The sequence below is a fragment of the Rubritalea spongiae genome (genome assembly GCF_042652385.1).
Taxonomy (GTDB): domain Bacteria; phylum Verrucomicrobiota; class Verrucomicrobiia; order Verrucomicrobiales; family Akkermansiaceae; genus Rubritalea; species Rubritalea spongiae.
Genome location: NZ_JBHSJM010000001.1, coordinates 1 through 111512, shown reverse-complemented (window position 1 = coordinate 111512; position 111512 = coordinate 1). Strand labels below are relative to the sequence as shown.

141 protein-coding genes, 3 tRNA genes and 2 pseudogenes (1 of these 146 running past the window's edge) are annotated in these 111512 nt (G+C 44.3%); 121 read left to right on the top strand and 25 right to left on the bottom strand.

The genetic code is table 11. From position 1 onward, the window contains the following. The 52 genes from ACFPK9_RS00730 to ACFPK9_RS00475 form a co-directional block, all read left to right on the top strand. Positions 1-46: the 3' portion of a hypothetical protein gene (locus ACFPK9_RS00730; RefSeq protein WP_377092592.1), read on the top strand. 653 nt of this gene lie to the left of the window's left edge; 46 of the gene's 699 nt are visible here — the last part of the coding sequence; the start codon falls outside the window, past its left edge; its stop codon occupies positions 44-46. A 146-nt stretch (positions 47-192) separates the two neighbouring features. Further along, positions 193-693 (top strand): hypothetical protein, encoded by a 501-nt coding sequence (locus ACFPK9_RS00725; protein ID WP_377092591.1) that lies wholly within the window; start codon positions 193-195, stop codon positions 691-693. Positions 694-1450: 757 nt separating this feature from the next. Continuing rightward, positions 1451-1633, top strand: a complete 183-nt coding sequence (locus tag ACFPK9_RS00720) for a hypothetical protein (protein ID WP_377092555.1) — start codon at positions 1451-1453, stop codon at positions 1631-1633. A 103-nt stretch (positions 1634-1736) separates the two neighbouring features. Further along, the gene (locus tag ACFPK9_RS00715; RefSeq protein ID WP_377092590.1) at positions 1737-1970 is read left to right on the top strand and encodes a hypothetical protein; all 234 of its coding nucleotides are present in this window, start codon (positions 1737-1739) and stop codon (positions 1968-1970) included. Positions 1971-2144: 174 nt separating this feature from the next. Then, positions 2145-2654 carry a hypothetical protein gene (locus tag ACFPK9_RS00710; RefSeq protein WP_377092589.1) on the top strand — a complete coding sequence of 170 codons (510 nt, stop codon included), beginning with the start codon at positions 2145-2147 and terminating at the stop codon, positions 2652-2654. A 332-nt stretch (positions 2655-2986) separates the two neighbouring features. Next, on the top strand, positions 2987-3112 hold the full coding sequence (locus ACFPK9_RS00705) for a hypothetical protein (RefSeq protein ID WP_377092588.1): 126 nt from the start codon (positions 2987-2989) through the stop codon (positions 3110-3112). A gap of 327 nt (positions 3113-3439) precedes the next feature. Beyond that, complete coding sequence (locus ACFPK9_RS00700) at positions 3440-4222, top strand: ATP-binding protein (RefSeq protein WP_377092587.1); 783 nt, start codon at positions 3440-3442, stop codon at positions 4220-4222. Positions 4223-4869: 647 nt separating this feature from the next. After that, a complete protein-coding gene (locus tag ACFPK9_RS00695) occupies positions 4870-5421 on the top strand; it encodes a hypothetical protein (RefSeq protein ID WP_377092586.1) in 552 nt (183 codons plus the stop codon). A gap of 179 nt (positions 5422-5600) precedes the next feature. Further along, positions 5601-5852 carry a ferredoxin gene (locus ACFPK9_RS00690; RefSeq protein WP_377092585.1) on the top strand — a complete coding sequence of 84 codons (252 nt, stop codon included), beginning with the start codon at positions 5601-5603 and terminating at the stop codon, positions 5850-5852. A 217-nt stretch (positions 5853-6069) separates the two neighbouring features. Beyond that, complete coding sequence (locus tag ACFPK9_RS00685; protein WP_377092584.1) at positions 6070-6543, top strand: hypothetical protein; 474 nt, start codon at positions 6070-6072, stop codon at positions 6541-6543. A 136-nt stretch (positions 6544-6679) separates the two neighbouring features. Continuing rightward, positions 6680-7060 (top strand): hypothetical protein, encoded by a 381-nt coding sequence (locus ACFPK9_RS00680; protein WP_377092583.1) that lies wholly within the window; start codon positions 6680-6682, stop codon positions 7058-7060. Between the two features lie 182 nt (positions 7061-7242). Beyond that, entirely contained in the window at positions 7243-7803 is a 561-nt protein-coding gene (locus ACFPK9_RS00675; protein WP_377092582.1) for a hypothetical protein, read from the top strand. A 140-nt stretch (positions 7804-7943) separates the two neighbouring features. Continuing rightward, positions 7944-8519 (top strand): hypothetical protein, encoded by a 576-nt coding sequence (locus tag ACFPK9_RS00670; protein WP_377092581.1) that lies wholly within the window; start codon positions 7944-7946, stop codon positions 8517-8519. 145 nt (positions 8520-8664) lie between these two features. After that, a complete protein-coding gene (locus ACFPK9_RS00665) occupies positions 8665-8886 on the top strand; it encodes an addiction module protein (RefSeq protein ID WP_377092507.1) in 222 nt (73 codons plus the stop codon). After that, positions 8886-9179 carry a type II toxin-antitoxin system RelE/ParE family toxin gene (locus ACFPK9_RS00660; protein ID WP_377092506.1) on the top strand — a complete coding sequence of 98 codons (294 nt, stop codon included), beginning with the start codon at positions 8886-8888 and terminating at the stop codon, positions 9177-9179. Before ACFPK9_RS00665 ends, ACFPK9_RS00660 begins: the two co-directional genes overlap by 1 nt. Before the next feature lie 642 nt (positions 9180-9821). After that, positions 9822-10304 carry a hypothetical protein gene (locus ACFPK9_RS00655; protein ID WP_377092580.1) on the top strand — a complete coding sequence of 161 codons (483 nt, stop codon included), beginning with the start codon at positions 9822-9824 and terminating at the stop codon, positions 10302-10304. Between the two features lie 591 nt (positions 10305-10895). Then, a complete protein-coding gene (locus ACFPK9_RS00650) occupies positions 10896-11282 on the top strand; it encodes a hypothetical protein (RefSeq protein ID WP_377092579.1) in 387 nt (128 codons plus the stop codon). 1253 nt (positions 11283-12535) lie between these two features. Beyond that, complete coding sequence (locus ACFPK9_RS00645; protein WP_377092561.1) at positions 12536-12718, top strand: hypothetical protein; 183 nt, start codon at positions 12536-12538, stop codon at positions 12716-12718. Positions 12719-13008: 290 nt separating this feature from the next. After that, positions 13009-13359: a hypothetical protein gene (locus tag ACFPK9_RS00640; RefSeq protein WP_377092520.1), complete on the top strand. Its 351-nt coding sequence runs from the start codon at positions 13009-13011 to the stop codon at positions 13357-13359. Between the two features lie 177 nt (positions 13360-13536). Next, positions 13537-13737 (top strand): hypothetical protein, encoded by a 201-nt coding sequence (locus ACFPK9_RS00635; protein ID WP_377092578.1) that lies wholly within the window; start codon positions 13537-13539, stop codon positions 13735-13737. Further along, positions 13691-13996: a type II toxin-antitoxin system RelE family toxin gene (locus ACFPK9_RS00630; RefSeq protein ID WP_377092577.1), complete on the top strand. Its 306-nt coding sequence runs from the start codon at positions 13691-13693 to the stop codon at positions 13994-13996. Before ACFPK9_RS00635 ends, ACFPK9_RS00630 begins: the two co-directional genes overlap by 47 nt. A 744-nt stretch (positions 13997-14740) precedes the next feature. Further along, positions 14741-14902 (top strand): hypothetical protein, encoded by a 162-nt coding sequence (locus ACFPK9_RS00625; RefSeq protein ID WP_377092576.1) that lies wholly within the window; start codon positions 14741-14743, stop codon positions 14900-14902. Positions 14903-15076: 174 nt separating this feature from the next. Further along, on the top strand, positions 15077-15514 hold the full coding sequence (locus ACFPK9_RS00620) for a hypothetical protein (protein ID WP_377092575.1): 438 nt from the start codon (positions 15077-15079) through the stop codon (positions 15512-15514). Between the two features lie 1051 nt (positions 15515-16565). Further along, positions 16566-17420, top strand: a complete 855-nt coding sequence (locus ACFPK9_RS00615) for a DUF6414 family protein (protein WP_377092574.1) — start codon at positions 16566-16568, stop codon at positions 17418-17420. A gap of 330 nt (positions 17421-17750) precedes the next feature. Beyond that, positions 17751-17933: a hypothetical protein gene (locus ACFPK9_RS00610; RefSeq protein ID WP_377092555.1), complete on the top strand. Its 183-nt coding sequence runs from the start codon at positions 17751-17753 to the stop codon at positions 17931-17933. A 605-nt stretch (positions 17934-18538) separates the two neighbouring features. Next, positions 18539-18898, top strand: a complete 360-nt coding sequence (locus ACFPK9_RS00605) for a DUF6966 domain-containing protein (protein WP_377092573.1) — start codon at positions 18539-18541, stop codon at positions 18896-18898. Between the two features lie 721 nt (positions 18899-19619). Continuing rightward, positions 19620-20177 (top strand): hypothetical protein, encoded by a 558-nt coding sequence (locus ACFPK9_RS00600; RefSeq protein ID WP_377092572.1) that lies wholly within the window; start codon positions 19620-19622, stop codon positions 20175-20177. A gap of 135 nt (positions 20178-20312) precedes the next feature. After that, complete coding sequence (locus ACFPK9_RS00595; RefSeq protein WP_377092571.1) at positions 20313-20843, top strand: hypothetical protein; 531 nt, start codon at positions 20313-20315, stop codon at positions 20841-20843. Positions 20844-22404: 1561 nt separating this feature from the next. Further along, positions 22405-22872: a hypothetical protein gene (locus ACFPK9_RS00590; protein WP_377092570.1), complete on the top strand. Its 468-nt coding sequence runs from the start codon at positions 22405-22407 to the stop codon at positions 22870-22872. A 147-nt stretch (positions 22873-23019) separates the two neighbouring features. Beyond that, positions 23020-23493: a GNAT family N-acetyltransferase gene (locus ACFPK9_RS00585; RefSeq protein WP_377092569.1), complete on the top strand. Its 474-nt coding sequence runs from the start codon at positions 23020-23022 to the stop codon at positions 23491-23493. Between the two features lie 127 nt (positions 23494-23620). Then, entirely contained in the window at positions 23621-24022 is a 402-nt protein-coding gene (locus tag ACFPK9_RS00580; RefSeq protein ID WP_377092568.1) for a hypothetical protein, read from the top strand. A 153-nt stretch (positions 24023-24175) separates the two neighbouring features. Beyond that, positions 24176-24514 carry an SLBB domain-containing protein gene (locus ACFPK9_RS00575; RefSeq protein WP_377092567.1) on the top strand — a complete coding sequence of 113 codons (339 nt, stop codon included), beginning with the start codon at positions 24176-24178 and terminating at the stop codon, positions 24512-24514. Positions 24515-25126: 612 nt separating this feature from the next. After that, a complete protein-coding gene (locus tag ACFPK9_RS00570) occupies positions 25127-25747 on the top strand; it encodes a hypothetical protein (RefSeq protein WP_377092566.1) in 621 nt (206 codons plus the stop codon). Positions 25748-26454: 707 nt separating this feature from the next. Beyond that, positions 26455-26868, top strand: coding sequence for a hypothetical protein (locus ACFPK9_RS00565; protein ID WP_377092565.1), 414 nt, complete (start codon positions 26455-26457; stop codon positions 26866-26868). A 153-nt stretch (positions 26869-27021) separates the two neighbouring features. Further along, the gene (locus ACFPK9_RS00560) at positions 27022-27483 is read left to right on the top strand and encodes a hypothetical protein (RefSeq protein WP_377092564.1); all 462 of its coding nucleotides are present in this window, start codon (positions 27022-27024) and stop codon (positions 27481-27483) included. Between the two features lie 614 nt (positions 27484-28097). Further along, a complete protein-coding gene (locus ACFPK9_RS00555; protein ID WP_377092563.1) occupies positions 28098-28466 on the top strand; it encodes a hypothetical protein in 369 nt (122 codons plus the stop codon). 141 nt (positions 28467-28607) lie between these two features. After that, positions 28608-29051: a hypothetical protein gene (locus tag ACFPK9_RS00550; RefSeq protein ID WP_377092562.1), complete on the top strand. Its 444-nt coding sequence runs from the start codon at positions 28608-28610 to the stop codon at positions 29049-29051. A gap of 734 nt (positions 29052-29785) precedes the next feature. Next, on the top strand, positions 29786-29968 hold the full coding sequence (locus ACFPK9_RS00545) for a hypothetical protein (RefSeq protein ID WP_377092561.1): 183 nt from the start codon (positions 29786-29788) through the stop codon (positions 29966-29968). Between the two features lie 575 nt (positions 29969-30543). After that, positions 30544-30846, top strand: a complete 303-nt coding sequence (locus ACFPK9_RS00540; RefSeq protein ID WP_377092560.1) for a hypothetical protein — start codon at positions 30544-30546, stop codon at positions 30844-30846. A 694-nt stretch (positions 30847-31540) separates the two neighbouring features. Continuing rightward, positions 31541-32020, top strand: coding sequence for a hypothetical protein (locus ACFPK9_RS00535; RefSeq protein ID WP_377092559.1), 480 nt, complete (start codon positions 31541-31543; stop codon positions 32018-32020). 143 nt (positions 32021-32163) lie between these two features. After that, positions 32164-32781, top strand: coding sequence for a hypothetical protein (locus tag ACFPK9_RS00530; RefSeq protein ID WP_377092558.1), 618 nt, complete (start codon positions 32164-32166; stop codon positions 32779-32781). Between the two features lie 1082 nt (positions 32782-33863). Next, positions 33864-34316, top strand: a complete 453-nt coding sequence (locus tag ACFPK9_RS00525) for a hypothetical protein (RefSeq protein ID WP_377092557.1) — start codon at positions 33864-33866, stop codon at positions 34314-34316. 137 nt (positions 34317-34453) lie between these two features. Beyond that, entirely contained in the window at positions 34454-34891 is a 438-nt protein-coding gene (locus ACFPK9_RS00520) for a hypothetical protein (protein WP_377092556.1), read from the top strand. Positions 34892-35221: 330 nt separating this feature from the next. Further along, positions 35222-35404: a hypothetical protein gene (locus ACFPK9_RS00515; protein ID WP_377092555.1), complete on the top strand. Its 183-nt coding sequence runs from the start codon at positions 35222-35224 to the stop codon at positions 35402-35404. Positions 35405-35685: 281 nt separating this feature from the next. Beyond that, positions 35686-35868 (top strand): hypothetical protein, encoded by a 183-nt coding sequence (locus ACFPK9_RS00510; protein WP_377092554.1) that lies wholly within the window; start codon positions 35686-35688, stop codon positions 35866-35868. Positions 35869-36149: 281 nt separating this feature from the next. Beyond that, the gene (locus ACFPK9_RS00505; protein WP_377092554.1) at positions 36150-36332 is read left to right on the top strand and encodes a hypothetical protein; all 183 of its coding nucleotides are present in this window, start codon (positions 36150-36152) and stop codon (positions 36330-36332) included. A gap of 281 nt (positions 36333-36613) precedes the next feature. Beyond that, entirely contained in the window at positions 36614-36796 is a 183-nt protein-coding gene (locus ACFPK9_RS00500) for a hypothetical protein (protein WP_377092554.1), read from the top strand. Between the two features lie 542 nt (positions 36797-37338). Next, a complete protein-coding gene (locus ACFPK9_RS00495) occupies positions 37339-37878 on the top strand; it encodes a hypothetical protein (RefSeq protein ID WP_377092553.1) in 540 nt (179 codons plus the stop codon). Positions 37879-37968: 90 nt separating this feature from the next. Further along, positions 37969-38127, top strand: a complete 159-nt coding sequence (locus ACFPK9_RS00490) for a hypothetical protein (protein ID WP_377092552.1) — start codon at positions 37969-37971, stop codon at positions 38125-38127. 51 nt (positions 38128-38178) lie between these two features. Then, positions 38179-38445 (top strand): transposase, encoded by a 267-nt coding sequence (locus tag ACFPK9_RS00485; protein WP_377092531.1) that lies wholly within the window; start codon positions 38179-38181, stop codon positions 38443-38445. A 2-nt stretch (positions 38446-38447) separates the two neighbouring features. Then, complete coding sequence (locus ACFPK9_RS00480) at positions 38448-39356, top strand: IS3 family transposase (protein WP_377092530.1); 909 nt, start codon at positions 38448-38450, stop codon at positions 39354-39356. Positions 39357-39514: 158 nt separating this feature from the next. Further along, positions 39515-39859 carry a DUF4410 domain-containing protein gene (locus ACFPK9_RS00475; RefSeq protein WP_377092551.1) on the top strand — a complete coding sequence of 115 codons (345 nt, stop codon included), beginning with the start codon at positions 39515-39517 and terminating at the stop codon, positions 39857-39859. 424 nt (positions 39860-40283) lie between these two features. Here ACFPK9_RS00475 and ACFPK9_RS00470 read toward each other — a convergent pair whose 3' ends face one another. Next, the gene (locus ACFPK9_RS00470; RefSeq protein WP_377092530.1) at positions 40284-41192 is read right to left on the bottom strand and encodes an IS3 family transposase; all 909 of its coding nucleotides are present in this window, start codon (positions 41190-41192) and stop codon (positions 40284-40286) included. A 2-nt stretch (positions 41193-41194) separates the two neighbouring features. Continuing rightward, on the bottom strand, positions 41195-41461 hold the full coding sequence (locus ACFPK9_RS00465; RefSeq protein WP_377092531.1) for a transposase: 267 nt from the start codon (positions 41459-41461) through the stop codon (positions 41195-41197). 566 nt (positions 41462-42027) lie between these two features. On the opposite strand from ACFPK9_RS00465, the gene ACFPK9_RS00460 reads away from it, so the two are divergent. The 37 genes from ACFPK9_RS00460 (at position 42028) to ACFPK9_RS00280 (ending at position 67072) form a co-directional block, all read left to right on the top strand. Then, complete coding sequence (locus ACFPK9_RS00460) at positions 42028-42210, top strand: hypothetical protein (RefSeq protein ID WP_377092510.1); 183 nt, start codon at positions 42028-42030, stop codon at positions 42208-42210. 548 nt (positions 42211-42758) lie between these two features. Continuing rightward, positions 42759-43202 carry a hypothetical protein gene (locus ACFPK9_RS00455; RefSeq protein ID WP_377092550.1) on the top strand — a complete coding sequence of 148 codons (444 nt, stop codon included), beginning with the start codon at positions 42759-42761 and terminating at the stop codon, positions 43200-43202. 143 nt (positions 43203-43345) lie between these two features. Further along, positions 43346-43768 carry a hypothetical protein gene (locus ACFPK9_RS00450; protein WP_377092549.1) on the top strand — a complete coding sequence of 141 codons (423 nt, stop codon included), beginning with the start codon at positions 43346-43348 and terminating at the stop codon, positions 43766-43768. A 325-nt stretch (positions 43769-44093) separates the two neighbouring features. Next, positions 44094-44276: a hypothetical protein gene (locus ACFPK9_RS00445; RefSeq protein WP_377092548.1), complete on the top strand. Its 183-nt coding sequence runs from the start codon at positions 44094-44096 to the stop codon at positions 44274-44276. 215 nt (positions 44277-44491) lie between these two features. Continuing rightward, a complete protein-coding gene (locus ACFPK9_RS00440) occupies positions 44492-44710 on the top strand; it encodes a hypothetical protein (RefSeq protein WP_377092547.1) in 219 nt (72 codons plus the stop codon). A gap of 158 nt (positions 44711-44868) precedes the next feature. Next, positions 44869-45108: a hypothetical protein gene (locus ACFPK9_RS00435; RefSeq protein WP_377092546.1), complete on the top strand. Its 240-nt coding sequence runs from the start codon at positions 44869-44871 to the stop codon at positions 45106-45108. Between the two features lie 1143 nt (positions 45109-46251). Next, positions 46252-46677, top strand: a complete 426-nt coding sequence (locus ACFPK9_RS00430) for a hypothetical protein (RefSeq protein ID WP_377092545.1) — start codon at positions 46252-46254, stop codon at positions 46675-46677. A 381-nt stretch (positions 46678-47058) separates the two neighbouring features. Beyond that, positions 47059-48117 (top strand): IS4 family transposase, encoded by a 1059-nt coding sequence (locus tag ACFPK9_RS00425; RefSeq protein WP_377092544.1) that lies wholly within the window; start codon positions 47059-47061, stop codon positions 48115-48117. 331 nt (positions 48118-48448) lie between these two features. Then, the gene (locus ACFPK9_RS00420) at positions 48449-49171 is read left to right on the top strand and encodes a hypothetical protein (RefSeq protein WP_377092543.1); all 723 of its coding nucleotides are present in this window, start codon (positions 48449-48451) and stop codon (positions 49169-49171) included. Between the two features lie 1008 nt (positions 49172-50179). Continuing rightward, on the top strand, positions 50180-50623 hold the full coding sequence (locus ACFPK9_RS00415) for a GNAT family N-acetyltransferase (RefSeq protein ID WP_377092542.1): 444 nt from the start codon (positions 50180-50182) through the stop codon (positions 50621-50623). Between the two features lie 272 nt (positions 50624-50895). After that, complete coding sequence (locus tag ACFPK9_RS00410; RefSeq protein WP_377092541.1) at positions 50896-51198, top strand: hypothetical protein; 303 nt, start codon at positions 50896-50898, stop codon at positions 51196-51198. Between the two features lie 162 nt (positions 51199-51360). Then, on the top strand, positions 51361-51651 hold the full coding sequence (locus tag ACFPK9_RS00405; RefSeq protein WP_377092540.1) for a hypothetical protein: 291 nt from the start codon (positions 51361-51363) through the stop codon (positions 51649-51651). A 163-nt stretch (positions 51652-51814) separates the two neighbouring features. Further along, on the top strand, positions 51815-52369 hold the full coding sequence (locus ACFPK9_RS00400; RefSeq protein ID WP_377092539.1) for a hypothetical protein: 555 nt from the start codon (positions 51815-51817) through the stop codon (positions 52367-52369). Positions 52370-52512: 143 nt separating this feature from the next. Continuing rightward, entirely contained in the window at positions 52513-52884 is a 372-nt protein-coding gene (locus ACFPK9_RS00395) for a zinc ribbon domain-containing protein (RefSeq protein ID WP_377092538.1), read from the top strand. 177 nt (positions 52885-53061) lie between these two features. Continuing rightward, positions 53062-53262: a hypothetical protein gene (locus tag ACFPK9_RS00390; RefSeq protein ID WP_377092537.1), complete on the top strand. Its 201-nt coding sequence runs from the start codon at positions 53062-53064 to the stop codon at positions 53260-53262. 4 nt (positions 53263-53266) lie between these two features. Beyond that, positions 53267-53521 carry a hypothetical protein gene (locus ACFPK9_RS00385; protein WP_377092536.1) on the top strand — a complete coding sequence of 85 codons (255 nt, stop codon included), beginning with the start codon at positions 53267-53269 and terminating at the stop codon, positions 53519-53521. Positions 53522-53704: 183 nt separating this feature from the next. Further along, positions 53705-53962: a type II toxin-antitoxin system Phd/YefM family antitoxin gene (locus tag ACFPK9_RS00380; RefSeq protein ID WP_377092535.1), complete on the top strand. Its 258-nt coding sequence runs from the start codon at positions 53705-53707 to the stop codon at positions 53960-53962. Further along, positions 53950-54261: a type II toxin-antitoxin system RelE/ParE family toxin gene (locus tag ACFPK9_RS00375; RefSeq protein ID WP_377092534.1), complete on the top strand. Its 312-nt coding sequence runs from the start codon at positions 53950-53952 to the stop codon at positions 54259-54261. The genes ACFPK9_RS00380 and ACFPK9_RS00375 overlap by 13 nt, the downstream gene beginning before the upstream one ends. 245 nt (positions 54262-54506) lie before the next feature. Further along, positions 54507-54728, top strand: coding sequence for a hypothetical protein (locus ACFPK9_RS00370; RefSeq protein WP_377092533.1), 222 nt, complete (start codon positions 54507-54509; stop codon positions 54726-54728). A 154-nt stretch (positions 54729-54882) separates the two neighbouring features. Further along, a complete protein-coding gene (locus ACFPK9_RS00365) occupies positions 54883-55392 on the top strand; it encodes a hypothetical protein (RefSeq protein ID WP_377092532.1) in 510 nt (169 codons plus the stop codon). Positions 55393-55724: 332 nt separating this feature from the next. Next, a complete protein-coding gene (locus tag ACFPK9_RS00360) occupies positions 55725-55991 on the top strand; it encodes a transposase (protein ID WP_377092531.1) in 267 nt (88 codons plus the stop codon). A gap of 2 nt (positions 55992-55993) precedes the next feature. Next, on the top strand, positions 55994-56902 hold the full coding sequence (locus ACFPK9_RS00355; RefSeq protein WP_377092530.1) for an IS3 family transposase: 909 nt from the start codon (positions 55994-55996) through the stop codon (positions 56900-56902). Beyond that, complete coding sequence (locus ACFPK9_RS00350; RefSeq protein ID WP_377096522.1) at positions 56890-57162, top strand: PoNe immunity protein domain-containing protein; 273 nt, start codon at positions 56890-56892, stop codon at positions 57160-57162. The genes ACFPK9_RS00355 and ACFPK9_RS00350 overlap by 13 nt, the downstream gene beginning before the upstream one ends. Before the next feature lie 153 nt (positions 57163-57315). Beyond that, positions 57316-57945 carry an HNH endonuclease gene (locus tag ACFPK9_RS00345; RefSeq protein WP_377092529.1) on the top strand — a complete coding sequence of 210 codons (630 nt, stop codon included), beginning with the start codon at positions 57316-57318 and terminating at the stop codon, positions 57943-57945. Between the two features lie 624 nt (positions 57946-58569). Then, positions 58570-59121, top strand: coding sequence for an SMI1/KNR4 family protein (locus ACFPK9_RS00340; protein ID WP_377092528.1), 552 nt, complete (start codon positions 58570-58572; stop codon positions 59119-59121). Positions 59122-59248: 127 nt separating this feature from the next. Beyond that, entirely contained in the window at positions 59249-59707 is a 459-nt protein-coding gene (locus ACFPK9_RS00335; RefSeq protein ID WP_377092527.1) for a hypothetical protein, read from the top strand. 207 nt (positions 59708-59914) lie between these two features. Continuing rightward, on the top strand, positions 59915-60463 hold the full coding sequence (locus ACFPK9_RS00330; RefSeq protein ID WP_377092526.1) for a C39 family peptidase: 549 nt from the start codon (positions 59915-59917) through the stop codon (positions 60461-60463). Positions 60464-61121: 658 nt separating this feature from the next. After that, positions 61122-61850 carry a hypothetical protein gene (locus ACFPK9_RS00325; protein ID WP_377092525.1) on the top strand — a complete coding sequence of 243 codons (729 nt, stop codon included), beginning with the start codon at positions 61122-61124 and terminating at the stop codon, positions 61848-61850. Between the two features lie 188 nt (positions 61851-62038). Further along, entirely contained in the window at positions 62039-62260 is a 222-nt protein-coding gene (locus ACFPK9_RS00320) for an addiction module protein (protein ID WP_377092507.1), read from the top strand. After that, on the top strand, positions 62260-62553 hold the full coding sequence (locus ACFPK9_RS00315; RefSeq protein WP_377092506.1) for a type II toxin-antitoxin system RelE/ParE family toxin: 294 nt from the start codon (positions 62260-62262) through the stop codon (positions 62551-62553). The genes ACFPK9_RS00320 and ACFPK9_RS00315 overlap by 1 nt, the downstream gene beginning before the upstream one ends. 165 nt (positions 62554-62718) lie before the next feature. Further along, positions 62719-63183, top strand: a complete 465-nt coding sequence (locus tag ACFPK9_RS00310) for a hypothetical protein (protein ID WP_377092524.1) — start codon at positions 62719-62721, stop codon at positions 63181-63183. Positions 63184-63416: 233 nt separating this feature from the next. Further along, positions 63417-64115, top strand: a complete 699-nt coding sequence (locus ACFPK9_RS00305) for an FRG domain-containing protein (protein ID WP_377092523.1) — start codon at positions 63417-63419, stop codon at positions 64113-64115. 143 nt (positions 64116-64258) lie between these two features. After that, a complete protein-coding gene (locus tag ACFPK9_RS00300; RefSeq protein ID WP_377092522.1) occupies positions 64259-64672 on the top strand; it encodes a hypothetical protein in 414 nt (137 codons plus the stop codon). Positions 64673-64805: 133 nt separating this feature from the next. Beyond that, positions 64806-65300, top strand: coding sequence for a hypothetical protein (locus tag ACFPK9_RS00295; protein WP_377092521.1), 495 nt, complete (start codon positions 64806-64808; stop codon positions 65298-65300). A 335-nt stretch (positions 65301-65635) separates the two neighbouring features. Then, complete coding sequence (locus ACFPK9_RS00290) at positions 65636-65986, top strand: hypothetical protein (RefSeq protein ID WP_377092520.1); 351 nt, start codon at positions 65636-65638, stop codon at positions 65984-65986. A 273-nt stretch (positions 65987-66259) separates the two neighbouring features. Further along, entirely contained in the window at positions 66260-66484 is a 225-nt protein-coding gene (locus tag ACFPK9_RS00285) for a hypothetical protein (protein WP_377092519.1), read from the top strand. Between the two features lie 135 nt (positions 66485-66619). Beyond that, entirely contained in the window at positions 66620-67072 is a 453-nt protein-coding gene (locus tag ACFPK9_RS00280; RefSeq protein WP_377092518.1) for a ribonuclease E inhibitor RraB, read from the top strand. Positions 67073-67220: 148 nt separating this feature from the next. On the opposite strand, the pseudogene ACFPK9_RS00275 reads toward ACFPK9_RS00280, so the two are convergent. Beyond that, positions 67221-67901, bottom strand: a pseudogene (locus ACFPK9_RS00275) (IS5 family transposase); the annotation flags it as partial. A 336-nt stretch (positions 67902-68237) separates the two neighbouring features. Here ACFPK9_RS00275 and ACFPK9_RS00270 point away from each other — a divergent pair. The 14 genes and pseudogenes from ACFPK9_RS00270 to ACFPK9_RS00205 form a co-directional block, all read left to right on the top strand. Beyond that, positions 68238-68498 carry a hypothetical protein gene (locus ACFPK9_RS00270; protein ID WP_377092517.1) on the top strand — a complete coding sequence of 87 codons (261 nt, stop codon included), beginning with the start codon at positions 68238-68240 and terminating at the stop codon, positions 68496-68498. Between the two features lie 651 nt (positions 68499-69149). Then, positions 69150-69581 (top strand): SMI1/KNR4 family protein, encoded by a 432-nt coding sequence (locus tag ACFPK9_RS00265; protein WP_377092516.1) that lies wholly within the window; start codon positions 69150-69152, stop codon positions 69579-69581. A 637-nt stretch (positions 69582-70218) separates the two neighbouring features. After that, the gene (locus ACFPK9_RS00260) at positions 70219-70899 is read left to right on the top strand and encodes a DUF2971 domain-containing protein (RefSeq protein WP_377092515.1); all 681 of its coding nucleotides are present in this window, start codon (positions 70219-70221) and stop codon (positions 70897-70899) included. 230 nt (positions 70900-71129) lie between these two features. Continuing rightward, entirely contained in the window at positions 71130-71339 is a 210-nt protein-coding gene (locus ACFPK9_RS00255; protein ID WP_377092514.1) for a hypothetical protein, read from the top strand. A 1009-nt stretch (positions 71340-72348) separates the two neighbouring features. Continuing rightward, the gene (locus ACFPK9_RS00250; protein ID WP_377092513.1) at positions 72349-72759 is read left to right on the top strand and encodes a hypothetical protein; all 411 of its coding nucleotides are present in this window, start codon (positions 72349-72351) and stop codon (positions 72757-72759) included. A 102-nt stretch (positions 72760-72861) separates the two neighbouring features. Continuing rightward, positions 72862-73422, top strand: a complete 561-nt coding sequence (locus ACFPK9_RS00245; RefSeq protein ID WP_377092512.1) for a hypothetical protein — start codon at positions 72862-72864, stop codon at positions 73420-73422. Between the two features lie 143 nt (positions 73423-73565). Then, the gene (locus ACFPK9_RS00240) at positions 73566-74174 is read left to right on the top strand and encodes an FMN-binding negative transcriptional regulator (RefSeq protein ID WP_377092511.1); all 609 of its coding nucleotides are present in this window, start codon (positions 73566-73568) and stop codon (positions 74172-74174) included. A 344-nt stretch (positions 74175-74518) separates the two neighbouring features. Further along, positions 74519-74701, top strand: a complete 183-nt coding sequence (locus tag ACFPK9_RS00235; protein ID WP_377092510.1) for a hypothetical protein — start codon at positions 74519-74521, stop codon at positions 74699-74701. 549 nt (positions 74702-75250) lie between these two features. Next, positions 75251-75454, top strand: a complete 204-nt coding sequence (locus ACFPK9_RS00230) for a hypothetical protein (protein WP_377092509.1) — start codon at positions 75251-75253, stop codon at positions 75452-75454. Between the two features lie 19 nt (positions 75455-75473). Beyond that, on the top strand, positions 75474-75704 hold the full coding sequence (locus ACFPK9_RS00225; RefSeq protein ID WP_377092508.1) for a ribonuclease E inhibitor RraB: 231 nt from the start codon (positions 75474-75476) through the stop codon (positions 75702-75704). A 188-nt stretch (positions 75705-75892) separates the two neighbouring features. Then, the gene (locus tag ACFPK9_RS00220; RefSeq protein WP_377092507.1) at positions 75893-76114 is read left to right on the top strand and encodes an addiction module protein; all 222 of its coding nucleotides are present in this window, start codon (positions 75893-75895) and stop codon (positions 76112-76114) included. Further along, complete coding sequence (locus ACFPK9_RS00215; RefSeq protein WP_377092506.1) at positions 76114-76407, top strand: type II toxin-antitoxin system RelE/ParE family toxin; 294 nt, start codon at positions 76114-76116, stop codon at positions 76405-76407. Before ACFPK9_RS00220 ends, ACFPK9_RS00215 begins: the two co-directional genes overlap by 1 nt. Positions 76408-77037: 630 nt before the next feature. Beyond that, positions 77038-77280 carry a hypothetical protein gene (locus tag ACFPK9_RS00210; protein ID WP_377092505.1) on the top strand — a complete coding sequence of 81 codons (243 nt, stop codon included), beginning with the start codon at positions 77038-77040 and terminating at the stop codon, positions 77278-77280. Positions 77281-77419: 139 nt separating this feature from the next. Further along, positions 77420-78100, top strand: a pseudogene (locus ACFPK9_RS00205) (IS5 family transposase); the annotation flags it as partial. Between the two features lie 535 nt (positions 78101-78635). Here the strand turns inward: ACFPK9_RS00205 and ACFPK9_RS00200 are convergent. From ACFPK9_RS00200 to ACFPK9_RS00180, 5 genes are all read right to left on the bottom strand, one after another. Then, positions 78636-79997, bottom strand: coding sequence for a hypothetical protein (locus ACFPK9_RS00200; protein WP_377092504.1), 1362 nt, complete (start codon positions 79995-79997; stop codon positions 78636-78638). Positions 79998-80236: 239 nt separating this feature from the next. Beyond that, positions 80237-80998 (bottom strand): glycosyltransferase family 2 protein, encoded by a 762-nt coding sequence (locus tag ACFPK9_RS00195; RefSeq protein WP_377092503.1) that lies wholly within the window; start codon positions 80996-80998, stop codon positions 80237-80239. 21 nt (positions 80999-81019) lie between these two features. Further along, a complete protein-coding gene (locus ACFPK9_RS00190) occupies positions 81020-81532 on the bottom strand; it encodes a GtrA family protein (protein ID WP_377092502.1) in 513 nt (170 codons plus the stop codon). 108 nt (positions 81533-81640) lie between these two features. Continuing rightward, entirely contained in the window at positions 81641-81961 is a 321-nt protein-coding gene (locus ACFPK9_RS00185) for a bactofilin family protein (RefSeq protein ID WP_377092501.1), read from the bottom strand. Between the two features lie 80 nt (positions 81962-82041). Further along, positions 82042-82437, bottom strand: a complete 396-nt coding sequence (locus tag ACFPK9_RS00180; protein WP_377092500.1) for a hypothetical protein — start codon at positions 82435-82437, stop codon at positions 82042-82044. 350 nt (positions 82438-82787) lie between these two features. On the opposite strand from ACFPK9_RS00180, the gene ACFPK9_RS00175 reads away from it, so the two are divergent. Further along, positions 82788-83738: a LysM peptidoglycan-binding domain-containing protein gene (locus ACFPK9_RS00175; RefSeq protein ID WP_377092499.1), complete on the top strand. Its 951-nt coding sequence runs from the start codon at positions 82788-82790 to the stop codon at positions 83736-83738. A 136-nt stretch (positions 83739-83874) separates the two neighbouring features. Here ACFPK9_RS00175 and ACFPK9_RS00170 read toward each other — a convergent pair whose 3' ends face one another. The 3 genes from ACFPK9_RS00170 to hrpA are packed head-to-tail and all read right to left on the bottom strand — an operon-like array spanning position 83875 to position 87597. Next, entirely contained in the window at positions 83875-84714 is an 840-nt protein-coding gene (locus ACFPK9_RS00170; protein ID WP_377092498.1) for a DUF3418 domain-containing protein, read from the bottom strand. After that, a complete protein-coding gene (locus tag ACFPK9_RS00165) occupies positions 84711-85220 on the bottom strand; it encodes a DUF3418 domain-containing protein (RefSeq protein ID WP_377092497.1) in 510 nt (169 codons plus the stop codon). The genes ACFPK9_RS00170 and ACFPK9_RS00165 overlap by 4 nt, the downstream gene beginning before the upstream one ends. Next, entirely contained in the window at positions 85156-87597 is a 2442-nt protein-coding gene (gene hrpA / locus ACFPK9_RS00160) for an ATP-dependent RNA helicase HrpA (protein WP_377092496.1), read from the bottom strand. The genes ACFPK9_RS00165 and hrpA overlap by 65 nt, the downstream gene beginning before the upstream one ends. A gap of 72 nt (positions 87598-87669) precedes the next feature. On the opposite strand from hrpA, the gene creB reads away from it, so the two are divergent. The 5 genes from creB (at position 87670) to ACFPK9_RS00135 (ending at position 92355) form a co-directional block, all read left to right on the top strand. Then, positions 87670-88365 carry a two-component system response regulator CreB gene (gene creB / locus ACFPK9_RS00155; protein ID WP_377092495.1) on the top strand — a complete coding sequence of 232 codons (696 nt, stop codon included), beginning with the start codon at positions 87670-87672 and terminating at the stop codon, positions 88363-88365. Next, complete coding sequence (creC, locus tag ACFPK9_RS00150; protein WP_377092494.1) at positions 88355-89812, top strand: two-component system sensor histidine kinase CreC; 1458 nt, start codon at positions 88355-88357, stop codon at positions 89810-89812. The genes creB and creC overlap by 11 nt, the downstream gene beginning before the upstream one ends. Next, positions 89809-90573, top strand: a complete 765-nt coding sequence (modA, locus tag ACFPK9_RS00145; RefSeq protein ID WP_377092493.1) for a molybdate ABC transporter substrate-binding protein — start codon at positions 89809-89811, stop codon at positions 90571-90573. The genes creC and modA overlap by 4 nt, the downstream gene beginning before the upstream one ends. Positions 90574-90723: 150 nt before the next feature. After that, positions 90724-91545, top strand: a complete 822-nt coding sequence (locus ACFPK9_RS00140; RefSeq protein ID WP_377092492.1) for an ABC transporter permease — start codon at positions 90724-90726, stop codon at positions 91543-91545. 180 nt (positions 91546-91725) lie between these two features. Beyond that, on the top strand, positions 91726-92355 hold the full coding sequence (locus ACFPK9_RS00135; RefSeq protein WP_377092491.1) for an ABC transporter ATP-binding protein: 630 nt from the start codon (positions 91726-91728) through the stop codon (positions 92353-92355). Positions 92356-92445: 90 nt separating this feature from the next. Here ACFPK9_RS00135 and ACFPK9_RS00130 read toward each other — a convergent pair whose 3' ends face one another. The 6 genes from ACFPK9_RS00130 to ACFPK9_RS00105 all read right to left on the bottom strand — a co-directional run bounded on the left by ACFPK9_RS00130 (position 92446) and on the right by ACFPK9_RS00105 (position 98215). Then, the gene (locus tag ACFPK9_RS00130; protein ID WP_377092490.1) at positions 92446-93585 is read right to left on the bottom strand and encodes an LOG family protein; all 1140 of its coding nucleotides are present in this window, start codon (positions 93583-93585) and stop codon (positions 92446-92448) included. Positions 93586-93641: 56 nt separating this feature from the next. Continuing rightward, positions 93642-94928 carry an alpha/beta hydrolase family protein gene (locus ACFPK9_RS00125; protein WP_377092489.1) on the bottom strand — a complete coding sequence of 429 codons (1287 nt, stop codon included), beginning with the start codon at positions 94926-94928 and terminating at the stop codon, positions 93642-93644. A 153-nt stretch (positions 94929-95081) separates the two neighbouring features. Beyond that, positions 95082-96434: a sulfite reductase subunit alpha gene (locus ACFPK9_RS00120; RefSeq protein WP_377092488.1), complete on the bottom strand. Its 1353-nt coding sequence runs from the start codon at positions 96432-96434 to the stop codon at positions 95082-95084. Between the two features lie 5 nt (positions 96435-96439). After that, complete coding sequence (locus ACFPK9_RS00115; RefSeq protein ID WP_377092487.1) at positions 96440-96823, bottom strand: flavodoxin domain-containing protein; 384 nt, start codon at positions 96821-96823, stop codon at positions 96440-96442. Between the two features lie 139 nt (positions 96824-96962). Further along, a complete protein-coding gene (locus ACFPK9_RS00110) occupies positions 96963-97757 on the bottom strand; it encodes an SDR family NAD(P)-dependent oxidoreductase (RefSeq protein WP_377092486.1) in 795 nt (264 codons plus the stop codon). Positions 97758-97795: 38 nt separating this feature from the next. Then, a complete protein-coding gene (locus ACFPK9_RS00105) occupies positions 97796-98215 on the bottom strand; it encodes a DUF6941 family protein (RefSeq protein WP_377092485.1) in 420 nt (139 codons plus the stop codon). Positions 98216-98441: 226 nt separating this feature from the next. On the opposite strand from ACFPK9_RS00105, the gene ACFPK9_RS00100 reads away from it, so the two are divergent. Continuing rightward, positions 98442-99050: a PEP-CTERM sorting domain-containing protein gene (locus ACFPK9_RS00100; protein WP_377092484.1), complete on the top strand. Its 609-nt coding sequence runs from the start codon at positions 98442-98444 to the stop codon at positions 99048-99050. Between the two features lie 199 nt (positions 99051-99249). Here the strand turns inward: ACFPK9_RS00100 and ACFPK9_RS00095 are convergent. Both ACFPK9_RS00095 and bioA read right to left on the bottom strand, forming a co-directional pair. Further along, positions 99250-99326, bottom strand: a tRNA-Cys gene (locus ACFPK9_RS00095). A gap of 116 nt (positions 99327-99442) precedes the next feature. Further along, entirely contained in the window at positions 99443-100720 is a 1278-nt protein-coding gene (bioA, locus tag ACFPK9_RS00090) for an adenosylmethionine--8-amino-7-oxononanoate transaminase (protein WP_377092483.1), read from the bottom strand. 114 nt (positions 100721-100834) lie between these two features. Between bioA and ACFPK9_RS00085 the strand changes: the two genes are divergently transcribed. The 10 genes from ACFPK9_RS00085 (at position 100835) to ACFPK9_RS00040 (ending at position 107332) form a co-directional block, all read left to right on the top strand. Beyond that, a complete protein-coding gene (locus tag ACFPK9_RS00085) occupies positions 100835-101821 on the top strand; it encodes an ABC transporter ATP-binding protein (protein WP_377092482.1) in 987 nt (328 codons plus the stop codon). Positions 101822-101833: 12 nt separating this feature from the next. Then, positions 101834-102679 (top strand): hypothetical protein, encoded by an 846-nt coding sequence (locus tag ACFPK9_RS00080; protein WP_377092481.1) that lies wholly within the window; start codon positions 101834-101836, stop codon positions 102677-102679. Further along, a complete protein-coding gene (locus ACFPK9_RS00075) occupies positions 102640-103491 on the top strand; it encodes a hypothetical protein (RefSeq protein WP_377092480.1) in 852 nt (283 codons plus the stop codon). The genes ACFPK9_RS00080 and ACFPK9_RS00075 overlap by 40 nt, the downstream gene beginning before the upstream one ends. 56 nt (positions 103492-103547) lie before the next feature. Next, positions 103548-104339: a biosynthetic peptidoglycan transglycosylase gene (locus ACFPK9_RS00070; protein WP_377092479.1), complete on the top strand. Its 792-nt coding sequence runs from the start codon at positions 103548-103550 to the stop codon at positions 104337-104339. A gap of 43 nt (positions 104340-104382) precedes the next feature. Then, positions 104383-104811: a Fur family transcriptional regulator gene (locus ACFPK9_RS00065; RefSeq protein WP_377092478.1), complete on the top strand. Its 429-nt coding sequence runs from the start codon at positions 104383-104385 to the stop codon at positions 104809-104811. Positions 104812-104833: 22 nt separating this feature from the next. Then, a complete protein-coding gene (locus ACFPK9_RS00060) occupies positions 104834-105271 on the top strand; it encodes a site-specific integrase (protein WP_377092477.1) in 438 nt (145 codons plus the stop codon). After that, the gene (locus tag ACFPK9_RS00055; protein WP_377096520.1) at positions 105166-105732 is read left to right on the top strand and encodes a tyrosine-type recombinase/integrase; all 567 of its coding nucleotides are present in this window, start codon (positions 105166-105168) and stop codon (positions 105730-105732) included. Before ACFPK9_RS00060 ends, ACFPK9_RS00055 begins: the two co-directional genes overlap by 106 nt. 25 nt (positions 105733-105757) lie before the next feature. Further along, a complete protein-coding gene (locus ACFPK9_RS00050) occupies positions 105758-106006 on the top strand; it encodes a hypothetical protein (protein ID WP_377092476.1) in 249 nt (82 codons plus the stop codon). Between the two features lie 97 nt (positions 106007-106103). Further along, positions 106104-106262: a hypothetical protein gene (locus ACFPK9_RS00045; RefSeq protein WP_377092475.1), complete on the top strand. Its 159-nt coding sequence runs from the start codon at positions 106104-106106 to the stop codon at positions 106260-106262. A 47-nt stretch (positions 106263-106309) separates the two neighbouring features. Beyond that, on the top strand, positions 106310-107332 hold the full coding sequence (locus ACFPK9_RS00040) for a class I SAM-dependent methyltransferase (protein ID WP_377092474.1): 1023 nt from the start codon (positions 106310-106312) through the stop codon (positions 107330-107332). A 107-nt stretch (positions 107333-107439) separates the two neighbouring features. On the opposite strand, the gene ACFPK9_RS00035 is transcribed toward ACFPK9_RS00040, so the two are convergent. The 6 genes from ACFPK9_RS00035 to ACFPK9_RS00010 all read right to left on the bottom strand — a co-directional run bounded on the left by ACFPK9_RS00035 (position 107440) and on the right by ACFPK9_RS00010 (position 110639). Then, positions 107440-107513: transfer RNA gene (locus ACFPK9_RS00035), tRNA-Arg, on the bottom strand. A gap of 46 nt (positions 107514-107559) precedes the next feature. Beyond that, positions 107560-107633: transfer RNA gene (locus tag ACFPK9_RS00030), tRNA-Arg, on the bottom strand. Between the two features lie 178 nt (positions 107634-107811). Next, complete coding sequence (locus ACFPK9_RS00025) at positions 107812-108576, bottom strand: AAA domain-containing protein (RefSeq protein WP_377092473.1); 765 nt, start codon at positions 108574-108576, stop codon at positions 107812-107814. After that, entirely contained in the window at positions 108560-109279 is a 720-nt protein-coding gene (locus ACFPK9_RS00020) for a DEAD/DEAH box helicase (RefSeq protein WP_377092472.1), read from the bottom strand. The genes ACFPK9_RS00025 and ACFPK9_RS00020 overlap by 17 nt, the downstream gene beginning before the upstream one ends. 215 nt (positions 109280-109494) lie before the next feature. Further along, positions 109495-110133 (bottom strand): AAA domain-containing protein, encoded by a 639-nt coding sequence (locus tag ACFPK9_RS00015; RefSeq protein ID WP_377092471.1) that lies wholly within the window; start codon positions 110131-110133, stop codon positions 109495-109497. Beyond that, the gene (locus ACFPK9_RS00010) at positions 110112-110639 is read right to left on the bottom strand and encodes a hypothetical protein (RefSeq protein WP_377092470.1); all 528 of its coding nucleotides are present in this window, start codon (positions 110637-110639) and stop codon (positions 110112-110114) included. The genes ACFPK9_RS00015 and ACFPK9_RS00010 overlap by 22 nt, the downstream gene beginning before the upstream one ends. Positions 110640-110800: 161 nt before the next feature. On the opposite strand from ACFPK9_RS00010, the gene ACFPK9_RS00005 reads away from it, so the two are divergent. After that, complete coding sequence (locus ACFPK9_RS00005) at positions 110801-111415, top strand: ATP-binding cassette domain-containing protein (RefSeq protein WP_377092469.1); 615 nt, start codon at positions 110801-110803, stop codon at positions 111413-111415. Positions 111416-111512 lie beyond the last annotated feature (97 nt).

Genomic DNA, 111512 nt, shown 5'->3' with positions numbered 1-111512 from the left:
TTTCATATCATCGGTCTTCCCCAAACATCAATTCACACTCGAATAAATTGCCTCTGTAGAACAAGACGCTGCACCCAACCACTCACCGTGGTTGAGTTCCGCTCTCCTCTCTGATAATTCTCACTTTAAACCCACAGCGCAGTTCCACGGCAAAGTTCGTGGTTGGTGTGCTTTACGTTCGGCTAAATTGACATGCTCAAACTACTCCTAATCTTTTCACTGATTTCTTGCTCTCTCTATGCTCGTCCACAGAGCGGAACAACTACTGGAGAAGCTGTAGCTATCCGAAGTTTAGGCATTAAGCTAGCTCCACCTAAAGGAATGAAGATTATCCTTGCTGGTGAAACTGAAGCTGTGAACTACCATTTCCCATGGTTCCAAGGTGAAAGTGGCATAATCAACATTGCTACGATTCCTAACACTAAAGAAGACGAGGATCTCACTAAGGCATTCACTAATCACAGTTCTCAGATGAAAGGAGCTATAAAGTTCACTGGTTACACTAAAGCTATAGACCTACCATCTGGCATCCCTGCTATTGAGGCGCACTTCCTAGGTAAAGATGAGACTCGAATCAAACGACTCTACTTTAAGAACAGTTCAGGTTCTCCATGCTATATTCACCTGATTCCAACCAAGAGGGATTTGCAGCTCATTACATCTATCACCACTTCCCTATCCCTCATAAACTGACTCTGCCGAACAAGACGCTGCACCCAACCGCTTACCGCGGTTGAGTTCCGCTTCATTTCTGGTAATTCTACCTTCAACCCAAAATCTCACACTGCCCCCCAAAGTTCGCGGTTGGTGTGCTTTACGTTAGGCTAAATTTGACATGATCTCGTACTACATTCTACAACAGCTCCTTTCTGTTAATGAGATGCTTGCATCGACATTATTTTTGATATTTACGATCAGCGTCATGTTCAGAGTTCGATATGAATGTCGGAAGATAGATGAAAGTTTTCTCAGACATTTCCTGCTAATTCTATTCTTCCCATTTTTATTCTCATTATTTTGGTTCATCATTTGGCCTGGCTCACTAAGGCTAAAAATCAAAGGCACATCTATATCTGATACAGATGCTGCTAAAACCTACGACCGATACAAATCACTCAAAAACTGACTTGCCTAACAAGACGCTGCACCCAACCACTCACCGTGGTTGAGTTCCGCGTCTCTCTCTGATAATTCTCACATTAAACCCATAGCGCAGATCCTCGGCAGAGTTCGTGGTTGGTGTGCTTTACGTTCTGCTAAATTTGAGAAGTTTATGATAAATCGCTCATTTTCAGTACATCCAGATAATTCACTACACTTCGGTCAGCTACTTTTCCTTTCTCCAACCATTCATTTCTCGAAGACATTTTCTCTACATTCGCGAATCGCAGACTCACGTTTTCTAAATGCTCAGCTTTCCCTTAGTTCGTCTCAACACCTCGCTTGCTAAATGAGCGATGGTTTTTCAGAATCAGGCTCAGCATGTTGCTTTCTGGGTTCGAACATTCTCGGTTACTCCTCCAGCAAGTTACACGAAACATCACGGCTTTCATTCTTCACTGGTCACTCTATCATATCCGCAGGGATCGACTTGCAGAACAAGACGCTGCACCCAACCACTCACCGCGGTTGAGTTCCGCTCCCCTTTCTGGTAATTCTCACTTTAAACCCACAGCACAGTTTCACGGCAAAGTTCGTGGTTGGTGTGCTTTACGTTAGGCTAAATTAACCCAAACATGAAACAAAACTCAGATCCTCAAAACACCAATCAGGTGAAGACTCTTCATGAACTAAGAATGATCAGGCACATTTTATATGCCATTCTTTGCGCTATAGTTTTCACAATCTCGAATAATTTAGGGCTCGCTCTACTTGGTCTCTATCTTCTTCGGCTTGCTATAAAGAATATTGCCGAAAGCAACAAGCACCTCATCGAGAAGGAAGAGGAAGAAGACCAGTTAGAGACATGATACGGAGTCTAATATTCCAAAATTGACTTGCCTAACAAGACGCTGCACCCAACCGCTTACCGCGGTTGAGTTCCGCTCCATTTCTGGTAATTCTAGCTTCAACCCAAAACCTCACACTGGCCCACAATGGTCGCGGTTGGTGTGCTTTACGTTAGGCTAAAAATACACTACGTAATGAAAATCCCCCTCATCATACTAATATTTAGTCTTCCATGCCCATCATATGGTTCGAAGCAAATTGCTGACCCTTTGAAAATCAACGGAAAAACTATCTACGTTTTAGACTTCAAACTCAACGACGAACTAAAAAGTCAGGTAGACCACTATACACAAGGAGGTGGTTCTACAGCCAACAAGGATGGTTTCTATGCTGAATTCGAGGTTGTAGACAAAAAGCTCTATATAACAAAGCTTGAAGTTCTTGATACGAGAACTCGTGACCTCAAACTCATTTCAATTCCTCTAGGTGAAAAATCTAGGCTTTTTGCTTCATGGTTTTCAGGTGTTTTGAATAGAAGGTACGGGAGAGGACAAAACTTATACATGCCACCACTCGTCGATATTTATACCTTCAAAGATGGCGTTCTTAAATCGGTAACTACTAAACAAATCGGGAAATTTGAATCATCTCCTGTTAGACCACCTATTCCACCACAGCCCCACCCTTCTACCAAACAAAACTGACTTGCCTAACAAGACGCTGCACCCAACCACTCACCGTGGTTGAGTTCCGCTCACCTTTCTGGTAATTCTCACTTTGACCCCATAGCACAGTTCCTCGGCAGAGTTCGTGGTTGGTGTGCTTTACGTTAGGCTAAAACATATGTGCTCATCCAAAGACCAAGTTATAACTGAGTTCGAGCAGTTGGTTGCTAGAATTATAGACTCCGATGATGAAAACAGAAATCTGATCATTTCGCTATTACAGCAGAAGGATTTTCGTAGAGCATTTATAACTTGGGACAAGATCACTAGAGACAGAAAAATCATACTCTCAGATACAGATAAGAAGGTTGATGAAAACTTTTACTGGTCATTTCTCTATTGATTCTACCTGCCTCATTCATGTGCAACACCAGCACGGCTCACTCAAAATCGCCTTGCCTAACAAGACGCTGCACCCAACCACTCACAGTGGTTGAGTTCCGCTCTCTTCTCTGATAATTCTCACTTTAAACCCACAGCACAGTCTTCACGTAGAGTTCGTGGTTGGTGTGCTTTACGTTAGCTTAACTATGACACTCATAACATTTCCCTCACGCTTAAACTTACAAGGAGCCATAGATTTCGGCATTTATTTGTCGGAACTAGAGTCAAACCAATATTATCACTTTGATTTCAAAAATCTGAGATATATTGGCCCTACGGGCTTAGTCTACATATCATCGTGCATTGAAGATTTGTGTGCGAGATGTCCAGATCACGAGCCTTCCGCGGAAAATTTTGCGCATTTAACCTATGCTGCTCATATGGGATTTTTCAAGATCTTCGATCTTGATCACGGTAATGATCCAGGAGCAGCAAATGGAGCTAATCGTTATATCCCTATCACCATTTTAGATGCTAATGCTATTAGGAGAGAGTCCGCACAAACTGGCGACGCTATTGGCCAAATCGTCGAAGAAAAAAGTCAGCAAATCACAGCAGTCCTAACACAAGAAGTTGATGGTGATCTTCACGATACTTTGGCATATGCGATAAGAGAGATTCTGAGGAATGCTGTTGAACACAGTCATTCAGATTGTGTTAGATTTTGCGCTCAGCTCTACCCCAGAATGGATCGTGTTGAAGTTGTCATACTTGATAAAGGTAGAGGCATTCTTCCTTCATTCGCTATGAATCCATTTGTCGACCCCTCCACAGACAGAGAAGCGATCAATATTTCTCTTATGCCGGGTGTCTCAGGCACAGCCTTCAAAGGCAGTAAGATCAATACACGCACAGATGACTGGAAGAACTCTGGATACGGATTGTACATGACTAACAGGATCTGCCGAATGGGGGGAGACTTCTTTATTGGTAGTAATTCAGCAGGTGTTCTCCTAGAAGACGGTAAAAAGATTGATTACAGATTCCACCATCAAGGAACACTGTTGAGGCTCACAATCAAGCCTAGCCGTGTTGCAAACCTCAAATCACGTTTACTTGAGTTTTCTGAACAAGGCAAAGCTTCAGCTACAAGATTAAGAGGTACAGTATTACACCCTTCTACAGCGTCGCACATGTTGACCGTAGATTACCAAGATAGCTAGCCGACCCCATCTAAACTGCCTTAGCTAACAAGACGCTGCACCCAACCACTGACCGTGGTTGAGCGCAGCTCACTTAACTGGTAATTCAATCTCAATCACACAACGCACAACAGTTCTCGGCAAGGTCAGTGGCTGGTGTGCTTTACGTTAGGCTAAATCAAAAGCATGCAGAAGAAATCTCACATCTGGCTAAAAAGCGTTGGCCTATCTTTGACTGTCCCATTAATTACTGGATTGATTTGCTGCTACACAAACCTCTCATCACCTACTCTAACTGATATTTTCTGGATTCTTAGCTGGTGTACATGGCCTCTCTTATTAACACCAATTTTCGCTATAGCTAGCATACGCATAGGACAACACTTCAAGAAAACAGATGACCAAATATTTGGCTGCGTGATCATACTTAACCTCATAAGTATGGTGTTAGTTTACATACTCACGACAGCTATCTTCAGTATATGATTCACTCACCTGCCATCAAAATTCAACTAAACTGCCTCTGCCTAACAAGACGCTGCACCCAACCGCTTACCGCGGTTGAGTTCCGCTCCATTTCTGGTAATTCTATCTTTCATCCAAATTCTCACACTGGCCACCAACGGTCGCGGCTGGTGTGCTTTACGTTCGACTAAAATATACACCTCATGAACCTACCCTCGATAGCCCAAATACAGAGTATAGATAATATTTGTGACAATGACATTTTGCCAACTATAGTTAACACACTAATCGAGTGCTCACCTGGGGAAACATATGATCAACAACTAAAGAATGCTGCCGACTTACATCCATCTGTTCGCACACTTCAATGGTATGTGCTAGATACCTTCATTGGCATGTGGGAAAACGGAGGAATGCAACATGTTTTGCTATGTGAAGATGACGAAGTTGAACACAAGCAATGGGAACTAAAAAAAGTAATCGAATCTTGTAGAATATATGAATGCCATAAGATCGCTGATTTTATTCAACAGCTCCTTCCTAAATCAGAAGAGTGGTCTAGAGCTATAACTCAACTAAACCAAAGAGAAAATAAGGGCGAAGATATTGGGGAGCATCTTTTTGATGAAATCTGGTCACAAGTTGATGTTCTAGATTCCCCCTTCGAAGAGCTTCTAGAGACAGATAATGATATTTATGACGCTATGGCACGAGATGTTCAAAAGCATCCTGAATTATATCTGCCATCTATTTGATAGCTATTGAAACCTCTACCCCCAAAAACTGCCTCTGTCGAACAAGACGCTGCACCCAACCACTCACCGTGGTTGAGTTCCGCTCTCCTCTCTGGTAATTCTCACTTCAAACTCATAGCACAGTATTCACGTAACGTTCGTGGTTGGTGTGCTTTACGTTCTGCTAAATTGACACGTCTATGGAGAAAGCATTCCAGATAGTAAAAAAGAACGTTCTAGGTAGGTACTTTGTGGACGAATCCTGCATCTATTGTGAGCTATGTCTCGAAGCTGCTCCAAAGAACTTTGCTTATGATGAAACTAAAGGCGAAGCTTATGTCTGTTTACAACCAAGTAGTGACACTGAACATCGTCAGATGAAAGCAGCCATTGATGATTGTCCGATCCACTGCATACATGATTCTGTAACTCAACCCGATGATTTCCCATAAACATATCCAGCTTATCTCGATCTGCTCTTTAGCTCATGCCATGGCTCAGATACTTTCGAAGTTCTTCAGCAACAAACTGACTTTGCAGAACAAGACGCTGCACCCAACCGCTCACCGCGGTTGAGTTCCGCTTTCCTCTCTGATAATTCTTACTTTAAACCCATACAAAAGCTTTCTGGTCGAGTTCGCGGCTGGTGTGCTTTACGTTAGCTTAAATATGAAACATTTATACGTGATCCCAGCTTTGCTAATCACTTCAACCTGCTCTGTTTTTTCCGAAGAACAAGCACCGCCCTCAGTTGAAGTCATCGACCACAACTACATAGCAAAAGCTATTTGGAAGAGTATGGAACAATTTTCCTCGATTTGTATCTCTGTAAAAGACTCTGATAGCGCAACTATTGCTGCTGAAAATCTAGAGAAACTCAGTAAAGAGACCAAACTTACAGTCAATAAGTTGAGTCAAATGAAGACTCCATCAAATGAAGATAGAATCAGACTAACAAAAGAGATGAATAAAGATCCACATCCTTTGGACAAGATTTTTTCTGATGAGTTTGATCAACAGAAAGCAAAGCTTGATGATGAAGCAAAAAAGATCCTTGAAGAAGCTATGAACAAGTACATTGCAGAATTTGATGAACTTACACCATTGTTAGAGGCACACATGAATCCGGACGAAACTAACTGAGCTAACAAGACGCTGCACCCAACCGCTCACCGCGGTTGAGTTCCGCTTTCCTTTCTGATAATTCTCACTTCAAACCCATTCATAAGCTTTCTGGTCGAGTTCGCGGCTGGTGTGCTTTACGTTATACTAAATTGAAATGCTTAAGGTACTGCTTACATTTTTTCTAATTACTTTTACGTCTCTACAGGGGGAGGATCTCTGGATTAACGGTCGAATCACACCAGATCAGCCATTCAAAGCTAAGGTTATCGGCATACAGCCTGGTTGGGGTTGGGACACAATCATTCTCCAAGAAATTGATGGTGAAAAACGATACTGCCTAGCTACTTTCGGTAATCCAAATGGCACATACCAAATAATTGCCCCCAATAACTTTAAGAAGGATTCGTATATCGATAAAGGCGCAACATTCCTAGAACCATCAGTAGATGTCTCACGCTTTTCATGGTCCATGAGCATCTGGAAACACGGCAAAATATTCGGTGAAAAAGATACTGCGACCAAGCACTACAAGTAGTCACACCACTCACGCATCTCTTGAAATTGCCTTTGTATAACAAGACGCTGCACCCAACCACTGACCGCGGTTGCGCGCTGCTTTCCTCTCAGATTATTCAAACTTTAAAACCCATAGCACAGATTCACTGGTGGAAGTCAGTGGTTGGTGTGCTTTACGTTCTGCTAAATACAACCATCATCATGAAAAAAAGAATAAACAAACTTCGTTCCCTTTTTGGTAAATCCGAAAACAAAGAAGAAGCACCTCAAGAAACTTCAACACCAAAAGAAATCACGATCACTTTTGATGAAGAACTAAATAACATTTTCCATTCATTCTCTGGACTTTTCATTGGAGCTATTAGTGATGATTCAGACATTGCAGCTCCGACTGTGTTAGATAGACAGAAACTAGACTTCAGTAAAGACAGCCTCCAAGTCGTAGACCAATATCTATTACACGTTTTCTCCAACAGATCTGATTTTGCAGATAAAGAACTAGAAAACACCATATTATGGGGTGGAGCATACACAGGAGAAGTTATTAAGCGGAACACAGATGCAAACTTATTCTGGGAGTCGTACGAATCATACATGGAACGCAATCCTGAATATAAAGAAAAGATCCCTCATACTCTTACCACTAGAACTTTATTATCATCTGATAACGGTACAGCTATGACCATGCCTGTTAATAAGGTTTTGAGGTTTCTATCTGAAGGAGAAGAACATAGTCTTCGATATTACGCAGACAACCTATAAATTGCCTCTGCAGAACAAGACGCTGCACCCAACCACTCACCGCGGTTGAGTTCCGCTCTCCTTTCTGGTAATTCTCACTCTAAACCCATAGCGCAGTTCCTCGGCAGAGTTCGTGGTTGGTGTGCTTTACGTTCGCTTAAATGAAAAACACTAAACCTACATTATTTGATCCACAGAGATCACAAATAGTTAGCTTAGTTCTTCTACTTATTGCTCTTCTTGGTTTTTTAATATCTATATTTTTATCTCCTCCCAGAGAAGCGGACCTAACTAAAACCTCAGGAATCCCTACTAGAATAAAAAGAGTTGATTACAACAGTTCCTACAACACGAATAACCACGGCTTTACCCCGTCACAAGTACCTCGAAAAACACACTTCAATATAGGAGACATTACGCTCTCACTAAATGAAAAGCTCGCTAATTTCCCAGCATTAGACGCCGCTATACGTAAAGGTGAACCTATATCAGTAGGGATTTCTGCTAAGCCGATAGATATTTTCCACCTATTCAGTGGAGAAACACGCCTTTATACACTCGATACAAATGGAAATAAACTTCTCACTTACCAAGACAGTATTGACCTGCTCCTTCCTTCTTGGATCCTAGAGTTCATACTTTTCACAATCTCAGCAGTGGCATTATTATGGCATAGAAATTGTCGTAAAACTAACCTAGCGAACAAGACGCTGCACCCAACCGCTCACCGCGGTTGAGTTTCGCTTTCCTTTCTGATAATTCTCACTTTTAAACCCACACAAAAGCTTTCTGGTCGAGTTCGCGGCTGGTGTGCTTTACGTTCTGCTAAAAAAGCGAAGCTTTCACCTTGCATCATACTCAAGTGAACACTAAGTTGCATACATGGATATAGCTCAAATCGAATCTCAAGCACTGAAGCTATCTGAATCAGATCGCGCAGTTCTCGTTGATCATCTTCAAGCTAGCCTTAGCTCAAAGAAGATTTCTTATCTCGATGAGCATGTTACTGAAGCCAAAGATAGGCTTGCTGCATATAGATCTGGTAAGACGCGCTCATTTGACGGCGCCTCATTTGTAGCTTCACTTCGTAATAGCCTTTCCTAGTGGATAAATACCGCCTGATCGAATCAGCTGCTGTTGAGCTCGCTGAGGCCGTTGCGTTTTATGAAGACTATACTTCACGTCTCGGCACAACATTTCTAGATGAGTTCGATCGAGCTATTGACCTTATACTAGAGATGCCACAAGCCTGGAGTCCTGTTGATTTGGAGATTCGCAGGTTTCTTCTAAGACGCTTCCCCTATTCCATATTTTACAGTGTTGAAGATGATGAGATAGTAATTCTCTCTGTATTTCATCAGCACAGGAAGCCAAGGTCATGGCTCAAAGACTTCTGATTTATCATAGTCTCTCCTTTTAAACTGCCTTTGCAGAACAAGACGCTGCACCCAACCACTCACCGTGGTTGAGTTCCGCTCTCCTCTCTGATAATTCTCACTTTAAACCCTTAGCACAGTTTCTCGGCAAGGTTCGTGGTTGGTGTGCTTTACGTTCTGTTAAATTATGCGCTTCTTTCAGATTCGATCTCCATTCGTATAGCTATTCTGATCGCAGCATAGAAAACACCGCTCGTCGCTCATCTCAATTCTCCGTTGAAGCGTAATCACTTGTGAAGATCTCTTTTGGTCGGCTGCTAAACACGGTTTCTCATTCCCACGGTTTCAGATTTTAAAGCACTTTTTTGATTGTTCCTATTGGTTGAAGTTACCGATTTCAGTTTCGAACATTTCTGCCATTTGGCCTTCGAAATTTACAGATTTCTCGATCATTTCTCGAATTTGCTTTCACGGCATCATTACAATATTCAAAGCTGCAACTTCCCTAAATTGCCTTACAGAACAAGACGCTGCACCCAACCGCTCACCGCGGTTGAGTTCCGCGTCTCTCTCTGGTAATTCTCACTTTAAACCCATAGCGCAGTTTCCTCGTTTAGTTCGCGGTTGGTGTGCTTTACGTTCTGCTAAATTAACACGATCCTAATGAATTTCTTTGCATCCATTTTTGGAAAAAAGCTCAATGAAGTACCTCCAAATAGAGAGACCGAGCATAAGACTGTCCCTCCAACTATATTTCTTACCCAAGAGGAACATTTGAGCCATAAAGCCACAATCACAGCTACGGCGGCAAACTCAATACCAACCCTAAAAAGTCACGGTTATCACATAGGGGAATCTGTTGAACTAGAATACTTTTTTCTAACTAACACAGATTTACAAGCCCATGAATTATCTGAATCTTTGATAGCATTAGACTATGACAGTGAGTTTGGCATACTAGAAGGATCTGACCTCTTTTTAGTTAAAGGCAAGAGTACTCCAATAGAATTATCAGGCCCTAACCTTAGTTCGTGGGTAAGTGAGATGTGTGATTTAGGGTTCAGACATGATTGCAAGTTAGACAGCTTCTCCATCCCAGAAATTGCCTCTGCAGAACAAGACGCTGCACCCAACCACTCACCGTGATTGCGTGCGACTCTCCTCTCTGGTAATTCTCGCTTTAAATCCATAGCGCAGTTTCACGGCAGAGTTCGTGGTTGGTGTGCTTTACGTTAGACTAAATTGCGACGCCCTTTCTGAATTCTAAATTTCTACTTACTCTTTCTTTTTTACGATCGTTTGGCTTTCTCGACTTCCACGCTTTTTGTTTTCGATGATGCTCGTTGCCTCAAGAACTTCGCTCCATAAAATTCGAGATGATTTATTTAGATGTCGAAGTCGTTCGCTCATTTTATGCAGACGCACAAAGGTTACAGAGATTTCTCTACTTCACAGATTTCAGGCTTCGACTGTTGGAGTCTCACACTTTAATTAGCTCTCATGCAGTAACTTGAGCATAGATTCACAGACACTAATTTCGCAGCTTTTCATTCATTCCCCATCACTCAGATCTTACTTAATTGCCTTGTCTAACAAGACGCTGCACCCAACCGCTCACCGCGGTTGAGTTCCGCTTACATTTCTGATAATTCCTACTTTAAACCCACAGCACAGTTTCCACGTAAAGTTCGCGGTTGGTGTGCTTTACGTTAGCCTAAATAAAACCACATTTCACACATGATAGGAGCAGCAATAAGCGGTCTCATTCTATGGGCAATTATCCGCATATTTTTTAAACACGAAGGTGATGATGACATCTACAAGATCCTCTTCATTTGCTTGGGAGCTACGATTCTATCTCTGGTCGCACACTTTCTGATTGGTGATTGGGCTGCTCATATTGACATACCGATCATTATTCTTTGTCTGATCAAGTATTGCAGATTCTCTCTTAAAGCAGCCCTCAAAGTTGTTGGTATCTATCTTCTTCTCGTTGTGGTGATTCCTGTTGCTTACGATGAACTAACATCCGAGCCTTTAGGTGATACGATCGAGATGAGAACACCAGGTGGTCAAACCATCGAACTTAAGCTCAATGAACAATCCGACAGCTCTCAAAACTGACTTGGCTAACAAGACGCTGCACCCAACCACTCACCGTGGTTGAGTTCCGCTCTCCTCTCTGGTAATTCTCACTTCAAACTCATAGCACAGTATTCACGTAACGTTCGTGGTTGGTGTGCTTTACGTTCTGTTAAATTGTGCGCTTCTTGCAGATTCGATCTTCATTCGTAAAGCTATTCTGATCGCAGCATAGGAAACACCGCTCGTCGCTCATCTCTATTCTCCGTTGAAGCGTAATCACTCGTGAAGATCTCTTTTGGTTGGCTGTAAAAACACAGTCTCTAATTCCCCAGATTTTAGATTTCAAAGCACTTCTTTGATTGTTCCTGTTGGTTTAATTTGCCGATTTCAGTTTCGAACATTTCTGTCATTTGGCCTTCGAAATTTACAGAGTTCTCGATCATTTCTCGAATTTGCTTTCACGGCATCATCACAATATTCAAAGCTGCAACTTCCCTAAATTGCCTTACAGAACAAGACGCTGCACCCAACCGCTCACCGCGGTTGAGTTCCGCTAACATTTCTGATAATTCCTACTTTAAACCCACAGCACAGTTTCCTCGATTAGTTCGCGGTTGGTGTGCTTTACGTTCTGTTAAATTGTGCGCTTCTTTCAGATTCGATCTCCATTCGTATAGCTATTCTGATCGCAGCATAGGAAACACCGCTCGTCGCTCATCTCAATTCTCCGTTGAAGCGTAATCACTCGTGAAGATCTCTTTTGGTCGGCTGCTAAACACGGTTTCTCATTCCCACGGTTTCAGATTTTAAAGCACTTTTTTGATTGCTCCAATTGGTTGAAGTTACCGATTTCAGTTTCGAACATTTCTGCCATTTGGCCTTCAAAGATTACAGGTTTCTCGATCATTTCTCGAATTTGCTTTCACGGTATCATCACAATATTCAAAACTGCAACTTCCCTAAATTGCCTTACAGAACAAGACGCTGCACCCAACCGCTCACCGCGGTTGAGTTCCGCGTCTTTCTCTGGTAATTCAAACATTAAACCCATAGCGCAGTTCCTCGGCTAAGTTCGCGGTTGGTGTGCTTTACGTTCTGCTAAATTTGCGCAGTTTATGATAAATCGCTCATTTTCAGTACATCCGATGCCTTTATTACTCTTCGGTTAGATGCCTTCCCTTTCTTCAATCGTTCATTTATCGAGGACATCTTCTCTACATTCGCGAATCGCAGATGAGCGGTTTCTGAATTCTCAGATTTCACTCACTTCGTCTCAGCACGTCGCTTGCTAAATGAGCGCTGGTTTCCCAGAATCAGGCTCAGCCTGTTGCTTTCTGAGTGCGAACATTCTCGGTTACTCCTCCAGCAAGTTGCACGAAACATCACGGCTTTCATTCTTCACTGGTCACTCTATCATTTCCGCAGGGATCGCCTTGCAGAACAAGACGCTGCACCCAACCACTCACCGTGGTTGAGTTCCGCTCTCCTTTCTGATAATTCTCACTTTAAACTCATAGCACAGTTTCACGGCAAAGTTCGTGGTTGGTGTGCTTTACGTTCTCCTAAAATGACGAAACTCCATTTCATGTACAGAGAGTTTAAGGGCATCTCAATGCACCTAGACCAAGCGATCGAGAATGATGACATAAGATTGTTATTCGAGGATTCGTGGTTCTGGCTCCATTACAGGTTCTTCAATTGCCGTGATGCAGTATGCACTGAGAACTCTGCTACACTGAGATCTCATATCTATAATTTAGCATCGATGCTCTACCGGCACTTTAACACCCTTTCTGAAGAAGAACCAGAAGCTCAAGTAGAGCTTACGACTACTATCGAAGAACTTATTGCGATTGCTGAATACTCAGCTGAATTCCCTATATGCCTCTGGATATACGGAGATGCTGAATCGAAAGCGTTTATGAATGAGAAGCTTTCTGAACTACCTCCTATGGAACATATACAGTCGATCATAAATTTACCTCATATTAAGAGACTCGAATCTGAGGCTCTCGGTTATGCCAAAGCCGATGAAAAACTAGCTTTAAAGAGATTCAGAAAAGAGCAAGCTTCTTTCAATAAGCAGCGGAAAAACTCCCAAAGAACGAACTCATAAATTGTCTCTGGAGAACAAGACGCTGCACCCAACCGCTTACCGCAGTTGAGTTCCGCTTCATTTCTGGTAATTTCATCTTTCACCCAAAATCTCACACTGGCCTCCAACGGTCGCGGTTGGTGTGCTTTACGTTCGGCTAAATATTGACGTTCTAGGTAAATATTGTAGCTTTCTGGTATGAGCACAGTTGAAGCTATTGAAGAGGCTGTAGAACAGCTTGGAAAACACGATTTGGCAGCATTCCGTGAGTGGTTTCATACCTTTGAAGCCGCTGAATGGGACGCTCAAATTGAACGTGATCTTAGTAGTGGAAAATTAGATAGTTTAGCCGATGAGGCTATTGCAGAATTCCGTTCAGGAAAAACACGCCAGCTATAGTCTAGTGGATCATTACGCTACTAGTAAGTTCTGGAATGCATACGAAAAGCTTCCAGCTAAGGTTCAAAGTGTAGCCGATGAAAACTTCGAGTTATTGAAGAAAGATCCGTTCCACCCTTCATTGCATTTTAAGAAAGTCGGTCGCTTTTGGTCTGTCCGTGCAGGTATTAAGTATCGAGCACTAGGTGTCAGAGTTGATGGTTCCATGACTTGGTTCTGGATTGGCAGTCATGCAGATTACGACCGGTTAATCTCATAAATTGCCTTTGCCGAACAAGACGCTGCACCCAACCGCTCACCGCGGTTGAGTTCCGCGTCTTTCTCTGGTAATTCCAACTTTAAACCCATAGCGCACAAACCTCGTTCAGTTCGCGGTTGGTGTGCTTTACGTTCTGTTAAATTGTACGCTTCTTTCAGATTCGATCTCCATTCGTAAAGCAATTCTGATCGCAGCATAGGAAACACCACTCGTCGCTCATCTCAATTCTCCGTTGACGCGTAATCACTCGTGAAGATCTCTTTTGGTCGGCTGTGAAAACACAGTGTCTCATTCCCAAAGTTTTAGATTTTAAAGCACTTCTTTGATTGTTCCGGTTGATTGAAGTTACCAATTTCAGTTTCGAACATTTCTGCCATTTGGCCTTCGAAATTTACAGATTTCTCGATCATTTCTCGAATTTGATTTCACAGCATCATCACAACATTCATAGCTGCAACTTCCCTAAATTGCCTTACAGAACAAGACGCTGCACCCAACCGCTCACCGCGGTTGAGTTCCGCGTCTCTCTCTGATAATTCTCACTTTAAACTCACAGCACAGTTATCACGTAAAGTTCGTGGTTGGTGTGCTTTACGTTAGGCTAAATAAAACAGCTCAAATTTTGTAATGTAAGTTTTATCTTTGGGCGATCATTCTTACTTCATGAAGACTCCGCCACCTCTACCTCAGAACATAACTCAACCATCTGCAAAACCTATACAGCGTGCGGTTTTCAAGGAGGCTATGAAAATAAGATTAGGCAACGTCAACTTCGATTATGGTTTGATCGAAAAGTCACATGCAAAAGCTGAAGCTTGGATTAATCAAAATTCTCAGATTGAAATAGTTCAGATTCAAACATTCCACTCAAGCATCCATGGTATTACAGTCGTCTGGTATCGATAACAACAACGGTTTATGACCAAACAGGATTAAGAGATCGACTTGCCTAACAAGACGCTGCACCCAACCGCTCACCGCGGTTGAGTTCCGCTTTCCTCTCTGATAATTCAAACTTTAAACCCACACAAAAGCTTTCTGGTCGAGTTCGCGGCTGGTGTGCTTTACGTTATACTAAATATGAGCGACTTCGTAGATTCACTAGTTCACTTACTTTTGTGGATTACGACGGTTCAGATACTTTTCTTCGCCAGCTACTCCAGAATTGAGCCTATTACTGAAAACGTGGGGCTTATGATGGTGGTTATTCTCAGCGGTGTTTCACAGATTCTTTGGAATGCATTTTTGGCCGTCTCGTATTGGAATGGTGGTGAAAGAATATTTGATTGGAGTATGTCCCCCTGGATTCCTTCTGTTGGTGTATACCTTTCTACTACTTCTCTACTAATTATTGTTGGTTTAGCTATCAGTGTATTTCTCTCTGGATCCAAGTATTCATTACGTCAAAAGATCGTATTCCTTGTTAATTCTGTGGTTGTTACACTGGGTACACTATTTGTTGTTAGTATCCCTATGAGGCTTCAACAGTTCATCAACACGCTTGATCACACTCCATAAACTGCCTTTGTATAACAAGACGCTGCACCCAACCACTCACCGCGGTTGAGTTCCGCTCTCCTCTCCGATAATTCTCACTTTAAACACATAGCGTAGTTCCTCGGCAAAGTTCGTGGTTGGTGTGCTTTACGTTCTACTAAATTTGAGCTGTTTTTGCTAAATCACACACGTTTAGTACATTCAGCCCTTTTATTTCTGATTGTTGCGCGGTCCTTTAGATTTCACTCATTCTCTTGTCCTAAGACATTTTCTCTACATTCGCGAATTGCAGATAAGCGATTTCTGAATGCTCAGCTTTTCCTAAGTTCGTCTCAACACATTGCTAACTAAATGAACGATGATTTTTCAGAATCAGGCTTAACATGTTGCTTTCTGAGGTCGATCGTTTCAGATGAATCCTCCAGCACGATGAAACAGCTTTCCGTAACTCGCAGCACCTCACCACTCACCTTAAAATCGCCTTTGTAGAACAAGACGCTGCACCCAACCGCTCACCGCGGTTGAGTTCCGCTCCATTTCTGATAATTCCATCTTTCACCCAAAATCTCACACTGGCCCACAATAGTCGCGGTTGGTGTGCTTTACGTTCTACTAAATTTGAGCTGTTTTTGCTAAATCACACACGTTCAGTATATTCAGCTCTTTTATTTCTGATTGTTGCGCGGTCCTTTGGATTTCACTCATTCTCTTTTCCTAAGACATTTTCTCTACAGTCGCGAATTGCAGATAAGCGGTTTCTAAATGCTCAGCTTTTCCTAAGTTCGTCTCAACACATTGCTAACTAAATGAGCGATAATTTTTCAGAATCAGGCTCAGCTTGTTGCTTTCTGAGGTCGATCGTTTCAGATGAATCCTCCAGCACGATGAAACAGCTTTCCGTAACTCGCAGCACCTCTCCACTCACTCTAAATTGACTCTGTAGAACAAGACGCTGCACCCAACCACTCACCGTGGTTGAGTTCCGCTCTCCTCTCTGATAATTCTCACTTTAAACCCACAGCGCAGTTCCCACATAAAGTTCGTGGTTGGTGTGCTTTACGTTCTCCTAAAAATGAAACTCATCCACCCTATTTACCTAGACGTTCCGATGATGGTGTCTTTCGCAGCTGCTATTGAAGGTGGTATTGCATTCGATACAGAAGTCACCAAGACAGAAGATGCTAAGAAATCCTCAAAGTCTACCATCAAAGGGACGTTTGGACTCAGCTCATTATTCGAGTCACTATTTGATGCCAGTATCGAAGCCCAAGCTGATTCAAATAAAGAATCCGCATTGAACGAAACACGTAGAGAACAAAGAGCCCACACCGAATCATCAATAGCAATTCTGCTCTATGACGCGTTGACCAGAAACGAGGGCTCACTTGTTAAGCCAACATCAACATCTGATTTAAAGGACATTGAACATGGTTCTCTAGTTGAGCTTTCAGGACAGCTAAGTAAGAACGCCATTGATGCTATGATTGATGCGATTGACGCAATTATAAACATGAGCTCGATGGCTGGTAAGACCAGTCTCAATCAGACCAAGAAGGATGTTGGTGATATACGTAAAGCTTTACATGATGACCGTAGTAGAACCCCATTATCAAACGTGATTCTCAACTGCAGCACACCTGAAGACTTGACGGCTGTAGTCACCCTAAGGAGTGAGAATCTCCGAGATCTTACACTAAGTGAGCTTCACAATAATACAGTCAGAGTTATTGGGAAGATCACTAGATCTATAGATGCTGATCAAACGATGAGCCCTTTTGAGAATTACGGTCTCTCTATGATGGAGCCCTCTAACCTTTCAGAGATATTTCGTGACATAGAACAGTCCAATAACATGAATATGCAGTTTGGTGATGTCGAAGTTCAAGGGCCTGCTATTCAGATACTACCATTAATGGTATTCGTCTAAATTGGCTCTGGAGAACAAGACGCTGCACCCAACCACTCACCGTGGTTGAGTTCCGCTCTCCTCTCTGATAATTCTCACATTAAACCCACAGCGCAGTTTCCACGTAAAGTTCGTGGTTGGTGTGCTTTACGTTCTGCTAAATTTGAGAAGTTTATGATAAATCGCTCATTTTCAGTACATCCAGATAATTCACTACACTTCGGTCAGCTACTTTTCCTTTCTCCAACCATTCATTTCTCGAAGACATTTTCTCTACATTCGCGAATCGCAGACTCACGTTTTCTAAATGCTCAGCTTTCCCTTAGTTCGTCTCAACACCTCGCTTGCTAAATGAGCGATGGTTTTTCAGAATCAGGCTCAGCATGTTGCTTTCTGGGTTCGAACATTCTCGGTTACTCCTCCAGCAAGTTACACGAAACATCACGGCTTTCATTCTTCACTGGTCACTCTATCATATCCGCAGGGATCGACTTGCAGAACAAGACGCTGCACCCAACCACTCACCGCGGTTGAGTTCCGCTCCCCTTTCTGGTAATTCTCACTTTAAACCCACAGCACAGTTTCACGGCAAAGTTCGTGGTTGGTGTGCTTTACGTTCTGCTAAATTTGAGAAGGTTATGATAAATCACTCATTTCCAGTACATCCAGTACTTTTACTACACTTTGTTTAGCCGCCATTCTTTTTAACAACCATTCATCTCTCAAAGACACTTCATATGCATCAACTATTTATCACCACTCTTTTTGCCGCATTTTTCATAGGTGCAATCTTTCACTCTAAGCTTACAAATCTTACATTCTTCAGGTTAGGATTTTTTCTATTTCTCGCTCAACTTCTTATCACTAGCCAATTTGCTAATAAGATTTTCGGAAGCATCGGATTTCTATCACTTATCCAAACAGTTGCTTTAAGCGTTCTTCCAGCTTGCTGTATTTTCCTGCTCATTAGCTCCCTTCTGCCTTCAAAGAACTAAGAAATTGCCTTGCAGAACAAGACGCTGCACCCAACCACTCACCGTGGTTGAGTTCCGCTCCCCTATCTGATAATTCTCACCTTAAACCCACAGCTCAGTTCCCACGTAAAGTTCGTGGTTGGTGTGCTTTACGTTAGCCTAAATATGAGCGTTCCTATAACCCAAGAAATTAGACTCGGTCAGCTTCAGTTACTCATCGAATCCTTATGTGAACTTAATAAGATCCTTGCTCTAGATACTGACTGTCAGTGGACAGCACATTTTCGACGATCTCAACTGGAAGCTGAAAAACTACTATCAGATTTTACTCAGGACCACTTGAACGTACTTTCTACCAGAATTCGTTCCGTATATGGAGGCATGGGCAGTTTCTCTGATTACGTTCCGATTACTAAATCACAAGATGGCGGTTTTATGACCATCGCAGGCATGGAAAACCTAACTCTACATTCAGGACATGTGTATGATCAGGCTCTAGAACTCAAAGTCGTAGGCAGGCGCTAGAAATTGCCTCTGGCTAACAAGACGCTGCACCCAACCGCTCACCGCGGTTGAGTTCCGCTTCATTTCTGGTAATTCTATCTTTCACCCAAAATCTCACACTGGCCCACAACGATCGCGGTTGGTGTGCTTTACGTTAGGCTAAAATGAAGACATCTACAGCTAATGCTATAGTTAAAGGCATCATATGGATTTCATGGTGTTGGACGATACTAATTCAAGCATCCTCGATATTCTTCACATCCACCCCTCAAAGACATGAACATAGATGGTTCGTCAACGAACTCTCATGGTTCACTAGTCTACTAGTAACTCTACTCATTCTATACAGCATACGTTTTCAAGTGATCTGGCGTATGAAACATGCTGTGACACTATTACTAGTCTATTGGTTAGGACTATTTTTCTCTCAGAGTCTACTCCACTCTGGACTTTATAGCTTCGATACAGTGCAACACACATACTCCCTTTCATCCCTAATCTTCACTCTAATTTACTGTCCGTACTGGATTAACACTCCTCAGAAGACTGTCTTATTTAGACCATAACTATCATTCAGTAACTGTCACAGACTCCTCAAAAACTGACTTGCCTAACAAGACGCTGCACCCAACCGCTTACCGCGGTTGAGTTCCGCTCCATTTCTGGTAATTCTATCTTCCACTCAAAATCTCACACTGGCCACCAACGGTCGCGGTTGGTGTGCTTTACGTTAGCTTAAAAAATGAACACCTCCCACGAAAATATATATTACATAGACCCTTGGTTCATCGCACGCGAGTACGAGGCTCGTAAGAATCGTCCTATCCCATCACGAGTCACAAGATCCTCTCAAACCAATGGTGATGCATCAATAGGTTTGGCCAAAGTCTCAGTTGGGAATCAAGAATCTCTAGTATTCGAGCATTCTCCAGAGACCGCATTCTGGGAGATAAGCTCAGAGCTAAACGACATAGAAGATATTCAGATAGACCCTGATGCTGAGCTTCCCTCATTATTTTGGGTTTCAGGCACGTTTTCTCTTACTGGGCGTTCACATAAACATAACAGTAAGCTTACTGATGAGGTTTGGGTATACAGTATAAGCCAGGATGACAAATTTATCAGACTTCTCGCAGAAGATTCATTTTTCCGCTTCAATTTACACAGCCTAACAAAGCATCCACACACTTTGGGAAGTAATTTTAGACCCAAGGTCAGAGCTTTACTTAAGGGGTTTCGTACAGTTGGAGATGATAGGTTTTTATTAGCCACTCCACTCGTCATACTCGAAGAAAACTAGCTTAGCTAACAAGACGCTGCACCCAACCGCTCACCGCGGTTGAGTTTCGCTCCATTTCTGGTAATTCTACCTTTAACCCAAAATCTCGCACTGGCCCACAACGGTCGCGGCTGGTGTGCTTTACGTTCTACTAAAATGAAAACTCGATACAACCTCCTATCAATTTTCGCCATAGTGCTAACAACCTCACTTTCCTACGCTCATCCAGTTGCCGAAGACGATCAAGTCGTTAAACCGACTACGACTACCATGAATATAGATTTCCTAAAATATGGTAGTGTTGTGACTTCTAGATCTATTCAAGATACTAGCTCTGTAATTTGGAGTTACAACATTGATTCTTTTCGTGAGGCCGTTCCTAAGAATGAAACTCTGGAAGCAGCCTTGGAAAGCCTTACAAAGGCACCTGGCCCAAGTATATATATTCTGCTTATAGAGGATGATCTAGCAGAGGGAGTTGAGAAAATCACTCTAGATCGTGGATTGTCACGTATTTACATAGACTTACATCAGGTTTCTGGAGGTTTTCCTAATCTCACTACTGAAGAAGGCATGAAGATGTCTAAGTATAGTATTCTTACAGTGAACCCCACTAAATGGACTAACAAAGAAATTCAAAATGTTTGGGCTAGGCCAGCTCAAAAGACCAAATCATTGACTTTGTAGAACAAGACGCTGCACCCAACCGCTTACCGCGGTTGAGTTCCGCTCCATTCCTGGTAATTCTATCTTTCACCCAAAATCTCACACAGGCCTCCAACGGTCGCGGCTGGTGTGCTTTACGTTCTGTTAAATTGTGCGCTTCTTTCAGATTCAATCTCCATTCGTAAAGCTATTCTGATCGCAGCATAGAAAACACCGCTCGTCGCTCATCTCAATTCTCCGTTGACGCGTAATCACTCGTGAAGATCTCTTTTGGTCGGCTGCTAAACACAGTGTCTCATTCCCACGGTTTCAGATTTTAAAGCACTTTTTTGATTGTTCCGATTGGTTGAAGTTACCGATTTCAGTTTCGAACATTTCTGCCATTTGGCCTTCGCAATTTACAGATTTCTCGATCATTCCTCAAATTTGGTTTCACGACATCATCACAATATTCAAAGCTGCAACTTCCCTAAATTGCCTTACAGAACAAGACGCTGCACCCAACCGCTCACCGCGGTTGAGTTCCGCTTACATTTCTGATAATTTCTACTTTAAACCCACAGCATAGTTTCCTCGATTAGTTCGCGGTTGGTGTGCTTTACGTTCTACTAAATTTGAGCTGTCCTTGCAGAATCACACGCGCTCAGTTCATTCAGCTCATTTATTTCAGATTGTTTCGACATCATTCGTAATTCACTCATTCTCTCTTCCTAAGACATTTTCTCTACATTCGCGAATTGCGGACTCACGTTTTCTGAATGCTCAGATTACCCTAAGTTCGTCTCAGCATATTTCTCACTAAATGAGCCATGGTTTCTCAGAATGATGCTCAGACTGTTGCTTTCTAAATGAACGATGTTTTCTCTGAATCATTCTCGGCATGTTGCTTTCTCAGGCCGATCGTTTCAGGTGTAGCCTCCAGCACGGTGAAGCAGACTTTTCGTAACTCGCAGCACCTCACCACTCACTCTAAAATTGCCTTGGTAGAACAAGACGCTGCACCCAACCGCTCACCGCGGTTGAGTTCCGCGTCTTTCTCTGATAATTCAAACTTTAAAACCCATAGCGCAGTTCCTCGGCTAAGTTCGCGGTTGGTGTGCTTTACGTTCTGTTAAATTGTACGCTTCTTTCAGATTCGATCTTCATTCGTAAAGCAATTCTGATCGCAGCATAGGAAACACCACTCGTCGCTCATCTCAATTCTCCGTTGACGCGTAATCACTCGTGAAGATCTCTTTTGGTCAGCTGTGAAAACACAGTGTCTCATTCCCAAAGTTTTAGATTTTAAAGCACTTCTTTGATTGTTCCGGTTGATTGAAGTTACCAATTTCAGTTTCGAACATTTCTGCCATTTGGCCTTCGAAATTTACAGATTTCTCGATCATTTCTCGAATTTGATTTCACAGCATCATCACAACATTCATAGCTGCAACTTCCCTAAATTGCCTTACAGAACAAGACGCTGCACCCAACCGCTCACCGCGGTTGAGTTCCGCTTTCCTTTCTGATAATTCCTACTTTAAACCCACAGCACAGTTTCCTCGATTAGTTCGCGGTTGGTGTGCTTTACGTTCTACTAAATATGAAGCATCCTGCGATCTCAGCACTTTCCGCAATCACATTAGTTGGCTCACAGTTTTTGCCGACTAATCTAAGCGCTATGGAGGCGTCTGAAGAGACTACTTTATCACGATACTTTACACTAACATTCACTGGATTATCTCAAGATGAAGATGACCCAGAACTAAAAGTGGCACGAACCCAAGAAGCTCTGATATTCAGTCTCATACTTTACTACTATCATGCTGAGAAAAACGCAAAAATCAGCAATCAGTATAGAGATGCCATACGTAAAACTCTGTCTCACTATGGTTTAGATATTGAACAGCTCGCAAAGGTTTTGATTTCGGAAGTGGATGAAGATCAAGCTATCGCCATATCACACCTCAAAGCTCTTGGATTTGATGAGCAGACAGCACAATGTATCGTCAATGACATCCATAAGGATAAACTTACAGATTTCCTTCAATGGTTTCACGCCACTCCATAAATTGCCTCTGTAGAACAAGACGCTGCACCCAACCACTCACCGTGGTTGAGTTCCGCTCTCCTCTCTGATAATTCTCACTTTAAACTCATAGCACAGGTTCACGGCAAAGTTCGTGGTTGGTGTGCTTTACGTTAGACTAAATAACCCATGATTAAACGTGTCTCCAAAGGTGAAAGCCAACTCTATAAAACACTTCGATTGAAAGCTCTAAAAGACTCACCTTCAGCTTTTGGAGCAACTTATGAAGACGCGGTTCTTCGTAGTGATCAAAGTTGGCAGGATCAGAGCGACGCAGCTGCGGAAGGTTCAGACAAAGCCATCTTTCTCATTAACGAACCTAGTATTTCTGGTATGGCTGCCATCTATCGTGAAGAAGAAGGTTCTTCGATTGGTCAGCTTTTTCAGATGTGGGTTTCTCCAGAAGCTCGAGGTTCAAACACAGCTAAAGATATTCTCCAATATGCACTTAGTTGGGCAGAGGAGCACAGATACTCCAAGATCTTAGCGGAAGTCACCAAAGGCAACACTAGGGCTCTTAAGTTCTACAAAAAGTTCGGTTTTGTAGATTCACATCATTCATCGGATTCAGATACTCACGCGCTAGAAATTGCCCTTGTCTAACAAGACGCTGCACCCAACCACTCACCGTGGTTGAGTTCCGCGTCTCTCTCTGGTAATTCTCACTTTAAACCCACAGCACAGTTTCCACGTAAAGTTCGTGGTTGGTGTGCTTTACGTTCTACTAAATATGAAAACTTCACTCAAAGCCCTAACTATTTTAACACTCTCTAGCGCAACACTCTTTGCCACTGAGAAATCAGAAGCTCAAATCTTACATGAGGAGATTACTCGCCATGAAGTAATTTTAGACGCACTCAAGCACAAGTTAAACTCTCTTGAAGGATCAGAGACAGTTGCTCAAAAAGCCGAAATTAAGTTCATAGGGTCTGAGATTAAATATAACTCTAATGAGATTTCATTCGATGACCTTTCGAAGACTCTTCAAACATTAGACAGAGAAACACAAATCATTCTTCGTCCAGCACAAGGCTCTAAGAGTGATGACTTCAAGCCTACTTTAGATTTATGTAAGGAGTTGGGTTTCATCAATCTCAAGCTCGACATCATGAAGAAGAACTGGAGCCGATAAATTGCCTCTGTAGAACAAGACGCTGCACCCAACCGCTTACCGCGGTTGAGTTCCGCTCCATTTCTGGTAATTCTACCTTTAACTCAAAATCTCACACTGGCCTCCAACGGTCGCGGTTGGTGTGCTTTACGTTATACTAAATTTACCCATTCTATGAAAACCCTACTACTAGCTCTATTCGCAGCATCTATCGCATCTTCAGCCATCGCTGAAACTAATGAGAAACCGTCTCCAGTAACTGTCGTTATTGCAGGATCTGTAAACTCACCTGGTATTTATGAGATTCCTTCTTGGTCTACTCTGTTCGAAGCTCTAGCAGCAGCTGGCGGACGTTCATCTATCGCTGTAAAGTACGCTCTAATCGTTAGAGAAGAAGCTGACGGCACAGTCAAAACAATTAAGGTAAGCACCAAAGACATCCACGAAAACCTTAAGAGTCTCCCTCAACTAAAACATAAGGACAGAATCTTTATTCCAGAGTCGAAGATCTAGAAATTGCCTTTGTATAACAAGACGCTGCACCCAACCGCTTACCGCGGTTGAGTTCCGCTCCATTTCTGATGATTCGACCTTTCACTTAAAATCTCACACTGGCCTCCAACGGTCGCGGTTGGTGTGCTTTACGTTCTGTTAAATTGTGCGCTTCTTTCAGATTCGATCTCCATTCGTATAGCTATTCTGAGCACAGCATAGAAAACACCGCTCGTCGCTCATCTCAATTCTTCGTTGAAGCGTAATCACTCGTGAAGATCTCTTTTGATCAGCTGTGAAAACACAGTATCTAACTCCCCAGATTTTAGATTTCAAAGCACTTATTTGATTGTTCCTGTTGGTTGAATTTACCGATTTCAGTTTCGACCATTTCTGCCATTTGGCCTTCGAAATTTACAGATTTCTCGATCATTCCTCAAATTTGGTTCACGGCATCATCACAATATTCAAAGCTGCAACTTCCCTAAATTGCCTTACAGAACAAGACGCTGCACCCAACCACTCACCGTGGTTGAGTTCCGCTCCCCTCTCTGATAATTCTAACTTTCAACACATAGCGCAGTTCCTCGGCAGAGTTCGTGGTTGGTGTGCTTTACGTTCGACTAAATTACCATGCATACCTCATATCAAAGTGTTTTCAAAACTCCTGTCCGTCACCGCATTATTGAGAAACGCACCAAGATTTTAGAAGGATTTGTGCGCAATTTCTCCGCTAAGAAGTTGTTATCTGTAGAGTGTGCACCATTACGAACATCTGACAGAAAGCGCTGCTTTGTTAACGTTGAACGACATATAGAAAAGCATGGAGGATCGATGATATCTGGGTGGATATTTAATGAGTACGAGAACCGTTATATTGAAGGAGAAGCTCATGCCATCTGGATGGACAGATTCCAAAAGAAGAAGTTAGACATTACACCCCACGACCATCAGCCACGGCGTGTACTTTTCTTACCCGATCCTCATGTTGCTAAAAAGAGAGGATACACTCTATCTCCTAAGCATTTGCTTACTGATGACCCATATATCATTGGTATTGTGAAGTTTGAAGCTGAAATAGATCGTATATTTGAAGATCAGTTTGAGAGTTTTGGTAAACCTATGACTATTAATAGAGAACACATTGATCACGCCTTAGAGGTTTCTGGCATACCTGAAGAAGTTGGTCAGCACTTGCTTTCTGTGAGACAGACTGGCGAGATGAATATGTGGGATCACTACGGTAACTCGTAAGTTCATATTCCGAACACTTTTTAACACTATCTACAGCTATTTCGTATTACAGGTCTTCACATTAAACATGACGCTGTCAAACTGTCTCTGTCGAACAAGACGCTGCACCCAACCACTCACCGTGGTTGAGTTCCGCTTACATTTCTGATAATTCTCACTTTAAACCCACAAGCACAGTTTCACGGCAGAGTTCGTGGTTGGTGTGCTTTACGTTGTACCAAATTATTCAGCTTCGAGGACTATTTACCTAACAAGCTATTCTCAGGTGTTTTGTTGGTTAGAATGTCTGGATGAACACTGACTTTTATGCTACCCTCTGAGTTTCTTCATCTGAAGAAGCCGACTTCTTCGAGTGAATACACTCAGAGTGTTAGGACACGCTCCGTGTTCTGCCACACTTTCTAGAACCAGCACCTCTATAATCTAGTCAGTTCGTTCACTGCTCAGCTCTGCTGGTTCTTCTTGTGCGATGCTTACAGGTCATCATCGCGTTAACGCCCATCCTCAGCGTCTTGAAACAAAGGCATTAAACGTTGCTCAAGGCACAGAATACAATACAGCCTAATGATTGGGATAACCTTGTACAACAAGACGCTGCACCCGATGGATGCCCCGTTGACATGCGAGCCTCATTATGCGCTTCTACCTTAAATCTAAACTCAATGCACGCCTTGGGCATCCACGGCTGTGCTTCACGTTATCCTAAAATGAAAACACTAAAATACATCGTACTATTGACCGCATTCTCACTAACACTGAAAGCTGAGGAAGCTGTATCTGACTTACCTGATTTCACCCCCCTTAAAAGTCGAGCTGACTATCTATTAAAAGAGGATGACGGAACAATCTCATACAGAGGTAAATACACTATAGGAGATGGTGGAAAGGTTGTCAGATATGACATCTACAAAGAATCCAATAAGAAATTAGTGCAAACTGATATCCCCGTCTATGATGCCGACGGAAAGAACGTCATGGGTAAAACATATAATGCCGACGGTGAATTAAAAGTGCTGGTGATTATTATGAAGTCGGGAAGGACTGTTTATCTCACCCCAGAAGGAGAACTCTTAACACCAGATGAAGGAGCCAAATTAGTAGACCCGAGACACCGAGATTAACTTGGATAACAAGACGCTGCACCCAACCGCTCACCGCGGTTGAGTTCCGCTTACATTTCTGGTAATTCTCACTTTAAACCCACAGCACAGTTTTCTCGGTTAGTTCGCGGTTGGTGTGCTTTACGTTCTGCTAAATTTAACACCTCAACACTCATGGCTCGTATATCAGAAAAAAACGAACGCTTCAGAACCAAACAAGAAATCTGCAAAGATCTTTCCTATGTAATGCAAGATCCCAATCTTCACATCGGAACTAAATTAGCAGTCATAGACCAGATCTTTTGGGTTTGGTCCGAGTTTAACGGGAAACACAAAGGGTGTAGATTTTGGTCACAAGAAGCTCTTGATTCAGGGCTTGAGAACAAAGGACTCGTTCACGAACATATAGTACCACGAAAAATCGTGCGCGAACGTTTACGTAGTTTAGATGATAAGTCACCTGACAGTATTTATCAGCTCCTTGAACAGTTTTGTATTGGAGTAGTCGTCACGAAAGCTGAAGACTACAAACTCAACAGTCTAGGTCTCAGCTCTAAGATGCCTAGTAATTGGGATGGATCTGATCCTTGGGCTCGACACAAAGCTGCCGGAATCAAAGTCGTCGACACCCACTAAACTGCTTTTGCAGAACAAGACGCTGCACCCAACCGCTCGCCGCGGTTGAGTTCCGCGTCTCTGTCTGGTAATTCTCACTCTAAACCCATAGCACACATTCCTCATTCAGTTCGCGGTTGGTGTGCTTTACGTTCTGTTAAATTGTGCGCTTCTTTCAGATTCGATCTCCATTCGTATAGCCATTCTGATCGCAGCATAGAAAACACCGCTCGTCGCTCATCTCAATTCTCCGTTGAAGCGTAATCACTCGTGAAGATCTCTGTTGGACGGCTGCTAAACACGGTTTCTCATTCCCACGGTTTCAGATTTTAAAGCACTTTTTTGATTGTTCCGATTGATTGAAGTTACCGATTTCAGTTTCGAACATTTCTGCCATTTGGCCTTCGAAATTTACAGATTTCCCGATCATTTCTCGAATTTGCTTTCACGGCATCATCACAATATCCAAAGCTACAACTTCCCTAAATTGCCTTACAGAACAAGACGCTGCACCCAACCACTGACCGCGGTTGCGCGCTGCTTTCCTCTCAGATTATTCAAACTTTAAAACCCATAGCACAGATTCACTGATTGAAGTCAGTGGTTGGTGTGCTTTATGTTAGGCTAAATTACACATGTCTAAATCCCTAAAAGTTTTTCTCTGTATCGCAGCGTTCTCCCTCCTTTTGTTTTGTTGCTACACGTTATACAATTACTCAATTCTTTCATTAAGAGTTAAGTTTGCAGATGATCAGACACTCATTTTTGATGAAGCTGCGAACCAAGCGATGCAGGGTTCTCCACAAGAAGCTATAAAGTGCCTCGAATATGTGATTTCCTATTACCCTTCTGGGAGTAAACAAGAGCTTGGATCATCCCTAGATATTTTAGTGGAGCGAGCTAGAGCCAACACAATTAAGATTATCATCGATCATTTGAGGTCTGAAACTAAGTTAGATCTTGGTAACTCTCCTAAAGCATGGATCGATCATTACACTCGATAAACTGACTTGCCTAACAAGACGCTGCACCCAACCGCTTACCGCGGTTGAGTTCCGCCCCATTTCTGGTAATTCTACCTTTAACTCGAAATCTCACACTGGCCACCAACAGTCGCGGTTGGTGTGCTTTACGTTATCCTAAATATGAACAGAATCCCTCACCCTAGTGATCCGAAGTGGCTCAATGCTGTAAATAATCTCACACCTAGCTCAATCACAGAATTGGTCATTTATTTGCTTAAACTACAACGCAATGCTGCTCTTGATGCGGAAAGGTTTAGCGATGCTTCTATTGAGATCAATTCACACCTTATCGAGAACTACGCATTACTTGATACAGCTCTCGACCTGTTAGGAATTCCATCCGATAACACAGTACAGATGGCAGAAGAACACGGCTATCCCGATGGGTTATGCCATGACAACGTCTACTGTAGAGATTGGACCACAGATCTCTTTCACGCAATGATCATGAAACGAGAAGACTATCAGGGCTTCATCGCAGCAGCAACAAACCCTCAAGAATGGCTCCCGAATGGTTGGTCTTGTGATGACGACATGGAAGAACAAATCTACGGCGAACCCTAAAATCGACTTGGATAACAAGACGCTGCACCCAACCTCGTACCGCGGTTGAGTTCCGCTCTCCTTTCACTACATTCTAACTCTAAACAAAATCAGAAGCTTTCTGGCTGGGTACTCGGCTGGTGTGCTTTACGTTCTACTAAATTGGCTAGTTGCTGACTAAATCAGAAGATTATTGGAAATCAGCAGTTTCTATTCTCGGTCACACATCACACCATCTTCACACAGACGAACTAGAGAAGATCATTTCACTACATTCGCGAATCGCAGATCTCCGGTTTCTGATTTCAGTGCTTTTTCTGAGTTCGTCTCATCATTTTGCTTTTTGGGTTCGAACATTTTCGGTTTCTCCACCAGCACGATGAAACAGCTTTACGTAGGTCGCAGCACCTCACCACTCACTCTAAATTGACTTTGTAGAACAAGACGCTGCACCCAACCGCTCACCGCGGTTGAGTTCCGCTAACATTTCTGATAATTCCTACTTTAAATCCACAGCACAGTTTCCTCGGTTAGTTCGCGGTTGGTGTGCTTTACGTTCTGCTAAATTTGCGCAGTTTATGATAAATCGCTCATTTTCAGTACATCCGATGCCTTTATTACTCTTCGGTTAGATGCCTTCCCTTTCTTCAATCGTTCATTTATCGAGGACATCTTCTCTACATTCGCGAATCGCAGATGAGCGGTTTCTGAATTCTCAGATTTCACTCACTTCGTCTCAGCACGTCGCTTGCTAAATGAGCGCTGGTTTCCCAGAATCAGGCTCAGCCTGTTGCTTTCTGAGTGCGAACATTCTCGGTTACTCCTCCAGCAAGTTGCACGAAACATCACGGCTTTCATTCTTCACTGGTCACTCTATCATTTCCGCAGGGATCGCCTTGCAGAACAAGACGCTGCACCCAACCACTCACCGTGGTTGAGTTCCGCTCTCCTTTCTGATAATTCTCACTTTAAACTCATAGCACAGTTTCACGGCAAAGTTCGTGGTTGGTGTGCTTTACGTTCTGTTAAATTGTACGCTTCTTTCAGATTCGATCTCCATTCGTAAAACTATTCTGATCGCAGCATAGAAAACACCGCTCGTCGCTCATCTCAATTCTCCGTTGATGCGTAATCACTCGTGAAGATCTCTTTTGGTCGACTGCGAAAACACGGTTTCTCATTCCCACAGTTTCAGATTTCAAAGCACTTTTTTGATTGTTCCGGTTGATTGAAGTTACCGATTGCAGTTTCGAACATTTCTGCCATTTGGCCTTCGAAATTTACAGATTGCTCGATCATTTCTCGAATTTGGTTTCACGGCATCATCATAATATTCAAAGCTGCAACTTCCCTAAATTGCCTTACAGAACAAGACGCTGCACCCAACCACTCACCGCGGTTACGTTTTTTCGCCCTTTGCTTTATGTTTGTGCTTCATGCTCATTGCATAGGTTACTGGCTTAGTGAGTGGTTGGTGTGCTTTACGTTAGGCTAAATAGCTCGCGCATTATTCATGAAGAAAGATCGAAATATCAATTTGCTTAAATCTATTGGGAATACGCTGGTAGTCATCGGTGGCAGCTTCGTTGTATTATTGGCGTTCCAGACATCCACTTTCTTTAAGACAACTAGTATACACCTCAAACAAAACCTTCCCCAAGGTGAGCTGATTTCAAGAGAGGTCGCAAACCTTGCTCTTTCTCAATTAGCTGAGCGATTACACGACTACACGCAGCTATACATTTACGCATCTCTCATGATCATTCTTGGCATCATTTTAGTTTCCAAATCAAACACTAGGGATCGGCTGGCCTAACAAGACGCTGCACCCAACCGCTTACCGCGGTTGAGTTCCGCTCCATTTCTGGTAATTCTACCTTCAACCCACAATCTCACACTGGCCTCCAACGGTCGCGGTTGGTGTGCTTTACGTTATGCTAAAAATGAAATGGTTTACGAACATATCTCTGGTTGTCATGGCGTTATTTTTGACCACGTGTAAGCATTCAAGTGATTCCAGAAAGCTAGATATATCCGGAACATTATGGGATTCGGAACCATTCCAAAAACAAGGTATGAATTCAAAACTTATCCTTAAGTTCGACGATAAGGCATGCCATGTATTTCTTGAACACATTGACTTTTCTCAAGCTCATTGGCTCACATCACTGACATACAATATTGAAGGTCAGAATGTAACATTAATCGGTTATAATTCACTGGACATAATAGATCCTTCTCCTGGCACTAAGCCACAAAAAAGCACTTTCAGAACACAACTTTCCTCCGACAATTCTAGATTTACGATACATAATCTTGAAGTCTCCAGAGATCTCACATTCATCAAAAATTGACTTTGCATAACAAGACGCTGCACCCAACCACTCACCGCGGTTGAGTTCCGCTCTCCTCTCTGGTAATTCTCACTTTAAACCCACAGCACAGTTTCACGACAGAGTTCGTGGTTGGTGTGCTTTACGTTCGCTAAAAACCCCAAAAATAAACCCAAAATGAAACTACTAACCACAATTGTATCAACACTAATCCTAATTCTTCCTCTCCAAGCTAAGATGGCTTCTACTGTGGAGATTTCTAATATTCGTAAAATATCCCTAACAGAGAATGAGATCACGATCATTGGAGACGCTCTTTTTACATCCTTTATGGTTACCTCTAAGGAAAAGAAAAACTCTAATAGCACCATCATGGGAAAACCTGCTGCTCAATATACGGCTGATGGTCGATCGGTTAAATTTACGATCACACCGTACTCTTTGAAGCTTTCTGGCAACCTTACCGATGAAGAACAAGCAAACTGGAAAAAAGTGCGAAATGAATACACCAAATTTTGGCAAGAAAGTACTCAATTGGCTAAAGGACTCAAAAAAGGTGATTCAGTAACGATTTCTATACAAGGTGATTCAGTAAACTTCATGCAAGGAAGCTTAACCTCTGTAGAGGGCAGCGGTCATCTTCACCCTACACCATAAATTAACCTAGCGAACAAGACGCTGCACCCAACCGCTCACCGCGGTTGAGTGCAGCTTTCCTTTCTGATAATTCTCACTTTAAACCCATACAAAAGCTTTCTGGTCGAGTTCGCGGCTGGTGTGCTTTACGTTAGTCTAAATACATGTACCTCAGAAAAAACGACGCTAATACGTTACTAGACTCCCTCAAGAATGAGCTACTAGATGAAATCAGAGATGATTCAGAATTCTTACTTTCTCTTTTAGACGAAGATGATTGGTCATTTGTGATAAAGTCACACGCTCTAATCGAGGCTTCCCTCACAGAGCTTCTTGTTAAGCAGTTAGGTGATTCAAGGATTAAGAAAGTAATTGAGCTACTCCCTCTATCTGACAGTCGTGCAGGTAAGATCAAGCTAGCCAGAGATCTAGAGATTCTTGAGGATAAAGAGTATAATTACATAAGGAGGTACTCTGAACTCAGAAACCAACTAGTCCATAAGGTTGAGAACATAAATTTTACATTTGAGTCATACATCTCACAAATGAATAAAGACCAGAGAAAGAGCTGGTACAAACACGTCTGTTATTTTTGTGACTCACAGGAAGATTTTGAATCTTGGCGCAAAGTTGCAGAAGAAAAGCCAACTGTCGCATTGTTTATGGGGTTATTGCAGCTTGTTTCGAAGAACACTATGACTGGACATCAGAAACAAGGATCAAGTAACATTTCAACTCTATCAGATCAAACAATGCGAGAGCTCTTAGGTGAGGTTGATTAAGTGAGCTCATCTCACACGACCCACTTATCATGTAATCATAGGCACCTAGACCGCTTGGACTGGTCTTGACTAACAAGACGCTGCACCCAACCGCTTACCGCGGTTGAGTTCCGCTCCATTTCTGGTAATTCTATCTTTCACTCAAAAATCTCACACTGACCTTCCAACGGTCGCGGTTGGTGTGCTTTACGTTCTACTAAATAGGCTAGTGCATGCTAAATCACTCAGTGTAAGAACTATCAAAGATTTTTCTACAGCTCCCCTATCGCAAATTCTTCCGCTTCAAGATCTCGGTCCAGACTTCTCTAATCACAATCCTCTGCTTTCTAGGAACATGCCTCACATTTGCTTTGCAACCTCAGCTTCAATCCATCTAGATTCATTGAACTAGTATTTTCCTCCTTCTGACTTCTGCTTTCTCAGGCTGACCAAGAACGGCTACGATTCTAACTCCACAACCCATAAACAACCCAAAACCAAATCTGTAGAACAAGACGCTGCACCCAACCACTCACCGTGGTTGAGTTCCGCTCTCTTCTCTGATAATTCTCACTTTAAACCCACAGCACAGTCTTCACGTAGAGTTCGTGGTTGGTGTGCTTTACGTTCTACTAAATTTGAGCTGTTTTTGCTAAATCACACACGTTTAGTACATTCAGCCCTTTTATTTCTGATTGTTGCGCGGTCCTTTAGATTTCACTCATTCTCTTGTCCTAAGACATTTTCTCTACATTCGCGAATTGCAGATAAGCGATTTCTGAATGCTCAGCTTTTCCTAAGTTCGTCTCAACACATTGCTAACTAAATGAACGATGATTTTTCAGAATCAGGCTTAACATGTTGCTTTCTGAGGTCGATCGTTTCAGATGAATCCTCCAGCACGATGAAACAGCTTTCCGTAACTCGCAGCACCTCACCACTCACCTTAAAATCGCCTTTGTAGAACAAGACGCTGCACCCAACCGCTCACCGCGGTTGAGTTCCGCTCCATTTCTGATAATTCCATCTTTCACCCAAAATCTCACACTGGCCCACAATAGTCGCGGTTGGTGTGCTTTACGTTAGCCTAAAAACACAACCATATGAAATACCTAATACCCCTACTTCTTACGATTTCCGCAACTGCTACGGAAATGACAACTCAGGAAGTCACAGCATCAGACGTCGCTGTTATGCTTGAACTAACACCAGACAAGCTAGACATCCGTAAAACACAAATCACACTAAATCACCCACAAGTATGTGAACTAGAAATCACCTCTAGCACAGGTAACAAAAACATTTTAAAGCTTCCTGGAAAGCACTCTAAAGTCACTCTCATCCGCTACACAACTCAGAACAACAAAGAACTAAAACAGTGTGAGCTCAGACTAATCGGCACTGATAGCTCTGCTGTCTCTAGCTATTTTTTCTATGAGCGTAGTAAAGCTCCTTTTACTAGAGAGAAAGTTGTTGATGGAGTTTACACAATTACAGCTGGTGAGTCTGACAAACTTAAGAACATCGAATACGAAGTCCGACTACTCACAAATTGATTTTGGCTAACAAGACGCTGCACCCAACCGCTCACCGCGGTTGAGTTCCGCTAACATTTCTGATAATTCCTACTTTAAACCCACAGCACAGTTTCCTCGGTTAGTTCGCGGTTGGTGTGCTTTACGTTATACTAAATATGAGCGACTTCGTAGATTCACTAGTTCACTTACTTTTGTGGATTACGACGGTTCAGATACTTTTCTTCGCCAGCTACTCCAGAATTGAGCCTATTACTGAAAACGTGGGGCTTATGATGGTGGTTATTCTCAGCGGTGTTTCACAGATTCTTTGGAATGCATTTTTGGCCGTCTCGTATTGGAATGGTGGTGAAAGAATATTTGATTGGAGTATGTCCCCCTGGATTCCTTCTGTTGGTGTATACCTTTCTACTACTTCTCTACTAATTATTGTTGGTTTGGCTATCAGTGTATTTCTCTCTGGATCCAAGTATTCATTACGTCAAAAGATCGTATTCCTTGTTAATTCTGTGGTTGTTACACTGGGTACACTATTTATTGTTAGTATCCCTATGAGGCTTCAACAGTTCATCAACACGCTTGATCACACTCCATAAACTGCCTTTGTATAACAAGACGCTGCACCCAACCACTCACCGTGGTTGAGTTCCGCTCTCCTCTCCGATAATTCTCACTTTAAACACATAGCGTAGTTCCTCGGCAAAGTTCGTGGTTGGTGTGCTTTACGTTCTGCTAAATTTGAGAAGTTTATGATAAATCGCTCATTTTCAGTACATCCAGATAATTCACTACACTTCGGTCAGCTACTTTTCCTTTCTCCAACCATTCATTTCTCGAAGACATTTTCTCTACATTCGCGAATCGCAGACTCACGTTTTCTAAATGCTCAGCTTTCCCTTAGTTCGTCTCAACACCTCGCTTGCTAAATGAGCGATGGTTTTTCAGAATCAGGCTCAGCATGTTGCTTTCTGGGTTCGAACATTCTCGGTTACTCCTCCAGCAAGTTACACGAAACATCACGGCTTTCATTCTTCACTGGTCACTCTATCATATCCGCAGGGATCGACTTGCAGAACAAGACGCTGCACCCAACCACTCACCGCGGTTGAGTTCCGCTCCCCTTTCTGGTAATTCTCACTTTAAACCCACAGCACAGTTTCACGGCAAAGTTCGTGGTTGGTGTGCTTTACGTTCGGCTAAATTTGAGAAGTTTATGATAAATCGCTCATTTTCAGTACATCCAGATAATTCACTACACTTCGGTCAGCTACTTTTCCTTTCTCCAACCATTCATTTCTCGAAGACATTTTCTCTACATTCGCGAATCGCAGACTCACGTTTTCTAAATGCTCAGCTTTCCCTTAGTTCGTCTCAACACCTCGCTTGCTAAATGAGCGATGGTTTTTCAGAATCAGGCTCAGCATGTTGCTTTCTGAGTTCGAACATTCTCGGTTACTCCTCCAGCAAGTTACACGAAACATCACGGCTTTCATTCTTCACTGGTCACTCTATCATATCCGCAGGGATCGACTTGCAGAACAAGACGCTGCACCCAACCACTCACCGCGGTTGAGTTCCGCTCCCCTTTCTGGTAATTCTCACTTTAAACCCACAGCACAGTTTCACGGCAAAGTTCGTGGTTGGTGTGCTTTACGTTCGGCTAAATTTGAGAAGTTTATGATAAATCGCTCATTTTCAGTACATCCAGATAATTCACTACACTTCGGTCAGCTACTTTTCCTTTCTCCAACCATTCATTTCTCGAAGACATTTTCTCTACATTCGCGAATCGCAGACTCACGTTTTCTAAATGCTCAGCTTTCCCTTAGTTCGTCTCAACACCTCGCTTGCTAAATGAGCGATGGTTTTTCAGAATCAGGCTCAGCATGTTGCTTTCTGAGTTCGAACATTCTCGGTTACTCCTCCAGCAAGTTACACGAAACATCACGGCTTTCATTCTTCACTGGTCACTCTATCATATCCGCAGGGATCGACTTGCAGAACAAGACGCTGCACCCAACCACTCACCGCGGTTGAGTTCCGCTCCCCTTTCTGGTAATTCTCACTTTAAACCCACAGCACAGTTTCACGGCAAAGTTCGTGGTTGGTGTGCTTTACGTTCGGCTAAATTTGAGAAGTTTATGATAAATCGCTCATTTTCAGTACATCCAGATAATTCACTACACTTCGGTCAGCTACTTTTCCTTTCTCCAACCATTCATTTCTCGAAGACATTTTCTCTACATTCGCGAATCGCAGACTCACGTTTTCTAAATGCTCAGCTTTCCCTTAGTTCGTCTCAACACCTCGCTTGCTAAATGAGCGATGGTTTTTCAGAATCAGGCTCAGCATGTTGCTTTCTGAGTTCGAACATTCTCGGTTACTCCTCCAGCAAGTTACACGAAACATCACGGCTTTCATTCTTCACTGGTCACTCTATCATATCCGCAGGGATCGACTTGCAGAACAAGACGCTGCACCCAACCACTCACCGCGGTTGAGTTCCGCTCCCCTTTCTGGTAATTCTCACTTTAAACCCACAGCACAGTTTCACGGCAAAGTTCGTGGTTGGTGTGCTTTACGTTCGGCTAAATTAGCCATTTGCCTTCTAAGCCACTAAGCTTCAGAAAATCAACAGTCGTTAATTTCGGCGTCGATCATACATCAGCTTCGAGCTTCCAAACTACTCAGATCATTCTAGTACATTCGCGAATCGCGGTTCTGGATTCGGCGCTTTCAGATAGTTCGTCTCCATCCTTCGCAGATTTCCGTTTTCTAAATTACACGCTTTCTCATAGTTCGTCTCAGTGCTTCGCAGATCAGCGTTATAAGATTACGATGCTTCACATAGTTCGTCTCCAGATGATGAAACTCAAGTCGCAACACCAAACCACGAACTCAGCATTGACCTTGCCGAACAAGACGCTGCACCCAACCACTCACCGCGGTTGAGTTTCGCTCCCCTTTCTGGTAATTCTCACTTTAAACCCACAGCACAGTTTCCACGTAGAGTTCGTGGCTGGTGTGCTTTACGTTCTACTAAATGAAACTACTACAAAACCTTCTTATAGCCTCGGGACTAACAGCCGTAATCACATCTTGCGAGAAGCCTGAATCCCCTACTACAGCACATAACTGCTGTTCAACAGACGAAGCCCAATCTTGCTGCAAGGTTGATGCTAACGATCAATATTACTCTGAGAGCAAATATGGTGATTTTTCTGATAGTGAATACACCGAATGGATGAATTTCCCTGAAATACAGAAGTTCATGGACGATTTCGATCACTCAAAAAACTGGATTTACCGATCAGAAGGTCGCGATTTCAAAGGTTTATCCCAGTACAGGTACGCTATACGAAAAAAGCCAGATGATGTTGCTAGATATTGGGTTCGTAGTGGACGCAACGCTGACGACTTCAAAAGTCTCGGCATTAAATATATCCGTGATGGATTTGAGCTCGTCAGCTTACAGTTATTTAAAGATTCCTCAGGAACCACAAGACATCAATCCGTATGGTTCAAATACAAAATCGATTCTGTAGAACAAGACGCTGCACCCAATCCCCTCACCGTCGAGTAGCGAGCTATATTCAACATTCGAACATCAACCCAAAACTAAAGCACGCTGAGAGTTCGGTGATTGGTGTGCTTTACGTTAGCCTAAAAAGTAATGAGCAAAACATCTCTATGGAGGTTACTAATCCTATTGGCGATACTCTCTGTAGTCATCACTCTAAACATCGTGAAATATAGTTCTACACCAGACACGAAAACAGGCCTTTCGACTACAGGAGGCGATGTCTTTGATGTACTTGGCCTGACCCCGTAGAACTGTGCAGTTCATAAATGTAGATTTGGTGATATAACCAAATCGAAAAACATGAAAAGAAGCCGTTTTAGCGAAGAGCAAAAAGTCAGAATCCTGCAAGAATTGCGAGCTGGTAAGAGTCGTAAAGAAATCTGTGCCGAGCATAATGTGAGTCCTCAAACAATTTCCCTATGGAAGAGTAAATATGGGGATATGGATGTAAACGAGGCTCGAAAGCTTAAAGCCTTAGAAGAGGAAAATGCGCGGATGAAGCGCATCATAGCTGATCAGGCGATGCAGATCGACATACTCAAGGAAGTGAACTCAAAAAAGTGGTAAGTGTGGCAGCCAAGAAGACGGTGGTTCGCACACTAGTAGAGTCTGGGTTTGCGAAAGTAAGTGAAGTGTGTAGAGCGATAGGCTTACAGCGATCTAGCTTTTATTGGGTTAGTCAACGTAGCCCTGAGAGTATAGAGCTTGAGCGAGAGGTTCTGAGGCTCAGCAAGGATAACCCTCGTTATGGCTACAGGCGCATTACCGCTTTGATGCGCCGAGAAGGCCATAAAATCAACTCTAAGCGTGTACAGGCGATACGTCGCCGTCACGGCCTACAAGTACGCAAGAAGCAGCGCAAGAGTAGACGAGTAAATGAAAATGAACCCAAACGACTCCGCGCCAGTGCAAAAAATGAAGTCTGGAGCTGGGACTTTGTTTACGATCAAACAGAGCATGGGTCGAGCTTCCGCATTTTAAGCGTGTTAGATGAATACACTCGTCAATGTCATAGCTTGAATCCTCGTCATAGCTACCGAGCCGAAGACGTAATTGAAGTTCTAGAAGAGCTCATTGTTGAGCATGGGCCTCCTCGGTTCATTCGTAGTGATAATGGTCCAGAGTTTATAGCCTACAAAATTCGAGACTGGCTCAAAGAGCAAGGCATCCAAACACACTACATTACACTAGGTTCACCATGGGAGCAGTGCTACATCGAGAGCTTTCACGACAAGCTACGCGATGAGTTCCTGAATCGTGAAATCTTCTACTCTCTAGCAGAAGCTAAAATTTTGCTAGAAGGATGGCGAAAAGAGTATAACGATGAACGCATCCATAGCTCGTTGGCTTATCTCACACCCAATGAGTTCGCGCGCAGCGTACAGACTCCGTTACGGGCTACGCCCTCCACTCCGTCTGTACGCGAACTAATCCCTAACCTAATAAGAAACAACATCTTCACTGAATCTACAGTTTAGATCTGTCCAAAGCGCGGGGTCAGGCCATCTCAGGCTCCTTAATTAGTTGCGCAGGAACTACTCCTAGTGCCAAGGTTACAGATAAATTAGAACCAGTCCTACTAGTTACAAAAAAAGATACAGTAGATATTAAAATCACAACTGCATCTGACGTTGAATTGCTTAACTATGACAAGAATAGATTTACGGATAAACTTGAACACCAACTCAATAAGCAGAAATCCAAATACCCAACTAATAGAGACCCAAAATCCTTCAAGACAACCGTCCAGATCACTGAGTTCGATAAAGGTAACGCATTCGCTAGATCTATGTTAGCTGGATTAGGTCAAATCAAGATTAAATCAAAAGTAACCCATATGGATAACCTAGGGAACACTGGAGCATTCCTAGTAAATAAAACTTTTGCCTGGGGTGGCATGTATGGAGCGACTGTTAAGGTTGGCGATATTGAAGACAGCCTAATCAAATCAATTACAAACACACTAACTGGGTCCAATTAATCGACTTTGGAGAACAAGACGCTGCACCCAACCGCTCACCGCGGTTGAGTTCCGCTTTCCTTTCTGATAATTCAATCTTTAAACCCATAGCACACATTCCTCGTATAGTTCGCGGTTGGTGTGCTTTACGTTCGCTTAAATATGACAGCTTCTAGAAAAAAGAAGACATTTGTACTTTCAGCCATCCTACTGAGTATCCTGTTATGCCCCACCTTCTTTCTTTGGTTTAAGGCTGAAGATAGCCATCACTTCAATATAAAATACAATCTATGGAAACACGGGTTATCCCACTATGATCCAAATTACGTTGTGTTTTTGAACGTAGATGTCGACCTAAGATCAGACCTCCTTGGTATGACCTTTGACGAAGTTAGCACACTTTTTCCTGATCTAAGACTGGCCTGACCCCGCGCTTTGGACAGATCTAAACTGTAGATTCAGTGAAGATGTTGTTTCTTATTAGGTTAGGGATTAGTTCGCGTACAGACGGAGTGGAGGGCGTAGCCCGTAACGGAGTCTGTACGCTGCGCGCGAACTCATTGGGTGTGAGATAAGCCAACGAGCTATGGATGCGTTCATCGTTATACTCTTTTCGCCATCCTTCTAGCAAAATTTTAGCTTCTGCTAGAGAGTAGAAGATTTCACGATTCAGGAACTCATCGCGTAGCTTGTCGTGAAAGCTCTCGATGTAGCACTGCTCCCATGGTGAACCTAGTGTAATGTAGTGTGTTTGGATGCCTTGCTCTTTGAGCCAGTCTCGAATTTTGTAGGCTATAAACTCTGGACCATTATCACTACGAATGAACCGAGGAGGCCCATGCTCAACAATGAGCTCTTCTAGAACTTCAATTACGTCTTCGGCTCGGTAGCTATGACGAGGATTCAAGCTATGACATTGACGAGTGTATTCATCTAACACGCTTAAAATGCGGAAGCTCGACCCATGCTCTGTTTGATCGTAAACAAAGTCCCAGCTCCAGACTTCATTTTTTGCACTGGCGCGGAGTCGTTTGGGTTCATTTTCATTTACTCGTCTACTCTTGCGCTGCTTCTTGCGTACTTGTAGGCCGTGACGGCGACGTATCGCCTGTACACGCTTAGAGTTGATTTTATGGCCTTCTCGGCGCATCAAAGCGGTAATGCGCCTGTAGCCATAACGAGGGTTATCCTTGCTGAGCCTCAGAACCTCTCGCTCAAGCTCTATACTCTCAGGGCTACGTTGACTAACCCAATAAAAGCTAGATCGCTGTAAGCCTATCGCTCTACACACTTCACTTACTTTCGCAAACCCAGACTCTACTAGTGTGCGAACCACCGTCTTCTTGGCTGCCACACTTACCACTTTTTTGAGTTCACTTCCTTGAGTATGTCGATCTGCATCGCCTGATCAGCTATGATGCGCTTCATCCGCGCATTTTCCTCTTCTAAGGCTTTAAGCTTTCGAGCCTCGTTTACATCCATATCCCCATATTTACTCTTCCATAGGGAAATTGTTTGAGGACTCACATTATGCTCGGCACAGATTTCTTTACGACTCTTACCAGCTCGCAATTCTTGCAGGATTCTGACTTTTTGCTCTTCGCTAAAACGGCTTCTTTTCATGTTTTTCGATTTGGTTATATCACCAAATCTACATTTATGAACTGCACAGTTCTACGGGGTCAGGCCAAGACCTTATGAAGAGTCCAATGATGCTCAGCAAATGTACAGAGACTACTTGAAGTCAGACACCTCAGAACTCTATTGGATAGGAAACTCTAACTGGTATATCCAATTCAAAGATGGTGTAGTCTCTTCCATTGAATTAACTAAAGGCTAATCCATCCTCATCACTCAAAAACTGCCTTAGCGAACAAGACGCTGCACCCAACCACTCACCGTGGTTGAGTTCCGCTTTCCTCTCTGCTAATTCTAACTTTAAACCCACAGCGCAGTTTCCACGTAAAGTTCGTGGTTGGTGTGCTTTACGTTCTGCTAAATTTGCGCAGTTTATGATAAATCGCTCATTTTCAGTACATCCGATGCTTTTATTACTCTTCGGTTAGATGTCTTCTCTTTCTTCGATCATTCATTTCTCGAAGACATCTTCTCTACATTCGCGAATCGCAGACTCACGTTTTCTGAATTCTCAGATTTCACTCACTTCGTCTCAGCACGTCGCTTGCTAAATGAGCGATGGTTTCTCAGAATCAGGCTCAGCCTGTTGCTTTCTGAGTTCGAACATTCTCGGTTACTCCTCCAGCAAGTTACACGAAACATCACGGCTTTCATTCTTCACTGGTCACTCTATCATTTCCGCAGGGATCGCCTTGCAGAACAAGACGCTGCACCCAACCACTCACCGCGGTTGAGTTCCGCTCTCCTTTCTGGTAATTCTTACTTTAAACCCATAGCACAGTTCCTCGGCAAAGTTCGTGGTTGGTGTGCTTTACGTTCTGTTAAATTATGCGCTTCTTTCAGATTCGATCTCCATTCGTATAGCTATTCTGATCGCAGCATAGAAAACACCGCTCGTCGCTCATCTCAATTCTCCGTTGAAGCGTAATCACTTGTGAAGATCTCTTTTGGTCGGCTGCTAAACACGGTTTCTCATTCCCACGGTTTCAGATTTTAAAGCACTTTTTTGATTGTTCCTATTGGTTGAAGTTACCGATTTCAGTTTCGAACATTTCTGCCATTTGGCCTTCGAAATTTACAGATTTCTCGATCATTTCTCGAATTTGCTTTCACGGCATCATTACAATATTCAAAGCTGCAACTTCCCTAAATTGCCTTACAGAACAAGACGCTGCACCCAACCGCTCACCGCGGTTGAGTTCCGCGTCTCTCTCTGGTAATTCTCACTTTAAACCCATAGCGCAGTTTCCTCGTTTAGTTCGCGGTTGGTGTGCTTTACGTTATGCTAAAAAAAACGACACTCCTACTCTGGGCATCATACTCATTTCTTTTTGCTAATGACAAGTCACTTCCTGACTTCTCCAAAGCATTACCCAATGACACCTTTGAAGCTAAATCTGGCGGGAAGATCGTCACTAATTACCACTATCATACAAATAAAACACTGGATAAACTCATTACAGATCTAACAAAGTTTCTTGGTGATGGGTGGCCACTCGAGAACGCAGCTATTGAGCAAGTCGAACAACAGAAGATCATAAATAACAACCCAGACATTAATCATATTATTGCCTTTTCTCATCCAGATCTTCCTGACTTTACCATTGGGGCGACAATCTTCACTAACTCTGACAAAGTAGAACTTCACGGATCAGTACATGAGAGCCTTGTCACGATCGTTGTTGTCGACATGAAAGCTCATGAAAAATCGATGCGCACCGAATAAAACTGCCTTTGCATAACAAGACGCTGCACCCAACCGCTCACCGCGGTTGAGTTCCGCTTTCCTTTCTGATAATTCACACTTTAAACCCACAGCACAGGTTCCTCGGTTAGTTCGCGGTTGGTGTGCTTTACGTTCTGCTAAATATGAAACGTTTCCTCATACTACTATGCATTCTCTCTATCGTAGGGTGTGGTACATGGCTCAAACCCACTTACAAATATGAAGACTTCTCTATCATCAAAGCCTACCAAAAAGACGACACTAATCTCTACATAGAAGTATTCACAGGAGACAGCGCTACATGGCTATCAGATGCCAAAGTTTCAGAAAAAGACGACATCATCGAGATTTGCCTGCACTACACTTTAAGTGAGCCCGATACAAATTTCATAACTAACTCAAATGGTAATTCTGTTGGTCTAATCTACAGCACAAAACATCTATCTAAAAAACAAATACTCTATGTGGATGAAGCGGGTAAACAGGAACTATTTCTTCACAAGTGGAACGAAGATCTAATGAAGCTATACGTAAGCAGTCCCATCAACGATCCGTTAAAAAATTGACTCTGCAGAACAAGACGCTGCACCCAACCACTCACCGCGGTTGAGTTCCGCTCACCTTTCTGATAATTCTCACTTTAAACCCACAGCACAGTTTCCACGTAAAGTTCGTGGTTGGTGTGCTTCACGTTCTGCTAAATTTGCGCAGTTTATGATAAATCGCTCATTTTCAGAACATCCAGAGAATTTACTACACTTCAGTCAGCTACTTTCCCTTTCTCAGATCGTTCAGTTCTCGAAGACATTTTCTCTACATTCGCGAATCGCAGACTCACGTTTTATGAATGCTCAGATTTCACTCACTTCGTCTCAGCACGTCGCTTGCTAAATGAACGATGGTTTCTCAAAATCAGGCTCAGCATGTTGCTTTCTGAGTTCGAACATTCTCGGTTACTCCTCCAGCAGGTTGCACGAAACATCACGACTTTCCTTCTTCACTGGTCACTCTATCATTTCCGCAGGGATCGCCTTGCAGAACAAGACGCTGCACCCAACCGCTCACCGCGGTTGAGTTCCGCTTTCCTTTCTGATAATTCTCACTTTAAACCCATAGCACACATTCCTCGTATAGTTCGCGGTTGGTGTGCTTTACGTTCTCCTAAATGAAACCTGCATTAATTATTCACCTCAAACTAACACATCGAAATGAGTCCCGTTGAAGAGTGGTTTTTTTTACATTATCTAGGTATTGGTCTCCTGATTGCTTCATATCCAATAAGTAAATTTATGCACATACTCTTTCATTGGGCTAGAAGGTTAGGAAAAGTCGAATTTATTGGCACCAGTAAAGCCACTGACATCACTGTCCGCCACTTTGTGTTGGCTACCATTCTCGGTGGGATTACTTGGTTCATTACTGCTGAAGTCGTAAACCACAAAAAAAGAAACGGAGAACACCTAGAAGACTCCAATAGTTCGCCATCTTCGTCTCAAGCAAACTTCTGACTTCTAGCGTAAATAAAATTGCAGAACAAGACGCTGCACCCAACCACTCACCGCGGTTGAGTTCCGCTCTCCTTTCTGGTAATTCTTACTTTAAACCCACAGCACAGTTTCCACGTAAAGTTCGTGGTTGGTGTGCTTTACGTTCTACCAAATTAAAGATGACTATAGACATAAATAACTTACTATCTGGATTCATTGGCGCCGTTATCGCTCTACTTGGCGCTTTTGGAGTTGCGTGGTACCAGCAATACAAGACCGCGAAAGAAAATGAGAAGCAGAGGAAGCACGAGATGAATCTTTTCGCTGCTCAGAAAGCTCACGATAAGGATATGCAACGCCGCGAGAATAATATCCGGAATACTGGAATGGCTTCGCGGCGCGAGGTTGGGGGCGGCTAATAAATAGCAACATCCGAATAAGGATGAATGTAGTGAGGAAACCCACAATAAATGGCTGCCATCTAAACCACTCCATAAAATCACCTTGCAGAACAAGACGCTGCACCCAACCACTCACCGCTGTTACGTTTCCAATTAGTTTCATATAATTTCTTTCTATTTACGCGCACCACACATTCACAGGTTGAGTGAGTGGTTGGTGTGCTTTGCGTTAGGCTAAATATACACGCTCACTCCCACATGAACGACGAATACATACCGCTACTTAAATGGCGAATTCTCATTCTAGAGATATTCTTACTAGTAGCATTATCTTTCTTCTTAGCGTTTATGATGTTCTCCATACTGCCTGTATCCACAGCTCTCATCGTATCCATAATAAACCTCTCATCCTTTTGGTATTTCCGATATTCACTCACAGGCTCTCAACACATCACAAGAGTACTTTCTCTCTGGGTTGGTCTAACTGTAATCTCACTCGTACTTATTTCGACAGTTGGTAGATCTCCATTTAGGTGGCTTCTCGACTGGAACTAGCGCTATGAAATTGACTTGCCTAACAAGACGCTGCACCCAACCGCTTACCGCGGTTGAGTTCCGCTCCATTTTTGATACTTCTATCTTTAACCCAAAATCTCACACTGGCCTCCAACGGTCGCGGTTGGTGTGCTTTACGTTCTGTTAAATTGTGCGCTTCTTTCAGATTCGATCTCCATTCGTATAGCTATTCTGATCGCAGCATAGAAAACACCGCTCATCGCTCATCTCAATTCTCAGTTGAAGCGTAATCACTCGTGAAGATCTCTTTTGGTTGGCTGTGAAAACACAGTGTCTAATTCCCCAGATTTTAGATTTCAAAGCACTTATTTGATTGTTCCTGTTGGTTGAAGTTACCGATTTCAGTTTCGAACATTTCTGCCATTTGGCCTTCGAAGTTTACAGAGTTCTCGATCATTTCTCGAATTTGGTTTCACGACATCATCACAATATTCAAAGCTGCAACTTCCCTAAATTGCCTTACAGAACAAGACGCTGCACCCAACCGCTCACCGCGGTTGAGTTCCGCTTTCCTTTCTGGTAATTCTCACTTTAAACCCACAGCACAGTTTCCTCGTTTAGTTCGCGGTTGGTGTGCTTTACGTTATGCTAAATAAATCAGATCCACCCCGTATCATATTTGGTCAACCTTCACATGGTTGGATGACCATTACTGTGGATGAATTTAGATTCGATGCATCAGATGTTCCTTGTGATTCGCTTTACGGATTATGCAAAGCTCTAAATTCCATACTATCAGGATCTATAGATGCTTCTGTAGACTGGTCTTTAGAGCCTAATTATCTGGTATGGAAATTCACTAATAACACATCAAATTGTACTCTAATTATCACGGATCACAATGACACATTACTAGCTTCATTGGATGCCCCTACAGATAAATTGATTCGGTCAATCATAGAGGCTATCATTACTATCAAACCCTTCTTTGATCTCGATCAAGACCAGATAAATTGGTCATGGGATTATCCTTCTGATGCAATCCTTAACCTAAAAAATCGCCTTGCATAACAAGACGCTGCACCCAACCGCTTACCGCGGTTGAGTTCCGCTCCATTTCTGATAATTCCACCTTTCACCCAAAATCTCACACTGGCCCACAACGGTCGCGGTTGGTGTGCTTTACGTTCTGCTAAAAATTCAGTTTTTAGATCTGATAGACATTATTTCTGATTACGCTGTTTTTTGATTATTCCCCTAAATCCAGAGACATTATCTCAGTTTCTATGCCTGGAACAGAAACATCACTCTTTCTCGCTGACTGCTGTGGATAAGCGTATTGGAGTAGTTATTCATCCTCTTTGGATTATGCTGATTCACACTACACGACAAAAAATCACAACTGCTTGTTAGATAAAACCTTGACTACAAGTGCCATGCCGCAAAATAGGCATGTCTTTACACATTTCTATACTAACAACTCTGAGACAGCAGGTTGGAGGGAATCTTTCACGTCTCAAGTGTCTCGCTGACATTATTTTTGCGATCACAAAGTCTCGATCTGTCAATTTGGTGAAGCTGGCCACGGATAGCCAAATGGAGTGCTCACAAAGTAGTCGTTACCGTCGGTTCCAAAGGTTCTTTGCCACATGGGAACTGCCCATGCTCGCTATCACGCAACTCATTTTGGGAAAAATCCCTAAACCTAAGGATGGCTATATTTTGAGTATTGATCGAACCAATTGGCAGTTCGGTAAAACTCACATCAACATCCTAACTATCGGAGTGATTGTGGGAAAAATAGCTGTTCCTCTCGTTTGGCAAACCTTACCACAGACTTCCAAACGAGGGAACTCCAACACAAAGCTACGCATTGGGCTAATGAGTAAACTTCTCGAAGTTCTGCCTGCCAAGGACATTTACTTCATTGCTATGGATCGCGAATTCCACGGGAAGAGGTGGCTTGCTTGGTTAGACAAGAAGGAAGTTACTTTTGTGTTGCGAATCAAAGCAAATACCATTGTTGGTGATCTACTCGCTATGGAGTGTAAACGCTCGCGGGTAGAACGCCAAAGTATCTGGGGAATGAATCTCTATTTTGGTAAAAAAGAAGTTCGAACACAACGTACCCAAACGCTTTACGTCGTGAGTAACCGTTTCAAAAGTAAGAAAGCTCTGAACGCCTATCAGCGTCGCTGGGGTATTGAAGTACTCTTTGGTCACTTCAAAAAGAAAGGGCTCAACATAGAAGACACTCATCTAAGGGAAGCAAAAAGAGTCGACACACTAGTAGCCGTGGTCACCCTAAGCTTCTTCTTCTGTTTTAGTTGGGGAGTCATTTTGAAGCATAACAAAACCCTGCCTGCTTATATAAAACGCAAGAGTTACTTCAGGGCTGGCCTCGAGCATGTGATTGAAATGCTCAATCACCCCAAACGCTTAGAGCAACTGTGGAATCAGTTTTTAGGATGGATTGATAATGGAGCTTTTCCCAAAAAAATTGTCGTGTAGTGTGATGCTGATTAGTAGGTTCTCGTCATTACTAGCATACATCTCTACTCGGATATTTCTGGTACTTCTAGCATATGGGCATCACAGATTTTTTCTATTTGGCAGACATTCAGAGCTTTCATCCTTCCGCTATTGAAGCACAGGGTTTTGGCACTTTACACTTCACTCACAAACAAGGTTCTCTGGTTTTCACCGTCTGGCAGAACAAGACGCTGCACCCAACCGCTTATCGCGGTTGAGTTCCGCTCCATTTCTGGTAATTCTACCTCTCACTTAAAATCTCACACTGGCCTCCAACGGTCGCGGTTGGTGTGCTTTACGTTCGATTAAAATGATAACGCTTTTAGAAAAAACTCTGCCTCGCGAACAATTTATTGCTCTATGGTCAGATGAAGCTCCGTCATACAAAAAGGCGATCATAAAGATATCAGAATACCTTATCGATCAAGGCATTGAACACGTATCATCATTCGATTTAGAGATAACCCTATTAGAGCCGCCAAGATTCAAAGTTTCAGGGGTAGTAGATACAACTAACCAAACAAAGAAGCTCTCTTTAGAACTAGTTTGGCTTCCTAATCTAGATTGCTACAGAATTGGCTACTCGTTCTTAACCACACCTTCTCCACCAGTATCGCAAAAGACAGTTCAGCAAGTTATAGAGGCACTTGATTCCGCCTCATGTGACGATAAACATTTAACTATCGAAGGTCAGGTGTTCGAAGCTCTTGAAGGCTTTGATGAAGACTCAGAAGGTTCACATCTTATAGTTCCTGCAATTATTAGATTTTTCGAACGCTTCCCAGACCATGAAGACCAGTCTCTCATTCACATTGCATGGGATGCAAAACTAGAATCTGCGGTAATATTAGACTCATTACGAAGATCACCAAATATTTCTATGATCTGTATCGTTGAGGGAATCATCAATACTACTGAAGATGATTCGATTAAAGTATTCTGGACCGAACAGCTACGTACCATTCTCAAAGACTGTAGCGATGAAGATATCATAGAATACGCATCAGACCTCATTGGAGATACCCTAAACTGACCTTATCGAACAAGACGCTGCACCCAACCGCTTACCGCGGTTGAGTTCCGCTCTATTTCTGATAATTCCACCTTTCACCCAAAATCTCACACTGGCCTCCAACAGTCGCGGTTGGTGTGCTTTACGTTCTACTAAATTAGGTCGTTCCTTTGGTAATTGGAATGTTGCTAGATAAATTAATCATCATATCAACAGGCGATTGGACATCAGCTTCGAACTTCCAAACGCCTCAGATAGTTTTTGTACATTCGCGAATCGCAGTACTTCGCTTTCTTAATTAATAGTTCTAGCTGATTTCGTCTCAGTGCTTCGCAGATGACCATATTCAGAATTCAGGGCTTCACCTAGTTCGTCTCCAGATGATGGAATTACTTGACGCAGCACCAAACCAGAACTCCATAAATTGACTCTGTAGAACAAGACGCTGCACCCAACCACTCACCGTGGTTGAGTTCCGCTCTCCTCTCTGATAATTCTCACTTTAAACCCATAGCACAGTTCCTCGGCAGAGTTCGCGGTTGGTGTGCTTTACGTTCTGTTAAATTGTCCGCTTCTTTCAGATTCGATCTCCATTCGTAAAACTATTCTGATCGCAGCATAGAATGCACCGCTCGTCGCTCATCTCAATTCTCCGTTGACGCGTAATCACTCGTGAAGATCTCTTTTAGTTAGCTGCTAAACACGGTTTCTCATTCCCACAATTTCAGATTTTAAAGCACTTTTTTGATTGTTTCGATTGGTTGAAGTTACCGATTTCAGTTTCGAACATTTCTGCCATTTGGCCTTCAAAGATTACAGGTTTCTCGATCATTTCTCGAATTTGCTTTCACGGTATCATCACAATATTCAAAACTGCAACTTCCCTAAATTGCCTTACAGAACAAGACGCTGCACCCAACCGCTTACCGCGGTTGAGTTCCGCTAACATTTCTGATAATTCCTACTTTAAATCCACAGCACAGTTTCCTCGGTTAGTTCGCGGTTGGTGTGCTTTACGTTCTGCTAAATATGAACACCTCCACGAGACCAGCCACGTTATCTGACTTAGATTGGTTAGAGCCATTCTATGAAAACTTGATGCGCCCATATTACGAAGTCTCCATGAAGTGGGATCGCACTGTGTTCAGAAAGCATTTTGATCCTCATGAAGTTGAGATTATCACATTTGAAGATCAGGACATCGGCATGCTCAAAGTCCAGCATCATACAGATCACATTTATCTAGGCGACATTCAGATTTCACAGGAGTTCCAGAATATGGGCATTGGAAGTTCACTAATCGCCAATGTACTTGCGGAAGCTGATGAACAAAGCATTCCTGTTAGACTCAGAGTCCTAAAGTCCAACCCCGCACGAAACCTCTACACAAGAATGGGCTTTATAGAGCTTGAAGATGCTGGTCATGCTACTTTCATGATTAGACATTCCTCAAATCCTATCTCCACCCCATAAAATTGCCTCTGCAGAACAAGACGCTGCACCCAACCGCTTACCGCGGTTGAGTTCCGCTCCATTTCTGGTAATTCTATCTTTAACTCAAAACCTCACACTGGCCTCCAACGGTCGCGGTTGGTGTGCTTTACGTTAGGCTAAATATGAATATCCCACCCATCGTTAAGCCAATGATTAGAATTTTAGTCATTCTACAGCTATTACTCATTAGTTCATGCGAATATGCCACGTTCACATTGTCTAATAAGAACGGTGAGTCCAGCAGTTCAGTGATGGCATCACGAAAGAACGAGCTGTCAGTAACACTTCCCGAAGACCTACAGAATACACCAATTTCTCAGCTGAGCTTTGAGTTACTCCACAAACGTTCTGCTGAAGCAATTAGTGTACTTGATAGCTTTCCGCCCTATCCGACAGTCGACCCAAGCAAGAGCTATAAAAGCGTATTAGTATCGACCAAACCCAAGAACCTCAAATCTACAGATTACACTCTCAACATTTACCTAGATAACAAACTATATGAAACTCACACTCTGGAACTTCGCCGTGAGTTTGTAACCATTCTCGATTACTAAGACACTAAGCCCTAAAACTGACTTGCCTAACAAGACGCTGCACCCAACCACTCACCGTGGTTGAGTTCCGCTCCCCTCTCTGGTAATTCTCACTTTAAACCCACAGCACAGTTCCTCGGCAAAGTTCGTGGTTGGTGTGCTTTACGTTCTACTAAATTAATCATGCCTCTAGACGTATTTCAGAAAATTGAACATGACTTTAAATCCGATGCCCCGACCGTTCATGAACGACTAAAGGAACTCGACGCTCAAACTAAAGGTCTGATTTCTAATCGGTTGCTTAGATCTATAATCTATTTAGCTGATGGCGATTTCAAAAAACTCGAACTCTACATTCAACAAGCTCGTAAAGACTGGAGAGATGTACTTTGGCAAGCGGAGTACGACTCACCCGACAGTCAAAAACAAAGTAGGGATTTCAACAAAACATTCCACGATCTAAACCTACTCTAACATCAATCTAAGCTCCTTAAATCGCCTTGGTAGAACAAGACGCTGCACCCAACCACTCACCGTGGTTGAGTTCCGCTCACCTCTCGGGTAATTCTCACTTTAAACACTCAGCACAGGTTCACGGTAAAGTTCGTGGCTGGTGTGCTTTACGTTCTGCTAAATTATGAAAGCCTTAGAAGAAATACGGTCATTCCTCCATGATCAAACGCTTTTCTCATCAGATAAATACCTACATTCAGATTTTGAAGTCGTCACAGATGCTAGTCTAGCCGAAGAGTTACAGTCATCACAATTAGTGGAATCTCCTTATCAGGTTTATAACGACTTCTTCGAGATGCAGTGTTCCAAACTTTATGTAGAACCATCTGAGGCTGCAGACTACTACATCTATCAACACGCTAGTGAACTCATAGATATCTGGCGTTATATATGGGATTATAGATCTTACGGAGATTTCATTGACCAAATACTTTGGGACTTATCTTCCATTATTAAATCCGAAGCCAAACACGGAGAAGTAACTGGTTTTTGGAAAGATGTTTTAGACATCTACAGAGATGGAGCTATGCCTTGCGGAGTAACTGAATCAGGTTCTCTCTTAATTCATAGTCCTGCAGTATCTGAGATTCAGTTAAGCCCAGTTGGAGAGAAACGCAGAGCATACGATCTAAAGAAGAAAACTAAAAGATTAGAAGAAATCGACCCGTTAATAAATTGACTCTGCAGAACAAGACGCTGCACCCAACCGCTTACCGCGGTTGAGTTCCGCTCCATTACTGGTAGTTCTACCTTATAACCAAAATCTCACACTGGCCTCCAACGGTCGCGGCTGGTGTGCTTTACGTTCTGCTAAATAAAACTATGTACAACATTAAACCAGGTAGAGGCCCGTCAATGGGTGGCGGATTCATGAGTATTTTTGCAGCTATCTTCGGAGTCTTCTGGACAATCGGAGCTACATCAATGGGAGCTCCCAGTATGTTTACAGCTTTCGGGGTAATATTTATAATGGCTGCTATTGGTTCCGCTATTTTTAATTTTTACAACGCTACATCAAAAAATCGGTTTAGCACGTTTGAGGTCACTCGCTCTAATGATGAACCCGATCCATTATCACCCAAAAGAACCAGCTCTGGAGTACCACCTGCTAATAGAACCTCTTTTTGTCCATACTGTGGAACCTCACTGAAAGAAGACTACAAGTTCTGTCCAAAGTGCGGTAAGAACATCTGAATTAGTCTTGCAGAACAAGACGCTGCACCCAACCGCTCACCGCGGTTGAGCTCCGCTAACATTTCTGATAATTCCTACTTTAAACCCACAGTACAGTTTCCTCGGTTAGTTCGCGGTTGGTGTGCTTTACGTTCGGCTAAATATTGACGTTCTAGGTAAATATTGTAGCTTTCTGGTATGAGCACAGTTGAAGCTATTGAAGAGGCTGTAGAACAGCTTGGAAAACACGATTTGGCAGCATTCCGTGAGTGGTTTCATACCTTTGAAGCCGCTGAATGGGACGCTCAAATTGAACGTGATCTTAGTAGTGGAAAATTAGATAGTTTAGCCGATGAGGCTATTGCAGAATTCCGTTCAGGAAAAACACGCAAGCTATAGTCTAGTGGATCATTACGCTACTAGTAAGTTCTGGAATGCATACGAAAAGCTTCCAGCTAAGGTTCAAAGTGTAGCCGATGAAAACTTCGGGTTATTGAAGAAAGATCCATTCCACCCTTCATTGCATTTTAAGAAAGTCGGTCGCTTTTGGTCTGTCCGTGCAGGTATTAAGTATCGAGCACTAGGTGTCAGAGTTGATGGTTCCATGACTTGGTTCTGGATTGGCAGTCATGCAGATTACGACCGGTTAATCTCATAAATTGCCTTTGCCGAACAAGACGCTGCACCCAACCGCTCACCGCGGTTGAGTTCCTCTTTCCTTTCTGGTAATTCTAACTTTAAACCCACAGCACAGTTTCCTCGGTTAGTTCGCGGTTGGTGTGCTTTACGTTCGTCTAAATTACCACTTGCAGAACAAAAAGTGCTACTTTAGTGTCACCACATGAGAGCTGAACTTGTAACCACTTTAAAAAGAAAAGCTACTGACATCATTGCGCAGATATCTGAAGAGCATGAGCCTGTACTCATTACTCAACATGGATTACCTGCCGCATACTTAGTTGATGTAGAGACCTACGAATCTATGGAAGCTAGAATCCACCTTCTTGAAGGTATCGCCAAAGGAGAAAAGGCGATCAAAGATGGTCGAGTCGTTCCACATGATGAAGCGTCAAAAAGAATGTCCAGATGGCTAGATTAGTTTGGGCTGAGCCTGCACTCCAAGATCTAGAGCAAATTGCAGATCACATAGCTCTGGATAATGAACGTGCCGCAAAAGAACTCATTAAACTAGTTTTTGAGAAGGCTAGCTTACTCGAGACCTTTCCTGAGATGTGTCCTGTACCTCACGATTTAAGTGACACTGAATATCGTCACCTTATTGTGAGTCCTTTGCGCATATTTTACAGAGTTGAAAGCGACACTGTTTACATTGTGTACGTTATGAGATTTGAGAAGCTACTACGTCTTGAAGACATCGAAGCTCGTAAACTGACTTGACGAACAAGACGCTGCACCCAACCACTCATCGTGGTTAAGTTCCGCTCCCCTCTCTGGTAATTCTCACTTTAAACCCACAGCACAGTTTCACGGCAGAGTTCGTAGTTGGTGTGCTTTACGTTCTACTAAATTTACACACTTCTATGAACAAACACATACTACTAACAGCAATTCCTGTTGCTCTATTCATGAGCTCATGCTCTTCACAAACTACATCTTCATCTCCCTACAAAACAATCAGTGGCATGAAGATACCTGCTAGCAAACAAGTCAGCTCAGCAGATGCTAAGGCAATTGAAGACATTTTCACGAAGCGCTATTCCAACCTAAAAGTTACATCCATGATGCACATTACGCCGACAACAGTCTCGGTGCATTCTAAAGATGAGCTTATTGCATTTGTTACTCCCGCTCCTACTCTTTTCGAGAAGAAGAATGGCCAGTGGGCAATAGCTCGACCACGCTAAATTGCCTCTGTAGAACAAGACGCTGCACCCAACCGCTCACCGCGGTTGAGTTCCGCGTCTTTCTCTGGTAATTCACACTCTAAACCCATAGCGCAGTTCCTCGGCAATGTTCGCGGTTGGTGTGCTTTACGTTAGGCTAAAAATACACTGCGTAATGAAAATCCCCCTCATCATACTAATATTTAGTCTTCCATGCCCATCATATGGTTCGAAGCAAATTGCTGACCCTTTGAAAATCAACGGAAAAACTATCTACGTTTTAGACTTCAAACTCAACGACGAACTAAAAAGTCAGGTAGACCACTATACACAAGGAGGTGGTTCTACAGCCAACAAGGATGGTTTCTATGCTGAATTCGAGGTTGTAGACAAAAAGCTCTATATAACAAAGCTTGAAGTTCTTGATACGAGAACTCGTGACCTCAAACTCATTTCAATTCCTCTAGGTGAAAAATCTAGGCTTTTTGCTTCATGGTTTTCAGGTGTTTTGAATAGAAGGTACGGGAGAGGACAAAACTTATACATGCCACCACTCGTCGATATTTATACCTTCAAAGATGGCGTTCTTAAATCGGTAACTACTAAACAAGTCGGGAAATTTGAATCATCTCCTGTTAGACCACCTATTCCACCACAGCCTTACCCTTCTACCAAACAAAACTGACTTGCCTAACAAGACGCTGCACCCAACCACTCACCGTGGTTGAGTTCCGCTCACCTTTCTGATAATTCTCACTTTAAACCCACAGCACAGTTCCTCGGCAAAGTTCGTGGTTGGTGTGCTTTACGTTCTCCTAAATGAAACTTCACTTCACACTCACTGATAAAGACTGTCTCAACTTTAGTGAGCGATTTTATCAAAGGTCTCCATCACATCAGAAGATTAAGCGAAGATCACAGCTTGTATTTCCAATCATGATGGTTGGATTTGGCCTGACCCCGTAGAACTGTGCAGTTCATAAATGTAGATTTGGTGATATAACCAAATCGAAAAACATGAAAAGAAGCCGTTTTAGCGAAGAGCAAAAAGTCAGAATCCTGCAAGAATTGCGAGCTGGTAAGAGTCGTAAAGAAATCTGTGCCGAGCATAATGTGAGTCCTCAAACAATTTCCCTATGGAAGAGTAAATATGGGGATATGGATGTAAACGAGGCTCGAAAGCTTAAAGCCTTAGAAGAGGAAAATGCGCGGATGAAGCGCATCATAGCTGATCAGGCGATGCAGATCGACATACTCAAGGAAGTGAACTCAAAAAAGTGGTAAGTGTGGCAGCCAAGAAGACGGTGGTTCGCACACTAGTAGAGTCTGGGTTTGCGAAAGTAAGTGAAGTGTGTAGAGCGATAGGCTTACAGCGATCTAGCTTTTATTGGGTTAGTCAACGTAGCCCTGAGAGTATAGAGCTTGAGCGAGAGGTTCTGAGGCTCAGCAAGGATAACCCTCGTTATGGCTACAGGCGCATTACCGCTTTGATGCGCCGAGAAGGCCATAAAATCAACTCTAAGCGTGTACAGGCGATACGTCGCCGTCACGGCCTACAAGTACGCAAGAAGCAGCGCAAGAGTAGACGAGTAAATGAAAATGAACCCAAACGACTCCGCGCCAGTGCAAAAAATGAAGTCTGGAGCTGGGACTTTGTTTACGATCAAACAGAGCATGGGTCGAGCTTCCGCATTTTAAGCGTGTTAGATGAATACACTCGTCAATGTCATAGCTTGAATCCTCGTCATAGCTACCGAGCCGAAGACGTAATTGAAGTTCTAGAAGAGCTCATTGTTGAGCATGGGCCTCCTCGGTTCATTCGTAGTGATAATGGTCCAGAGTTTATAGCCTACAAAATTCGAGACTGGCTCAAAGAGCAAGGCATCCAAACACACTACATTACACTAGGTTCACCATGGGAGCAGTGCTACATCGAGAGCTTTCACGACAAGCTACGCGATGAGTTCCTGAATCGTGAAATCTTCTACTCTCTAGCAGAAGCTAAAATTTTGCTAGAAGGATGGCGAAAAGAGTATAACGATGAACGCATCCATAGCTCGTTGGCTTATCTCACACCCAATGAGTTCGCGCGCAGCGTACAGACTCCGTTACGGGCTACGCCCTCCACTCCGTCTGTACGCGAACTAATCCCTAACCTAATAAGAAACAACATCTTCACTGAATCTACAGTTTAGATCTGTCCAAAGCGCGGGGTCAGGCCAATACAGAAGAGAAACAAATCCTATCGTATCTGGATCGGTATATTGCTAACTCGAAAGAACATGCATGGTCTTCCTACCCAAAGAGCTGGGATAACGGAAAGTACTTTTATTTCGGCACTTGGGCATTTGAAGCCGCTGCTGTCAGCGCTGTCACTGACATCGACGATACTATCTACCGAGATCATCCATACTACCCAAAAGAGCTAGTAGATAATTACCTGTGCACACCTTAAAAACTGCTCTTGTCGAACAAGACGCTGCACCCAACCGCTCACCGCGGTTGAGTTCCACTAACATTACTGATAATTCCTACTTTAAACCCACAGCGCAGTTTCCTCGGTTAGTTCGCGGCTGGTGTGCTTTACGTTAGACTAAAATAGACAACCATGTCAAAGCACCCCATATTTCGAGACTACTTAGAAAAGCCAATTCCTGAGATATTCAAGGCTGCTGAGCTACTTAGCAAAGCTGTTGATGCACATATTGGCGGAGATCCCCGCACTGCTAATAATCTCCTAAAGTTGGCAGACTACCCTGAAATCTATGACTGGACTGAGAGACTATGGGGGAAAAACAGTTTCCGACGTCATTATGAATTAGATGAACCACTACCAATTATCCCCAAAGAAGAACGACTCAAGCCGAGAATGCCTAGAGCTGCACATAAGCGAGAGATAATTGAACGTGATGGGTATTATTGTCGATTCTGTGGTATTCCAGTGATTCCGAGAGAGGTCTGCAAGTTTCTAGTTGAATTATATCCCGAAGCAATGCGATGGGGACCTGCTAACAAAGATCGTCATACGGCATTACTCGCAATGGATATGGTTTTTGATCACGTTCTTCCACATTCAAGAGGTGGAAGCAGCTATCCAAATAATATGGTTGTCGCCTGTCAGCCATGTAATTGTGGACGAATGGAAAACACTCTTGAGGAGATGGGAATGTCAGACCCGATGACTAGAGAGATGAAAATTGGTTCTTGGGATGGCTTGACAAGATTATTAAAGACTTAACAAAAACTCCTAACGTCACCAATGGTCTAACAAGACGCTGCACCCAACCACTGACCGCGGTTGCGCGCTGCTCTCCTCTCAGATTATTCAAACTTTAAAACCCATAGCACAGATTCACTGGTGGAAGTCAGTGGTTGGTGTGCTTTACGTTCTGTTAAATTGTACGCTTCTTTCAGATTCGATCTCCATTCGTAAAGCTATTCTGATCGCAGCATAGGAAACACCACTCGTTGCTCATCTCTATTCTCCGTTGACGCGTAATCACTCGTGAAGATCTCTTTTGGTCAGCTGTGAAAACACAGTGTCTAATTCCCCAGATTTTAGATTTCAAAGCACTTATTTGATTGTTCCTGTTGGTTAAATTTACCGATTTCAGTTTCGACCATTTCTGCCATTTGGCCTTCGAAATTTACAGAGTTCTCGATCATTTCTCGAATTTGCTTTCACGACATCATCACAATATTCAAAGCTGCAACTTCCCTAAATTGCCTTACAGAACAAGACGCTGCACCCAACCGCTTACCGCGGTTGAGTTCCGCTCCATTTCTGATAATTCTATCTTTAACCCAAAATCTCACACTGGCCCACAACGGTCGCGGTTGGTGTGCTTTACGTTAGTCTAAAATGAACAAGCGCCAGATAAATATAACGGATAAAGACATCAAAAAGGTGATTTCATTTGAAGGATTTACCCCTGAACAATCAAAGGTCGTAGAAGACTTAGAAGAAAATTTATCCATCAAGTTTCCCGATACTCTTAAGCGAATATGGGCGATGGAAGAAGAAGCTTCAATCTTTGTTGAGAATTCATACTCGGGCCCATCTGGTTTTGACTTCTTAGCTCTTAAAGAAGGTCACATAGAATATATCTCTTCAACCATTCTAGAAATCTACGATTTAGCCTTTCGAGATAAAGACCCGAAAGTTATTCCTATTGCTCATGAAGGGAACGGAGACTATCTCGTACTTGATTACAGAGTTCACGAAGATCCAGTCGTCTTAGAATACAATCTTGAAAATGGGTACAAAGACAACCCATACTACTATTTAGCTGTTTCTTTTGATGAGTACATTGACCGAGGACAGAAGCGCAATTCCAAGTATTACAAGAAACTAGATAAGGATTTAGATAAGGACGAGTTACACAAGCATATCGGATTCACTGCTCTTGACTAACAAGACGCTGCACCCAACCGCTCACCGCGATTGAGTTCCGCTTTCCTTTCTGGTAATTCTCACTTTAAACCCATAGCACAGTTTCCACGTAAAGTTCGCGGTTGGTGTGCTTTACGTTAGCTTAAATATGTCAGCCTTTACTCCAGCTCGTTACATTGAAGAAGTAATCCAAGAGATTAAGAACGAATGCAGATGCGCTGTTCCAGGATTCCAGAAAATTATCAGCTTCAACTTTGAAGACTACGGTATTTCCCCAACTCTTTTATGGGACGCTGAGATTTTGATTCAACATGTGATACGTGACGGTGATTTCGTTCCCATGGACGAAGGTATTCAGAGACATGGAGATTCAATACGCCACTTTAAATGTAAATCCTGTGGACGCATTTGTACTGAGACGTACACTGAGTACAGCATCAACATGTATAGATCATTTGTCATATTTGACGAAGACCTCCGTTCATCCAAAATAAACTATGCTCTAGGTTATCGTGGCTTTGAACAAAGCGATTTCGATAAGATCACTGATTTTATTAAGTCGACCGACGATGCAAACTATATCGCGAACCTCACAAAACTGCCTTAGCTAACAAGACGCTGCACCCAACCACTCACCGTGGTTGAGTTCCGCTCACCCTTCTGATAATTCTCACTTTAAACCCACAGCACAGGTTCACGGCAGAGTTCGTGGCTGGTGTGCTTTACGTTAGCCTAAAAAGTAATGAGCAAAACATCTCTATGGAGGTTACTAATCCTATTGGCGATACTCTCTGTAGTCATCACTCTAAACATCGTGAAATATAGTTCTACACCAGACACGAAAACAGGCCTTTCGACTACAGGAGGCGATGTCTTTGATGTACTCATAGAGACTCCCTTATATCGACAACATGATGATTTATGGGCGACAACAAGTCTCGGAGGAACTGATGACACCATCTCCTCGCATGGCTGCACTGTTTGTTCCACAGCTATGTCACTTAGTGCCCACGGCTATAAAATAACACCTTTGGAACTAAATAATGAGCTAATTTCCCATCAAGGCTTCACTGAAAACGCCCTCTTAATATGGAGTGCCATTTCATCAGTAACAGATGGAAAGTTTTCCGTCATAGTAGAAGATAGCCCTTCACATGAAGATATAGATCAGCAGCTAAAGCTAGGTAATCCGGTAATAGCTAAAGTTCTCTACAAGAACGTAATATTTCATTGGGTGCTCATTACCGGCAAAAACTCCGAAGGTTACATCATCCAAGATCCGCTATCTAAAAGAGGTTCGAACATTGATATGAGCGATTATGAGAGTGGCATATTCACCATAAGGTTCCTCAAAGTGAATTAGATCTTTATCCACATACTCATCCTTCACGACCCACCAAAACTGCCCTTGGCTAACAAGACGCTGCACCCAACCGCTCACCGCGGTTGAGTTTCGCTCCATTTCTGGTAATTCCATCATTAATCCAAAATCTCACACTGGCCTCCAACGGTCGCGGTTGGTGTGCTTTACGTTAGGCTAAATAAAAACATGTTCAGATCATCTCGTATAAGTAACGTGCACAAAAGAATCCTCAAAGAGTTTCCTGAGATAGACTCAAACTCCGCTTATTCATTGGCTGAATCCTACATCGACCATTTTCCTAAATTTGATTTACGGGCCACTTTAAAAGTCCTTTTTCAGTGTTTAGCTTTCGGTGCTGTTTACGCTGTCACTCTTTCAATTTTTGAACGAATCAACCCTGAATCAGTTGTCATTAAGAATGTTGTCTTATTCACTCTTTTCGGACTGTTGGCTTTCTGGATGAAGAGAGATGAAACTAAACTAATTCGGAACTTTGTAGAGACTCGCACCTTACAAAACTGACTTGCCTAACAAGACGCTGCACCCAACCGCTTACCGCGGTTGAGTTCCGCTCCATTTCTGGTAATTCTAACATTAACTCAAAATCTCACACTGGCCTCCAACGGTCGCGGCTGGTGTGCTTTACGTTCGCTTAAATATGAAATCAATAACTACCGCATTGGTGACAGCTATCTGTTTGACAGAGATAGTTTCTGCTCAATCAAATCAAATCTATAAAGAACATAAGTCTGAAGACATCATTGCTACAGATTTGAATAAACACCACCCTATGGAACCTAATGGAGTTCTGGTTCCTCTAACGCATTCTTTCAGGGAACAAGCTAAAGTTGATAGATCAGTAGCATTGGATACATATTTTAAGTCACTCATTACACTCATAAACACTGCAGACAAGGTTATCTTACATTCACTAGACTATAAAAATCCCATTGCTCATAACTTCATGGATGTTGTCGAAAAACCGAATGAAGTATTTCTAGATCTTATAGTTAAGGACTTATATCCAATTTCTGATTCTGTTCAGCTTCCGAAGGAACAAAAAAAAGAGTTTCTGAAAGAATTTATAGAACAACTTTCTGAAGAACAAATAGAGAAAAACGCCCAAAGTGACTACATTCCTGTATACGGAATTGAAATAATTAAAGACGAAGAACCCATTTATTATGGAACATTATGTCCCATAAATAAAAACTTCATTATAGTTATACCTGATGACACCTGTCATATTAGCACAAACTCAGGTATGTTAGACTTATTGGCCAACATCTTCCCTATTTCTGATGAAGACCGTAAATTTTTAGAAAGTGACCGTTTTAAAAATGGCAATAATCCATACACCAAAGCATTACATAACCCCAAAAATTAACTCTAGCGAACAAGACGCTGCACCCAACCACTCACCGCGGTTGAGTTCCGCTCTCCTTTCTGGTAATTCTCACTTTCAACCCATAGCACAGTTCCTCGGCAAAGTTCGTGTTTGGTGTGCTTTACGTTCTGCTAAAAAAGCGAAGCTTTCACCTTGCGTCATACTCAAGTGAACACTAAGTTGCATACATGGATATAGCTCAAATCGAATCTCAAGCACTGAAGCTATCTGAATCAGATCGCGCAGTTCTCGTTGATCATCTTCAAGCTAGCCTTAGCTCAAAGAAGATTTCTTATCTCGATGAGCATGTTACTGAAGCCAAAGATAGGCTTGCTGCATATAGATCTGGTAAGACGCGCTCATTTGACGGCGCCTCATTTGTAGCTTCACTTCGTAATAGCCTTTCCTAGTGGATAAATACCGCCTGATCGAATCAGCTGCTGTTGAGCTCGCTGAGGCCGTTGCGTTTTATGAAGACTATACTTCACGTCTCGGCACAACATTTCTAGATGAGTTCGATCGAGCTATTGACCTTATACTAGAGATGCCACAAGCCTGGAGTCCTGTTGATTTGGAGATTCGCAGGTTTCTTCTAAGACGCTTCCCCTATTCCATATTTTACAGTGTTGAAGATGATGAGATAGTAATTCTCTCTGTATTTCATCAGCACAGGAAGCCAAGGTCATGGCTCAAAGACTTCTGATTTATCATAGTCTCTCCTTTTAAACTGCCTTTGCAGAACAAGACGCTGCACCCAACCACTCACCGTGGTTGAGTTCCGCTCTCCTCTCTGATAATTCTCACTTTAAACCCTTAGCACAGTTTCTCGGCAAGGTTCGTGGTTGGTGTGCTTTACGTTCGCTTAAATATGAAAAGTCAATCAACCCCCTTAGACATAATTCACCACTGGTGGTTCACGGTAAATGAACCAGCTAAATCAAACATGGCACTCAACATTATGCTTAAACTTGGACTTCATAATGTATCCATCAGCTCTAATGTTAAACTTCATGAATACCTAACAGAAGATTTACACTACCTAAAACATGTGGGAAGAGCGCTATCAATGAGATCACTCATCGACTATATACTCAGTGAGATGACGTCTGATAAAAAGTGGGAAGAAATTACCAATTTCCATCTCTCCATTGTGGATTCATCTAATTTTGATAAGGATGCCAGAACTGAAATTAACTCCAAAATCCCTGAGATTGAGCCAAACAGAACGGCATGGATTAATGCGGCAAAATCATGGCAGGACATTAGAGGTGAAGAACTTTCAGATCAAAGCATTCTCATTTGGGAAAACACTCAATCTTCGCAATCTTTTTAGCATCCATTTCGCTGTAACCCATTTTCAGAAGACGCGATAAAACTTCTATATACCGAGATACCTTTTTCATATCTCTATCTCGCTCGTCAAAAACGTCTCTAGCGAACAAGACGCTGCACCCAACCACTCACCGTGGTTGAGTTCCGCTCCCCTCTCTGATAATTTTAACTTTAAAACCATAGCACAGTTCCTCGGCAGAGTTCGTGGCTGGTGTGCTTTACGTTATGCTAAAAATGAAACCCGACAAATACATCATAGAAAGTTTAGAGCATTTTCACAAAATTCTAAGATATACACGTCACCATAATGGCATTGGTTATTGGTTTCGCGGACAAGCTAATGAAGAGTGGAAACTTTTACCAAAAGCAGGAAGAACTGATTTCTATCTACCAGAAGATAAAGACCTTGGGCGCTTTAACGCATGGCAAGATGAGGCGTTCCCCTATATATCAATTCAGACTGACAACAAGTGGGAAGCTCTAGCATATGCACAACACCACGGCCTTGCTACAAGACTACTTGATTGGACTGCTAACCCTCTCGTCGCAGCATATTTTGCAGTTTCTGCAGAGCCAGAATCTAATGGAATTATATATTGCTACAGCCCCAAAAAAGTAGTCGATATTGACACAGCTAAACTCAACCAATCAAACCTTCACGGATGTGCACTGATAACAAAGGCTCTAGATGGTCGTATGCTGAATCAGAAAGGACTTTTTACAGTACACTCTCCCCCAAACGAGACTATCGAAGCTCAGATAGACGAGAATATTCCAGATATTAAAAATCTCTGCGAATTACACATTCCAAGCAGTTTAAAGAGTGAGATCAGACTTCAACTATCAGACTACGGCATTACCGAACACTTCATATATCCAGATGTCGAGGGTGTCTCAAGGCATATCAATTATGAGACCTCTGAGATGACCTAAATTGCCTTTGCATAACAAGACGCTGCACCCAACCGCTCACCGCGGTTGAGTTCCACTCCATTTCTGATAATTCTACCTTTCACCCAAAATCTCACACTGGCCTCCAACGGTCGCGGTTGGTGTGCTTTACGTTCTCCTAAATAATGCATAGCGTCTTTCAAGCTGTATACGAAATACTGAAGTCACTCTCTGATCTCACAGGTTTTTCCTACAACGAAATCAACATCATTGCGTATTACATCATCGCACCACTTGTCTACATTTCTCTAATTGATAAGATTTTAGGTAAACACATACTCAAGATCATATTTTTAGTCCTTGTTGGTACATCTCTTGTTTTCATACCCGATTTCAGAGTCTTTTCAGATTGGCTATTCGATCGCTCAGTCGACTTTCTTCTCTGGTTTGAAGTCATTGGATGGAACTACACTGTTTCATCAGTTTTTATTTGCGTCTTGTTTCCTGGCATTCTTCTCATTGCTCTTATGTATTATGCTTTCCCTTCATTTCGTCATTTTCTCAGTAAGGATCTTACTAAGTCACAGAACTCACACTAAATTGACTTTGGAGAACAAGACGCTGCACCCAACCGCTTACCGCGGTTGAGTTCCGCTCCATTTCTGGTAATTCTATCTTTCACCCAAAATCTCACACTGGCCTCCAACGGTCGCGATTGGTGTGCTTTACGTTATGCTAAAAATATTCCTCTCTCTACTACTAACAGTCTCTCTGACACCCAGCCTATTCTCGGGTGTTCCTGCACTCCCTCCGAATTCACAAAATCTCACTGACGCTATTTCAGCTTCCTCTCTCGTACTCGTTGGAAAACCCTCTAAATACTCTGTGAAGTACTTCAACGACGGTAAAGAAATTACAGAAGAAGAGGCTCGGAATCTTTTTCTGCATGCTACAATCAAAGATGGTAAGCCATATCCGAGCATAGTCGCAAAGTTTCATGTATCTTTTTCAAGTAGCCACATTCTGAAAGGCTCCTCCGCCCAGCAACTGATAGAGTTTAACTGGTCTGATCTAGCTGGTTCTATGTGCCCTCATATTCCTAATTCAGCCCATAATACAGAAGGTATTTGGTACATTGGAGAGCATGTCAAAGATGATAATCATGATCATAAGGTCTATTGGTCATCGATTCATACGTTGGACACTATCAAAGCTGCACTAAAATAGCCTCTGCATAACAAGACGCTGCACCCAACCGCTTACCGCGGTTGAGTTCCGCTCCATTTCTGGTAATTCTGTCTTTAACCCAAAATCTCACACTGGCCTACAACGGTCGCGGTTGGTGTGCTTTACGTTCTCCTAAAATGACGAAACTCCATTTCATGTACAGAGAGTTTAAGGGCATCTCAATGCACCTAGACCAAGCGATCGAGAATGATGACATAAGATTGTTATTCGAGGATTCGTGGTTCTGGCTCCATTACAGGTTCTTCAATTGCCGTGATGCAGTATGCACTGAGAACTCTGCTACACTGAGATCTCATATCTATAATTTAGCATCGATGCTCTACCGGCACTTTAACACCCTTTCTGAAGAAGAACCAGAAGCTCAAGTAGAGCTTACGACTACTATCGAAGAACTTATTGCGATTGCTGAATACTCAGCTGAATTCCCTATATGCCTCTGGATATACGGAGATGCTGAATCGAAAGCGTTTATGAATGAGAAGCTTTCTGAACTACCTCCTATGGAACATATACAGTCGATCATAAATTTACCTCATATTAAGAGACTCGAATCTGAGGCTCTCGGTTATGCCAAAGCCGATGAAAAACTAGCTTTAAAGAGATTCAGAAAAGAGCAAGCTTCTTTCAATAAGCAGCGGAAAAACTCCCAAAGAACGAACTCATAAATTGTCTCTGGAGAACAAGACGCTGCACCCAACCGCTTACCGCAGTTGAGTTCCGCTTCATTTCTGGTAATTTCATCTTTCACCCAAAATCTCACACTGGCCTCCAACGGTCGCGGTTGGTGTGCTTTACGTTAGGCTAAATTACACATGTCATACATAATCATAGCTCTATTTTTCGTAGTACTCGCAATTTTTACATTCTCTACAGCTTGGCTCAAAAAGCGATCGCTCAGGATCATTTTCGGTGTGTTAACTTTTGCTTGGGCATGTCTCATGTTTCTTTTGGCAGAATTCGTCACCAAGTTACAATATAACAGCGACTTCGGTGGAGCCACAAAGCAGCTAGTCGACACCTCTGCGGAAGCTCTTCAAGCTGGACGTTACGATGATGTCTCCAGAGAATTCCAAAAGATATCAGAAGAATTAGACGTTTCTTACGAATACAAGGCTAACTATTCAGAACTCGCCGAAGGAGCTGCCGAATCACTCAAAAACTGACTTGCCTAACAAGACGCTGCACCCAACCACTCACCGTGGTTGAGTTCCGCTCTCCTCTCTGATAATTATCATTAAACCCACAGCACAGGTTCACGGCATAGTTCGTGGTTGGTGTGCTTTACGTTAGCCTAAATTATGAAGCGCATAGTAATCCTCAGCTTTTTATCATTACTATCTTGTAAGGAATCCTATACGAATCAATCCAACCAGCAGATGAAGACAGAAGTTCCAGGTAAAGTCATCACACTTGATTCTCTAGAGTCAATGTTCACGAATATCAGCAAGACCTCAAAATGGGATATGGATAACACCATGTTGTGGGGATACTTTTTCACTGACTCTAATCCGGAATCATTCATGAACATCAAGACTGATCTGGAGTCTCAAGGCTATACATTTGTCGATATTTACCAAGCTGATAGAGATAGCGAAGATGAAAACCCTCTCTGGTATCTGCACGTAGAGAAGATTGAAACACACTCTCCATCATCGTTGGATGCGCGTAATGACGAACTCTACAAATTAGCTCACAAGCATAATATTAGCAGCTATGACGGCATGGATGTAGGCCCTACCAAACAAAACTGACTTTGGCTAACAAGACGCTGCACCCAACCGCTCACCGCGGTTGAGTTCCGCTCTCCTCTCTGATAATTCTCACTTTAAACCCACAGCGCAGTTCCACGGCAAAGTTCGTGGTTGGTGTGCTTTACGTTAGGCCGTGTGGACAAATTGACTATCTAATCCAATCCATTATGGATGCAAGACATATGAAGGATACGAAAGTCTCGCTCAATCTATCGTAGCGAGTGCCTATTCTTCTATAGCGCTTAATTCTAGCAAAGTAGTTCTCTACTACATGACGCCTTTTACCGACTTCTTTGATATAAAAAGGCTTCTTCTTTCGATTTTTTCGCCCTGGTATGAGTGCCACGCCTCCGAGCTTTTCAATATGCTCTCTCAAGGCGTCTGAATCGTAACCTTTGTCAGCAAGTACAATACAGTCGGCAAGTTCACCTAATAGCTCTTCAGCTGTTTTTATTTCAGCTTCATTGCCTGGACGAAGGATTAGATCTAGCAAATTTCCATTACTATTTGTCATCGCATGTAGCTTACTGTTTCGACCACCCTTTGTTTTCCCAAAGCATTGATCTTTAGAGGTGTCACATTGATAGCAAGCATCTTGGTGAACTTTAATGTGAGACCCATCAATGATTTTGAATTGATCCTCGTTTTTGAGTTTAGCTGAGGCCTCTAGTAACTCCTTGAAGACTCCTTTTTTAGACCAACGCAGATGAAATCGATAGACACTATTCCACTTTCCGTAGCGCTCAGGAAGCTGATTCCACTGGGCTCCTGTTACCAGTATCCACCAGATTCCGTTCAGAGTTCGGTCAAAATTAGCAGGTTTTCTGCCTTTTCCTGAACTGTTAGATTTTCTCTGCTGAGATTTAAGTTAATTTTTTTAGGTGCTCTTTGAGCACGTCCGGCATCGCTGTCGCAAATTTATTCATTTTCCAGCGGCAGAATGCCGGATTTCATTGATAAATCAACGATTAATCAATTTGTCCACACGGCCTAGACTAAATAACACAGAGTTTGCACTTAGTTCCACTTTCATGAAGATCTCTCTATATATCACCATCACCAGCTTGATCATATTCACTCAAGCTAGCTGCATGTCTTTTATGGCTCCAGAGTTTTACGAAGAAGTGTACAAAGAGACCTTTCCTCCAATCCCAGAACAGTCGAAATGATCACAGTAGAGAAAATCAAGATCTATCAGAGATTCAGGGGGGATATTGACGGTTTTGCCCGCGCAGGAGCTCCTGATCCTATTACTGATGATGATTGGCGCTGGATCGACAATATTCTGAGTAGATTACACATGATTCACAATGTTTCTGTCTCTAAGGATTTTAAAGAATCTACATACATTGAGATTCATAAGACTGTCGATTCAGTGGGATCTGCTGAGTTGCTTAAGTCTATTGCCCAACACCAACTTCTCTAAATTGCCTTTGTCTAACAAGACGCTGCACCCAACCGCTCACCGCGGTTGAGTTCCGCTTTCCTTTCTGGTAATTCTATCTTTCACCCAAAATATCACACTGGCCCACAACGGTCGCGGTTGGTGTGCTTTACGTTCTACTAAATTTGAGCTGTTTTTGCTAAATCACACACGTTTAGTACATTCAGCCCTTTTATTTCTGATTGTTGCGCGGTCCTTTGGATTTCACTCATTCTCTTTTCCTAAGACATTTTCTCTACAGTCGCGAATTGCAGATAAGCGGTTTCTGAATGCTCAGATTTTCCTAAGTTCGTCTCAGCACATTGCTAACTAAATGAGCGATAATTTTTCAGAATCAGGCTTAGCATGTTGCTTTCTGAGGTCGACCGTTTCATGTGAATCCTCCAGCACGATGAAACAGCTTTCCGTAACTCGCAGCACCTCACCACTCACCTTAAAATCGCCTTTGTAGAACAAGACGCTGCACCCAACCGCTCACCGCGGTTGAGTTCCGCTTTCCTTTCTGGTAATTCTAACTTTAAACCCACAGCACAGTTTCCACGTAAAGTTCGCGGTTGGTGTGCTTTACGTTAGGCTAAATAAAAAATGTCAGAACACATAAATCTAGAAATAACGGCTACCATTCAAAAACTCATGTCTGATGAACATAGAGGGAGCATTCAACATGCTGAAAACTACAATATTACCGTCATTGATGAAAACTGGGATGAGAACGATAAGTTGATCCATTGCCCTTCTTGGTATGCTCAAATTCTAAAGGAACACGCTATATCAGGTTTATTTTTTTTAGCAGATGTTCCTGATGTAGAATGGCCCGAAGAGCACATTTTTTTGCCACTGCCTAGCTGGCAATCAGTAGCTGATGATTACCCATTCTTCATTTCAGAGATGCACAATCATGGTCATTATCCGTTTGCTTCTTCAGGGTTCGGCTATCTTGTTTTCAAAGATGGCTGTAAGGCAGAAGATCCGATATATAGATGGGATGGCGGATACATGGAGTTCACCGAAGCCTTCACAAACTTTTCAGTATTCCTTAATTCTATTCAACCATACAATCTTTAGCTGCTCCTCTCCCAACTCCATCCATTGTTAAACTGCCTTTGCCTAACAAGACGCTGCACCCAACCACTCACCGTGGTTGAGTTCCGCATCTCTCTCTGATAATTCTCACTTTAAACCCATAGCGCAGTTCCTCGGCAAGGTTCGTGGTTGGTGTGCTTTACGTTCTGTTAAATTGTACGCTTCTTTCAGATTCGATATCCATTCGTAAAACTATTCTGATCGCAGCATAGGAAACACCGCTCGTCGCTCATCTCAATTCTCCGTTGACGTATAATCACTCGCGAAGATCTCTTTTGGTTGGCTGTGAAAACACAGTGTCTAATTCTCCAGATTTTAGATTTCAAAGCACTTATTTGATTGTTCCTGTTGGTTAAATTTACCGATTTCAGTTTCGACCATTTATGCCATTTGGCCTTCGAAATTTACAGATTTCTCGATCATTCCTCAAATTTGGTTCACGGCATCATCACAATATTCAAAGCTGCAGCTTCTCTAAATTGCCTTACAGAACAAGACGCTGCACCCAACCGCTCACCGCGGTTGAGTTCCGCTCCATTTCTGGTAATTCAACCTTCAACCCAAAATCTCACACTGGCCTCCAACGGTCGCGGTTGGTGTGCTTTACGTTAGCTAAAAAATGACACCCTCTTCAAAACTCTTATATCGTTATCTAACAGCCGACGCTGCACTAAAGACTATAGAGTCTGGTAAGCTCCGTGTTGGTAGAATTACTGAATTTAATGATCCATTCGAATGGCGACCGGGCATCGAGGGTGTCATGCCTCAATATCGTCAGATTGCCACACATATCATGGATTCAATCATTAACAGTTTAAATAGTCAGTTTGGTATTATTTGCATGAGTGAGTCTGCCAAAGAACCTGTATTATGGTCACACTATGCAAACAATCATTATGGAGTCGCACTGGAGTTCGATCACATTCTTAATGATACTGTTAAAGAAATAAGATATACAAACAACAGGCCTATCATTAACACTAATAAACTCAACGATGATGTATATATGCGACCCATTGTAGACGCAATGATTCACCAGAAGTCAACAGGTTGGTCATACGAACAAGAATATAGAGTACATGTCGATTTGTCATCATGCACAATCTCTGGTGGCCACTATTTCCTAGATATTCCAGAAGACTTCCTTAAACGCATCATATTGGGCTACAGATGCCCTCTGGAAGAAGAATACGTGAAGATTGCTCTTAAAAAGAGTGGTCTAGATGACTGTTCTGTAGTCAGGGCTGAAATGGACGAGCATTCATACTCAGTTCTCAGCGAGTCTATTGAAACCCCTTAGTCACGGCAATGTATATGATAAATAACACCGACTATGGCCACAGGGACCGCCCTAGCTAACAAGACGCTGCACCCAACCGCTTACCGCGGTTGAGTTCCGCTCCATTTCTGGTAATTCTACCTTTCACTCAAAATCTCACACTTGCCTCCAACGGTCGCGGTTGGTGTGCTTTACGTTCGGCTAAATAAAGGAGTTCTTGCGTAAATCAAAGCTTCGAGTAGAATTCAACCATGGTTAGCCTCCTAGATGTTCAGAAACAAGCTGCTTCCTTAACCTTTGAGGAAAAAGAAGGCCTTTTGGCGTTTCTTATTCATGAACTCCCTCATCATCCATTAGGTCCAGATGATGATGAAGTCATTCGGAGAGAAGAAGAAATGAACACTGGCGCTGTAGATCTTCTATCCCATGAAGAGTTCCTGAAGCAAGTCGGGCGCAGTTAACATGAGAGACCTCAACTACCATCCTCGTGTTCCTTCAGAGGCTCGCGAGCTTCTTGCATATTACGAGGATATTTCACCTAGCTTAGGTGATCGTTTTTGGACTGATCTGACAGCGGCATTAGAATATGCTCGTCGTCATCCAGAGAGACACCATTTTGACCTAATTGGTGCAGGTTTAAGGAGGTCCAACCTCAAAGACTTCCCTATTCATTTTTTGTTCAAAGTGTTTCCTGATTACATTCGAATTACTGTGATCAGGCATGACAAGAGGAGACCTTCATACGGAGCTCGTAGAAATTGACTTTGCCGAACAAGACGCTGCACCCAACCACTGACCGCGGTTGCGCGCTGCTCTCCTCTCTGATAATTCTAACTTTAAACCCACAGTGCAGATTCCACGTAAAGTTCGTGGTTGGTGTGCTTTACGTTCTACTAAATTTGAGCTGTTTTTGCTAAATCACACACGTTTAGTACATTCAGCCCTTTTATTTCTGATTGTTGCGCGGTCCTTTAGATTTCACTCATTCTCTTGTCCTAAGACATTTTCTCTACATTCGCGAATTGCAGATAAGCGATTTCTGAATGCTCAGCTTTTCCTAAGTTCGTCTCAACACATTGCTAACTAAATGAACGATGATTTTTCAGAATCAGGCTTAACATGTTGCTTTCTGAGGTCGATCGTTTCAGATGAATCCTCCAGCACGATGAAACAGCTTTCCGTAACTCGCAGCACCTCACCACTCACCTTAAAATCGCCTTTGTAGAACAAGACGCTGCACCCAACCGCTCACCGCGGTTGAGTTCCGCTCCATTTCTGATAATTCCATCTTTCACCCAAAATCTCACACTGGCCCACAATAGTCGCGGTTGGTGTGCTTTACGTTCGGCTAAAATGTCCACGCTTCATAAAAAACGCAGGATCTATTTCATCGCTACCATCATAGCTTTTTGCGGTACTTCAGTGCTATTCATTCCATCGAACGTAGAAGGAATTTATCACGCTGGTTCCATGATTCAGAGTTTAGACGATAGCGACCATTATGTGAGAGTCCAGGACGGTAGAATTTCGATTTATTCCATAGGGTCTGAAGACGAAGGTTTTATCTCAGGTTTCTATTCAAACCCCAAAACCCCTTTAAAAGTTACATCGGCTTCCGATCAAGCGACGAACTCACTCTCTAGCATTACGTACTCAGCTATAGCTGGGATTCAGACTAAAGGTGACGAGAACCGGTTTCTGATACGCACTATGCCATGGAACTCTATTAACAAGGTTATCAGGAACATCGAAGTCGACCACATTTATCAGGACCAAGACTTTATCTACAAGGACTACTACGATTCAAACTACAAAATTAAGCGCCAAGAAAAATTGCCTCTGCCGAACAAGACGCTGCACCCAACCACTCACCGTGGTTGAGTTCCGCTCCCCGCTCTGGTAATTCTCACATTAAACCCAAGGCACAGTTTCCACGTAAAGTTCGTGGTTGGTGTGCTTTACGTTCTGCTAAATACAACAATCATGAAAAAACGCATAAACAAACTTCGCTCCCTTTTTGGTAAATCAGAGAATCAAGAAGAAGCTCCTCAAGAAGCTACAACTCCAAAAGAAATCACAATCACTTTTGATGAAGAACTAAATAGCATTTTTCATTCATTCTCTGGTCTTTTCATTGGGGCTATCAGTAATGGTACAGACATTGCAGCAGCAGCTATGTTAGATCGACAGAAGCTCGACTTTAGCAAAGACAGTCTCCAAGTCGTAGATCAATACCTCCTACACGTCTTTACAAACAGATCTGATTACGCAGATAAGGAACTAGAAAACACCATATTATGGGGCGGCGCTTACACTGGAGAGGTTATCAAGCGAAACACAGACGCAAACTTATTCTGGGAGTCGTACGAATCGTACATGGATCGCAATCCTGAATATAAAGAAAAGATCCCTCATAGTTTTACGACCAGAACTTTATTATCCTCTGATAACGGTACCGCTATGAATATGCCTATTAACAAGGTTTTGAGGTTCTTGTCTGAAGGAGAAGAACACAGTCTACACTATTATGCAGACAACCTATAAATTGCCTCTGCAGAACAAGACGCTGCACCCAACCACTCACCGTGGTTGAGTTCCGCTCCCCTCTCTGGTAATTCTCACTTTAAATCCACAGCATAGTTTCACGGCGAAGTTCGTGGTTGGTGTGCTTTACGTTCGGCTAAATTATGTACGTTCCTCCTAGATTCAAAGTTGAAGACCAAAACACCATCAACTCCTTCATTAAGGAGAACGCATTTGGTTTACTCATCTCCACGGATGGTGACGTGATTCACGACACACAAACTCCTCTTCACCTAAAAGCTGACGGGACTATCTATGGTCACATTGCGCGAGCAAACCCGCAATGGAAGAGCTGGACTCAAAACTCAAAAGTTAAAGTAGTATTCTCAGGACCGCACTCATACATCTCACCGAAGTACTATGAGTCCGAGTTCAACGTTCCTACATGGAACTACAGTGCCGTGTCTGTGACTGGAGACATCAAGATCATCGATTCTCAAGACGAGGTTCTAGATTTTCTCGACGCCTTAGTGCAAGATAACGAAGGTTCTGAAGATCCTTGGGCTTTAGATCGAAGTGACGACAGATACATTCAACTTCTTTCTGGTTTTGTAGTTTTTCAGATCACGCCTACTGACATCCAAGCTTCCTTCAAGATGAACCAGAATAAGTCATTTGAAGATAAGTCGAAGGTTATTGATTCACTCAAACATTCTGGTTGTCCTTTTGATCATCAGACTTCTGAGTTTATGGCACAGGCTAACAAACTCTAACTCCACCCTTTTAAACTGGCTCTGCCGAACAAGACGCTGCACCCAACCACTCACCGTGGTTGAGTTTCGCTCCCCTCTCTGGTAATTCTCACTTTAAACCCATAGCGCAGTTCCTCAGCAGAGTTCGTGGTTGGTGTGCTTTACGTTCTGCTAAATTTGCGCAGTTTATGATAAATCGCTCATTTTCAGTACATCCGATGCTTTTATTACTCTTCGGTTAGATGTCTTCTCTTTCTTCAATCATTCATTTCTCGAAGACATCTTCTCTACATTCGCGAATCGCAGACTCACGTTTTCTGAATTCTCAGATTTCACTCACTTCGTCTCAGCACGTCGCTTGCTAAATGAGCGATGGTTTCTCAGAATCAGGCTCAGCCTGTTGCTTTCTGAGTTCGAACATTCTCGGTTACTCCTCCAGCAAGTTGCACGAAACATCACGGCTTTCATTCTTCACTGGTCACTCTATCATTTCCGCAGGGATCGCCTTGCAGAACAAGACGCTGCACCCAACCACTCACCGCGGTTGAGTTCCGCTCCATTACTGGTAATTCTATCTTTCACCCAAAATATCACACTGGCCCACAACGGTCGCGGTTGGTGTGCTTTACGTTCTACTAAATTTGAGCTGTTTTTGCTAAATCACACACGTTTAGTACATTCAGCCCTTTTATTTCTGATTGTTGCGCGGTCCTTTAGATTTCACTCATTCTCTTTTCCTAAGACATTTCCTCTACATTCGCGAATTGCAGATAAGCGATTTCTGAATGCTCAGCTTTTCCTCAGTTCGTCTCAACACATTGCTAACTAAATGAGCGATGATTTTTCAGAATCAGGCTTAGCATGTTGCTTTCTGAGGTCGATCGTTTCAGGTGAACCCTCCAGCACAATGAAACAGCTTTACGTAACTCGCAGCACCTCACCACTCACCTTAAAATCGCCTTTGTAGAACAAGACGCTGCACCCAACCACTCACCGTGGTTGAGTTCCGCTCTCTTCTCTGATAATTCTCACTTTAAACCCACAGCACAGTCTTCACGTAGAGTTCGTGGTTGGTGTGCTTTACGTTAGCCTAAATTATGAAGCGCATAGTAATCCTCAGCTTTTTATCATTACTATCTTGTAAGGAATCCTATACGAATCAATCCAACCAGCAGATGAAGACAGAAGTTCCAGGTAAAGTCATCACACTTGATTCTCTAGAGTCAATGTTCACGAATATCAGCAAGACCTCAAAATGGGATATGGATAACGCCATGTTGTGGGGATACTTTTTTCACTGACTCTAATCCGGAATCATTCATGAACATCAAGACTGATCTGGAGTCTCAAGGCTATACATTTGTTGATATTTACCAAGCTGATAGAGATAGCGAAGATGAAAACCCTCTCTGGTATCTGCACGTAGAGAAGATTGAAACACACTCTCCATCATCGTTGGATGCGCGTAATGACGAACTCTACAAATTAGCTCACAAGCATAATATTAGCAGCTATGACGGCATGGATGTAGGCCCTACCAAACAAAACTGACTTTGGCTAACAAGACGCTGCACCCAACCGCTCACCGCGGTTGAGTTCCGCTCTCCTCTCTGATAATTCTCACTTTAAACCCACAGCGCAGTTCCACGGCAAAGTTCGTGGTTGGTGTGCTTTACGTTCTGCTAAAAAAGCGAAGCTTTCACCTTGCATCACACTCAAGTGAACACTAAGTTGCATACATGGATATAGCTCAAATCGAATCTCAAGCACTGAAGCTATCTGAATCAGATCGCGCAGTTCTCGTTGATCATCTTCAAGCTAGCCTTAGCTCAAAGAAGATTTCTTATCTCGATGAGCATGTTACTGAAGCCAAAGATAGGCTTGCTGCATATAGATCTGGTAAGACGCGCTCATTTGACGGCGCCTCATTTGTAGCTTCACTTCGTAATAGCCTTTCCTAGTGGATAAATACCGCCTGATCGAATCAGCTGCTGTTGAGCTCGCTGAGGCCGTTGCGTTTTATGAAGACTATACTTCACGTCTCGGCACAACATTTCTAGATGAGTTCGATCGAGCTATTGACCTTATACTAGAGATGCCACAAGCCTGGAGTCCTGTTGATTTGGAGATTCGCAGGTTTCTTCTAAGACGCTTCCCCTATTCCATATTTTACAGTGTTGAAGATGATGAGATAGTAATTCTCTCTGTATTTCATCAGCACAGGAAGCCAAGGTCATGGCTCAAAGACTTCTGATTTATCATAGTCTCTCCTTTTAAACTGCCTTTGCAGAACAAGACGCTGCACCCAACCACTCACCGTGGTTGAGTTCCGCTCTCCTCTCTGATAATTCTCACTTTAAACCCTTAGCACAGTTTCTCGGCAAGGTTCGTGGTTGGTGTGCTTTACGTTCTGTTAAATTATCCGCTTCTTTCAGATTCGATCTCCATTCGTAAAACTATTCTGATCGCAGCATAGAATGCACCGCTCGTCGCTCATCTCAATTCTCCGTTGAAGCGTAATCACTCGTGAAGATCTCTTTTAGTTAGCTGCGAAAACACGGTTTCTCATTCCCTCAGTTTCAGATTTCAAAGCACTTTGTTGATTGTTCCGGTTAATTGAAGTTACCGATTTCAGTTTCGAACATTTCTGCCATTTGGCCTTCGAAATTTACAGATTTCTCGATCATTCCTCGAATTTGGTTTCACGGCATCATCACAATATTCAAAGCTGCAACTTCCCTAAATTGCCTTACAGAACAAGACGCTGTACCCAACCGCTTACCGCGGTTGAGTTCCGCTCCATTTCTGGTAATTCTACCTTTCATCCATAATCTCACACTGGCCTCCAACGGTCGCGGTTGGTGTGCTTTACGTTCTACTAAATATGAAAACTTCACTCAAAGCCCTAACTATTTTAACACTCTCTAGCGCAACACTCTTTGCCACTGAGAAATCAGAAGCTCAAATCTTACATGAGGAGATTACTCGCCATGAAGTAATTTTAGACGCACTCAAGCACAAGTTAAACTCTCTTGAAGGATCAGAGACAGTTGCTCAAAAAGCCGAAATTAAGTTCATAGGGTCTGAGATTAAATATAACTCTAGGCCGTGTGGACAAATTGATTAATCGTTGATTTATCAATGAAATCCGGCATTCTTCCGCTGGAAAATGAATAAATTTGCGACAGCGATGCCGGACGTGCTCAAAGAGCACCTAAAAAAATTAACTTAAATCTCAGCAGAGAAAATCTAACAGTTCAGGAAAAGGCAGAAAACCTGCTAATTTTGACCGAACTCTGAACGGAATCTGGTGGATACTGGTAACAGGAGCCCAGTGGAATCAGCTTCCTGAGCGCTACGGAAAGTGGAATAGTGTCTATCGGTTTCATCTGCGTTGGTCTAAAAAAGGAGTCTTCAAGGAGTTACTAGAGGCCACAGCTAAACTCAAAAACGAGGATCAATTCAAAATCATTGATGGGTCTCACATTAAAGTTCACCAGGATGCTTGCTATCAATGTGACACCTCTAAAGATCAATGCTTTGGGAAAACAAAAGGTGGTCGAAACAGCAAGCTACATGCGATGACAAATAGTAATGGAAAGTTGCTAGATCTAATCCTTCGCCCAGGCAATGAAGCTGAAATAAAAACAGCTGAAGAGCTATTAGGTGAACTTGCCGACTGTATTGTACTTGCTGACAAAGGTTACGATTCAGACGCCTTGAGAGAGCATATTGAAAAGCTCGGAGGCGTGGCACTCATACCTGGGCGAAAAAATCGAAAGAAGAAGCCCTTTTATATCAAAGAAGTCGGTAAAAGGCGTCATGTAGTAGAGAACTACTTTGCTAGAATTAAGCGCTATAGAAGAATAGGCACTCGCTACGATAGATTGAGCGAGACTTTCGTATCCTTCATATGTCTTGCATCCATAATGGATTGGATTAGATAGTCAATTTTTCCACACGGCCTAGGAATCCCTACTAGAATAAAAAGAGTTGATTACAACAGTTCCTACAACACGAATAACCACGGCTTTACCCCGTCACAAGTACCTCGAAGAACATACTTCAATATAGGCGACATTACGCTCTCACTAAATGAAAAGCTCGCTAATTTCCCAGCATTAGACACCGCTATACGTAAAGGTGAACCTATATCAGTAGGGATTTCTGCGAAGCCGACAGATATCTTCCACCTATTCAGTGGAGAAACACGCCTTTATACACTCCATACAAATGAAAATAAACTTCTCACTTACCAAGACAGTATTGATCTGCTCCTTCCTTCTTGGGTCCTAGAGTTCATACTTTTCACAATCTCAGCAGTGGCATTACTATGGCATAGAACTTGTCGTAAAACTAACTTAGCGAACAAGACGCTGCATCCAACCACTCACCGTGGTTGAGTTCCGCATCTCTCTGGTAATTCTCACTCTAAACCCACAGCGCAGTTCCATGTAAAGTTCCTAGTTGGTGTCCTTTACGTCATTTATAAATGCTATTGTACTTATCTGCCTCACCTAACTCATCATAAACTTTATCTGAAGTATCATTCGCCGTGACTTTCTCAAATACGATCACACTATAGCTATCACGTTCACTTGAAGCCTCCTTTGGTGAATATTTTTTTTCAATAAACTCTACAGCCTGCCAATCTTGACTCTCTACAAAGGAGGCATACTTAATGCGATTTTCTTGTTCACAATAACTCGAATCCCAAACATACAAAGTTCCCACAGGCATTCTATAAAGCGGTGAAAATTCAAGCTCTTGCAGCTCTTTGCTAGCTGATTGATCAAGTAATAATTTCACTGCAATGTGCTTTCCTACAATTGGGCGATCGCTCGGATACTTCTGTTCAATCCACTCCAAGGCTTCTTCAATGGCATTATGGTACTCCCCTTTGGAAATCGTAGAAGCACATACTGAATATCGAAATTTCGCCTCACCTCGGTGAATCCCTTGCCAGTCTTGATACACATTCTGATGGTGATTCATGTGAATCCCTTGAAATCCTACTATGGCCACCGTTATCATGGTGAACATCCGCTTCTTTTTCTTAAAATGCTCTCTCGCAGAAATAAAGCCTTCAGCTGCTAACAATGCCACAAACGGAGCCATCGGCATCAAAAAATGGTAATAACCACCAGAAGCAAAAGCTCCCCTCCAATATACAAGTGAATGCAAAGTAAAATAACTGAGATATGTCACCAACAATAAACTCCACGGCGCCCAGTTCTTCCGAATTCCCCACATCCCGAAAAGCGCAAAAATTGAAGTCACATAGCCTACTCCAGCCATTATCAAAGGCACATAATGGTATATCGTACCGCTACCGTACATTGTCGTCGGCTCAGACGCAAAATACACAGCAAATGGAAAACTTCCATGTAAACTCAGCGCTAACACGTTGTATATCAATATTGGGGCCAACGTACTTAGCCCATACAAACTATCACGCCCCAGACTCGGCCAGAGTTCATCTACTGCCCCCTTATAATGAACCGACTGCCAGACATGGCGTAAAAAGCCGCCTGGCTGGCAACTCAACCAAATCCCCCACAACGCTGTCAGTATAATCCCTTCGTGCCTAATCAACGATAAGTAACCAAAACTCCACGCTGCGAGATGGTATCTCTGTTTAAGTGCGAGCCAAATCCCTAAGATCCAAACCAACATGAACGGCGTCTGTGTCAACACAGGATACGAAAGCTCAGGAAACCACGATTGAAAAATCAACATCAAAGGCACTATCCACAACGCTCTCACTTTCAATATTCGCCCCACTAACACCGTCAGCCAAACAGCTACAAACGCCAACACCAAAGTGTATATGCGCGTCGCCATAAGCCCAAACGGAGCCACTATACAGTGTATCAAATTCCGTCCAGGCCTCGTCCACTGATTGAATAACTGATCTTCATTCACCCACACACTCTTTGAAAAAAGATAGTGCGTCGCCTCATCATCTAGAATCCAACTCTCGTTCAATAGGAGTCGGTAAAGAATCCATACTAAGCCGAGGAAAATACTTCCCCAGAATACCCCATTTTCTGATTTAGAAAAACCTAACAAATCAATTAAGCTTACGAATTCGATGAAGCCTCAGAACTTTCAAGCATCATCACACTCTGATTCCGGCGCCAAATGCCATACTTAAAAATACAATACACCGCGCGCACACCATCTTTCCAACCAATGTGTTTACCTTCATCAAATGAACGTGGATAATACGAAACTGCCACCTCCATCACTCGTAATCTCCGTCGCGCAATTTTCGCCGTTACCTCAGGCTCAAAACCAAACCGATTTTCCTCAATCTTGATATTCTGAATCACCTCGCGACGAAATGCCTTATAGCAGGTTTCCATATCCGTTACGTAAAGATCAGTAACCATATTAGATAGCGTTGTTAGGAAACGATTCCCCATTGTATGCCAGAAGCGCAAAACCCGCCGAGGATTATCTCGTAAATAACGAGAACCATAACAAACATCACAATCACCATTGATCAATGGCATCACCACGAGTGGAAACTCATTCGGATCGTATTCTTGATCAGCATCTTGAACTATGACAAACGGCAGGGTCGCCCCCTGAAAACCAGTACGTAGTGCAGCGCCCTTCCCCTGATTCACCTCATGTCGGAGTAGCCGCACCATAGGTTCACTATCAGCTATCGTACCTACTATCTCTGCAGTTCTATCAGAAGAGCAATCATCCACCACTATAACCTCACCCACAATCGGCACCGCAAGTACAACGTCGATCACCTGAGCGACAGTCTTCTCCTCATTATAAGCCGGGATCACCACTGTTAGTGGCTTTTCAATCGAACAAGTGGGCATAACTAAGGGCTATTAGGCAAATTAACGTGCGAAGACCAAGAACTTTCTCGCTACAAAATTCACCATTGCAGAACTCACTGCAAAAGCCATTGCTGCTGCCCAATTAGCAAACCCCCAGTTCACCATCCATACCTTGCCTACCTCACCACCTATAAAACTAATAATCGAAATCAAGGTAAACACTCCAATTTCACGCCAAAAACCATACTTCCCAGGAGTAAATACCAACCATCGATTAGTAAAATATGCAAACAGGTTTGCTGGTACAAACGCCGAAAATAGAGCAATTCTCAAGTTCACCTGACGGTCCTCCACAGGCAAATCATTCGACATAAAATCAGGTGCAAACAACTGAAACATGAGCATCACCAAAACTAAAATAACTGTCGATAGCACACCGCAAAGTCCATACTTAAAGAACTGTGCCCACAATGGACCTTCCTTCATTTTCAATTCCTCAAACGCAACCTCAGGATGCAGAGGAATCTCTCCAAAAACAGGAACTATAATCGACAGCTTGTGCTTACGCTTCATCACAGAGTGCCAAGCAACAACTCAGCTAGAAATGATCAACTTGTAAAAAAAAAAAAGACGTAGCTGTTAACCAACTACGTCTCGGAAAATACTTATGGGGACGCGAAATTATCCACCGATTTCAGTGCTACCCTTAAGGGAAGCACCTTCCTCTACGCTGAACATCTTCGTCTTGATATCACCATTGATCTTAGAACTAGACTTTAGCTCACAACGATCAGACTGAATTCTACCCTCAACATTACCGTAAAGTTTTACTTCACCAGCTTTGATATCGCCCTTGATCTGCGCGTTTTCACCAATTGTAACCTTACCCTTATCAGAAGTAATTTCACCATCGATCTTACCATCGATGATCATGTCATTTGAAAACTTAATAGAACCAGTAATTTCGATCCCACTTGCTAGAACATTTGTTGCGTTTGCCATAATTAAACTGCAGTCTGCATAATTTTTGTCAGAGAGCAATATGGATTATTCCGAAAATCAATATTTCCCCATTCAGCTAATCACTCTTCCTCGTCCAGAGTAAATTCTGCCCACTCCACCGCCTCGCTCAGCGCTGGCACAGCTTTCTCAATTAACATCTCAAGATCTGGTTCATCTGAAGTAAAACGAAAAGCAAATAACGGCCCACCGTGCTCAATTGCCGGCTCATCGTCATCAATCGTAGATTCGCGAGCAAAGTACCAATCCAGAATCCCTTCCTTCGTATCCGGATTCCACTGCGCAATCAATTCGATCGCGGCCATTGGATCCTCCTCTCCCGCTTGGCGCTGCGCCTCAATATCCTCAGCATCACAGTCAATCCCGGCCAACATCTCTAGCTGAGTAGCATCAGGATTTTCACCCAAAATCTCTTCAATATCCGTATAGTCCTGAGACGTTCTTTTTACGATTTCCATACCCCCACCATGGCCAAGACATCACCCATCACAAGTCCCAATAACCATAATTTCCGTCACACAAAGCCCAACAAAACGCACAGTTACCCCCTCATGTAAGGTCTAGAACTCTAGATACTCTATTATTTCGCCCACTTTGGTGGGCTTTTTTGTGTCCTTTCTTAAAAAAGTTTTTAAAATACTTCTTCTGCGGCATTAAAAGTCAAAGTATTCACCCTAAAAACATCCCTAAAACTCAAGTTATTAATCCACTAATTCCTTTTAAAATAGATATTTAAACGCTAAGTATGTAAGAGTTATTGAATTTCAATCTTTACAAAATAACATTTTTAATAAAGTATCATCACGTCATGAAACCCGCTACCTTGATCACTGCCACTCTCATCGGTTCATTGAGCCCGCTCGCTACTGCTGCGACATCCACAGAAGCACTTCGCGCTAAGTGCAATGCCCAAGAACTCACTATCCAAGAGCTCGAAAAAGAGGTCGATAAACTCCATGCCCTCTTGGAAAAAAATAACGCAGCACCTCAAATGGCTGCTAAATCTTCAAAGACTGCTCCACAAACTGTAGGCAGTTACACCATCCGCTCTGGCGATACATTCAGTAAAATCGCGAAGAAAAATGGTATTTCTCTCAACACTCTTCTCAATGCTAACAAAGGCGTAAGCCCTAACAGACTTAGCGTGGGCCAGACCATCAACCTTCCTGGCGCGACTCCAAAAGTGTCCGCCATTGAGTCTGCTCCACCTAAAGCTGAAGTCTTGCCCGCCGTGGCTCCACCGCTTAAACAACCCAAAGTCGCCGCTAAGCCTGCGACAACGACTAAAACATACACAGTTCAGAAAGGTGATAGTCTCTACAAAATCGCCAGAGAAAACGATACGACGGTCGCGAACCTACTAGAGCTCAACCAAGGCCTCAACCCGAGCAAAATTCAGATCGGCCAAAACATTAAACTCTCTAGCGGCTCAAGCTCTTCTATCAGCAACTCTCCTTCTGCCCTCGCCAAGCAGCAAGCAACTCCTAAAAAAGCACCAGTCACTAAATCTAGCCCTGTTCCTAAAAAAGAAATAGCTAAGCAGCCTGCACCACAACCAAAGACTCAACCCGTAGCCTACGAACCAAAGCAAGTGAAAGTCCGCACCGTGTCCGTCACGCGTCAAATGACCTTCGGAGAATTCGCTTCCGCCCACGGAGCTAGTGTCGATCAGATCAACGAAATGAACGGTCTCAAGCTCACCAAAAGCACAGTTCTCGCACAAGGTTCAGAGCTCTACATTCCTAACATCCACCACTAGGAATTCTTTAAAATTCCTCCCCACAGGTTTCTAAGACAATGAAGACGCTCAGAGGCATACCGCTTCTGAGCGTTTTTCGTATATAAAATTCACCGCTATTCACAGCGTTTACACTAATTGTCGATGTTAACTTAACCTAACTAAACACCACTCCCAATTGCACTAACAATTCACGAAGTTTTTTCTCACTCAAAGCTCCTGCCATATTGATACTCGGAGCAAACAAGACAACGCGCAGCATCTCCAGGTAATAACCTGCTTCGATTAGCCCCCTATCACTCTTCCTATTTTTCCATTGCTCCATCCACGGCAAATAAAGATCAAGTACTCTATCCATTTTCTCAAGATCCTTCACCACTGGGTGCGCCTTAAGTCGTTGAGTCCGCTCTAACATTGCCTTGAAAAACAGCTCATAATCAAGCAATTGCTGCCAACCAGCTTCCACTCCAAAGCCGTCTCTAAATAGCCAGTCAATTTGTTCCTGAATGTCCTCAGCAATCTCCTCAAAATTCGGGTTGCTGCGATTCGTTTCTAACCAAGACTCTATCACACGATAGTCACCAATCGCTGAAGCCAGAGACTCGCACATTTTCTCTGCATGTAGATAAAGCTCCCCACGGCCATCATCCGCTAATTTTAAAAACTCTCCCTGCGACCTCGGTAACTTACTCTGGAAACAAGCAGCCACGATTGCTCTGAGCAAAGTAGCTTGACTCATCCCTGATTTCCCCAAATGCGGTAGATACATTTTCGCCTCCAGACTCAATGGCATCTGCTTCGAAATGTATTTCGCATGGTCAGCATTACGAAAAAGAAATAAACGGATACAGCCCTGTAGATGCGAAAACTCAGCTTCCTTTTGATCTGAAAACACCTTCACACTCACTCCATCGCCATCATCAACCAAGGCTGGAAAACCTACCCCTCTAGGAGACTCCACCCGCTCTGGTAAATCCCCGCATTCCCATGCCTTCATCCCAGAAAAATCAAATTCCGCCCCGTCTCTTCCTCGAATCGCTCCGTCATCAGCCCTTTCAGCTCATCCTGTAGCTCCGCTGCATTGTAGCCCATTCCTAACTCTTGACCATCCTCATCATACACCCACACCTTCATCCGTAACTCCTCAGGCAGCTTTTCTACCTGAAACATTCCCGCATCTATTCGCACTCCAGAATGAGCCGTCAAAAAATCTGCCAATTCTTGATACAAGCTATACCGAGGTGTCCTCCGCTCCCATTCTTCGGCAAATACACCAGCCGTTTGTGCCGCAGGATTACACGCGATGCGTTGGCTCTTTGGTAAGGATTTGATCAACAATAGTACGCGTTCCTCTAACTGCCCCATCACCCCCCACTCCGGTAACCATGTCGGAAATGTCGAAAGTAAATCAATGCTCACGCCTACCGTCACACCGTCATCAACCTCGCCCGGCGCCACTCGATAATATAAAGGATAGGTCGTCCTCACCGTAGTAGAGTTCATCAGGATACAGCGAAGTGTCAGGCAGATCTCCATATACAAAATCTTCAATCTTAGGCTTTAACTTCGAAGCATTCTTCGTCATCCACCGCCAAAATTGCTTCGCAGTACTCATGTCCTCAGGTAGCACCTTTTCAAAATACTCCACCACCGTTTCTTCACTCCACACCCCATCTCGACGACGAAGCTTTACCTCCATCGCTGCCACCTCCTCACGGAATCCTTCGATCCTTTCTAACACCTCTGGCTTCTTCTTCATTCCCCCACCTAACAAGCCATCGCGAATAAACACCGCTCGTGCCGCCTTGGGATCAATTTTTCCAAAATGCACATTTCTGCCAAGGACAATAGTTAAGCCACTGCAAACCACTCTTTCCTTGGCATACACCGCACCCTGCTTCTTATCCCAACTCGCGCTGTGGTAGCTATAACGGCAGAGCTGTAGAGCCACTTCCTCTAACCAAAGCGGATTCAGCTTCGCCACACGTCTCGCCCACAAGCGCGTAGTATCCACCATTTCATATGCCAGTATCCAATCTAGCCGCTTCTTGCCAAATAAACCCGATCCTGGGAAAATGGCAAACTCACGCCCACCCGCACCTTTGTACACGCGTTTCTCTTTGTCAAACAAGCCCACCTGTCTAGGCATCCCACCTAACAAAGCTTTGTGCAACGCATCATAATCCACCGAGTGGTTCTCGCCCTCACGCATCACATGTGTACGCCAACGAAATGCCTCCCGACCTAACACCGCCAATTCATGATGCAAATTCCCCCATTCTAACACCCTACGAAAATTTAAAAATCGCTGACGACAGAATTTGCGAAGCTGGTTCTGCCGCCACTTTCTACCATCTTTAAATTGTTGAAGTTCACACCATAAATGCACCAATGACATGAAATCGGAATCCTCGTCCTGCCATTTCTGGTGAGCCGCGTCTGCCTCCTTAGCTTTCTCCGCTGGTCGCTCGCGTGGATCCATGATGCTCAGACCACTAACAATTACTAACATCGCATCCAGACAAGCTCGATGTTTCGCTTCGATCAGCATTTTACCCAACCTTGGCTCTACCGGAATCCGCGCGAGTTGTCGCCCGATCTTAGTCAGCTCATTCTCACCATCAATCGCCCCGATCTCACGCAAGGTCTTATAACCCTCGCTGATATGCTTGCTCGACGGTGGATCTAAAAAAGGAAAATCTTCGATCGCAGCCAAACCCAGCGACTTCATTCGCAAAATCACCCCAGCCAGCGATGATCGCCGAATCTCAGGATCCGTGAACTCCGACCGCGCATCAAAATCGTCTTCCTCATACAAACGCACACAAACACCTTCACTCACGCGCCCACAACGCCCCTTACGCTGATTCGCACTCGCCTGTGATGTTTTTTCGATCTGCAGCCGCTGCACCTGCTGCGCTGGACTCCACCTACTCACACGCGCCACGCCAGTATCCACCACGTAAACAATCCCTGGAATCGTCAGCGATGTCTCCGCTACGTTCGTTGCTAACACCACACGACGTCGCGCTCCATCAGGATTGAACACCTTTTGTTGGTCTTTCAGCCCCAATCGCGCAAACAAGGGTAAAATATCCGTTCCAGCCCACTGGCGACCATCTAACACATCCAAGCACTCGCGAATTTCACGCTCACCCGGCAAGAAGACCAAGATATCTCCCTGTCTATCAGTTCTCGAAATAGTCTCGATCGAACGCGCCACGTGTCGTGCCATATCTTCACTCTGTTCGCGCGGCAGATACTCCGTCTCCACAGGAAAAGTACGTCCCTCCACATGGACCACTGGAGCACCATTGAAAAAATCAGCAAACCCACCAGCATCCAGAGTTGCCGATGAAATCAACACTTTCAGATCTGGACGACGCTCTAGAAGAATCTTCAAATACCCCAACAAAAAATCGATATTCAAACTCCGCTCATGTGCTTCATCAATAATCAATACCGAATACTGCGACAGCTCAGTATCACCTTGGGTTTCAGCTAACAAAATACCGTCTGTCATAAATTTGACCTTGGTCGACTTGTTTGTATTATCCTGAAATCGAACTTGATAACCAACCTCGCTCCCGAGTTGTACCTTCATTTCTTCTGCCACTCGCTTCGCCACACTCGCCGCCGCTAATCGCCTCGGCTGCGTACAACCCACTCTCCCCTTTAGAGCCAATTCCTGTGCATATTCCACAGCCATTTTCGGCAACTGTGTCGTCTTTCCAGAGCCCGTATCACCCACCACTACAGTGACTTGATTCTTGCGAATTGCCTCAAGAATCGTCTCTCTCTCCTTACTTACAGGAAGAGATGGATAAGTAATCTGAAGTTGCTGACCGTCCATGAGTGCAGCAAGAGGGCTATAGATCACCGCGAAATTCAAGTAAGAGATGCAAAATCTAGCTAGCAAGACGCATAAAACTCTCTAGCCTTCCCGTCAACCATGCAGAACCCGCACATTCTGATCGTCGAAGACGAACACTCCATCGCTGAAAATCTCATCTACGCCTTGGAAACCGAAAATTTCACTACCACCCACCTCGCCACCGGAAGTGAAGTCGCCCCACTCATGAAACAACAGGAATTCGATTTCCTCGTGCTTGACATCGGACTGCCTGATATACTCGGCTTCGATGTCTGCAAGGAAGTGCGTCAATTTTCGAACATACCTATTCTCTTTCTCACCGCTCGCAGCTCAGAAATCGATCACGTCCTCGGCCTCGAACTCGGTGCTGACGATTACGTAACCAAACCCTTCAGTCCTCGCGAGCTCGCTGCCAGAATTCGCGCCATCCTACGCCGATCTCAATCTCCCACTCCGCAATCTCCTGCAGACACAGCTCTCATTCATCACGATCCTTCAGCAATGCGCATCACTTGTGCTGGCTCCGAGCTCGATCTCACAGCTCACGAATACAAGCTCCTCTCCACCTTCATGTCCCAACCTGGGCGCACTTTTACCCGTGACCAATTGTTAGAACACGCTTGGGAAGACCCTGGGTCGGCCATGGATCGCACCATCGACGCCCATATCAAATCACTCCGAGCCAAACTGCGCGATGCCTCAGAACTCTGCTGTGAGCTCATCCAAACCCGCCGCGGTCTAGGCTATTGCTTCCATCTTCCAGATGAAAATTGATCCCTTCGCCCCTGTCCGCATTACGCGCTCTGTCACCGTGTTGGTTGCCGCCGTCACTCTTTTCGGTTTCTACTCACTCTATAAAAACCTAACCAATGAGTTAGAAAACCAAACCTTTCAGGCCACAGAAGAAGTACTCGTTGAAGCTGTCCATCTCTTCGCGGCTCACGTCGAAACCCACCTAGAATCGATCAATACCCTCAATCACTCCAGCCTCGAAAAAGCATTTTCTAAAGCGAAGCTGCACACCTTCAAGGCCGAAATTCACGGATTTGAAAAAACAAAAATTGGTCTCAACTTCTACCTCACTGGAGCAGATGGAATCATTCTCTTCGATTCAGGAAAACCCAACCGCATCGGTAAAGATTTCTCTCATTTCAACGATGTCCACCTTGCCCTCCAAGACAAGTACGCCACACGTTCCACCCGCGAAACCCATGACGACTCAAAAAGCTCTATCCTCTACGTCGCTTCCCCGATCAAAAACGCAGAGGGTAAAATTCTCGGCGTACTCTCACTTTACAAGCCTCAAAATGATGTCCTCCCCTTCATCGCCAAACGCCACCGCAACATCCTCCTCTCCCTCGCAGTCATCGGATCCGGAATCGCTCTCTTTATCATCGCAGTATTCATTTGGCTGTTCCGCCCACTCGGCAAACTCACAGAATACGCCCGTGCCATCAACCGGGGTGAACGCCCACGCTATCCAAACCTCGGAAAAAGTCGCGAAGCAAACACACTCGGCCGCGCTCTCCGTGACATGCGTGCTTCACTCGATGGACGCCGTTACATGGAGCACTACACTCAGATGCTCACCCACGAGCTGAAATCCCCTCTTGCGGCCGTCCAAGGAGCCGCAGAGCTGCTAGAGGAGGACATGCCAGCGGAGCAAAGAAATAAATTTCTATCTAACATTCGCAAAGAAACCAAGCGTTCGACCGAAATTATCGACGGCCTCCTCAAACTCTCACGTTTGGAAGCCGAGGACGAGCTCCACCAGCTCCACCCTATTCGCATCGCCCCCCTCTTTACTCAATTACACAAACTCACGCGCGCTCGATTCGAAGCTAAGAAACTAAATCTAGAAATCAATTGTCCACCGGAACTCGAAATTATGGGCGATGAAATGATGTTAGAAACAGCCATTGCAAACCTGCTAGAAAATGCCATCGAGTTCTCACCCCAAAATGGCACCATAACTCTCAGCGCCGAAACCTCAGGAAATCAAGCAAAAATCACCTTGCTTGACCAAGGACCCGGTCTGGCTGTATTCGTAAAAGAACGCGCCTTCGAGCACTTCTTCTCGCTTCGAGAAAACGAAAAAGGCAGTGGACTCGGGCTGGTCTTTGTAAAAGAAGTAGCCGAACTCCACTCGGGAGAAATCACCTTAGAAAATCACCCATCGGGCGGTGCCATCGCCACACTCACCCTGCCACTCAGTTCATGAACCGCCCTCGCACGCTCTTACTCACTTTACTAGCTGTACTAGTCGTCTGCCTCGCCCTACTCGCACTACGTGACTCCACGAACTCGAAAACCACCCTCACACTCTACTGCGCAGCAGGTCTCCAAGCTCCGATCAATGCAATTGTTGAAGAATACGAACAACAAACAGGAACCAGTATTCAAGTCATCTACAATGGTTCAGGAGCACTACTCAGCCAGCTTCAATTAGGCCGCGGTGATCTCTACCTTCCAGCAAACCAATCCTACATCAACCAAGCTGGGAACTACCTCACCGGCAGCGCCACTTCAGTAGTTGCGCAACAAGCCGTAATCGTTGTCCACCAATCTAACCAATCGATCCATTCCCTAAGCGACCTCAGCAAACCCAACATCAAAATCTCTTTTGCCGAAGACTCCGCTGCCATCGGCAGATACACAAAGAACCTCCTCCAGCGACACCAACTCTGGGATACGATCCAACCAAACATCATCGTCTACAAACCCACCGTCAATGGAGTCATCGAAGACGTCGCACTCCGCTCAGCCGATGCCACCATCGCATGGAAAAATACTGCACAACAATTCCCAAACATCAAAACCATCGACACTTCCATCCTGAACTCTCCTCCACAATTCGCCGCCATATCCATCCTCAAATCCTCCAACAGCAAACCACTCGCTCAAAAATTTATCACCTTCCTCACCACTCACGCCAGCAGTCAAACCATCTTCAAAAAGCACCACTACGAGATAGTTCAGTAAGGCAAAGAGAAAATACGAATGAGATAGTACCTCCATAGGCCGCTCCCCCCATCGCAACTCAAGGTCATTGTCCCTCCACACAAACAGGAGCGCTACGACTAAGACAGCACTAGACACTCCCCAGCGCTTCGCTAATCTTCCGATTCACCAATGCACGCCACGCTACCAACTAAGCCATCATCTGACCTACCGTTCTACACGACACTCTATGGCTTCACAGCACTTTACGCGGCAGTCATCATCCTTCTTGTCGCTGCCAGCGCTAGCTACATTACCTGGGCCGACCTCCTCGCGGCGGTGGGCAGTGAATCAATCCAGCAATCCCTCACTCTCACCTTCCTCACCTGCACGATATCCGCCATCCTCGCCCTCATCTTCGCGGTCCCCATCGGTTACACCCTCTCCCGCTTCCGATTTCGTGGACACACCTTGCTCGACACGATCCTCGACATCCCCATCATCCTCCCACCGCTCGTCGTCGGCCTCAGCCTGCTCATTCTTTTCAACGCCTTCCCCACTGAACAAAGTTCACTTGAAAAATGGCTCAACCAGCGCGGCCTCGAAGTCACTTTCCACATCCCAGCCATCATCATCGCCCAATTCACTATCTCGGCCGCCTTCGCTATCCGCAGCATGAAAAACACCTTTGAACAGCTATCCCCCCGTGCGGAAATGGTCGCCCTCACCCTTGGCTGCAATCGCGCCCAAGCTTTCTGGCGCGTCGCACTCCCTCAAGCTGGTCGCGGTGTGCTCGCCGCTGGAGTCCTCGCTTGGGCCCGCGCACTCGGCGAATTTGGCCCCATTCTGGTCTTCGCCGGCGCCACTCGTGGCCGCACCGAAGTCCTTGCCACCTCCGTCTTCCTCGAAGTCAACATAGGCAATCTCGGTGGAGCCGCAGCCGTCTCACTCATTCTCATCACCCTAGCCATCGCCACCATCCTCACTATCCGCCTAGTCGGGGACCGAAAGTGACAAATGAGAAATCATAAACACAACAGCCAAACATCAATAAAAACTCCATTAGTCAGACACATAAAACACAACTTCCTGAGTCCACACAAAGAATTTTGCACCATTTATCAATTCTATATGGCACCACACACCCAACGCCGCAGGCGTCTCAATTCAACATTTAACACTCAACATTAAACATTGCTGTCCGTCTCCAACATTTCTATCAGCTCAGGTAATTTCCAACTCAACTCCATTAGCTTCGAAATCCCTGATGCCCAATGCCTTTCTCTCATGGGTCCTTCAGGATCTGGGAAAACCACCATCATGGAAGCCATTTGCGGACTGCGTAAAGTACATGAAGGAGAAATCTTATTAGATAATCACGACATCACCCAGTTGCGCCCCTGTGATCGCAATGTCGCTCTCGTCCCCCAAGACAACGCCCTCTTTCCTCACCTCACCGTGCACGAACACCTAGCCTTCGGCCCCGGTCTCCAAAAATGGGAAACCGCGCAAATTCAACAACGCGTAGAACAACTCGCGACAGAACTCGGCATCTTAAACCTACTCGATCGTAAACCGAACATGCTCTCCGGTGGGGAATCCAAACGTGTGGCCCTCGGCCGCGCCCTCGCCACTCGCCCCAGATTACTCTGTCTCGACGAAGCCCTCACCGGTCTTGACGAAACCACCCATGCCGAAACTCTCGATTGCATTAAGTCCTCGATCGAACGTGAAAAAATAACCACGCTTCATATCACCCACTCTCAACAAGAAGCCAAGACTCTCGCCTCAATCAAGCTCTCGATCCACGACCTCATTGGTTAACGAAATCAGCACCATTGAGCCCTACGTACCTAGATTACCGCGCTGAACTCGAAACATTCTAGATTTTCTCACACTCATCAAAGCCGTCGCTTATAACTTATCCTCCAGATTGCTTAACGTAGTTGCTATCTTTGCCTTATTGATCGCATCGATAAATTGTCTGAGACGCCCGAAGTCATTACGACCATGTCTGAATGTGATTCTTGGCATTTCAGCTAGCTCCACTTCATTCATTTCCTCTTTCAATGGACCGCACTGAAGCATTTCTCCCGTCTTCACTATATCCGCAAAATCTTTCTTCAACTTCTCAAAATCTTTAGGGTCAATTGCGTCTTGCAAGCGAATCACTAACTTATCTCCAACATAGCGGTACGAGTGGAAATTCTTGTAGAAATCCACAATCTCTTTCACCGCCACTTCGATGTCATCGGTCACCTTGAATAGAGAAAAGTCGGACTCGGAAATCAGCCCTAAACGCATGAGATGCTCTTCGATGAATTGGTTCCAAAACTTCCAATATTTACCACCTGGGGCATCCAACAAGACGAGCGGATAGATCAAGGCCTTTCCCGTCTGAATCAAGGTCAGAGCCTCGAAAATCTCATCCATTGTGCCAAAACCACCTGGCAAAGCAACGGCCGCATCAGCTTCTTTGACAAAAGACAACTTCCTAGTGAAGAAGTAATTATAGTCTATTAACTTCTCATCTTTAGAAATAAATGGGTTTGCAGAGGACTCAAACGGCAAGGAAATATTGAGTCCAAAACTGAAATCTCGCCCAGCACCTTCATTACCTGCCGCCATAATCCCTGGGCCGGCTCCAGTAATCGTCATAAAACCCTCTTCTTTCATCCGCTGCGCAAACTTCACAGTAGTGATGTATTCAACCTCCTCCGGCTTAGTCCGCGCAGAACCAAAAATCCCAACCTTCTTCAAATGGCGATAGGGGTAAAATACCTCAGAGGAAATGCGCATCTCTTTCAACGCGCGATTCATTAATTTAAAATCGGCTTGGCTTACTGAGCTACGCGATACCCGAACTGCAGTTGTTAGCATTTCCGCCAGTAAACAGAAGTTCCCATCACGGTCCATCTGCTGTGAAATCTCCATGATTCGATCATCCAGCTTCTTCTCGCCAGTCGTTCCCACATAGGAACAGGATGCCGAGTGGATCATCCCCCCCGTAAAATCCTTCTCCTGCGGTACATCTCTATGATTGCGTTCACTCATAGAAATAACTCTAGATCGTATTCATTTAGGCCGCCACTAAATCCTGCTAGAAAATGTTATTTTTTCTTTGGAGGTCGAGAAGCTTTCCCTAAAAGACGGATCATTTCACCGTGTGGGATTGAGTCATACTTACCTGCGAGTTTGTTTGCCTCCACTTCACGCCGAACATTAGGCTGCACATCCTCCACGTAGAATCCCACTGGCACTAAATACTTTTTCGTGAACTTCCTAATATCATTCTCAGCTTCGAGTGCTAGATGCACACGTTCATCCTTTTCAAGAATCTCATGCACTACCTCAAGTTCAGAAGTGAGTAAATTCTGATCATCTAAATACGAACTCAGATAATATGCCTCCCATGGCGCTTTCTCATTCAATCCCTTAATCAGAGCACTCACTGATTTCACATAATCCAATTCTAACATTTGCGAATCTATACCATTATAACCCTCGAGAGCAGCACCATAAACTCTGGACAAGCCTTGCTCTATCAAAGGAGCACCAGCCCAGTCATGAAATCCTTTAAAGAAACGGAGACGACACTCTTTCGAAAACCCATCATGACTTTTCGAAGCTCCTGTCCTGTTAAAATCATTAGTTCCAATAAGGCTGTACACATAGGTTGAGCTTCGAAGCTTCGCATCTCTGAAATCCTTCTCCTTGAGGTAAACACCACTCCCAGACCCACAGGCCAGAACACCTGCAATCCTCTTATCTCTCTCAGCTAGAAGATAGGCCATGCGCGATCCGCCCGACATCCCTGAAGAAAACGCCATGCCCTCTATCACCGGAATGCGTTCAAAAACATCATCAGCCATTGCTGCCATTGCTATGTCTGAGTCGGCAAAGCCATTTTTAGATTCTATAGATAAGGCAATAACACACCCTAATCGATCAGCTGCACTGAGATACTTCTGCATCGGTTTGAATGATTTCCCTCCACCAGAAGCCATCACAAAACAAACAGCCCACTCTCTACCTCTATGAAACTTTTTTGGCAAATAAAGATGATATCCCCAGCGCGAATCATCGCCACAGCGCACATTTTGGCGTACCTTGCCCGCCACAGCATTAATCTCGGAAATACCCGTTTCTCCCTTATTCTTTTCCTCAATGTACTTGAGTAAGAAATCCTGATCAGCCGGCGAAAGCTGATTCATCTTAATCCTCAGCTCCGAACCGTTCTCACGTAACAACACAACTTTGTCCCAATCTGATTCGACCAATTCAGCCTGGATGCTAGTACCAGAAGTACTCGTCCATACTCGCATAGAATCAGCATGACTAATCACAGGCAGAATACAAAAAACTAGCAGTGCTAGCGGTAAGAAAAAACGAGACATAGCAATGAAAACTAGAGGAGCCCTACAAATGTTGAGGTGAAAACGATCTATAAGAAAAAAGCATAGACCCAGCATTCTGCCAAGAGCCTCGGGAAAGAAAAAACCCACACCTCAGATGAAGTGTGGGTTGAAAAATTTTAATCACCCTATCGTCTAATAAACGTCGCGACAGTAACGTTTCTCTTTCTTGAGAGTCTTGATGAAAGCCGCAGCTTCATCTTCGCTAAGACCACCGTGCTCTTGAGCTATCGTATGAAGCGCAGCATCCACATCCTTCGCCATACGTGATGCATCACCACAGACGTAAAATGCAGCCTTATCTTCGTTGAGCCATTTCCAGAGCTCTGCTCCAGCTTCGATCATGCGATTCTGGACGTAGATTTTCTCTTTCTGATCACGTGAGAAAGCTGTGCTTAGTTTTGTGAGAACACCGTCACTAGCCATTTGATCAAGCTCCTCTTTATAAAGGAAGTCTTCAGCTTCGTGTGGGTTACCGAAGAATAACCAGTTGCCACCCTTAGCTTCCGTAGCTTTACGCTCTTCTAGAAATGCACGGAACGGTGCGATGCCTGTTCCCGGTCCCACCATGATCACTGGTGTCACCATTCTCAGGCAAACGGAATGCATTGTTTGAATGAAGAATACTCCCGGATTCACTCCTTCTGAACGATCTGAAAGGAAGGAAGAGCACACACCTGCACGATCGCGGTGCTTGCTGTGGTATCTTACGATTCCAACAGTAAGATGCACTTCATTCGGATGCGCTTTCGGGCTCGATGAGATCGAATAGAGTCTCGGCTGAAGCTTCTTCAGTGAACCTACAAATTCTTCAGCATCCTCAAAATCAGCCGGATGGTCGGTAATGAGGTCGATCAATTCACGCCCCCAGCAGAAATCATCAAACGCAGCCTTGTCATCGCCTTCTACTAATGAGCGAAGGAATGGAGAACCGCTACGTTGCTGCCAATTCTGAATAAAGGTCTTATTCAAATTGCGAATATCATAGCTATAAATCAGAGCCTCGCGCAATGTACCTTCACCGCCACCAGGAAGCGGTACTTCCTCAGTCGGTTTGAAGTTCATATTACTGAGAATCTCATCCACCATGGCTTCATCATTCTGCGGATATACGCCAAGCGCATCCCCCACTTCATACTCAAGCCCTGAACCTTCCAGTGAAAATTCAATGTGGTGAGTCTCACGCGGAGATCCATCCGCATTGAGATTCACATTTTTTAGAATGGGTGCTGGGAATGGATTCTTCTTGCTATACCCATCTTCTGAAAAATCTTCAGATGCGGTTGCCGCTGGAGCTGCAGAAGCACCAAGTGCATCAAGCACCCCCTTCTTCCACTCTTCATACGGCTCATCAAAGTCCACATCACAATCCACACGTGGGAAGATGCGTGTCGCACCGAGTTGCTCAAAGCGGGTATCAAATTCGATACCACACTTACAGAAGTCTGGATATTCAGTATCTCCAAGTGCTAGAACCGAGAAATTCACCCCCTCTAAACTAGGGCGGCATCACTGAGGATCCACTCGTGGAAATCTGCTGCGTTGTCCGGTGGTTCACCGTCGCCGTACGTGGAAGTGATAATGAGAACGTTTTGCTCACTAGGGAGCTTCTCCATTTCATAAGATCCAAGATCATTGAGCTCTGGGTTAAAATTCATCTTCGCCATCGCTTTCGATAGCTTCTTACCGAGCGCTTCGGAGTTACCTGTTTGAGAACCTACGAGGATCGTAACAGGAACTGCTGGGCCAGCACTTTGACCGTCTAGTCCACGGCCGCTGGTAAGGTCATTGATGAAATTAGACACCAAGTTATTGAGCCACTGACGTTGTTCGACAGTGAATGGAGCATCATCAGGAATGTAATTCTGCTGTGACATAGTAAATCTGAGACCGAGGAATCATTTCCTCGGGGCGGCTAAATTGCTGCAAGTCCTACCAGCATGCAAGCATTGATGATGCCAGTATCAAAATATTTTGTGAAAATTGATCAATTCCCCCTCTAACTGCTAGAAAAACCTAGCCTTCACGACGTGGTCGTGTCCCCATAATCAATCGAAGCCCTACTAATGGAATCGCAGAAATAGCTAAAGCAGCTAAACCAATTTTCCAACCTGGATAAACTCGAGCTTTTTGCTTTTGCAGCCCTTCCAGAGCCTCCGCGACAACCTGCACTTTATCTGTGTAGAAAAACTCGCTCCCAGGGATCTTGTTCTTCTCCTCACCACGCATTGCCACTTTTCCGAACTCTGTGTGCACAGGCCCAGGGCAGAGCGCCAACACATTGATATTACTTTCTTTCAGCTCCATACGAATGGCTTCAGAAAAGCTACTCACGTAAGCCTTCGTTGCCGCGTACACCGCAAAATCAGGAATCGGTAACACACTCGCAAGCGAACTCACATTGATAATATCACCGAAATTACGCTGCATCATGCTAGGCAAGAGCGCATGAGTGAGCTGCGTTAGCGCATTGATGTTAAGCTCTAACATCTGCTCCAGCTTCTCCCACTCGGCGTGAGCAAATTCACCGTAATCACCCATCCCTGCATTGTTAATAATCAAGTCAGGCTTTGCTCCGTGATCAGCTAAAAGCTGAATAAATTTTGTGCGCTCCTCACGGTCGATCAAATCAACCGCGAAGTGCAACACATCTAAATGGGGAAACGCCTCTTTCAGATCACTCGCTAGCGAAAGCAAACGATCTTCACGGCGTGCGATCAGAATCATCTGATCACAGTTACCTGCGAGCTGCCTCGCAAACTCCTCACCTAATCCAGCAGAAGCGCCAGTGATGAGAACCGAACGGTACATAATGGGGGAATCTGTCACAGGTAACGAATTTCTTTGAATTATTCTCCCTGCTGAGCTTCTGGGTTGTGCTCAACAATACGAAGCGGAATGCGGGTGATTAACTCATCATCCACGCTGATATCGATGGAATAAATACCATCCTCTGGGAATGAAAGCCCTTGAAGATTAAGGATGAGGTTACGAGTCATGAATGGAACCTGGTCAGGAAGCTCGATTGGCATATCAGCAACAATTGGCATCTTATCGTCGAGTGAGCTACCGTCGGCATCGATGATGTTCACGCTAAACTTACGCTGACCACTGTCTTCCGGAGTGATGCAGAGACGCATCGCAAGGCAGCAATGTGGGTGTGTCACTGGCATTTTTGGGGCTGCAAGTGTGTCAAAGGTGCCGTTAATCACCATCTTACCATTGTAGTCAGCTGCGAAGTCGCAGAGTGTTGCAATTTGGATATCCATAAATTTTCTTTCTTAAAACAAAAGGTTTCAGTGCCTCAAATTTTCTTGAAGCGATTTAGCTATGCCAGATTTCCACGCCACGTCCAGCATGGACTTTCATAAGATTTCACCTTCTCGACTAAGCAAGCTTTTGACTTGCGTACCTAACACACTTAACGCTATCTAAAACACAAGTTGATTGTAGTAAAAATGAATCACAATCACGTGTATATCACCCCCTTAAAAAATGAAAATTAATTGGTATCAGACGTTATTAACTACGTCATTTTTTACATCCCTCTCACTAGCCACAACAGCCAGTGCGGCCATACTAGTCGATTCTTACAGCTATGGAGTTTCCCCTACCTCATCCTACCCCGATAGCGGTGGTGAGCTCACAGACGGTGTAGCCGATGTCCCAACCTGGGGACATGACACTACGATCCGCTCCGGCGACACGCCTCCTTTTGTTGGCTGGCTTAACACTAATGGCTCTATTGAGTTCTTCTTTGACCAAGACTACACCTTCGGAAGCGTCACCATCTGGGTTGCTGATAGTGATAATGCTGCTGGCGTTGGCCTCCCTAACACCATTACTGTATCAGACGCTAATTCATCATTCACCAAAACAACTACAGTAACCAACCCTGCTGGATCGGGCTATATGCTTCCTGTCACCATAGACAACCTGAACGTCACTACTGACGAATTACACGTCTCATTCACCCGAAACCACCAGTGGACCATGCTCACAGAAGTCACATTCGCAAGCGTTCCCGAACCCTCTTCAAGCTGCCTCTTAGGCATAGGCCTCACAACCCTAACCCTACACCGACGCAGAAAAACACTCCGATAAACCACACTCTCTAAGTTCAGCAGCTCTTGCTTTTAGCCAGAGCCCTCAATAGCACACCCAAAGAAGCTCAGAACTCACACTTCTGAGCTTTTTTATGCCCATAAACAACAATCACACCATAAACAACTCCCCAAGACCATGGTCGACTGGCTCACCCAACAAAAAAGGCAGCCAAATCGGCTACCCTTCTTCAAAAAAATGGAGGCGGAGGCGGGATTCGAACCCGCGAATATCGGTTTTGCAAACCGGTCCCTTAGACCACTTGGGCACTCCGCCATCGCTAGATGTTGTGCACTTGAGAGAAACCCTCGAAGTGCGGGCAGTTCGTAACCTCTCGCCCTCATACTGTCAACAATTCAATTGCTGATAAATCCTCTTATTTATGCAAAACTTCAGTAATTGCTTGAGCAATAAGCATCCAAGCATTGGTCAATTTCTTCGAATGATATGCTCAAAGGAGGCAGCAGTACAATGGTGTCGAGTACCGGACGTGTGAGCAGCCCCCATTTGCGAGCAGCTAAACACACCTTCTCACCGATCCTCTCCGAGCGTTCAAATCGCTCCCCGCTCGCTCCGCGCAACTCAATCCCAACCACCATGCCACATTGTCGTACTTGCCAGACATGAACATGACCCCCAGCAAGCTTCTCCAAGCCTTCACTCAAGTGCGGAATTAACTCCGCCACTCTCTCAAGAGTCGATTCGTCCTCGAAAATTTGGAAACTCGCCAAAGCAGCAGCGCAACCTAACGGATTAGCCGTATAGCTGTGTCCGTAATAAAATGCATTCTCAGCACCTCCTAAGAAAGCTTCATAAATCTCCTCCCGCGTCAATGTCGCAGCCAATGGCAAATAACCACCAGTCAACCCCTTTGCCAAACAGAGAAAATCCGGAACCACCTCTTCTTGTTGACACGCAAACATACTCCCTGTCCGACCAAAACCCGTCATTACTTCATCGAGAATTAAATGAATACCTTGCGCTTCGGTAAATTCACGCAATTCAGCTAACATCCCCTGTGGCCACAGATGTACCTGATTTACCCCTTGAACCAGCGGTTCGATCACTACTCCCGCCACCCTATCAAGCCTGTCTAACTTTCTCAATTCATCCACCGAACTCACAAAACGTACAGGAAACCCGAACTTACGGAATCGCGAAAAGAACGCATCTACCCCACCTAACGACGCAGCACCCATCGTGTCACCGTGGTAACAATCGACAAATGCGACAAACTCCGTGCGTTCAGGTTCACCCGATTGCAGCCTGTACTGAATGGCCATCTTCAGAGCACACTCGATCGCAGTGGAGCCATTGTCCGAAAAAAACGTGCGCTGCAGACTCGTTCCTGGAAAGAAACTTGCCAATTTCTCAGCAAGCTCTCCCGCAAGCGGATGCCCATATCCTAAAAATGAGGTATGCGCGACTCGATCCAACTGCTCTTCGAGCACAGCATTCAGAACCGGATGTGCATGGCCATGAATATTCGTCCAGATCGATGCATTCCCGTCGATATAGCTGTTACCTTCCCCATCTTCTAACCACACTCCCTCACCACGCACTAACATTAATGGCTCATGCTCCTCAGCTGTCCACTCGCCTTGCCTCGTAAATGGATGCCAACAAAATTGTTTATCCTTCTCGATCCACTGTGTGAGCTGCTTCTTCATAGCCAAGACCTACGCAGCTCTAAAATGATCTGCAACCGAAATTCATCACGCTCTGAAGCTCATCTCCATTTTCCCCTAACACATTTTCTGAATCTGTGTTAGAGATGCTTATTCATGTCATCCACCCTCACAGATAGTGTCGAAGAAAAATCTACCGCGAAATCGCCCTCGGTCGAAGTCCACGATTTACGAATTGATTATGGGTCTCATCTAGCCGTCGATGGAATGAACTTGGAAATTCCGGTGGGCACCATCTACGGACTAGTCGGACCAAATGGCGCGGGAAAAACCTCTACGTTCAAAGCTCTCGCCTCACTCCTCACGCCCACACATGGGCACATTATTCTTAATGGCTACAACATCGCTACCCACCAACGTCTCGCTCTGGCGAACATCGGATACATGCCAGACATGGCACCCGTTGCCTCAGATTTAAAAGTCTGGGAGTTTCTCGAAATGTTCGCCGGTGCCCACGGGCTCTCTGGAAAAATGAAAACCGAGCGCATCCGTGAATGTCTTGAACAAGTCGACCTCCTCAGTGAAAAGAACGCGATGTGTACAGCTCTATCACGGGGCATGATGCAACGTCTCGTCCTAGCGAAAACCCTACTGCACAAGCCACAGCTCTTGATTCTCGATGAACCAGCGAGCGGCATGGACATTAAATCTCGAGTGAAATTAAGAAATGTCCTCCGCGGTATATGCCGCCAGGGATCCACAGTACTCATTAGCTCGCACATCCTGCCAGAGCTTACGGAAATGTGTGATATGATTGGCGTGCTTCACAAAGGCAAACTGCTTGATTCAGGAAATGTCGATGAGGTGCTTCACCGAATGACTGGATTACTCCCAGAAATACGTATCCGCCTGGCCGAAGCTCCCAGCCAAAATTGGATCAGATTCTTAGACAGCAACCCAAAAGTCTCCAGCGTCCAAGGGCAAGACATCCTCAACTACTCATTTCACTTCGACGGCAACAGCTGCGAGCTCTCATTGTTCATCCACGACATGATCTCTCAGGGTTACCTCGTCAGCAGAATCGCTGAACAGCAACGCAGTCTCGAAGAAATCCTACTCGATCTCGAATACGACGGTCACTAAGCCAACCTCATCATGCCCTTCAAAGCACAATCCAACACCCTCGATGCGCTACCCCAATTTTGGCAAGTGTGGAAGAACCCCATTTTCCACCGCTATCGTCAATCGCGTCTTCGCCTGCCATCGCTCATTACCGGATTTCTCCTCTATGGCGGTAGCTCCATGTTCTTCTACCTCATCTCACTAGGCATCACACTCACTCACGCGCAACAGGACAACATGGTAGATACCGCCATCTTCCCCTTTGCCCTCATCGTCTTTCTACAGCTCTTTATTCTCAACTTCGTCGGCACCGGTGAAGTCGCCGCAGGCATGGCGCGTGAATCTATAGACGGCGTACTCACCTACCAGCGACTCACCCCACTCAGCCCCGCGACAAAGATCATAGGCTACCTCTCCGGTCTCCCCGTTCGCCAATTTTATCATTTTCTAGTCACTCTACCCGCCAGCATTTTAGTCATCAGCTCAGGCCACATTCCTCTACACGTGTGGGGCCCCATCTACACCGTCCTCCTAACTTCGACCCTTATGTTCTATCTGTTAGCGATGTCGGTCGGACTCACCATGGGGAAAAAATTCTCTGCCCTCATTTCCCAAGGTCTCGTCGCCTTACTCTACTTTGCTCTCCCTCAGCTCTCTAATTTCGGTTTTGTCATTTTCGAATACCTTACCATCCGTCCCACCATTTTCTCAGCAGCCCAGAAACTTACAGACTGGCGCATCACAGAAACCCACTCAGCCTCTTCTTCACTTGGGAAATCAGCCACACTATATACTGTATTTTTATTCAAGGCCTTCTCAGTTGGGTCTTTTACAGCCTGTTGCTTCGACGCTGGAGAAACGAGGAGGCGCACCTTCTAAGCAAACTCCAGTGCATCACTATCACCCTGCTCCTTCACATAATTATCCTAGGAAGCATTTGGGCAAATACAGCTAACGGCTCAATCTTCGAAATCGAGATCAAAGGCGTCAGCCCTGCTGCCATGATTGCCAGAGAAGCTCTATCGACCAATAAAGAACTTATCGCCGCCACCATTCTATCACTCTACGGAATCATCGGTTTCGCATCCGCGATCTTGCTTCAATACATCTACACCCCGAACAAATTTTACTACCTCGCCGGCCTTAGAAATCCTAACCGCTCACGCAATTTCTTGAAAAACATACTTGCTGATTCTGGCACCGGATTCCCAACCAGCCTCAGTATAGCCATCATCACCACTATCGCGTGGATGATTTACGCCCAACATATGCAACAAAGCTCCACCATCTTAGCCCTCACATCTGTAGATGCATGGACCGCCGCTAAACCTTTACTGCTCGTAGTCGCTATGATGCCACTACTCACCCATGCCATCGTACTTGAACACCTCGGGCGTCAGCTTACAGGCATAGTCGCTGGCTTCGCCTGGGTGCTCCCCCTAGCCACAGGTCTATTGTTAAATGCTTGGAGCATCTTAGAAAGTTTTGCCAATTTCCTCTACGGTTTCTCACCATTAGCTATGAATTTCTCCCCCGGCTACGTCATGGCCAGCCACACATTAAGCCAGCACAATCAAGCCTTCATTAGCGGGACAAAGACTGGAATCACTCTCTATTTCATCATTGGCATCATCTTTGCTATACTCCTGATGAAACGCCACAAACACTTCCAAACGACAAAAAATGTCTAAATTATAACCTTTATTGACTGACACCACACAAATTCCCGCTATAATACAAAACCCTCGTGCTCATCAGTCTCCATTCTGAAAATCGTGCGATCCTTGGCCACTCGGCGACCACAGGAACACGATTCATCAAATGTCTGGGAGCACTCGCAGCAGTATCACTCTATTGCTGGTACATACTCCCCCATTCGATCAATGCCCCAATACTTCCAGAACCAACTGTCGAATCAGCCCAACCACTCCACTCAGCTGAACAGCACCTCTCCACTCTCCTTGTTGATGCCACTCTCGCAGCTGAGGACAAACGCTTCTATCACCACGGAGGAATCGACATCTGCGCCAACGCTCGCGCAATCAAAGATGCCCTCGAGGCCCAACGCTTTGTAAGTGGTGCTTCCACCATCACCCAGCAAACTGTCAAGCTGCTAGAAGGCACACCACCGCGAACCCTCGAAACAAAAATTTGCGAGGCACTCGCCGCGCGTAATCTTGAAATGCGCCACAGCAAAGACGCCATTCTCCTCAGCTACTTTAGCCTCCTCGAATACGGCAATCGCACTCGTGGCCCCGCTCACGCCGCCAAACATTACTTCAATAAAGAAGTCCATCAACTTACCCTCGCAGAAGCCGCTCTATTAGCAGGCCTCCCCCAAGCTCCATCACGACTCAACCCTCGGAAAAACCCTGAAGGCGCACTTCAAAGGCGCAATTGGGTGCTCGAGCGCATGCGCATCGTCCACGACTATCCAGAAGCTGACATTCGCGCCGCACAAGCCACTTCCCTTGTACTCTTCCAAGCACAAGCCACTTCCACTCAAAAACTGGCACTCGAGCAAGTTAATCTCAAGTAAACTCGCTTGCACTCACTGCACATAAGTTGCAAAGTCAAATGTAATGAGCCACAGCACAGTCAGTATTATCGCCCAATGTAAGGCCGCAGGTCTCCGCCGCACTAAAGCGCTAGAGTTACTGATCGACACCTTGCTCGCGTCCCCTCGTCCAATGACACTTGCAGAGCTCTCTGAGCACGACAACCTCAACACTCAGTGCGATCGCGCTACGGTATTCCGACTCCTCCAGCGACTCACCGACAAAGGTATTGTTCGCCGCCTTGGCCTCCATGAACGTGCTGCCTACTTCACCTTGTTGCTTACAGGAAGACACCAAGACTTCCTGATTTGTACCGATTGTGGAAAAATCGAAGCCATCAACGCTCAGTGCCCAGTCCACGCTCTTGAAAAAGAAATCGCTCAGAAATCAGGTTTTACTGGTCTCTACCACGAGTTAGAATTCTTCGGAACCTGTCCAAAATGCAGCGTCTAGAACACTGCCTCCATGTAAAGATATGACCGACGACCAACTGAACGATTCCTTCATCCAGTTTCAGCGCGTCGAAAAATCAGCTTCCGAGCGTACTCTACGCAATTACAGCCAAGCACTCGCTGCCTTCCAGAGCTACATGGAAAAAACGCTTTTCCCTGGCTGGAAGCAATGCACTCCTGACCATTTCCGCAGCTACCTCTACTACTGCATGCAGTTAGAAATGGCGAGATCAACCATCCGCCTCCGCTTCTCCGCTCTGCGCTCATTTTTTAAATACCTCGTCCACCGCCACGGACTTCCAAAATCTCCCTTGCTGACATCCAGCTGCCCAAGCAAGAGCGAAAGCTCCCCACCATCCTCAATCAAAGCCAAGTCGTCGAATTACTCGAAGCGCCTCTCAAGGCTGAACTCTCCAAACAAGCGCCCGAATGGCTCCCTCTCCGGGACTCTGCCATCTTAGAGCTCTTCTACTCCACTGGGCTCCGCCTCTCAGAACTCGCCGAGCTCAAAGTTGAGGACATCGACCACGCGCAAGGGATCTCTCGCGTCATGGGAAAAGGCTCAAAAGAACGCATCGTCCCCATCGGTAACCACGCTCTCACTGCTGTCCAAAAATACCGACTTGCAGCCAGCGTCAACCAAGGCCCCTTATTCATCAATAAAAGCCGACGCCAAATCTCCACCACCTCAATCGGTACCATGCTAAAGAAATACCTGCGCATGACCAGCATCCCTTTTAATATCACTCCTCACAAGTTACGCCACTCCTTCGCCACTCACCTCTTAGACAACGGCGCTGATCTCCGATCCGTTCAGGAACTCCTCGGCCACGCTTCTCTCTCTACCACCCAGATCTACATCCACGTCAGCACCAAACGGATGAAAGATTCCTATGACAAGGCACACCCGCGTGCAAAGTAATCCCCACACTCATCATTACAATTTCATGAAGCAAAAACTCATCTCCATCCTCGTTCCTCTCGTACTTGTCCTAGGCTTCCTATTTTGGTGGTTTTCCGCGAACCAGGTTCTCAAGCGCCGCAGCGCGGATATCATCGATTGTGTCCGCATGGAACAGGGCACTGGACGCATCGAACGCGCCTTCAAAGCTGAAAACCTGCGCGACCTCATCGACGAGAATATCACCGTGGTCTACCCACAAATGGAATCGACCTTTTCCCACCGCCTCCACTAATGAAGCTATCACGCTCCCAGAAGACCGAGCAAAGTCAGCCCTCCTCTACCTCACCGAACTAGCTGAATGGATCACCGTAAGCGAGGAACAAATCGACGTGCTCGAGCACGATAATTCATCTGCCTCAGTCAGTGTTGCCTTCAATCTTGAGGCGAAGTTAAAAGGAAAACCTAAGCAATCAGCACCACTTAAAGGAGTCTTCGAATATAATTACACTAACAACCGCTGGCTACTCACCGCTGCGCGATTTGAATAAAAGCACTCGCCATTTCACCCCCATCTCACTATGGAAACGCAGATTCTATGACCCAAGCGACTCAACTCTCAGCCAGCGCGCTCAACTTCTACTTCCAACAAGAAGAAATCCCAAATCCCACTGGTAAAATTCTTGTCGTTCAGGGAGCTCCCGGTCCTTGGCTAAATTCTATCGAAGGCTCTGATATTAACGTCATCAGCTACATCGCCAACGAGAATTCCCTCTGGACTCAAAAAGGCATCACACCTGTCCAAGAAACTTCAGAAAAGTACGACACAATCATCCATTTCTCGACCAAGTTCGCGACTGAGAACCTCGCTCAAATCGGCAAATTTAGTCAGCAACTCAAGCCAAATGGCCGCTGGATGTCAGTCATTCCTAATCGCATGGGCGCATCACGTCTCAAAAAAGACATCTCTAAACTGTTTAGCGAAGTCGAGACCTGTAGCAAATCAAAATGCCGCATCTTCGATACCAGCTCCGAGTTCGACGCTCAGCTTGCACGCAAATGGGCGAGCCTCGGTCGCGTTAAAGCAATCAATGGCACCAACTTCCGCACCACACCCGGTATCTTCTCTTCGGAAAAAGTCGACACGGGTTCGCTCCTACTCGCCGACATTCTCAAGAAAGAATCCTTCTACGGCTCAGGCGCAGACCTCGGTGCTGCCTACGGCTTTTTAAGCAAAACAGTCCTCGATACCCCACGTAATCGCATCCGAGAAATCGTACTTTACGAGCTCGACAAACGCGCTCTCGATTGCGCCCAACAAAACCTAGCAGGCCACGACAACGCCCTCTACCAATGGGCTGACGTCACTGCTGGCACGCACCACGTCCGCAAATTTGACTGGGTCATCATGAACCCGCCCTTTCACGAGGCACAGGACCAGAGTTTCGAACTCGGCAAAACCTTCATTCGTGAAGCTGCACGCATCCTTAAACCCGGTGGTTCACTCTACCTCGTAGCCAATCTCCACCTTCCCTACGAAGAGCTCATCCGCCAGGAATTCAGATCCCACCGCTTACTGGCCGAAGACAAAGGCTTTAAATGCATTTTTGCCAGAGCTTAAAGATCGCATTGATTAAACAGAGTGTACTTCCCTCCGCCATTCCTCCGGCTCACAGTGAAGGCATAAAAAAAGCGAAGCTGTAAAGGCTTCGCTCGATATTTAGCAAATACACCTGAAGGGAGTCGAACCCCTAACCTTCTGATTCGTAGTCAGATGCTCTATCCAATTGAGCTACAGGTGCTTTTAAGTTGCTAATTTGCCAAAGCGGTGAACTTCTCAGAGAGAAATACACCCGAAGGGAGTCGAACCCCTAACCTTCTGATTCGTAGTCAGATGCTCTATCCAATTGAGCTACGGGTGCTTTTAGAACACGTTGTGTGCTGCGGCGGGCGGAGAAAACCACAATCCCCCCATGCCGTCAAGAAAACGCTGCATTTTTTTTAATCACACACACCCCTAAAAGCACGCAACTACTTCGTTCCAAGACTTCTAGCCAAAATACAAAAATCTCAACAAATAGCGAAATCCAGCAGTGAAGCTCACATCCTCTCTCCAAAGTAACGCAGCTGATTGCGTTTCACATAAGAATACATTTCCAATGACCTACTATTCTCTATCGATTCCTTAACCTCAGGAGTCTTCTCTATTTCATGTCGTAGGAGCAAGTTGAGCATGGTAACACAGTCGTCGCGACGCATTTCCCATTCATAATAACCAAGTGGAATCAAATCCAGTCCAGCACGGCTGAGCATAAGAGCCTTCTTTGTGTGCACAGCAACTTGCATATCACCTGGATACCCTATCAAATCAACCGCCAGTACCAGATCATCACGCTGAATCACGATATCAATCGGCACACCAGCGACACGCCCCCCAACACTCACTTGATCGTTCTTGTTACATAGCTCATGAACAACCTCATTGGCAAATCGATCCCTTTCAACAGAATCAATGGCATAGCTCTCATTCTCCGTATCAATATGCATGAGATATTCAGACAGCATAGAATCAGGCTTGAGCTTATTGGAATCTAGCGAATGAAACACATATTGCCTGTCCTTCGCTCGTGTGATAGCAACATTAAACACATCTTCACGCTCTAGGAACCTTAAGCTGGCAGCATGATAGCTGTTGTCGATAGCCATCGAAATGAGCATCAACCAGCGTTCTTCGCCCTGAAAGCTATGAGCAGTCCCAATCAGAAGTTGGGCTTCGACTCGAAGTCTTCGCAATTGAGATCCGCGAAATTCTTCAAACACCGAGCGCGTCAAAGCATCGACCTGCGCTCTAAATGGTGAAAGCACCCCGATACTCGGAAGTTTTATTTTTCGGATATTTTTTCAGGAGATCATGCAAAACGCTGATAATGGCATCAATTTCCAGCTGATTTACCCCACGATCATCACGTCGCCCACCATCAACAAAAACTGCTTTCAAAGCTGCATCTTCAGCATCTTTCTGCTGCCAAGGACGCTCACGCATGATCTGTAAGCTCTCCCCATAAAAGCGCCTATTACTGTAGGAAATAATCCCGTATTGAGAACGGAAATGTTCATTCAGAAATCCAGTTTGCCTTTGGTCATGTACTAAATCAATAGCCACATCCATTAAACTGCGATTGCGATAATGGTACTTCTCGATGACTTCTTCAGATACAGAAAACTCTTTGGCTGCAGTCGACATTGTATGCTTCGAGAGAAAACTGACATGGCGCAATTGCTTCGTATCTCCGACCACCACAACCCTCTTAGCCCTTTGCAGAGCTGGTAGAATACTCGCCAAATCACATTGACTAGCCTCGTCAATGACCAACACATCAAACATTTCTTTTTTCAGAGGTAACACCCTATGCATATCCTCAGTACTCGTGAGCCAAACTGGCAATGCTTTCAAAAGTACTGAATAATCAAGCGCCTTTAAAATCGCCTGCTGATCGCTCCCTCTACGTTTCCGCACCCCTTCCCACATTTTTTGAAGCTCTTTACGTGAAAGCGCGTCATCTAACACTTTTGTGATCTGACATTGTAATTTGAGCTTAATGTAGTGCCTCACAGCCAACTCACGCTCGCGCTGAAGCTGCATATACGTCTCTCGCATCTCACTGAGTAGTGGCCGACGATTGATCGCGTAACCATCCCACACTCGTCGCACCTTGCGCACCAAACTGGGGGATGGGTCCAAGTGGGCACCGGCTCTTTCCATTGATTTTTCAAATTCCCCTTCTAAGGCGCACTCTGCATCACGAATCGAGTCCACTTGTTCTTCGATTCTTTTATACAGAACATGTAAGGATACCGGCCGTCGACCACAAACTCATTAGCTCCCGCAAGAATGCTCTTCAGCAAACATTTAAGATTCTTCAGATGCTCGCTTCTCCCAGCTCGCACAGTCGCATGCACTGAGCCTAACATGCTATCGATTTTCTTGTGCAGCACATTCACCGCATGATCCCCACGCGAAGTGACTAAGACACTCTCACCACGTATGACATGATCTAAAGCGATAGCCGCTACAGTGTATGACTTCCCTGTTCCAGGTGGTCCATGGCATACTGTCAATGGCTGCACCCGTGCTGACTTAAGCACCCTTTCTTGCTGAGAACTTAACGTAGCTGGAATGAAATGCACATCTTGCTCTTTGATGGACTTCCCCGCTGTCACTTCACCTAATACATGTGCTAAGGCATTACTATGGTCAGAAACATCCATTTCGCCGAGCTCCTTCAGCTCCTCTAATAACCCCCTGGTGGAAACCTGCCGCTCCACATTTGCTATACCAGCAGCGGAAAGCACGGACACCTCTCTCTGCTTTCCTGCGTCCTCTACTGTACCAGAAGCCTCTAAATAGGGCCATTTGAGCAAGCTTTACAATGCACATGAGGACAATACACTGCCATCTCCCTACGGATTTCCCCTACCATCGCTTCACTCAACCCCTCACCAACTAAAATTTCTCTCAAGACTTGTTCGAACTCTTTGGGAGCCTGTAACACATCAAGTGCAGCTTGATTCAGTCGAGCCCCTTTCATCTGAACCCGCAAAGGGAAATAATCATCCCCGTCCTCCGTTATCTTCGCATTGAACAACACCAGCGGCGACCGATGAATCCCTTCTTCGGTCTTACCACAGACGAATAAAACGCCGTAAAGTAACTCGCGTTCTCGTTTGTGCATCGTGCTATAGGCTGCTAAATCACTACCGTACTTGGGCGGCAAAAGGATTTCAGGAAGGATTCCAGTAAGTAACTTTTCCTCTCCTTGAGTCATCCTACGGTATTTGACTGCCCCATAAAAATCACGCACACCAGCTCGCACACGATCTTCTCTGTAGCATGCTGTGAGCCATTGAATTAATGCACTGTTTGACATCTGCAAGCCTTCTAGCAACTAGCTAACAGCTCAGCAATCACAGAGAAAATGAAATCCTAGACTTCTGCACATACCTCACAGCTTGGCTAAAACAGTTTTAACGCTCAGAGAATACCTAAATTGTGGTTGAAAAACTCCCTAATCCACGGCAAGTGTCACCCATGTTAACGATCCGCAACCTCACCAAAACCATCGGAGGGAGAACTCTTTTTGAAGAAGCCAAAATGACCATCAACTGGGGGGAGCGAGTCGCCCTCGTTGGTCCTAATGGCGCTGGTAAATCCACACTCTTCCGCATCATTCTTGGACAAGAAGAATCGGACGCAGGCGAAGCCGACATCGATGAGTATGCGATCACTGGCTACCTAGCTCAGGAAGCTGGCGATCCTGGCCAAGAAACAATCCTCGAGCTCGCCATCGGCATCACCCCTGAAATGGCCGCTGCTATTAAAACGATGCGTGAATTCGAAGCCGCTGGCAAAGAGAGCGACCCCAAATACGCAGAAGCACAGGACACCTTCGATGCTAACAATGGCTATTCACTCGAACCTAAAGCGAAAAAGATCCTCGCCGGTCTTGGATTTAAGCAGGAACAAGTCAATGAGCCGGCCAATACCTTCTCTGGTGGTTGGATCATGCGTGCGAACCTCGCTCGTCTTCTCGTCCAAGAGCCAGACCTTCTGATGCTCGATGAGCCGACTAACCACCTCGACCTTATCTCACTCATCTGGCTCCAAACGCTACCTCAAGAAACTATCCAGGTGCACTCCTCGTGATTTCTCACGATCGCGACTTCATGGACGAAATTATCGAAACCGTCCTATGAGATCGATGACCATAAGTTACGGCCCACTACACCGGAAACTACTCAGG

Excerpts from the sequence above, each read along its gene's own strand:
- ACFPK9_RS00445 (WP_377092548.1), top strand. The coding sequence starts at position 44,094 with ATGAACGATGGTTTCTCAAAATCAGGCTCAGCATGTTGCTTTCTGAGT.
- ACFPK9_RS00550 (WP_377092562.1), top strand. The coding sequence starts at position 28,608 with ATGAACAGAATCCCTCACCCTAGTGATCCGAAGTGGCTCAATGCTGTA.
- ACFPK9_RS00720 (WP_377092555.1), top strand. The coding sequence starts at position 1,451 with ATGAGCGATGGTTTTTCAGAATCAGGCTCAGCATGTTGCTTTCTGGGT.
- ACFPK9_RS00065 (WP_377092478.1), top strand. The coding sequence starts at position 104,383 with ATGAGCCACAGCACAGTCAGTATTATCGCCCAATGTAAGGCCGCAGGT.
- ACFPK9_RS00705 (WP_377092588.1), top strand. The coding sequence starts at position 2,987 with ATGAAAACTTTTACTGGTCATTTCTCTATTGATTCTACCTGCCTCATT.
- ACFPK9_RS00590 (WP_377092570.1), top strand. The coding sequence starts at position 22,405 with ATGAAGCATCCTGCGATCTCAGCACTTTCCGCAATCACATTAGTTGGC.
- ACFPK9_RS00575 (WP_377092567.1), top strand. The coding sequence starts at position 24,176 with ATGAAAACCCTACTACTAGCTCTATTCGCAGCATCTATCGCATCTTCA.
- ACFPK9_RS00220 (WP_377092507.1), top strand. The coding sequence starts at position 75,893 with ATGGATATAGCTCAAATCGAATCTCAAGCACTGAAGCTATCTGAATCA.
- ACFPK9_RS00200 (WP_377092504.1), bottom strand. The coding sequence starts at position 79,997 with ATGGCGACGCGCATATACACTTTGGTGTTGGCGTTTGTAGCTGTTTGG.
- ACFPK9_RS00625 (WP_377092576.1), top strand. The coding sequence starts at position 14,741 with ATGAAAATAAGATTAGGCAACGTCAACTTCGATTATGGTTTGATCGAA.
- ACFPK9_RS00140 (WP_377092492.1), top strand. The coding sequence starts at position 90,724 with ATGCACGCCACGCTACCAACTAAGCCATCATCTGACCTACCGTTCTAC.
- ACFPK9_RS00725 (WP_377092591.1), top strand. The coding sequence starts at position 193 with ATGCTCAAACTACTCCTAATCTTTTCACTGATTTCTTGCTCTCTCTAT.
- ACFPK9_RS00440 (WP_377092547.1), top strand. The coding sequence starts at position 44,492 with ATGCACATACTCTTTCATTGGGCTAGAAGGTTAGGAAAAGTCGAATTT.
- bioA (WP_377092483.1), bottom strand. The coding sequence starts at position 100,720 with ATGAAGAAGCAGCTCACACAGTGGATCGAGAAGGATAAACAATTTTGT.
- ACFPK9_RS00580 (WP_377092568.1), top strand. The coding sequence starts at position 23,621 with ATGAAAACTTCACTCAAAGCCCTAACTATTTTAACACTCTCTAGCGCA.
- ACFPK9_RS00100 (WP_377092484.1), top strand. The coding sequence starts at position 98,442 with ATGAAAATTAATTGGTATCAGACGTTATTAACTACGTCATTTTTTACA.
- ACFPK9_RS00175 (WP_377092499.1), top strand. The coding sequence starts at position 82,788 with ATGAAACCCGCTACCTTGATCACTGCCACTCTCATCGGTTCATTGAGC.
- ACFPK9_RS00255 (WP_377092514.1), top strand. The coding sequence starts at position 71,130 with ATGGTTAGCCTCCTAGATGTTCAGAAACAAGCTGCTTCCTTAACCTTT.
- ACFPK9_RS00115 (WP_377092487.1), bottom strand. The coding sequence starts at position 96,823 with ATGTCACAGCAGAATTACATTCCTGATGATGCTCCATTCACTGTCGAA.
- ACFPK9_RS00515 (WP_377092555.1), top strand. The coding sequence starts at position 35,222 with ATGAGCGATGGTTTTTCAGAATCAGGCTCAGCATGTTGCTTTCTGGGT.
- ACFPK9_RS00655 (WP_377092580.1), top strand. The coding sequence starts at position 9,822 with ATGAATTTCTTTGCATCCATTTTTGGAAAAAAGCTCAATGAAGTACCT.
- ACFPK9_RS00305 (WP_377092523.1), top strand. The coding sequence starts at position 63,417 with ATGAAACCCGACAAATACATCATAGAAAGTTTAGAGCATTTTCACAAA.
- ACFPK9_RS00360 (WP_377092531.1), top strand. The coding sequence starts at position 55,725 with ATGAAAAGAAGCCGTTTTAGCGAAGAGCAAAAAGTCAGAATCCTGCAA.
- ACFPK9_RS00620 (WP_377092575.1), top strand. The coding sequence starts at position 15,077 with ATGAGCGACTTCGTAGATTCACTAGTTCACTTACTTTTGTGGATTACG.
- ACFPK9_RS00190 (WP_377092502.1), bottom strand. The coding sequence starts at position 81,532 with ATGAAGCGTAAGCACAAGCTGTCGATTATAGTTCCTGTTTTTGGAGAG.
- ACFPK9_RS00485 (WP_377092531.1), top strand. The coding sequence starts at position 38,179 with ATGAAAAGAAGCCGTTTTAGCGAAGAGCAAAAAGTCAGAATCCTGCAA.
- ACFPK9_RS00370 (WP_377092533.1), top strand. The coding sequence starts at position 54,507 with ATGAAGATACCTGCTAGCAAACAAGTCAGCTCAGCAGATGCTAAGGCA.
- ACFPK9_RS00525 (WP_377092557.1), top strand. The coding sequence starts at position 33,864 with ATGAAATACCTAATACCCCTACTTCTTACGATTTCCGCAACTGCTACG.
- ACFPK9_RS00425 (WP_377092544.1), top strand. The coding sequence starts at position 47,059 with ATGTCTTTACACATTTCTATACTAACAACTCTGAGACAGCAGGTTGGA.
- ACFPK9_RS00240 (WP_377092511.1), top strand. The coding sequence starts at position 73,566 with ATGTACGTTCCTCCTAGATTCAAAGTTGAAGACCAAAACACCATCAAC.
- ACFPK9_RS00105 (WP_377092485.1), bottom strand. The coding sequence starts at position 98,215 with ATGGATATCCAAATTGCAACACTCTGCGACTTCGCAGCTGACTACAAT.
- ACFPK9_RS00320 (WP_377092507.1), top strand. The coding sequence starts at position 62,039 with ATGGATATAGCTCAAATCGAATCTCAAGCACTGAAGCTATCTGAATCA.
- ACFPK9_RS00635 (WP_377092578.1), top strand. The coding sequence starts at position 13,537 with ATGAGCACAGTTGAAGCTATTGAAGAGGCTGTAGAACAGCTTGGAAAA.
- ACFPK9_RS00530 (WP_377092558.1), top strand. The coding sequence starts at position 32,164 with ATGTACCTCAGAAAAAACGACGCTAATACGTTACTAGACTCCCTCAAG.
- ACFPK9_RS00565 (WP_377092565.1), top strand. The coding sequence starts at position 26,455 with ATGAAAACACTAAAATACATCGTACTATTGACCGCATTCTCACTAACA.
- ACFPK9_RS00435 (WP_377092546.1), top strand. The coding sequence starts at position 44,869 with ATGACTATAGACATAAATAACTTACTATCTGGATTCATTGGCGCCGTT.
- ACFPK9_RS00300 (WP_377092522.1), top strand. The coding sequence starts at position 64,259 with ATGCATAGCGTCTTTCAAGCTGTATACGAAATACTGAAGTCACTCTCT.
- ACFPK9_RS00050 (WP_377092476.1), top strand. The coding sequence starts at position 105,758 with ATGAAGCAAAAACTCATCTCCATCCTCGTTCCTCTCGTACTTGTCCTA.
- ACFPK9_RS00510 (WP_377092554.1), top strand. The coding sequence starts at position 35,686 with ATGAGCGATGGTTTTTCAGAATCAGGCTCAGCATGTTGCTTTCTGAGT.
- ACFPK9_RS00650 (WP_377092579.1), top strand. The coding sequence starts at position 10,896 with ATGATAGGAGCAGCAATAAGCGGTCTCATTCTATGGGCAATTATCCGC.
- ACFPK9_RS00285 (WP_377092519.1), top strand. The coding sequence starts at position 66,260 with ATGTTTCTTTTGGCAGAATTCGTCACCAAGTTACAATATAACAGCGAC.
- ACFPK9_RS00520 (WP_377092556.1), top strand. The coding sequence starts at position 34,454 with ATGAGCGACTTCGTAGATTCACTAGTTCACTTACTTTTGTGGATTACG.
- ACFPK9_RS00535 (WP_377092559.1), top strand. The coding sequence starts at position 31,541 with ATGAAACTACTAACCACAATTGTATCAACACTAATCCTAATTCTTCCT.
- ACFPK9_RS00060 (WP_377092477.1), top strand. The coding sequence starts at position 104,834 with ATGACCGACGACCAACTGAACGATTCCTTCATCCAGTTTCAGCGCGTC.
- ACFPK9_RS00675 (WP_377092582.1), top strand. The coding sequence starts at position 7,243 with ATGAAAAAAAGAATAAACAAACTTCGTTCCCTTTTTGGTAAATCCGAA.
- ACFPK9_RS00325 (WP_377092525.1), top strand. The coding sequence starts at position 61,122 with ATGAAATCAATAACTACCGCATTGGTGACAGCTATCTGTTTGACAGAG.
- ACFPK9_RS00495 (WP_377092553.1), top strand. The coding sequence starts at position 37,339 with ATGAAACTACTACAAAACCTTCTTATAGCCTCGGGACTAACAGCCGTA.
- ACFPK9_RS00195 (WP_377092503.1), bottom strand. The coding sequence starts at position 80,998 with ATGCCCACTTGTTCGATTGAAAAGCCACTAACAGTGGTGATCCCGGCT.
- ACFPK9_RS00615 (WP_377092574.1), top strand. The coding sequence starts at position 16,566 with ATGAAACTCATCCACCCTATTTACCTAGACGTTCCGATGATGGTGTCT.
- ACFPK9_RS00295 (WP_377092521.1), top strand. The coding sequence starts at position 64,806 with ATGCTAAAAATATTCCTCTCTCTACTACTAACAGTCTCTCTGACACCC.
- ACFPK9_RS00010 (WP_377092470.1), bottom strand. The coding sequence starts at position 110,639 with ATGTCAAACAGTGCATTAATTCAATGGCTCACAGCATGCTACAGAGAA.
- ACFPK9_RS00290 (WP_377092520.1), top strand. The coding sequence starts at position 65,636 with ATGCTCTACCGGCACTTTAACACCCTTTCTGAAGAAGAACCAGAAGCT.
- ACFPK9_RS00310 (WP_377092524.1), top strand. The coding sequence starts at position 62,719 with ATGAAAAGTCAATCAACCCCCTTAGACATAATTCACCACTGGTGGTTC.
- ACFPK9_RS00420 (WP_377092543.1), top strand. The coding sequence starts at position 48,449 with ATGATAACGCTTTTAGAAAAAACTCTGCCTCGCGAACAATTTATTGCT.
- ACFPK9_RS00490 (WP_377092552.1), top strand. The coding sequence starts at position 37,969 with ATGAGCAAAACATCTCTATGGAGGTTACTAATCCTATTGGCGATACTC.
- ACFPK9_RS00715 (WP_377092590.1), top strand. The coding sequence starts at position 1,737 with ATGAAACAAAACTCAGATCCTCAAAACACCAATCAGGTGAAGACTCTT.
- ACFPK9_RS00680 (WP_377092583.1), top strand. The coding sequence starts at position 6,680 with ATGCTTAAGGTACTGCTTACATTTTTTCTAATTACTTTTACGTCTCTA.
- ACFPK9_RS00570 (WP_377092566.1), top strand. The coding sequence starts at position 25,127 with ATGCATACCTCATATCAAAGTGTTTTCAAAACTCCTGTCCGTCACCGC.
- ACFPK9_RS00130 (WP_377092490.1), bottom strand. The coding sequence starts at position 93,585 with ATGAGTGAACGCAATCATAGAGATGTACCGCAGGAGAAGGATTTTACG.
- ACFPK9_RS00080 (WP_377092481.1), top strand. The coding sequence starts at position 101,834 with ATGCCCTTCAAAGCACAATCCAACACCCTCGATGCGCTACCCCAATTT.
- ACFPK9_RS00230 (WP_377092509.1), top strand. The coding sequence starts at position 75,251 with ATGAAGCGCATAGTAATCCTCAGCTTTTTATCATTACTATCTTGTAAG.
- ACFPK9_RS00610 (WP_377092555.1), top strand. The coding sequence starts at position 17,751 with ATGAGCGATGGTTTTTCAGAATCAGGCTCAGCATGTTGCTTTCTGGGT.
- ACFPK9_RS00380 (WP_377092535.1), top strand. The coding sequence starts at position 53,705 with ATGAGAGCTGAACTTGTAACCACTTTAAAAAGAAAAGCTACTGACATC.
- ACFPK9_RS00395 (WP_377092538.1), top strand. The coding sequence starts at position 52,513 with ATGTACAACATTAAACCAGGTAGAGGCCCGTCAATGGGTGGCGGATTC.
- ACFPK9_RS00710 (WP_377092589.1), top strand. The coding sequence starts at position 2,145 with ATGAAAATCCCCCTCATCATACTAATATTTAGTCTTCCATGCCCATCA.
- ACFPK9_RS00235 (WP_377092510.1), top strand. The coding sequence starts at position 74,519 with ATGAGCGATGGTTTCTCAGAATCAGGCTCAGCCTGTTGCTTTCTGAGT.
- ACFPK9_RS00085 (WP_377092482.1), top strand. The coding sequence starts at position 100,835 with ATGTCATCCACCCTCACAGATAGTGTCGAAGAAAAATCTACCGCGAAA.
- ACFPK9_RS00165 (WP_377092497.1), bottom strand. The coding sequence starts at position 85,220 with ATGAACTCTACTACGGTGAGGACGACCTATCCTTTATATTATCGAGTG.
- ACFPK9_RS00465 (WP_377092531.1), bottom strand. The coding sequence starts at position 41,461 with ATGAAAAGAAGCCGTTTTAGCGAAGAGCAAAAAGTCAGAATCCTGCAA.
- ACFPK9_RS00555 (WP_377092563.1), top strand. The coding sequence starts at position 28,098 with ATGTCTAAATCCCTAAAAGTTTTTCTCTGTATCGCAGCGTTCTCCCTC.
- ACFPK9_RS00365 (WP_377092532.1), top strand. The coding sequence starts at position 54,883 with ATGAAAATCCCCCTCATCATACTAATATTTAGTCTTCCATGCCCATCA.
- ACFPK9_RS00210 (WP_377092505.1), top strand. The coding sequence starts at position 77,038 with ATGAAAACTTCACTCAAAGCCCTAACTATTTTAACACTCTCTAGCGCA.
- ACFPK9_RS00690 (WP_377092585.1), top strand. The coding sequence starts at position 5,601 with ATGGAGAAAGCATTCCAGATAGTAAAAAAGAACGTTCTAGGTAGGTAC.
- ACFPK9_RS00335 (WP_377092527.1), top strand. The coding sequence starts at position 59,249 with ATGTCAGCCTTTACTCCAGCTCGTTACATTGAAGAAGTAATCCAAGAG.
- ACFPK9_RS00280 (WP_377092518.1), top strand. The coding sequence starts at position 66,620 with ATGAAGCGCATAGTAATCCTCAGCTTTTTATCATTACTATCTTGTAAG.
- ACFPK9_RS00400 (WP_377092539.1), top strand. The coding sequence starts at position 51,815 with ATGAAAGCCTTAGAAGAAATACGGTCATTCCTCCATGATCAAACGCTT.
- ACFPK9_RS00170 (WP_377092498.1), bottom strand. The coding sequence starts at position 84,714 with ATGAAGGCATGGGAATGCGGGGATTTACCAGAGCGGGTGGAGTCTCCT.
- ACFPK9_RS00180 (WP_377092500.1), bottom strand. The coding sequence starts at position 82,437 with ATGGAAATCGTAAAAAGAACGTCTCAGGACTATACGGATATTGAAGAG.
- ACFPK9_RS00665 (WP_377092507.1), top strand. The coding sequence starts at position 8,665 with ATGGATATAGCTCAAATCGAATCTCAAGCACTGAAGCTATCTGAATCA.
- ACFPK9_RS00430 (WP_377092545.1), top strand. The coding sequence starts at position 46,252 with ATGCTAAATAAATCAGATCCACCCCGTATCATATTTGGTCAACCTTCA.
- creC (WP_377092494.1), top strand. The coding sequence starts at position 88,355 with ATGAAAATTGATCCCTTCGCCCCTGTCCGCATTACGCGCTCTGTCACC.
- ACFPK9_RS00405 (WP_377092540.1), top strand. The coding sequence starts at position 51,361 with ATGCCTCTAGACGTATTTCAGAAAATTGAACATGACTTTAAATCCGAT.
- ACFPK9_RS00005 (WP_377092469.1), top strand. The coding sequence starts at position 110,801 with ATGTTAACGATCCGCAACCTCACCAAAACCATCGGAGGGAGAACTCTT.
- ACFPK9_RS00415 (WP_377092542.1), top strand. The coding sequence starts at position 50,180 with ATGAACACCTCCACGAGACCAGCCACGTTATCTGACTTAGATTGGTTA.
- ACFPK9_RS00505 (WP_377092554.1), top strand. The coding sequence starts at position 36,150 with ATGAGCGATGGTTTTTCAGAATCAGGCTCAGCATGTTGCTTTCTGAGT.
- ACFPK9_RS00390 (WP_377092537.1), top strand. The coding sequence starts at position 53,062 with ATGAGCACAGTTGAAGCTATTGAAGAGGCTGTAGAACAGCTTGGAAAA.
- ACFPK9_RS00250 (WP_377092513.1), top strand. The coding sequence starts at position 72,349 with ATGATTCAGAGTTTAGACGATAGCGACCATTATGTGAGAGTCCAGGAC.
- ACFPK9_RS00605 (WP_377092573.1), top strand. The coding sequence starts at position 18,539 with ATGAGCGTTCCTATAACCCAAGAAATTAGACTCGGTCAGCTTCAGTTA.
- ACFPK9_RS00630 (WP_377092577.1), top strand. The coding sequence starts at position 13,691 with ATGAGGCTATTGCAGAATTCCGTTCAGGAAAAACACGCCAGCTATAGT.
- ACFPK9_RS00110 (WP_377092486.1), bottom strand. The coding sequence starts at position 97,757 with ATGTACCGTTCGGTTCTCATCACTGGCGCTTCTGCTGGATTAGGTGAG.
- ACFPK9_RS00695 (WP_377092586.1), top strand. The coding sequence starts at position 4,870 with ATGAACCTACCCTCGATAGCCCAAATACAGAGTATAGATAATATTTGT.
- ACFPK9_RS00645 (WP_377092561.1), top strand. The coding sequence starts at position 12,536 with ATGAGCGCTGGTTTCCCAGAATCAGGCTCAGCCTGTTGCTTTCTGAGT.
- ACFPK9_RS00595 (WP_377092571.1), top strand. The coding sequence starts at position 20,313 with ATGAAAACTCGATACAACCTCCTATCAATTTTCGCCATAGTGCTAACA.
- ACFPK9_RS00640 (WP_377092520.1), top strand. The coding sequence starts at position 13,009 with ATGCTCTACCGGCACTTTAACACCCTTTCTGAAGAAGAACCAGAAGCT.
- ACFPK9_RS00125 (WP_377092489.1), bottom strand. The coding sequence starts at position 94,928 with ATGTCTCGTTTTTTCTTACCGCTAGCACTGCTAGTTTTTTGTATTCTG.
- ACFPK9_RS00540 (WP_377092560.1), top strand. The coding sequence starts at position 30,544 with ATGAAGAAAGATCGAAATATCAATTTGCTTAAATCTATTGGGAATACG.
- ACFPK9_RS00345 (WP_377092529.1), top strand. The coding sequence starts at position 57,316 with ATGTCAAAGCACCCCATATTTCGAGACTACTTAGAAAAGCCAATTCCT.
- ACFPK9_RS00545 (WP_377092561.1), top strand. The coding sequence starts at position 29,786 with ATGAGCGCTGGTTTCCCAGAATCAGGCTCAGCCTGTTGCTTTCTGAGT.
- modA (WP_377092493.1), top strand. The coding sequence starts at position 89,809 with ATGAACCGCCCTCGCACGCTCTTACTCACTTTACTAGCTGTACTAGTC.
- ACFPK9_RS00225 (WP_377092508.1), top strand. The coding sequence starts at position 75,474 with ATGAACATCAAGACTGATCTGGAGTCTCAAGGCTATACATTTGTTGAT.
- ACFPK9_RS00265 (WP_377092516.1), top strand. The coding sequence starts at position 69,150 with ATGTCTGATGAACATAGAGGGAGCATTCAACATGCTGAAAACTACAAT.
- creB (WP_377092495.1), top strand. The coding sequence starts at position 87,670 with ATGCAGAACCCGCACATTCTGATCGTCGAAGACGAACACTCCATCGCT.
- ACFPK9_RS00375 (WP_377092534.1), top strand. The coding sequence starts at position 53,950 with ATGGCTAGATTAGTTTGGGCTGAGCCTGCACTCCAAGATCTAGAGCAA.
- ACFPK9_RS00450 (WP_377092549.1), top strand. The coding sequence starts at position 43,346 with ATGAAACGTTTCCTCATACTACTATGCATTCTCTCTATCGTAGGGTGT.
- ACFPK9_RS00600 (WP_377092572.1), top strand. The coding sequence starts at position 19,620 with ATGAACACCTCCCACGAAAATATATATTACATAGACCCTTGGTTCATC.
- ACFPK9_RS00700 (WP_377092587.1), top strand. The coding sequence starts at position 3,440 with ATGGGATTTTTCAAGATCTTCGATCTTGATCACGGTAATGATCCAGGA.
- ACFPK9_RS00270 (WP_377092517.1), top strand. The coding sequence starts at position 68,238 with ATGATCACAGTAGAGAAAATCAAGATCTATCAGAGATTCAGGGGGGAT.
- ACFPK9_RS00040 (WP_377092474.1), top strand. The coding sequence starts at position 106,310 with ATGACCCAAGCGACTCAACTCTCAGCCAGCGCGCTCAACTTCTACTTC.
- ACFPK9_RS00340 (WP_377092528.1), top strand. The coding sequence starts at position 58,570 with ATGAACAAGCGCCAGATAAATATAACGGATAAAGACATCAAAAAGGTG.
- ACFPK9_RS00260 (WP_377092515.1), top strand. The coding sequence starts at position 70,219 with ATGACACCCTCTTCAAAACTCTTATATCGTTATCTAACAGCCGACGCT.
- ACFPK9_RS00500 (WP_377092554.1), top strand. The coding sequence starts at position 36,614 with ATGAGCGATGGTTTTTCAGAATCAGGCTCAGCATGTTGCTTTCTGAGT.
- ACFPK9_RS00410 (WP_377092541.1), top strand. The coding sequence starts at position 50,896 with ATGGCATCACGAAAGAACGAGCTGTCAGTAACACTTCCCGAAGACCTA.
- ACFPK9_RS00245 (WP_377092512.1), top strand. The coding sequence starts at position 72,862 with ATGAAAAAACGCATAAACAAACTTCGCTCCCTTTTTGGTAAATCAGAG.
- ACFPK9_RS00460 (WP_377092510.1), top strand. The coding sequence starts at position 42,028 with ATGAGCGATGGTTTCTCAGAATCAGGCTCAGCCTGTTGCTTTCTGAGT.
- ACFPK9_RS00455 (WP_377092550.1), top strand. The coding sequence starts at position 42,759 with ATGCTAAAAAAAACGACACTCCTACTCTGGGCATCATACTCATTTCTT.
- ACFPK9_RS00685 (WP_377092584.1), top strand. The coding sequence starts at position 6,070 with ATGAAACATTTATACGTGATCCCAGCTTTGCTAATCACTTCAACCTGC.
- ACFPK9_RS00560 (WP_377092564.1), top strand. The coding sequence starts at position 27,022 with ATGGCTCGTATATCAGAAAAAAACGAACGCTTCAGAACCAAACAAGAA.
- ACFPK9_RS00585 (WP_377092569.1), top strand. The coding sequence starts at position 23,020 with ATGATTAAACGTGTCTCCAAAGGTGAAAGCCAACTCTATAAAACACTT.
- ACFPK9_RS00670 (WP_377092581.1), top strand. The coding sequence starts at position 7,944 with ATGAAAAACACTAAACCTACATTATTTGATCCACAGAGATCACAAATA.
- ACFPK9_RS00185 (WP_377092501.1), bottom strand. The coding sequence starts at position 81,961 with ATGGCAAACGCAACAAATGTTCTAGCAAGTGGGATCGAAATTACTGGT.